A 115,343-nucleotide genomic window follows, 5' to 3' on the forward strand; every position below is an offset into this window, starting at 1 on the left:
CGACAGCGCGGCGGCGGCGCTCGCGTCGAGGTCCGGCTTGTTCTCGATCGCGATGATTCGCGATACCCAGTCGGGGTAGGGTCGCTTCCGCCGGATTTCGATACGGTTGCCGTTCTTGCGCTTCTCGACCAGCCCGCGGGCGGCGGCGCGGTGGATCGCCTCCCGGACGTAGCGCCACGGGTAGCCCGGATCGGGGAGCGCGTCGCGGTAGTACGCCCACTCGGCGGGCGCGTGGCGGACCACCGGGAGGAGGTCGCCGTCGATGGTCCGGTCGCCGAACTCGCGACGCGCGGCGAGCCCCGCGGGGTCGCACTCGATCACGATCGTGTCCCAGCGGCGCTTCTTCGTCCCGAGTTGGCGCGAGACGATCACGGGCGCGGCGTCGTCACTCCCTGCGTCGGCGTCGCTCGCGTCGCCGCCGGGCGGCCAGCCCAGCTCCGCCCAGCGACAGACCAGGAGCTCGAAGGAGAACTCCGAGTCGGTAGCGGGGGTCGGCACCGCTTACGCCGGCGTGCCGACGTACCCCTCGCCGTCGGCCTCCTTGACCTCGTCGAGGTAGTCGTGGGCCTCCTCGAGGATCTCGCGGGGACCGTCCTGCGTGATCGTGTTCAGCGCCTGCTCGTAGTCGCGCCACTGCATGTCGCGGTGCTCGGCGGAGAGCTCCGCGCTGGCCTCGAACGACCGGGCGATGAACAGGTGGACCGTCTTGTGAATCGTGTTCCCGTCGGCCTCGAACACGTAGTCGTACTCCTTCCGGAAGCCGTCGATGAGCCTGAAGTCCTCGATACCGGCTTCCTCCGTCACTTCACGGATCGCGGTCTGCTGAAGCTCCTCTTCCCCCTCGACCCCGCCCTTGGGGAACTCCCAGTCCCCCGGTCGGCTCTTCAGGAGCAGGTACTCCCGTTCGCCGCGGGTGTCGCGGAAGAGGATGGCTCCGGCAGACGTCGCTTCGACCGTCATTGCGTTCGGGTAAGCGTCGTGCTCTTAAATTGGCTTCGGTGGGTCAAAAGCGGCGTTCACGCTCCGACCCGCGGCCCCGGTAGATGCGCTTTTCACGCTCGAACCCAATCTCCGAGTATGACCTTCGTGACGACGCTCACGTTCCGGAGCGGGGACCGGGACGTGCTGGACGACACAGTCGACGGGCTCAAACAGCGCGTCGAGCGCAAGGGCGCCGAGTGCAAGGGTCCCCACCAGGAACAGCCCGAACACCACTCGGTCCCGCTGTACAGCCGGTGCCAGCCGGGCGAGCAGATCGACCCATGGAACTACACCGTCTACACCCGCTGGCTGGAGATCCACGGCTCCGATCACATCGCCCGCGAAGTCGTCGCGACCGACCTCCCCGACTCCATCCGCGTCGAGGTCGACGTGGAGCGCCGCGCGAGCCAGGCGTACCGCTAATCTCCTTGTGTTCTTCCCCCGGACGAAAAAGTCGGTAGCGACCGCTCAGCGCAGCTCCGCTTCGCCGGTCGCGCTCCCCTCGTCGAACGAGGTGACGCGGACGCGAGCCTCCTCGTCGACGGTCACGTCGTCGGCGGCGCCGGGCAGCCGGAGCACCGTATCGCCGATCCGGATTACCGCGTCGTCGCCGTCCCGACCCGTGACGATGGCGGTCAGTTCGTCGCCGGGGCTGTACGTCGGCGTCGCCGTCCGGAACTCGAACCCCGCGAGGAACGCGTCGAGCCGGCTCATACGCGACTCACCTCCTCGCTCTCGCGGTCGCTGACGTACTCAAGCCCGAAGCCGGTCAGGGCCGCGAGCAGGAACACCGTCACGAGGAACCAGCCGTGGAACACGTACGGGAACACCGCGGCGGGGTTGACCACCATCTCGGCGGTGAACCACTCGTACTCGCCGGGCAGCGTCTGCATCGCGGAGTAGCCCGCGAGCACGCCGCCGCCCCACGGGAAGATGTACCCCAGCGCCGAGGTGTTGGCGTCGAGGATGTTCGCCCGCCGGTAGCCGTTGATGTTGAACCGCCGGCCGAGCGTCCGGATGTACGGCGCGACCGCGATCTCGGCGGCGGTGTTGATCGTCACCATCGCGTTGACGGCCGCGGTGCCGAGCACCATCGTCACCTCGGCGCGGCGCACGGAGGTCGCGACGGTGTCGAGCAGCCACGTCTGGAGCGCCTCGAACCCGCCGCCGACGCGCATGATCTGTGCGCCGGCGACGATCAGCAGCGTCAGAACGATCAGCGGGAAGAAGCCCACCGCGCCGGTGTAGAGGCTGCCGCCGACGCCCGCCTCCGCGGCGGGCACCGTCTCGACGATCGCGCCGATCAGCGGCGCCGTGTCGAGCGACTGTGCGATCCCGGAGCTCTCGGGCGCCGAGAAGACGAGCACGTCGCTGACGCCCACATCGACGAGTCCGAAGAACCCCAGCAGGACGTTCAGCACGAACGCCGTCGCAAGCCCCCACGACACCGCCTCGACGATGTGGCGGCCGGTGACGGCCGTGCCGATGACGATCGCGACGGGAATTAGGTGGAGCAGCCCCCACGCTGCGCCCGCCTCGACGCCCGCGTTCGCGGCGGGCTGGCTGGTTGGCAGCGTCGCCCCCGCGATCAGGTAGGCCGCCAGCGCCGGCACCGCGGCGATGACGGCGTACTTCACGCGGGAGGCGACGACGCCGCCGATGTCGGCGTCCTGCGTCACCGCGCTCACGATCGTCGTGTCCGAGACGGGCGCGAGGTTGTCGCCGAACACCGCCCCCGAGAGGATCGCGCCGAACAGGAGGATCGGGTTCGTCCCGAGCAGTAGCCCGGCCGGGAACACCAGCGTCACGAACGCGATCGTCGTCCCGTAGCCGGTGCCGATCCCGGTCGCCAGCACCGCCGCGAGCAGGAACGTCACGGCCGGGAACAGCGCGGCGCCGACCTCGGCGGCGCCCGCCAGCCAGACGAGGCCGTCCACGAAGCCGCCGGCCTGGATCGTGTTCGCGAACATCCCCGCCCAGAGCCACGCGACGGCCGCGGTCGCCGCCACCTCCTGAGTCATCCCCTCGAAGATGGCGTCGGCGTACGCCTTCCAGTCCCCCCGGACGAACGGGAGTCCGGCGATCAGGCCGACGAGCATCCCGACGACGAGGCCGGACGTGTCGCCGATCCCCAGCACGCCGGACTGGAACACGGCCCAGACGACGAACACCGTGATCGGAACGGCGCTGACGGCCGGCCCGCCCCGGAACTGGAGCGTCGATTCCCCGCCCGTTTCTGTCGGTTGGTCAGTGTTCACGGATCATGCTGCCGCGAGGCGTGGTAATAAAAATCACTGGTCGCCCCCGAGAGGGGGTTTAAGCACTCGCGGGCCGACCGGTCGGCCGTGCACGTAGACGCCGACGACCTGACCGCGTTCCGCAGGGAGCTTCACCGCCACCCCGAGCCCGCGTGGTGTGAGTTCTACACCACCGCCCGCATCGTCGAGGCGCTCCGCGCCCGCGACGTGGACGAACTCCACGTCGGCCCGGACGCGCTGGAAGAGAGCGACGAGCCGCGGATGTCCCTCCCCGATCAGGCCACGCGCGCCGAGTGGAAAGACCGCGCCGTCGAGGCCGGCGCCGACCCCGACCTCCTCGGCCGCCTCGACGGGGGGAACACGGGCGCAGTCGCCGTGATCGAGCAAGGCGAGGGGCCGACGGTCGGCCTCCGGGTCGACATCGACGCGCTCCCCATCACCGAGTCCGACGACGAGGACCACGTCCCCGCGGCCGAGGGGTTCCGCTCGGAGAACGAGGGGTACATGCACGCCTGCGGCCACGACGCCCACGCGACCCTCGGGCTTGGCGTGCTCGACGCAGTGCGCCACAGCGACTTCTCGGGTACGCTGAAGGTGTTCTTCCAGCCCGCCGAGGAGCGCGTCGCCGGCGGCGGCCCGATGTCCCGCTCGGGCCACCTCGACGACGTGGACGCGCTGTACGCGGTCCACATCGGACTCGACCACCCGACGGGCGAGATCGTCGCCGGCGTCGGCGGCTTCCTCGCCGTCTCCGGCTTCGAAGCCGAGTTCACGGGCAGTTCCGCCCACGCGGGCGCCCACCCAGAACAGGGCGACAACGCGATCCAGGCCATGGCCGACGCGATCTCCAACATGTACGCCGTCCCGCGCCACGCCGACGGACCGACCCGGGTCAACGCCGGCGTCGTCGAGGGGGGCACCGCCTCGAACATCGTCGCCGAGCGCGCGCGGATGGAGTGTGAGGTCCGGGGCCAGACGACGGACCTGATGGAGTACATGTGGGAGAAGACCGGCCGCGTGCTCGACGGCGCTGCGACGACCCACGACGTGGAAGTCGAGCGCACGCTGAACTCCCGAGCGCCCTCGGCGGAGAGCGACGAGGAACTCGCGTCGATCGTCGCCGACGTGGCCGAGGGTGTCGAGGGCGTCGACTCCATCATGGACCACGACGACCTCGGCGGCAGCGAGGACGCGACGTACCTGATGAACCGCGTCGAACAGCAGGGCGGGCGGGCCTGCTACGTCGGCCTCGGCACCGACCACCCCGGCGGCCACCACACGTCGACGTTCGACGTGGACGAGGCGTCGCTGCGTATCGGCGTCGAGACGCTCGCGGGCGCGATCGAGGCACTCTCGGAGACCGACGCGTAGAGCCGCACACCCTCACCCGTCAGTCGTCTTTCCAGATGATCCCGTCGTCGGTGCCTTCGAGGACCGTCTCTCCGTCGTCGTTCTCACAGACCACGTCCCACGTGAACGCGTAGCGGTCGTCCCGCTCGACGACCTCGTCGTAGGTCGCGTAGCAGGTGATCTGCTCGCCCCTGTAGACGGGTTCGCGGAACCGCAAATCCATACGGGGAGCGAGCACCTCGCGGTCGCTGCCCAGCTTCGTCGGCATCGTCGCCGTCAACAGCCCCTGCACCATCACCCGCCCGTCCTCGTCCGGTTCGGTGTGCCGTGGCTGGTCGTCGCCGGACAGCTCCGCGTACCGCTGCACGTCGTCGACGGTGAACGTCCGCTCGAACGTGATCGTCTTCCCCTCCAGTGGCGCGTCCATGGCGTCACCCTCGGCGCCACAGCATTTGAACGGGGGGGTCGCGCTGGTCGTTTCCGGCAGTGAGAAAACCGCGTCCGCTCAGTACTTCGGATCGGCGCCCGTCCGCTCGTAGACGCGCTCCATGATGGAGTCGCGCTGCTCCTGCCAGCGCGGCAGCGCCGAGGGGCGGTCGGGGTAGGCCTCGTAGTGTTCGAGTAGCTCCTCCGCGAGGTTGCGGACCTGGTAGATCTCCCAGAGCTGGTCGAGGTGGCCGACCGCGCCGCGCAGCGTCTTGAGCGCGGTCTTCGGGCCGATCGAGGTCTTCCCGGAGTACAGCGCCTCCGCGATCGGCTCGCCGGGCAGCGAGGCGAGCATCGACGTGAGTTCGTCGACCTCGACGGCCGTCGAGAGCACGTTGTACACGTCGAGCGCGGCGTAGCGCGCGCCGAAGTGGTCCATCACGCGCTCGTTGTACCGCCAGAGCTCCTCGTCGGTCCGGCCGGCCGAGATGGCCGAGATCGCCTCCTCGGCGGCGTACTGCCCGGAGTAGGCGGCGCCCGCGATCCCGCCGCCGGTGGTGGGGTTGACGAGGCCGGCGGCGTCGCCGACCGCGACCAGCCCCGGCGCCGTCGCGGAGTCGTACGGCCGGCGGGTCGGCAGCGCGGCACCGAGCTTGTCGACCACTTTCGCGCCCTCGAACTCCGGGCGGCTCCGGAGATCCTTCTTGAGGTCCTCGACGAGCTTCATCGGCTCCTCGGTCATCTGGAAGCCGAGGCCGACGTTGATCTCCGTCGGCGTGCGGGGGAAGTACCAGAGGTAGCCCGAGGCGCGGTCGGTCGGCTTGAACACGAGCGCGTCGTCCCAGTCGACGGGCTCGGGCACCTCGACGATCTCGCGGTACGCCGAGCAGAACTGGGTGTAGGAGACGTTGGTGTCGAACGTGGCGTCGGAGAAGTCGGCGTTGTCCTGCAGCACCGACAGCGCGCCCGCGGCGTCGACGGTGATCTCGGCCTCGAACGTCTCGACCTCGCCGTTGCGCTTGCCGCGGACGCCCTCCACGCGGCCGTTCTCCTGCAGCACGTCGTTGACGACCACGTCGTAGTGGAACTCCACGCCGGCCGCCTCGGCGCCCTCGATGAGCTTGCGGCCGTACTCCCAGCGGTCGATCACCGCGAGTTCGCCGGGGACGGGGATGTTCAGGACGGTGTCCTCCGAGGGGATCTCGAAGCGCCCGTGATCGACGCCGGTGTTGGTGAACGAGGACTCGATCTTCGACTTGGGGATCGCGTCCGGGAACGAGTCCGCGCCCTTCAGCGCGTCGCCGCAGGCGATGTGGCCGGCCTCCGACTCGCTCTTGCGCTCGACGATCGCCACGTCGAGCCCCTCGCGAGCGGCCGTCGCCGCCGCGTAGCAGCCCGAGGTGCCGGAACCGACGACGACGATGTCGTACTCGTGGGTACTCATTTGCCAACCCTCGGGTGGGCGGGTGCAAAACTCTTTATCACGAGCGTGGCCCCCCGGCGGGGGACGGGCCGTCGCCGATCAGTCCTCGTCGGCGTCGTAGTGCTCGCCGGCCGCGTCGGGCGTTCTGGTTCGTCCGACCAGCGCGAGCACGACGATCACCGTGATGTAGGGCACCGTCTGGATCAGCGAGTCGGGGATCGCGTAGTTCAGCTGCTGGAGGCGGAACTGGAGCGCGTCCAGCGCCGCGAACAACAGCGAGGCGCCGAACGCGCCGAAGGGGTTGTAGTTCCCGAACAGCATCGCGGTGATGCCGATCCAGCCGCGCCCGTCGACCATCGTCGTCCCGCTGCCGACGAAGTTGCCCACGCGACCGAGCGAGAGGCCGGCGCCGCCGATCCCCGAGAACACCCCCGAGATCAACACGGCGGCGTAGCGCACGCGCCGGACGTCGACCCCCGCGGTGTCGAGCGCCTTGGGGTTCTCGCCGCTCGCGCGGACCCAGTAGCCGAAGGAGGTCTGGGTCAGGACGTACCACGACAGCGGCGTCGCGATCAGCAGGAAGTAGACGACCGGCTCGGCGTCGAACAGCACCGAGCCGACCGCCGGAAGCTCCGAGAGCAGCGGCACCGTCCACGTCCCGAGCGTGTCCACGCCGGGGGAGTTCACGCTGCCCCAGATGACGTTGCTGGCGAAGGGGGCCGCCCCGAGCGCGATCAGCCAGACCGCCAGCCCCGCGATCACCTGATCCGCGCGGTACTCGATGGTGACGACCGCGAACAGCAGCGAGAACGCCCCGCTGACGAGCACCGCGACGTAGAACGCGATCCACGTCGCCGCGAGCGTCGGCCCCACGAGCGCGACCGTGAGTCCGGCGAGCACCGCGACCGCGAGCACACCGCCACCGCCGCGGACTGCGATCTCCCGGAGCGAGTCGCCGAGCAGGCCGAGCATCGCGCCCGCGACTGCGAGCAGGACGGCGATCACGAGCAGGAGCACGACCCCCGGCCCGAGGCTCACGCCGCCCTCGCCGATCGTCCAGTGGGCGACGGCGACGCCGGTGAACGCGCCGACGATCAGCAGCCCCTCGAGGCCGATGTTGATCACGCCGCTGCGCTCGGCGAAAATCCCGCCAAGCGCGGCGAACGCGATCGGGACCGCGAGCCGGAGCGCGGAGGCGGCGTAGCCCGCGTCGAGCACGTTCGCGAGCTCGCCCGCCGGCGTGTTCGGGAACAGCTGGCCGACCAGCACCACCGCGCCCACGGCGAGCGTGCTGACCGCGAGCAGCGCGAGGCGCTTGATCGCGTTCATCGGCCACCCCCCATCCCCCAGCGCACGCCGAGCGTCCGGAAGAACTCGGGCATGGCGACCAGCAGGATCACCAGCCCCCGAATGACGCCGACGAGCTGTCTGGGCACGCCCAGTTGGAAGTCGATCGAGAGGCTCCCCGCCTGCATCGTGCCGAACAGCGGCCCGGCGAACAGCACCCCGAGGGGGTTGTTGCTCGCGAGCACCGACACCGTGATCCCGTCGAACCCCAGCGAGGGGACGCCGTTGACCCAGCGCCCGACGGACATCAGCACCCAGACCGCGCCGCCGAGGCCGCCGATCATTCCGGAGAGCGTCATGCTCGTGACGACCATGCGCTCGGCGTCGACGCCCGCGTAGTCCGCGGCGTCGGGCTGGATGCCGGCGGTCCGGAGGTCGTAGCCGAACGCGGTCCCCCAGAGCAGGTAGGTAATCAGCAGCGTCAGGGCGATCGCCATCACCAACGCGATCTCCGGCCCGAACCGCGCGGCGGCGGGCACGTCACGCGTCTCGACGCTCCCGCTGCCGGGCTTCTGGAAGTACGCCGAGACGAGGAAAAAGGCCACGTCGCTCGCGACGAAGTTCAGCATGATGGTGGTGATCACCTCGTTCGCGTCGGCGTACGCCTTCAGCGCTCCCGGGATCGCGGCGTAGAGGCCGCCGACGACCGCGCCGGCGACCATCGCCACGACCGCGATCAGCGCGCCGCCGACCGGCCCCGAAGGCGCGGCCGGCCCCACCCAGACGGCGACGAGTGCGGCCGCGAGCGCGCCGAGCACGAGTTGGCCCTGCGTCCCGATGTTGAACAGCCCCGCGCGGAACGAGACGGCGACGGCCAGCCCCGTGAACAAAAGCAGCGCGGAGTTCTTCAGCGTCTCCTGCAGGACGAACGAGTCGAAAAGCGGCGCGAGGAACAGGTAGCGGTACACCGCGAGGGGGTTGTAACAGAACGGGCCGACGATCGGCGTCGCACACTCCGCGAACACGCCCGCGACCAGCGTGACGACCCCGCCGAGCAGGATCGCGGTCACCAGCGCGGCGACGCTGACGAGCAGCCGCTCGCCCGCGGAGGCGTCGACGAGCCGCCCCAGTAGACCCGCGATGGGGTCCGGCAGGCGGTCGGGGTTCATCGCTCACCCCCGGCCCGCACGGTCGCCCGCGGCACGTCGTCCGGCCGTTCCCCCGCCATCAGCAGCCCCAACTGCTCCTCGGTGACCGCGGCGGGATCGACCACGTCGACCAGTTCGCCGTCGTGCATCACGCCCAGCCGGTCCGAGAGGCTCCGGACCTCGTCGAGTTTCGAGGAGACCAGCAGCACCGCCGCCCCGTCCTCGCGGAGGTCAAGCAGCCGGTCGTGGATGAACTCCACGCTCCCCACGTCGACGCCGCGGGTGGGGTGGGAGGCGACGACCGCCTCCGGGTCGCGGGCGAACTCCCGGCCGACGATGAACTTCTGTTGGTTCCCGCCCGAGAGCGAGCGGGCCTCCGCGTTCGCGTCCGCGGGCCGCACGTCGTACTCCTCGACGATCGAGTCGGCGTGGGCCTCGGCGTCGTCCCAGCGGATGCGGCCACCGTCGGCGAACTGCGGCGCCCGCTGGCTGCCGAGCAGCCCGTTCTCGGTCAGGTCGTACGACATCACCAGCCCCCGGGCCTGTCGGTCCTCGGGGACGTACGCCATCCCCGACTCGATCCGGTGACGGCGGGAGGCGTCGGTCACGTCCTCGCCGTCGAGGGAGATCTGCCCGCTGGCGGGCGTCCGCAGGCCGGTGATCGCCTCGACAAGCTCCGACTGGCCGTTGCCGTCGACACCGGCGATCCCGAACACTTCGCCCTCGGCGACCTCGATATCGACGCCGTCGACGGCGCGGACCCCGCGGTCGTCCTCGACCACGAGGTCGCGCGCGGCGAGGCCGATCGAACCCGCCTCGACGGGCGATTTCTCCGTGTCGAACAGCACCTCGCGGCCGACCATCATCTCCGCGAGTTCGGTGTCGTCGACCGCGTCGGTCTCGACGGTGCCGACGTTTCTTCCGTCCCGGAGGACGGTCACCTCGTCGGCGGCGGCGGTCACCTCGCGCAGCTTGTGGCTGATGAAGATGATCGTCTTCCCGGCCGCGGTGAGTTCGTCGAACACGTCGAACAGCTCCTCGACTTCCTGCGGGGTGAGCACCGCCGTCGGCTCGTCGAGGATCAGGATGTCGGCGCCCCGGTACAGCGCCTTCAGGATCTCGATGCGCTGTCGTTCGCCCACCGAGAGGTCGCCGACGGTCGCTTCGGGGTCCACGTCGAACCCGTAGCGGTCGGCGAGTTCGGCGACCGCCTCGCGGGCGGCCTCGCGATCGACCGCGAGCCCGGCCCACTTCCGTGGCTCGTCGCCGAGCACGACGTTCTGGGTCACGGTCATCGGCTCCACGAGCATGAAGTGCTGGTGGATCATGCCGATGCCGGCGTCGATCGCGTCCCGGGGGGAGTCGAACGTCCGCTCCTCACCGTCGACGACGACGGTGCCCGAGGTGGGCTTGTAGAGGCCGTAGAGGACGTTCATCAGCGTCGTCTTGCCCGCCCCGTTCTCGCCGAGGAGGGCGTGGACGCTCCCGCGTTCGACGGTGAGGTCGACCTCGTCGTTCGCGAGGACGCCCGGGAACTGTTTGGTGATCCGTCTGAGGTCGACCGCTGGCGCGCTCATCTGTGTTGGTTCGGGGGGGTGGAGGGTGGTTCGGCCCCGGGGCCGGGGCGAGCGACCCGTCGTCGCGAGCTCAGTTCTCGGGCTCGGTCGGCACGTCGATCTCGCCGTCCTGAATCGCCTGCCGCGAGCTGTCGAGCGCGTCGAGGACGTCCTGCGGGATCTCGCCCTCGTACTCGGTGCCGATGACGGCTTCGACGCCCTCGTCGTCCAGCCCGAGCGCGATGGTGGAGCCGCCCTGGAACTCGTCGTTGACGACGTTCTGGACCGCGTTGAACACTGCGGTGTCGACGTGCTTGACCATGCTCGCGACGATCGTGTGGCTGGCGTCGCTGCTCAGCGACTGGTCGCTGTCGACGCCGATCGCGAGCCGGCCGCGCTCGCCGGCCGCGTTGAACACGCCGCCGCCGGTGGCGCCCGCGGCGTGGTAGACGATGTCGGCGCCCTCGTCGTACATCGAGCCGGCGATCTCCTGCCCGCGGCCCGGATCGTTCCACGAGCCGGCGTACGCCGTGCGTACCTCGATCTCGGAGTCAGCGTGTTCGACGCCGGCGATGAACCCGGCCTCGAACTTCTTGATCAGGGGGTTCTCCTTCCCGCCGACGAAGCCGACCACCTTCTCGTCGGGGTTGCTGGAGAACGTCTTCTCGGTGCCGCTGTAGGTGCCCTCGTGGCTGAACTCGCGGGTCGACAGCAGCCCGGCGAGGTGGCCGACCTGGAACGAACCCTCGTGTTCGCGGAACGTGTAGGAAGCCACGTTGTCGGCGTCGAGCTCGGCGTCGACCAGCATGAAGTTCTGGTCGGGGTACTCCGAGGCGTTCTCCTGCAGCGCGCTCCGCTGGGCGAACCCGATACAGCCGATCAGGTCGTAGTTGGGGTCCGTCGACGACGCGAACTGGCTCTGGAACGTTCCGAACTCGCTCTGTCCGGTCGGCTCCGTGTTGTCGTACGCGATACCCAGCTCCTCCTCGGCGCGCTGGATGCCCGCGTGGGCCATGTCGTTGAACGCCTCGTCGCCCAGCCCGCCGAGGGCGTACACCATCCCGACGTTCGTCTCGGCGCCGCTGCCCCCGCCGCCGAGACAGCCAGCCAGTCCGGTCAGTGCCATGCCAGCCGCGCCGCCGACGAACGTCCGCCGATCGATCTGGTCGCGCATCGTTGTGCGCTTCTCTCTGTGAACCGGGGTTAAGCCCGTCGTTTCGCGGCGCACTCGAGACCGATCGTTGACACGTCTCTGGGGGTCTGTCGCACGGATCTGTACGATTTTCCCCCGATTCGGACACTGTCCACCAAACGAGTACACACGTTTGTGGGTACTCGCTGGATCGCCGCTACGAACTCGACAGCCGTCCCGACACGGAGCGACGCGGCCGCCGCACCGTGGTTACGGCACTCACACCCCGCTATGGGGTCGCGCGCGCCGCCTCCGGCCGCGTCCCGGCCCGATCAGCCCTCCCACTCCTCGAACTCGCCGTAGATACCCTTCGAGAGGTAGCGCTCGCTGGAGTCGGGGAACACCGTCACCACCGCGTCGTAGGGGGCGTCGACCTCGCCGTCGGCGATGCGTCGGGCCACTTTCTTCGCCGCCACGGCGTTCGCGCCCGCGCTGGAGGCGACGAGGTGGCCCTCCTCGGCGGCGAGCCGCTGGACCTCGGCGTGGGAGTCCCGGTCCGGCACCGCGTGGACCGTGTCGACGAGTTCGGGGTCGAACAGCTCGTTGGTCGAGACGTCGTGGGTGCCGATCCCCTCGGTCTTGTACTCGCCCTCCTCGCGGTCCTCGCCGAGCAGCGTGCCGTACAGCGACCCCTCTGGCTCGACCGCGACGACGTGGGTGTCCGGATGCTGCTCGCGGCCGTAGCGGGCCATCCCCATCAGCGTGCCCGCGGTGCCACAGCCGGCGACCAGTGCCCCCACTTCGCCGTCGAGCGCGTCGTATATCTCGGGACCGGTCGTCTCGTAGTGGGCCTCGGCGTTGAGGGGGTTCGAGAACTGCTGGGGGACCGCGGCGTTGTCGAGTTCGTCGGCGAGTTCGTGGGCGCGCTCGATCGCGCGACCCATCCCGTCCTCGCTGGGCGTGTTGATCACGTCGGCGCCCAGCGCGCGCATGAGCTGCTGTTTCTCCACGGAGAACCGTTCGGGGACGACGAACACGGCGTTCAGGTCCAACTGCCCGGCGGCGACGGCGATCCCGATCCCCGTGTTGCCCGCGGTCGGCTCGATGATCGTCCCGCCGGGGTCGACGTCGCCCTGCTCCAGCATCCCTTCGAGCATGTACTTCCCGATGCGGTCTTTGATGCTGGCGCCGGGGTTGAACGACTCCAGCTTGGCGTAGACGGGGACGGCGTCGGGGCTATCGTGGACCCGCACCAGCGGCGTCTCGCCGATGGTGTCGAGGACCGAGTCCAGCGGTTCCCGATGAGTGGTCATACTCGAACGTGGGGAGTGGCGTTTGTGTAGCTTACCATCTGCGAGAAACCCCCCGTCCGGGGCGGTCAGTCGTCGGTGGTCGCCGCGTCCCCGTCGTCGGCTTCGGCCTCGGTGATGTGGGCCTCGGCGGCGACGGCGTCGACGTCGACGTCGTGCTCCTCGGCGATCGCGTCGAGGACGGCGCGCTGTTCGGCCATCTCCTCCTCGATGCGCCCCACGCGCTCCTGAGTTTCGTCGACGGTCTGCTGTGTCTCCTCGACCTCCTCGCGGAGCTTGTTCATTCGCTCGTACAGCTTCTCGGCTTTCTCCGCGACCGTCTGGAGCTTCTGTGCGGTGCTTCCGAGTCCAACCATATCCGGGGAATGGGGACGGGGGTTTGTGTCGGTTCCGGTGGTTCGGGCTCAGACGACCTGCTTCGCCAGCCGCCCGCCCCGGTCGATCCGACGGACGTTCGCCCGGACCAGCGCGGCCATCCGGTCGGGGGACTCCCGATGGGCGGCCGCGGTGTGGGGGAAGTGACCGGCCGGCTGAACGCCGGTCGCCGAGTCGCTACGCCGTCCGTGCCGCGCCGCGGTGGTCGTAGTGTGTCGCCTCGTCCTCCCAGCGGGCGAGCAGTTCCCGCGCCTCCTCGGGGACGTGCGCCCGCTCGTAGTTCTCGCCGGCGAACTCGGCGACGGCGTCGTAGTCGGCGAAGCGGATCTGGGTCACGAACTCCACCTCCCCGCCGGCCTCGCGCCGGAGCAGGTCGTAGCCGAGGTAGCCGTCGCCGTCGAGCGTCTCCAGCAGCCCCTCCTCGGGATCGGTGAGGAACCGCTCGTAGGCGTCGGCGTCTGCGGGGTCGGTCCAGCCGTGCCAGACGCGGACGATCGCCCCGTCGTCGCCCGCGGCCGGCTCGTCGCTCCCGCTCACCGCTGCACCTCGTGTTCGAGCGTCCCGACGCCCTGGACTTCGATCTCGACGTGATCGCCGTCATCGAACGGGCCGACGCCCTCGGGGGTGCCGGTCGCGATCACGTCGCCCGGTTCGAGCGTCATGTACTGGGTTGCCTCCTCGATCAGCGTCGGCACGTCGAACACCATCTGGTCGATCGTGGCGTCCTGCTGCACCTCGCCGTTGACGCGGGTCTGGACCGTCGCGTCCTCGGGGACGTGCTCGGGGTCGGCCACGCAGGGGCCGATCGGCGCCGCGCCGTCGAACGCCTTGCCGCGCACCCACTGGGACTCGCTGCGCTGGTCGTCGCGGTTGGAGACGTCGTCGACGCAGGTGTAGCCCGCGACGTACTCCATCGCGTCCTCTTTGTCGACGTTCTTCGCCTGCTTCTCGATCACGACGCCGAGTTCGGCCTCCCACTCGACGCGCTCCTTCCCCGCGGGCAGCGTAACGGTGTCGCCGTGGCCCGCGACGGTGTTCGGCCCCTTCAGGAAGAGGAGGGGGCGATCCGGCACGTCGGCGTCGTGCTCCTCGGCGTGGGCGACGTAGTTGCGCCCGACACAGAGCACCTTGCTCGGCTCGCTCGGTGCGAGCAGTTCGACCTCGTCGAGATCGTACGTCTCGCCCGCGAAGCTGACCGAATCGCCGTGCCACTCGCCGTTTCGAACCGCGCCGCTCGGATCTCGGAAGCGTGCGTGTCGCATCACCGTGTCGGTCGGTCCCGCCCCGCTAAGTCGTTCCGGCTCCGGTGATCCGACTCCGACGATCCGGCTCACCCCGACCAGCGGACGTGGAACCCGTCGGCGTCCTGCGGCTCCTCGTAGACCACCTCGACGTTCTCGACGTCCGCACGGGGGCTACCGGTGTGACACCAGCCGATCATCGACTCCACCGACCGTGAGTCGCCCTCGAACACGGCCTCGACCCGGCCGTCATCCCTGTTCCGGACCCAGCCGTTGACGCCGCGTTTCTTCGCGGTCTCCTCGGTGTTGGCTCGGTACGCGACGCCCTGAACGGTCCCGCTGACGTGGACGCGCGCCCGGACGTAGTCGGAATCGCTCATGCCGGAACGATCCGCGGAGCGATACTTAACTGCGACGCCCGCGAGCGTCCGGAACCGGGCAGGCAAAGTAGCCCCGCGCCGACCGACCGACCATGGAACTGTTCGGAACCGCCGGTATTCGTGGCGACGCGCGGGAGACGGTGACGCCGTCGCTGGCGCTGCGCGTGGGGCAGGCGGCCGCCGCCGACGCACGGGCGCAGGCTGACGAGGAAAGCGTCGAGTTCGTCGTCGCCCGCGACGGCCGCGAGACGGGACGGGCGCTGGTCGACGCGATGGCCTCGGGGCTGACCTCGGCGGGCGCCGACGTGGTCGAGATCGGGCAGGCGCCCACGCCAGCGCTCGCGTACGCGAGCCGGAGTCGCTACGGCGTCGCGATCACGGCCTCCCACAACCCCCCGGAAGACAACGGGATCAAACTGTTCAGGGACGGCGTCGAGTACAGCGGCGCCGCGGAGGCCCGGATCGAGGGCCGGATCGCGGAGGGCACCGAGCCGACCGAATGGGACAGTTGGGGTAGCCACGAGAGTGCCGAGGTGCTCGACGACTACCGCGACGCGGTCGTCGACTACGCCGAGGGGTTCGGCGCGGCCCTCGACGGCCTCCGGGTCGTCGTCGACTGCGGCAACGGGATGGCGTCGCTCGCGACGCCGCAGGTGCTCCGCGAACTGGGCGCCGAAGTCGTCACGCTCAACGGCAACGTCGACGGCCACTTCCCCGGCCGCGGGAGCAAGCCCACCGAGGAGACGCTCGGTGACTGTATCCGGTTCTTGGAGGACGGTGCGTTCGACCTCGGGATCGCCCACGACGGCGACGCCGACCGGATCGTCGTCCTGACTGGCGACGGCGAGGTCGTTCACGAGGACACCGTACTCGCGATGCTGGCCGAGGAGTACGTCGCGGACGCCGACAGCGAGGACCCGACGGTCGTGACCACGCCCAACGCCTCCGCGCGCATCGACGAGCGCGTCCGCGCCGCGGGCGGCCGCGTCGAGCGCGTCGCGCTGGGCTACCTCCACGACGGCATCGCCGACGCGCGGGATGGGGGCGCCGATGTGGCGTTCGCCGCGGAGCCGTGGAAACACGTCCACACGCGCTTCGGTGGCTGGATCGACGGCGTCGCCTCCGCGGCGGTGCTCGCCCGCCTCGCCGCGGAGATCCCGCTCGCGGAGCGCCGCGAGCCGATCCCCGAGCGCCCGTACAGGAAGGTGAGCGTCCCGTGTGCCGACGACGCCAAGGTCGACGCGATGGCTCGCCTCGCGGAGACGCTGCCGGAGCGGTTCCCGGAGGCGACTGTCGACGACGAGTACGGCGTCCGACTGGAGCTCCCGGACGCGTCGTGGGTACTCGTGCGACCGAGCGGGACCGAGCCGTACCTCCGGATCTACGCGGAGAGCGAGGACGTGGAGACGCTGTCGGAGGCGGCGCGGACGGTCGTCGAGGACGCGATCGCCGAAGCAGAGTAGCCCGGCTCTACGCTGACGCGATCAGTCGGTCGTGCTCGATCTTGATGCAGCGGTCCTGCACGAAGTCGAGGCCCGCCTCCTCGGCCAGTTCGGCGGCTTCGTCGTTCTCGATTCCCAGTTGGAGCCACACCGCGTCGGCGTCGCCCCGGCTCTCGTGGCGGTCGATCACGTCCTCGACGACGCCCGGCGTCTCCTCGCTGGGCCGGAACACGTCGACGAGGTCGATCTCCTCGTCCACGTCGGCGAGGGAGTCGTACGCCCGCTCGCCGAGGATCTCGTCGGCGTAGGGGTTGATCGGGACGATCCGGTAGCCGTGCTGCTGGAGGTAGTTCGGGACGTCGTGGGCGGCCTTCCCCTCGGTCGTGGAGCAGCCGACGACCGCGATGGTGTCGGCGTCGAGCAGTTCGCGCAGGCCGTCGTCGTCGGTGATGGGCATGGCTGTCGGTTGTGGCTCCACGGTGATAGGTGGTCGGCTCAGGCGTCCGCGAGGTGGATCACCGGCTCCTCGTCCTCGCGTATTTCGACGACGCCGTCGAACAGCTGTTTGAGCGTGTTGAGCGTCTGCTGGTCGTGGGCCGTCTCGTCGATGCAGTAGAGTCCGAGGCCGTCGACGCTCTGGACGCGGCCGGTGAACACGTGGAGGAAGCGGAACACGGTCTGGAGGTCCGAGTACATCAGCAGCGTCGTCAGCGAGTGGAGCATCACGCGGTTGTTGGTGATGTTCCGGTCCTGGTAGAACGCCTGCAGGAACTCCGAGAGCTGGATCCCGATGCCGGTCATGTCAACGGGCGATGAGGCGTACTTGACCCGGTTTCGCTCGGGCACGTCGTCACCCTGCTGTTTCGTCACGCAGTCGACGACGGCGACCGGCCGGCTCTCGTAGCTCGTCCGCTCGGCGAAGCGTTCGAGCATCACGTCGCCGCTGTCTTTGGTGGTGACGATGATCGACCCCTCGCCGTTCTCGGTGCCCGCAGCCAACAGATCGAGACAGAGCGCCCGCTTGCCCGAGAGCGGCGGTCCCGTGAACAGGATGTTGGTCCCGGGCTCAACGGTCGCGTCGAGATGTGGCTGGAGATCGTACATTAGGCGGCGGAGAGCGGACAGCGGGTAGATCCTACGGTGACGCGGTACCCAATCTGCCCAGGAGTCATCGGATGGTTAGACGATGCCCTGAGGCGTTATTATTCTTTGTGATTGGTGGATGATCGGGGGCGCCGACGACGCCGACGCCGGCGGGCGAACTGCCGTTCCGAACCGAGTGACTTAACTGTGGGTCTGCAGTACGAAGGCGTGTCGGGCGCTTAGCTCAGCCTGGACAGAGTACTTGGCTTCGGACCAAGCTGTCGCGGGTTCAAATCCTGCAGCGCCCATCCTTCTGCGTGACGATCAACATTTGGCAGACGGCGGTACGACCCTTATAAAGTAACCCCTCCGCGGCCGTGTTGATTTCATCACGCTCCGGAACGGGGGTCGCCGGTGTCATGCGATTCGCCTACATTTGAATATCACTCAGGACACATAATACTTGGGTGGCAGTCGATCTGCGCCTACTCGCGGTCGTCAAACGAGGTCGAAGATCGGTTCCGCCGCGAAGCTTATCGAATCCCGCCCGGCTGTGTTGATGAGGCGCTAGAGTACGGCGAGTCCCGCGGGAACAACTGATAATCGACCACCGGCGGGTTCTCGATGAGGTCATCAGGGATACTCGCCGGATCGCGCAGCAGATCGAGCACCCCAGTCAGATGTTGGACGCCGACTGCGGCGACGATCGTTTCACCCTCGTCTTGCTCCGCGAGCGCGTGCAGGTGACCCGCCATCACGGCGTCGCGGTCAGCAATCACGGTCTGGAACTGATCCGGGACGCGTTGTTCCGTTATCTCGCGCCACCGGCGAATCGCCGGAAGATTCAGTTCGCGGTACGTAGAGCGCGTCAACTCCTCCGGCGAGTCAAGGTACCCGAGTTCGGTAAACGCCTCGGCGTCGATTTCCGCGAAGTCCGCCGTGCTCTCGTACTCTCATGTGTCGATCCCGGCGAGTAGCAGGTCGTACCAACGGTCCGTGATGTACGCCGCAGCCTCGACTTCGTCACGAGGTGGCCGCCGCGCGTCCTGCACATCCGGGTGGTACTGCTGGATCGCGTCGGCACACGCTTCGACGGCGACGACATCAGGCCCGTACCGCGTGATCGCCCCGGTTACCCGAGCGATCGCAAGTGGAGTACTGTGCAGGACTCCCAGCACGTGGATGCCGCCGACGCGTCCAGCCGTGTCGCTGTTCGTGATCCCGGTCGCGTCGATAGGTCGCCGGTCCTCAGGCATCGCCGTCCACCCCCTGGGAGGCAGTTGAACAGCCTGCTTGGTGGAAAACACCCCCGGTGAGCCGTACTTTCACGAGTCGTGCATTCACATGTCGGAACTGCTTCATACGGGCGACAGTCGAGAATCCACTTAAAAAATTGCAAAGTTGCCGCGCCAAATCTCAACAACTCTCGACCGAGTCAACAGGTGTTGCCCACTGTTCGACGAAGAGAGACCGACCGTCAATCTTCGAAGAGCTGTCGTGCGTACCGATAGATCGGCGCACCGAGCCAGTCATGTCCCTCTGGGATCTTCTCAAAGGCGGTTTGCGCTCGTTGTTCGGACCACGTCCCTCGATTGACAAGCGCTCGGAGCACGATAGGGGACAACATGACATCGGCGTCCACCAATTCTTGAAGCTCGGGGAGCGCTCGATAGTCGTCGGTGACAAGAAACGATGTGTCCCGGGTTCGCGTCGCCGCGACGCAACTTGCCTCACCAGCATCAATGCGGCTAGTCTCAAACGCTTCGGCCTGTGTTTCGATGATACTGAACGCGTCCTCGCTGCCGAGCAGTTTGACGGCCGGTCAGTACCTGAGCCCCTACGTTTTTCGTATCACGCTTCCATCACTCGCCCGTGAACAGAACCCTGCTCACCTTCGCACACGACCAGCAACCCCGGTACTTTGCTCCTGGTCACGATCTCGAGGTGTACGACGAAGACGACGACACGTGGGAACCACTCGGAGCCTCTCCGTACTCACTGTCAGATTTTGTCGATACAGAAACAACCACTGCCAAGGCTGGCCCAGTCCCGATCCGCATCGCCAGCGACGAAGCAGCGCAGTACCTCGAATACTGCCAAGCCGGGAAGATCGGCGACACACTCCACGCTGAGACCGAACTCAACCGGACTTGCCTCGTCGCACTCGCAGACGCTGGGTACACGAGCGTCGACGACCTCCTCGGTACAGCCGACGCCGTCGACATTGAACGAGACACGGGTGTCGACCGTGACATCATCCAATCGGTCGCAGCGAACCACGTCGGTGGATTCTCCACCGGCGACGCATTCACGAGCGGCGGTCGATTAGCCGGCCTTGACCCGCAAGACGAATTCCACGGGTGGGAGTTGACGGCCAACAGTTCGAGCCGCATCCGCTGGGAATCCACTGGCGGCTTCCGATTGACGGCCACACCGACACCTGACGGGACAACAACGATCACGACGAACGCACCTGATGACCACCGGCATTCGTGGTACCGGAAAGGCTGGTCCCCATCGGTGAGCGATGCGGATGAACTCGATCCAGAGGCAGCACTCGAAAACGCACACGAATGGTTGGTGGACAACCAGCTCGAATTCACCGACGACTTACAAGCAATACAGCACATCGGGCCCGCGACCGCGGACTACCTCGCATTCGAATACGAAATCACGTCCTTCGACGCGCTCGCGACGTTCATTGACGACGAGCCGGGAGAGTTCGACGCGATCTTCGGGGAGCAAACTGAGGAAGTCGAAGCAAGTCTGGAAGCGGAACGAGAACAATAGCGACGCTGAGAATTTGCGGATAAGCAACTGAGTAGCCTGCACTCCTGTGGCTTCACTACTACTTAAATAAACAGTCAATATGATTACCATTATCGCTATACGGCGGCGGATTTCGTGAAATGAGGAACCCTATGGTATATGCGAGTCTATGATGTGACATGGCTGGGAGCACGGGCCACAAACCAGCGCCCTCGCAGATCGCCCAAGACCAGTTATCCCTGTTCGACTCGCTGTCGGACGCCGATCCAGAGCGGATCCTCCCGCTCAGCATGCTCGAGACACAGCACTACTGTGAGCAGAAAGCACAGTTCCAACGTGACCAGGGCTGGGATGAAGAGTCACTCCCGGAGCGGCTCGTTCGAGGCCGCGAACAACACAGCGAACTCGCCGAAACAACGGCCGCAACCGATGACGAGTATACGCTTGAGGACGTATGGGATGAGATCCAGTCAGGGGATGTGTCGCTGATCTACCCCCCATTCGCACACGAACTCGTGAACATGGTACTGGTGGGCCGCCCGATGTTTCTCCGGTTCACCGAGAGTCAACCATCCCAACTGACGCTCGTTCGCGGCGTCACCAAAGACCCGTACACGGAACGACTCTTCCCAAACGAGGAGTTCCTGCTGTGGTGTCACGGTAACTTGCTGGACCGGATCGGGTTCGACGTCTCAGACCTTTCGGTTCGGTACCTCAAGTACCCGCAGTCGAAGTTCGACGCCGTCGAAGTGAGCAGAGCACAGCTTCTGCTCGCCGCCGAAGACGGTGACGACATCACCGTCCAACTCGACGAAGACTCCTCACTGCATCCGAACATTCGCCGCCATCCGATCACGTACGAACGGGACAGTGAACGCGGGAAGCAACTCCGGGCGTACGCAGCGTTCTGGCGAGACGGTGGCGATGACCCTGACGGTGCGAATCACTGGAAGCAATGTGCAAGCTGTCGCTTCCGCGCACAGTGTGACTTAGCCCTCGTAGACGGGGACCACCGCGGGTGACCACTCATGAATGCACACACGCCGATCGGCCGAATACTGCACAGTCGAAGGCAAGCACCGGAGCCAACACTCCGACCAGCAGTAACTGGAGGTAGTCCATGATCGGTCTCACGGTCCTCCCCGGGACGACGATCGAACGGTGTGGAAGAACCCAACTCAAAGACATCGTCCACTACTTCGACTCTGAGATCGTCTTCACCCCGGACCAGGTCCACGAACCGTTTCTCCAAGACACGCTCCCGGATTCCGTGGAGGTGATGACCCAACCGCTTGCCCGTGGCCGGGCCACTCAGATCGCGTGCGATGACGATACGCGGATAGTCTGGGCCTCGACACCGGCCGAACTGGAGGAAACCATCCAGTTAACACAAACTGGTGCGCCCGAGGATCGCCCGGAGTGCTATATCCTCTCCGATCAGTTGAGCGTCTCCGTCGATCTAATCGACTTGGAAGCCCATCTCGACGGCCTCGCAGAGTACCGAGCCCCGTTCGACGAGCACGATGCCGTTGACGCGTTCACGCACCTCACTATCGAAGCGAACCCGAAGTACCGCGCAGAGTGGGACGGCATCGATGTTCAAGGCGTAATGCCCGGGGCAAACAAACAGCAAGGAGCCAGCGGCGCAGGCGTCGCACACTTCGAACTACAGGACGATGGTGTCGTCGGGGAAAGGACGAGAGAACTGGGGAACTTCGGGCTTCAAGCCGTCGACCAGGTCGGCCGGGCACGCGCCGCGACGCTCAGGGACGCCGGCATTCAATCCCGACAGGACCTCGCATCAGCCTCAGTACACGAAATCTCCCAGCTCTCGAAGTTCGGGCAGAAAACAGCCAGAACAGCAATCGAATCCGCACAAGTCATCGAACACGGCGAGATCCGGAAAGCACCGGGAGCAAGCCTTCCCGCGAACGACCCGATCTTCATCGACATCGAGACGGATGGCCTCAACCCAACGGTCATCTGGCTCATCGGCGTCTACCTCCCGTCACAAGACGACCGGTATATGCCGTTCATTGAGACCGACCCGGCGAAGCCAGCAGCGGCGCTCGAAGCATTCCTCTCCTGGCTGTCCGAACACGGTGCCAACCGGCCGATCGTCGCCTACAACGGGTGGGACTTCGATTTCCCGGTCATCGAGGAACACATCGTCGAGCACTGCCCCCAATACTTCGACTTCTGGGACAGCACACACCGATTCGACCTGTACGACTGGGCAGTTAGACAGAACAACGCACTCCTCCCCGGGTTAACGAACAAACTCGACGACGTCGCGCCAGCACTCGGCTGGGACCCACTCGACACCGGGCTCACGGGCGCTGAAGTCGGCCGGCTATTCCAACGATACGCTGCGAATCCGTGCCCCGCCACCGAGCTGGATTGGGAGCGACACAAACGGTACTGCGAGGACGACGTTCGTGCACTCGCCCACATCTATGACCAGGTCGAAACAGCAACGCAGCGACTGACGACCAGCAGCCGCGGATCCACCTCAACAACCGAAGACAGCACGTCCCAAGGAACACTCGACGACTTCTAACAATGAGCAACACCACCCCTTCACTCGACACGGTCCTGAACACCGACACGCTCGAAGAAACGTTCCCCGAGTACGAAGGCCAACTCGTCGACACGATCACAGACCCACCGAGAGAGGCAGACCGAGTCCCCGCCACCGACGTGCTCCCCGAGACGCTCGCAGCCTCACTCGAACACGACCTCTACAGTCATCAGGCCGCGGCGATCCAGGAGTTACAGGCCGGCAACAACGTCACCGTCTCCACGTCCACATCCTCCGGGAAAACGTGGATTTACACGCTGTACTTCTGCCTTCGGAAACTGCAGGACCCGGACGCCCGCGCCTTATTCCTGTACCCAACGAAAGCACTGAGTTCAGATCAGGAACGAGCGATTAACGACCTGTTCGATCAACTCGGCATCGACGCCCTCGCCGAGACGTACGACGGTGATACGAAAGACGACCGGAAGAAACTCATCAGGGACCGCGTCGACGTCGTCATCTCCAATTTCGCCGGGATGAACCAGTACTTGGAGTCCCACATGAAGTGGCGGGACGTCTTCCAGAACTGCGAACTCGTCGCCGTCGACGAGTGCCACACGTACACCGGCGTTCACGGAATGCACGTCGCATGGGTCATCCGGCGACTCCGACGACTCCTCGACCACTACGGCTCCGACCCACAGCTCGTCTGCTCAACAGCCACCATCGGGAACCCCCGCGAACACTCCGAGCTCCTGACTGGGACCGATTTTCAGGTCATCGACGACGACGGCAGCCCGCACGGCCGCCGGGAAATCGCGTTCTGGGAGCCACCGCTTCAAGAAACAGACGGGCCCGTCGATGCGTTAGAAGAGGACGAAATCCTCCCGTCGATGCGTCGGAACGCCGACGACGAAGCCGCAGGCGCCCTCGTCCACCTCGCTAAAAACGACGTGCAGACACTGATGTTCACCGACTCACGCCAAGGCACAGAAATCGGTGTGAAACGCGCGATCGAGGCTGCCCGGGACCATCCAGACAGTAACTATGTCGACATCGACCCGTACCACGCCGGCCTCAGCAAACAGAAACGCCGCGCCATCGAGAACAAACTGAGCAGCGGCGATCTCGACGGTGTCATCTCAACGAGCGCCTTAGAACTCGGAATCGACATCGGATCGATGGACGCCACCGTACTCGCCGGGTACCCTGGCACCCGTCAATCCTTCTGGCAACGAATCGGCCGCGCCGGCCGCGGCACCACCGACTCCCTCTCCGTATTCGTCCCGCAATCCGACGCGATCGACCAGTACATCCTGAACAACCCGGCGTACGTCCTCGAAGAAAACGTCGAGGATGCCGTCGTCGACCTCTCAAACAACCCCGTCTACGCCAAGCACGTGCTCTGTGCTGCCTCCGAACACCCACTCACAGAAGCCGATGCGGAGTGGTTCGGGTCCGAAGACCGGCTCGCCCAGGCCATCGACATGTGGCAGGCGGCTGGGCAGATGGTCGGTGATTTGGACCGCGGAGCGCAGTACAACGGGTCCGCCCGGCCCCAAAGCGACATTTCGATGTACGCCACCACGGACGAACAGTACGAAGTCCGGCAGGAAGACGGCGACATCGACATGGAACCCCTCGACAAAGAACGGGTCTACCGCGAGTTCTACCCCGGCGCGCTAATCCTCCACGATGGTGTTCAGTACGAGGTGCAAGACGTCGTTGAAGACCGCATCCGCCCGCACGTGACCGTCAAAAAGTCCCACTCCCCGAACTACACGCAAGCAATCCACGATAAGCAAATCACCGACCTAGAAGTCGACCGCTCGTACGACCTCGGAAACGGGTACCAGCTCTGTGCCGGCATGGGGACCGTGCACATCAACTACAGCGCCTACAACGTCATCAACATTCACACCGGCGAAGTCGTCGAACCGCTCGTCCCCATCGACCTGGACCCGATCTCAATCCGAACGCAACTCATGTGGATTGCGTTCCCCGACCAAGCGATCACCCAAGTCCTTCGAGAAATCCCAGCCGATTCCTACATTCAGCCGACTGAGAAATCTGAGTTCGCATCGCTGGGCGAAGAAGAGTACACGATGACCGGCGGCCTTCACGGCGGCGAACACGGCATGATCAAAATGGCCCCCCTCGAACTCCGATTAGACAACAGCGACATGGGCGGACTATCTACCCTTCACCACCCAGAGGTCGAATCCCCCGTATGGTTCATCCACGACGCCGTCGAAGGCGGCATCGGATTCGCCCACAGCATCTACGAAAACTTCCAAGCAGTCGCACAGCGAACCCTTGACCGGATCGACGATTGTGACTGCGGGCGTGATGTCGGCTGCCCCGCCTGCCTGATGAGCAACCAATGCGGGAACCAAAACGAACCACTCCACCGACCAGCCGCCGTGAGTCTCCTCCGAAAAGCGATCAACCAAGTCGAAACAACCACATCCAACTGAGTTTACAACCCCGGATTCGCCTTCTCGGTCAAATAGGCAGCCCCTCAAGAGCCATCGGGAGTAGTGACACTCTCTTCGAGGAGACTGTTTATTTGTGCAGCAGTTCTCGTTCGAACCATGCCCCCCAAGGAAACACAGGAACTCACAGAACGGTTCACTCAATTCTACCAGCACTTCTACGAAGACGAGATTGAGGAACTCGCTGACGCATACCCGAACGACCGACGCTCACTCTACATTTCCTACACCGACCTCTTCACCTTTGACCGTGATCTCGCTGAAGACTACCAAGCGAAACCAGCGCGAATGCGAGAGTACGCTGAGGAAGCACTCCGCCAGTACACCCTCTCAGCAGACGTGAGCCTCCACGACGTCCACGTCCGACTACATAGCCTCCCGACAGAACACGAGCGGAGACTCACCGACATTCGCAGCGATGATCTTAACGACCTCATCCGCATCTCTGGAACCGTCGAATCAACCTCCCGAATCAAGAGCCGCGTCGTCGAAGCCGCGTTCGAGTGCCAGCGCTGTGGGACGATGACCTACATACCGCAACCGGCTTTCGGAGAGAAAGAACCACACGAGTGCCAAGGCTGTGAACGACAAGGCCCATTCGAGATCCACGACGACCAATCCGAGATCAAAGATTTCCAGCGAGCACGGATCCTCGAACGAACACCAGGAGACGGCGACGAACTCAACCGCGAATCAATCGTCATCCACCTCGCCGATGACCTCGTCGACGAACTCACACCCGGTGAGACAGCCTCGATAACCGGCATTCTCACACGAATCAGCGACAGCAACAACTACTACGACGCCACGATCCACGACAAATTCATCGACGTCGTCTCGACAGCAGACGCAGCCGAGTACCCGCATCTCACTATCACCGACGAGGACATCGCCGCGATCGTCGAACTCTCAAACGATCCCGACGTCATCGAGAAGATCAGTCAATCCATCGCCCCAACCGTCTACGGCTACGACCAAGGAAAGCAAGCGCTTGCGATGCAGCTCTTCGGCGGCGTCACAAAACGACTCCCCGACGACTCACTAATCCGCGGCGACATTCACCTCCTGTTCATCGGCGACCCCGCCACGGCAAAGACGACACTCCTGAAAGCAGCGTCAAACCTCGCACCGCGCTCCGTCAACGTCAACGGAGCCCAGTCAACAAAGGTCGGGATCACTGCCGCCGCGACACCCTCAAGCGGCGAATCCGACCCGTGGGAACTCCAAGCCGGAGCCATCGTCCTCGCCGACCACGGACTCGCGTGTATCGACCACCTCGACGGGCTGCCTGAAGACGCACAGATCGCATTGGAGGGACCGATGGCACAGCAGGTCCTGAACATGAGCAAAGCCAGTGTCACGGAAACACTACCGGCTGAAGCGTCCGTACTGGCAACAGCGAACCCGAAGTACGGGCGGTTCGACCAGTACGAACCAATCGGCAAGCAGATCGACCTCATGCCAGGACTCATCTCCCGGTTCGACCTGATCTTCACGTTCACCGACCAGCCCGACCCGGAACACGACAGCGAGTTAGCCGAGCATGTGCTTACGACCAACCAAGCCGGCGAGATAACCGCCCAACAAGAGAACTGGCAGAACGGTGAAGTCCCTGACTCAGCCGCCGAGAGCATCGAAGCAGTGACCCCAGCCATCGACGCCGAGTTACTGCGGAAGTACATCGCCTACGCCAAACGTAACGTCTACCCAACGATGTCTGAAGCAGCGAAGGAGGCAATCGAAGAGTTCTACGTCGACATGCGAGCAAAAGGAGCCGACGAAGATGCCCCCGTGCCGGTAAGCGCGCGGAAGCTAGAAGGATTAGTTCGGCTTGCCGAGGCCTCGGCACGGATGCGGTTATCCGATACCGTTGAAGAGCGGGACGCCGAGCGCGTCATCGAAATCGTTCGCTCAACGTTGGAAGATATCGGCGTCGATCCTGACGCGGGAGAGTTCGATGCAGAAGTGGTTGAGACGGGAGCGAGTAAGTCTCAACGAGACCGGATCAAGAGTGTAAAAGCGCTAATCGGTGACATTGAGGAGGAATACGACGCAGGAGCGCCTATCGAGGAAGTGTTTGATCGTGCTGGGGAAGTCGGTATGAGCGTCGATAAAGTTCAGAGAGAGATCGAAAGCCTCCGAAATAAAGGAGAGTTGTACGAACCTGTCGAAGATCACCTTCGGACAACATAGGCACAATCGTACCTTCGCGAGTGGTCACGGTTACCTATCGAGGGCTACTGGACCCAGCTACACGCATTTATACCTGAAACGCATCCTCGTGAGTTATTACTTTCACCGCGGTGTAGCTACTTTTAACAGTTCTGTTTCCTATACTATGGTTATCGAAAGCATGCGTGGCGAGACTACATCAGCGACGAGTTATCGTCTGATCGGCAAAGCATCATCAGCTGGGGGGTTCTGAACTATGCGCTTGGCACACGCGGCCGATATCCATCTTGGCCATCATCAGTATGGACTCAAGCAACGGGCAACGGACGCTCGCTTATCGTTCCAGCATTTCTTGTCACAAGCACGTGAACGCGAGACGGACGCGATTCTGATTCCGGGTGATCTCTTCGATTCTCGGGATATCCGTCCGCAGACGCTACAGCAGACCGAAAAGGTACTCGAAACGGTCTCACAGCCTGTTATCGTCTCGCCCGGCAATCACGACGAGAACATGAGTCGGCGACGAGACCTGACGTGGCTGGAATACCTGAACAATAAGGGTCTGATAACACTCCTGTCGGCGGAACTGGCCGACGACCGAGCGACGTTCGCACCGACTGATGTGACTGATCCGCGGCAGGGCGGTGGCGGCTACGTAGATCTCGAACGCGACGACGAGCTCGTTCGTTGCTTCGGCCTTCAATACCGAGGCGCGTACATCGAGCGAGACCTTCCGAACGTCGTGGACGGCATCCGAGCAGTAAACCAGAGCGAAGACGAACCGGACACAACGGTTCTCCTCGCTCACTTCGGCATCGATGACGCTGTCCCCGACTTGGGGGCGAACGTCGCGCGAGCAGCCCTCACCGACCTCGAAGATCTCGTCGATTACATCGCCCTCGGCCACATCCACAAACAGTTTGAAAGCGGGACGGGAGCTCGAAATCCCGGTAGCCTCGAAGCCTTTGACATCCAAGAAGGCCGCTGGGAGGACAGCCACGGCTACTACATCTACGACACCGTGTCGGATGCCGCCGATCATCACCTCTCCAAGCGTCGTCCGTATTATACGCTGAATTTCGACGTTTCAGGGTACCGGACGTTCGAAGACCTCCGCACCGACTTCGAAACGGAACTGGAAAACGCACAGCCAGACGTCGAGGACGTTTGTCAGCGCGACATTCATGTTGATGCTCGAGGGAACCGGCGGGAGCCGATCATCAACGTCCGCTTCGACGGCACGCTGCTACTCGACCACACCACATTCGACGTCGAGACACTCACCGACCTCGCCGAAGAAGAGTTGGATGCACTGTACGTCCAACCGACGAACCACACTGAGCGGAAAGCAGTCCAAGAGCTACTCGGTGATCTCGAACGCGATGAGGCATTCAATCCGGACGGAACCGTCAACACGGATGCCCTGCAGGAGAAAGTGTTCACGACGATCGCCGGCGAGTCCAGATACAGCGGGGAAGCAGAAGAGGTCGCCGCAACGTTAGACCAGGTAGAGGATTTGGTCAACGAAGACGAGCAGAACGTCTCTGAAGTCGCGGATTACCTCAGAGAGCGGCGCCGAGAGCTCTTCCCTGATGGGCCAGGTGAAACAGCCGACACAGGGGATGCAAACGAAGCGACGAACGAGGTGAGTTCCGAATGAGCATCGTCATTGATCAAGTCACACTGGAGAACTTCAAGAGCTACGGCGACGAGACGACGATCGACCTGGGGAACGGCGTGACGGCCATCCTCGGCGACAACGGATCTGGAAAGAGCACCATTCAGGAGGGTGTCGGCTACGCCCTCTTCGATACCCATCCCTTCCGAAATCAGGATCGGTTGGTCCGCGACGGCGAGAGTTCCGGACACGTCGAGGTCACGTTCACGAACCGAGCGACGGGGGAGACGTATACCGTTCGCCGCTGGGCGGGGCGGTCGAAGTACGACGTCTTGGACGAGAACGGCGACAACCTGGGGTTGGACACGAACAGCGAGGTCAAAGACTGGATCTGCAACCAATTGGGTATCGATGATCCGGACGACCTGTCCGAGGCGTGGGAGCGGAGCGTCGGCGTCCCCCAGACGGACTTCCTCTCGGACTTCACGAAGACCGAGAAGGACCGCATCGACACGTTCGACCCGCTTTTCGACATCGAGCGGTATCGGGAAGCCTACAAGTCGCTGAGCGGGCTGGAGGACGAGTTCGAGGACGACATCAACGAACTCGAAGAGGAGATTACGCGACTCGAAGCCAAGCTCGAGGATCTTCCCGAGGTAAAGGACGAAGTAGAGGAGCACGAGGAAGCCGTCGAAGAACTGGAGCAGGAACTCCAGTCGCTCACCGAAGAGATCGAGGAATTCGAGGAAGAGAAAGAGGAGTTAGAAGAACTCGAGAACAGTCTCCAGGAGGCCAGACAGGAACTGGAGTCTCTCGAAGAGACGAAGATCCCCGCACAGCGGAATGCTCTCGAAAACGCGGAGGAACAGCGTGAGGAGGCGAAAGAAGCGAAGGAGATCATCGAGGACGTCCAGGACGACTACCAGCGCCACGAGGACGCGCAGGATCGGCTCGACGATCTCGAGGAGAAACGCGACGAGCGTGACCAACTGGAAGACTATCTTTCCGACGTCGGGGGTCAGATCGACCGTCTGAAAGACCAGATCAGTCGCCACAAGCAGGACTTACGAGAGGCGAGGGAGGCACAGGGGACGGTCGAGGAACTGGAACCCAAGAAAGAGCGGTACGAATCACTCGAGGAGCAGATCAGCGACCTCGAAGACGACAAGGTCCGAATCGAGGAGATAGACGAGAGGCTAGAAGAAATAGACGACGAGATAGAGGAACTAGAAGAGGAAGCTGACGGAATCGAAGCGGAGATAGAAGACGCCGAGGCGAAGCGCGAGGAAGCCGACCGGCTTTCTGACCTCCAAGACGAGCGGCAAGACCTCATCGCTCGAAAGCAGACGCTGGAGAACGAGAGAGAGGATCTCCACGACCAGAATCAGGAACTCCGCGGGCTCGACCTGGACGAGGAGTCGGAAGTGTCCTGTCCGACGTGTGACCGGCCGGTCACTCCCGACCACCGCGAGAAGGTCATCGAGCGAAACGAGGCCCGTATCGAGGAAATCACCGAGGAAGAATTCCCCGAGGTAGCGGACGAACGCGAACAGATTGAGGAGGAAATCGAGTCGGCAGAAGACGCTAAGGAAGAGGTCGATGAAATCCCGCGGTTGGAAGACAAACTCGAACGTGTCGAAGGAGAGATCGACGACCTCCGCGAGGAGAAACAGGACCTCCGAGACGAGCAAGACGAACTCGAGGACGAAGTCGCAGCACTGCCGGAAAAGCGAGACGAACTGGACAACCTCGAAGGCGTCGTCGATGACTACCACACGGCGAAGGCCACGGTCGAAAGCGCGGACGACGTCCCGGGGAAACTCCGCGACACTCGGGACGAGCTGGGTGAGAAACGCGTCGAGTACCGCGAACTCCGGGACGACTTAGCGGAGTACGAAGGGCTCGACGACGAGATCGACCGCGTTAAAGAGGTCATCGATGAGACCGAGGACGCCCACACGAAGTACGTCAAGAACGTGGACAAGGCGGAGGAGCTCCCCGACCGCCGGCAGGAAGTTGAAGACGAACAGGAGGAACTCGAGGAACTGAAATCGGAACGCGACGACGTTGAGGATCGCGTCGAGTCACTTCAGGATGAGTTCGACGCCGAACGGCCCAACGAGGTCCAGGAAGAGCTCGGGGAATTGAACACGCAACACGCCAAAACGGAACAGAAACTCGACGATGCGCAGGAGGACCTCGAAGAGGCTCGAGATGAACTCGCGGAACTCGAAGAGAAGCAGGAGCGCAAGCAAGGTCTCGAAGACGAAGTCACCGAGTTAGAGCGCGACCAGGAGTTTGCTCGGTGGGCGCGCAACAGCCTCCAGCAGGGTGCTGAAGACCTGCGCGACCTCATCACCAGCGAGATCGGCGACCGCGCGAACGGCATCTTCCAGCAGCTCCGCGGCAACCCGACGGAGACGCTCGTCTGGGACAAGACGTACAACCTGCGGGTTCGCGTCCGCGGGCAGAACAAGCCCTTCGACACGCTCTCTGGCGGCGAAAAGATGGCCGCCGCGCTGTCCGTCCGGCTCGCAATCCTCGAACAACTGGCGTCCGTCGGCGTGGCGTTCCTTGACGAGCCCACCGCGAACCTCGACCGGCAGAAGAAACAGAACCTCGTGAGCCAGTTGGATGACCTCGACCAACTCAACCAACTCCTCGTTGTCAGCCACGACCGGACGTTCGAATCGATGACCGAACGAACCATCGAACTCGAAAAAGACGAAGATCGGGAAGTGACGCGGGTGGTGTCGGAGTAATGCCGTTCTACCCGGAGGCAGTCCTCAACGACCTTCGCGACCACGCAGCGGAGATCCGAGAGTTCGCTGAAGACGAGGAAGAAACAGTCGAACAGTATCGGGAAGCCCTCCGCGACGCGCTTGACGAACACAGCGCGTCCCCGCTTCGAGCTGTACTCGGCCCTGATCGGTATCCGGGCGCGTTGCCAACCACCGAGTGGGACGACGCCGACTCACCCATCATCACGTTCGACGAATCCGCCGCGTGGGACAATCACGAAGCGGTGAACGAGTACGGAAAAAACGTGCTGGAGGGCGTAACGACAATCGCCGCTGACGGGTCAGAACTCGGACCGACAGACGAATTCACGGTTCCACTCGGACTTGTACAAGTCGCGTGGAACGCGAATCATCATCACGAGGACGGCGACTACGAGGAAGGCCTCAACACACGCATCCTGGGACCGAATGCCGTCACCGAGAAATCCGATGACGAGGACGGTATCAGGTACCCGGACGGGCGAGCACCAGGGCACGAACGCTACCGCGACGAAGGACAAACAGTCATCGACTGCATCGAACAGTTCTCCACCTGCGATCCTCCGCCAGTCGTCATTTACGACGGCCCGCTTGTCCCGACGTTCGCCAACACGTACTCGCCAGACGTACGCGACGACTACTACCGGCGGACAATGGCCCGAGTTCTCGCCGCAAGCGAACACCACGGCGTTCCCGTCGTCGGGTACTCAGCTGGGAGCAGCCGGACGAACATCGCGAAACTCCTTCGGCGAACGTACCGCGACCGACTCGGGGATGAACCGTTCGTCGCAGACTCCCGCATCCTCGAAGGATTCACAGACAACTGGGGCGACCGCTCCCAAGCCTTCATCCACCGACAAGACGGAACCGTCGACGCCATGCAGTGCCGGTACCGCGGCGACGAGTACGAGTTTGGGACTGACGTCCTGTTCGGCTACCTCGACATCCCCGACGGGGACGCAATGGACTACCTCGAGTTCCCCGGGTGGGTACTTCGCGACGATCTTCTCGAATACGTGTTCGACGTCGTCCGCGCAGAGGCCGGCGTCGGCCGTGGTTACCCGGAGATCGTCCAGCAAGCGGACGCGAACGCCGTGCTCGACACCGGCGCGAAGCGACGGTTCCTCGCCCTTGTCCAGAACTTCGCCGAGGAAGAAGACCTGCCGATCGAGTGGAACGCCAAGAACCTGAGCAAAGAACGCCGCCGCCGCTGAACAGCCAATCCAACCGCCTCACCCAACACCAACCATGACCCAAAACACCCCGCCTCCCGAAGACCCAGCACTCACAGAGCACGACCTTACACTCGGCACCGTCGCACAGTCCCGGTCGCAAATGGACTACGTCGTCGAAGTGTACCGGGAACGCGAACGCGAACGGCCGCCGGAGAAACAAGACTACGAGTTCGGCCAGCCAGTGTACAGTACGACCACAGTCCGCGGTGACGAGTATGCCGTCGTCGGCGTCGTGTACGACTCACAACTCGTCGATCCTGACCAAGGACGCGAAGGCCCACGCCTCTCAAACCCCGACCAAGAAATGTTCGTGCCGGGGTACGTCGACGAGAAGCGAACGCTGCTGGGCGTCGCATTCCTCGGCTTCGCCCAACTCTCACCGTCCCCCAATGGGGACGGGCACGACTTCACAGCCGTCGAACAAGCGATGCCGCGATGGACCCTCGACATCGACGACCCGATCTCCAAACTCTCGCCCGAAGGGTTCAGGCAGTTCCACTTCCCCAACGACGCGCTTCACGTGCAGTACTACGACCGACTCATCTCGACTGCTGACCGCTTCGGGGCCGAAGTGACACTTTCCCTAATCGATCGACTCAGGACCGACACGCCAGCAGACGAAAACATGCTTGACGTCATTGAACAGAAAGTCCGCTGGGAAGCGAACGCCGACAGAGGGGTCCTCCGATGACCGACAACGTCCCCACGCCACCCGAAGGACGGGACGTCACCGCTGCGTCCGAAACTGTCATCGGGACCGTCGAGAAGCCCGGCGACTCCGCCGACGAGTTCCAGTTCATCGCCCCGAACGACATCGACGTCCGGACAGGCGAATTCATCGTGTCCGACACCGTCGTGGAGGGCGACCAACGCGACATCCTCGCTCGCGTCACGAACACGGAACAGGAACGTGGCCTTCCCGGTGACTTCCTCGCTGACCCGGCCGTCGAACCAGAGGCGATCGCCGGCGCACTCGGCATTCCCAGTGGCGACATCGAAATCGATCGAGTGACCGCCCGGATCATCGGGTACTTCGACGCCGACTTGGAGACGTTTGCAAACCCTCGCTCACTCCCCGCCCCCGGGTCAAGAGTCTACCTCGCAGCCGACGAGTTCCTTGAAGCCGTCCTACCGAACGTCGACTGGGAGAGCAACAGCGGTATCGCCCACGCCGGGTGGCTACTCAACCGCCCCGCCGGCGACGCGAACGTTTACCTCCCAGTCGACGCATTCTCCTCAACCCACCTCGCCATCCTCGCCTCGACGGGGAGCGGGAAATCGTACACGGCGAGCGTCATCATCGAAGAAATGATGCGCCCACAGTCACGGGCAGCGATGCTCATCTTCGACCCGCACGGCGAGTACGACACCCTCCCGGACATGCGGCAAGACGAGCACGCGTCAGTATTCCGCGACGACGACTACACACCCGAAGTCAACATCATTCAACCAGACGAGATCAACATCGCCATCCCCGACCTCAACTACGGCGACTTACTCGCGTTGCTCGACAGCCCGAGTGACAAGATGAAGTACGTCCTGCACGACGCCTGGCGGAACCTCCAAGAGGAGAGCAACGACATCAGCGTCCACGACATCGTCACTGAATGCTACGAAGTCGACGGTGAGAACAGCGATACAGCAAATGCGCTTGAATGGCGACTTCATCGGGCGCTCGACCGTGACTTGTTCGTCCGGGCTGCCCGCGACGAACTGACCGACTTCGTTGCCCCAGGGCAAGTCACCGTCCTCAAACTGAACCGATTGTCAAAAGAAGACCAGCAGATGCTCGCCGCCGCACTCCTCCGGAAACTCTACGAAGCCCGCGAAGACGCGATGCGCGGCGACGACGACCGACTCGACTTCCCCCTGTTCACACTCCTCGAAGAAGGCCATCGATTCGCACCCGACGGCAATGCGCGATCACTCAGCATCCTCCGAACAATCCTCTCCGAAGGCCGGAAATTTGGGTTCGGCGTCGGCATAATCTCCCAACGCCCATCCAAACTCGACGCCGACGTCCTCTCCCAGTGCGGCACGCAAATCATCATGCAAATCCAGAACCCGAACGACCAGCAAGCAATCCGGCAATCCGTCGAAAGCGCCGGCGAAGACGTCCTCGACGAACTCCCCGGACTAACACCCGGCCAAGCCGTCATCGCCGGCGACGCAATGAACACGCCCGTACTGACTCGGATACGAGAACGCCACACCCAACATGGAGCAGAAAGCCTCCCCGTGACGCAGGAGTGGCGGGACAGTTGGAGCGAACACAAAGAAGAACAGCGGCGGGGTGTTACGAATGCTTACGACGACGACGAAGAGGTTGACGACACACTCCTCTAAGCGAGATAGACAAGATTCTACAGTCTATCTGGATCGACCAACGAATCCACTAGGATTCGGGAATTAGAGAAGTTACCAGAGGCTGTCGAAACCACTAGCCCGAATTCAATCGAACACCAAGTATATGATGAGACATCGAGACTACACAGGTATCGATGGGTACCGGGACGGGCGACGATCTCAAATCGAGGGCCCAAGCATTACTTGAACGGAGCATCAGTCCTGACGCCGAGTTCCGGCCGCAACAATGGGAGGCGATCAACCGGCTTGTCGATCGCAACCAACGACTTCTGTTAGTCCAGCGGACTGGGTGGGGGAAAAGCACCGTCTACTTTATCGCCACGAAGCTGCTCCGAGAGCAGGGCGCGGGACCGACGCTCATCGTGAGCCCCCTCTTGTCCCTTATGCGGAACCAAATCCAGGACGCAGAGAACCAACTCGGACTCAACGCGTGGACGATCAACTCCAACAACACGGAGGACTGGGACGAGGCGAGAGAAGCAGTCGTCAACGGGGAATGCGACATCCTCCTGATCTCGCCTGAACGCCTGGCGAACACGGAGTTCCGAGAGAATATTCTCCTCGAAATGGACGACGAGTTCGGGCTCCTCGTCGTCGACGAAGCCCACTGCATCTCCGATTGGGGGCACGACTTCCGCCCTGATTACCGGCGGATTCGACGGATCCTACAGAACTTCCCGGACCACATCCCCGTCGCAGCCACGACCGCAACAGCGAACGACCGCGTCGTCGACGACATCACCGACCAAGTCCCAAACCTCCACACGATCCGCGGTGAACTCGTCCGCGACTCACTCCACATTCAAACGATCGAACTCGACTCGCGGGCCGAACGCATGGCGTGGGTAGCAGAGAATATCGGCGGCTTCGAGCATGCCGGAATCATCTACTGCTTGACGACCGGTGAGGTCGAAACCGTCGCCGCGTGGCTGCAGAACACCGGGTACGACGTCGAACCGTATCACGGCGGGATGGACGGTGACCGACGCCAAGCGCTGGAAGCCCGACTGATGGACAACGACGTCGATGCGCTCGTTGCGACGAACGCACTCGGCATGGGGTTCAACAAACCCGATCTCGGGTGGGTGATTCACTACCAGCGCCCCCCGAACCTGATCCGGTATTACCAAGAAATCGGCCGGGCCGGACGTGACCTCGATGAATCCTACGCCGTCCTGTTGAGCGGCGACGAGGACGACCGTATTGCGAAGTACTTCATCGAGAACGCCTTCCCGGACCCGGAAGACTTCCACGCCGTTCTCACTACGCTCGAAAATAGTGACGAGCAACTCTACAAGTACGAACTCTTGAAGCGAGTGGATGTCGCGTGGAAGGCAGCGACAACCTGCCTGAACATTCTCCGGGTCGAGAACGCGATCATCAAGGGTGAAAACGGGTTTGAACGGACGAGCAAAGACTGGTCGTACGACCACGACCGAATCGAATCCGTCACCCAGCACCGCTGGGACGAACTCGAACGAATTCAAGAGTTCGTCGCCACCGACGAGTGCCTGACCCGATTCATCGACGACGAGTTAGACGGGTCACTCGACACTAACTGCGGACAGTGCGCTAACTGTGCAGGGGATTTCGTCCCCCGATCAGTGCAGAACCACGATCTCGTAGACGACGCAGTCGAGCATTACCGCGAGGAAGCAGCCAGCGAAATATCCGCACGCTACTACATGCCCGAGGAAAACGGCCGGTCGAAAATCTCCGAGAGCCGGAAACCCGAAGACGGGCGTGTACTGTGTACGTACGGCGACCCCGGCTGGGGGGCACGCGTCAAAGCACAGCGCGGCAGTGATCAGTACGACGATAACCTCGTCGACGCAGCCGTCGAACAGATCAAAACGTGGGATCCATCTCCCGCACCTGAGTGGGTGACAGCCATCCCAACACGAGAGAACAGCGACCAAGTATCGTCACTCGCCGACCGAATCGCAGACGAACTGGGACTCCCGTACCTGAACATTCTCGAACAGACCGAAGAAATACAGCCGCAACACGAACTCGCCAATTCGTATCAGAAACGGTGGAACATCGATGGAAGTATGGATACGAATGGGCCCGTGATGTCCGAACCCGTACTGTTGATCGACGACATCGTCGACTCCCGCTGGACACTCACTGAAGCAAGCATGGTACTCAGAGACGACGGGAGCGGAACAGTCCACCCGTTCGCCTTAGCAGAAGTCGAAATGTCCCTCTAGCCGAGGTTTTGACTATTGTTTCCGAAGTACCAGCGTGTCGGCGCAGGTTTTTCTTCTGAGGTATAGCCCGGCCGCTCAGCGTACTCGATCGGGTCCTCGGCGCCGATGTTTTGGAACGCTTGCAGCCGGAACGCACAGGCGTCGTACGTCCCGCACGTCGGTTCTTTGCTGCGTTCGTCCGACGTGAACAACGTGCCGGAACGCATCATGGTTTCTCCTGATTACCTGATACCCCCGGTTTAATCAGCTTGGCACGGAAATGACGTACCTAATGGCCGCGTCACTCCCGGAACCTGCGGTTCTTGCTGCGGCGAAAGACACGCTCTACCCGGATCTCGACAACCGTTCGAACAAGTACGCCGTCACGGAAACGCAGTTCACGCAACCGACGTGGGGTGACTGGCCGATCCCGGACGCCGTTCGGCGTCGCCTCGCCCCGTACAACACGATCCGGCTCGCAGACGGCGAACCTGACTTGCTCGGCGTCGGCATGCCTACCGTCGACGTCTTGAACGCCAACGCCGCTACAACCCCGGTCACCGTCATCGAAGCCAAAGGCGACAACACCGACCCGACGGCCGCCGACGTGCAAACCGGGATCACGCAAGCCCACAGTCACCTCGGCGAAGCCAACCTCGGGTACGTCGCCGCCCCGACCCAAGCGATTACCGACACGGCCCGCGCCCTCGCACGCGACCTCAACATCGGCGTTATCGCCGTCGACACCGCGACCGACGCGACACTCATCGAACCTGCCCGCGTCACCGGTGCCGGTGACTTCTCAACGACGATCGACGCCGTCCGCTTCCAAGCCACAACTCACCGCCTCACTGAAGGCAGCTTCCCCGTCAACCACCCGAAAAACTACCTCGGGTACGTCCTCGCACTCGCCGCCGACCAAGACACGCGAGTCGTGTACACTGACAACGTCATCAACAGTGTATCGAGCGGTCGCCGCGGTGCACTCCTCCTCGGCCTCGTCGCCGACCACCCCGACGGGGACACGCTCACCCACCTCGGTGCAGACGCCGTCCGGTTCGCCCGCGACCAGCACGGCAGCATCACCGCCGCCCTTGACGAATTCGCATCGTGGAAAGGCCGACCCACCCGATTCACCGAACTCGCCCCGCGCTGGGCGCAACTCGCCCGGTCAGTCGCCATCCAATACGACCCCACACAACTCATCATCGAATCCCTCGAACGACTCCACAACCGCGGCATTACTCACCCGTCAATCGACGCCGTCGCCCGCGAAGCCTGCCGCATCAACCAACCCCTCGCCGTCGAAGTCTTCTTCACCCAACCCAGACGCGCAGACGTCCTCGGCCCCGACGGCGACATCGACGAATCAGCATTGGCTGATCCGACCGTGTACAAATCTGGGATCCACTTCCAATTCAAATACCACCTGTACCACGTCGGCCTGCTTACAGACGCCGGGACAGACGACAAGGACGAAGTCCTCTCGAACCCGTGGGCGTTAGCCCACTCAGTCAAACCTGGCACCGCGACGAACTAACACTGCACCCGTTCTATTGGCGACCGCTACCTGACTTATTTCTGGTCGGCGTTACGCGTCTCAGTATGGAAATCGGGCTCGTCTAGTTGCACGAAGAGCGAGCGGAGCCACGCCGCACCGCCACGGGACCTGTACGACGAGTCAGTGTTCTTCCGGAAAGCACACCAATTCGCTATTGAGAACCACGATGACTGGTACATCCTCTCCACAAAACACGGAGTCATCAATCCTAACGGTCCACCGATCGAACCGTACGACGACACGCTAAGCCGCGCATCAGTCGAACGAAAATTCGAGTGGGCGAAAATTATTCTCACGCAACTCCAAACACTCCCATCTCTTTCACGGTACTCGGTTAGAACCGTCATTCATCGATTGGTGTACGGAGATCCCGCCCGCGGAAATCGACCTCTTCGCCAGTTTCCAGTGCAACTCGATACAACTTTGAATCCTGCGATTGCCCGGTCACACTCGCCGCATCATCCTTGAACACAGTGACGATCTGGCCATGCACTCCGTGATACTCGTCATGTTCGGGATCACTCTCATCAGGAATATCGATCCTGACACGATCACCTTTCGAAAACCGTCGCATTACGACTAGCGATGAAATCAGTACTTATCAGCACTATGGTACGGTAATCCCCGTTATACTGGGTAGCGCGTTAACGACACGGTGCCCTTCGGGATCGAGAGTATCGTTACGAAGGTGTGATGACCACGGCACGGTTCACTTTTCCGAATTGCTAGCTCGAGGTAGAGCATCGGTATTGCATCACGGTCTTAAACGTATATCTCTCATCGAGACTGTTATTCAATGGTCTGTTGTCCCCGGCTAGCATGCAACCAAACGATTCAGGCAAGCAAGTAACCGATCTACATCGACATAGCATTAACTCAATTGTACGGGGTACTCTCTAGTGAAAACACACCACATTCGATTCCAGTGTTGCCGTACTGAACGAAATATAGGACGGAGACTATTCGCCGTTGATTCTGATATTCGACCCATCAACGGTAGCCCGTGACGGCTTCGCCGCCGGTGGTTCACTGTCCAATCACGCTCTCAATATTCAACATTCGCTATGTCCAACGTCTCTTTCGGCAATTCATGGCCGATTCTTCACATCAAAACCAACAAACTCTCTCGGTTTCCCTTTTGCTACCATATTTCTTCAGCCCATTCCTGTCGACTGCTACTGGTAACGAAATGTAATTGTATCCAAAAGCCAATGAGGGGGATGTGGTAATCCCGACTGGTGAGGAAATCAGAGATGTTCGGAAAGAACGGGGGATGACCCAAAGTGAACTCGCAGATGAGGCGGGAGTGTCACAGCCACTGATAGCACGTATCGAAAACGGAGATGTTGACCCTACCCTTGAATCGGTCCATTGTATTGTAACCGCCTTGAATGAGGCCCAGCTACCCATTGACGCCAAGGACATCTCCGTGATGTTGCCTGGAGCCCTCCGTGATGCCCGAAAGGGTACAGGATACACACAAGGGGGACTCGCCGATGCCGCGGACGTTTCTCAACCACTGATCTCACGGATCGAAAACGACGACGTGAACCCTCGGGCGTCGACACTCAGAGCAATTTTCGAGGAATTGGATATCGACGAGAGAGAGGATGATGCAGGATCTGACTCGGAAGAAGAGCAGGACATCCTTGCTCAACTAAACGCAGAGTTCAAAGAGTTCTGAAATCGCACTTCCTAATTTACTGTGAATGGTTTGGTTCCTTCAGGAGTATCTTTTTCAGCGTTCAACCCCCGACAAGATATATAATGCCCGCAATAAGTGTGGAGAAATCACTTGTAGATGGTCGAATCTCCATTGCTAGCTCAGTTTCGGTGCCCGATATCCTCGAATCACTTGAATCAATCTCGGTGGAGGGGGCAGATATTCTAATTCCCCAGTCAACTATTGATGAGGTAAAAAACACATTCCCGCTTAATTCGTTTTTCCGGCAGTTGATAGACGAATCCGAACTCTCCGTCTATGGTATCGAAGAGAGTGAGCTACCGACCTTACTAATCTCTGAGGATACAATCCATTTTAGAATTCTTCTCGGTTCGGTCGGACAGCTCGTAGATGTACCGCGGGATAGGGAGTTCGAGGATCTCGTCGAGCAATTCGATTCACTGGCTACAGAGGCTACAGTAGCTCAGTTCGATACTCCTGGCTGGGAAACCATTCTCTCTCGACTTGAAGAGGAAGTTGGAGAAAACACACGGCTCGAATTTGAACGACTCATACTGGCAGCACATCTTGAGGAGCTGGGGGCATTAGATGAAGTATCGGTTGCCGTAATTGCGGCCGCACAGAGTGGAGCACTCCAATATAACCTTGGGAAGTGGGCGGAAGATATTGGTCTAGCAAGCAAAGCCACTATCTCACGGCGAAAGTCTAATCTGGTGGATGACGGCGTTATCGTGACCGAATCGGTTCCCGTTGAGGTGGGGCGACCACGGGAACGACTTCATCTGTCAGACGATGTCCAGAGGGTAGAGATCGCCGAGGCTCCCGATGGCAGGGAACTGGATGTATCGATGCAGTCTCGCTCCGATAGAGAGGACCTCAAATCTTCTGAACCAACAAAAGCCGATGACACTGCAAGTTCGAACCCTGGAGAAACCGACTCAGAGCCCGGTAAGGAGTCAGATATCCTCGCTACGATGGAAAAGGAGATTCGGGACGTATTAAAATCGAGCTGACGAAACCCAGAGATTGCAGCCTTGCTGTATCCGTATGGCCAGGTAACCATCTAGACCGATATCCAGACAATGACCAATGTTGATTGCACACTAGTTTCGGTAACCGCTAATAGGGTGATAATCCCGGCTATTAGGTAGACCTACATCTGTCTCGAGGGACAAGTGTGCGTTCTCCTTGGCGATGAAGTCACCGTCGATCGAATTGAAGAACCTAAGAAGCTGGCCTTCGATCGCCTAGTTCGGTGTCAGGTACTTCCTCCGCAATTGTTTTTGCGAGGTCATGGTTCCGTTGTCCAAACTCCATCCCACCGGATGCATGACTCCTTGGCGTCGCAGTATGCGACCAAGTTGAAGCTCATCAACTCGCGTGTCTAGAATGAGCGTTAGCGGTCCCTCTGTAGAGATCGCAATATCGAAATCTGGCACGAAATTGTAAAGCTCATCAATCGCGCGGGCCTGTTGGATCGAAACACATCATAGGAATGGTGGGATGAATGTATCGACGGTCGATTTGGGTGGCAGTATGAGAGATCTATCAATGTCCCGTCAGAGAAATTAGACAACAGGTAGTGAGATAATCGGAGTCCTGGTGTACTACATATTCATGTCCTTCCGCAGCTTCTCGAGTGCGGAAACTCCTCCTTCCTCCTCATCGGAATCAGGTTCGTACTGCTTCACGTCGTTCAGGAGACTGTTCAATGGCGACCCCTTGACCTCACCGTAATCATCCTGCAGAATGTCTGCCCCAGCGGAGGCATATTGTGCTAAAATATCTAGTTGCTCTTCGTGGTCCATCAATGAGTTCGGATCGTTCGTCGTCTGGTAGGCGATACAGGCGGCAGCGGCACGATGGAAATCTTTGTTTCCGAAGTGCATCCAGAGCATCTCGGCATCGCCTTTGTAATCCGACTGATCGCGTTCACCCTCGGCGTATCCACGACATGCTGCGAAGACGAACAAGTCGACATAGCTGTCGAATATCCCCTCTTCGTCCACGAGTCGTTCGTAAATGTCGGTCTTCCGGTAATGTATTCGAACGTCTGCCATATTACTGCACCTCCTTTGCAGCCACCGTTTCCTCCCTGACCGTTGTCATTGGCGTTCCGTGTGCTCCACCGTGTTGCTCGTATTCAAGGTAGAACTGGCGACCGATTCTGTCCAGCATGCTCTCTTTCACGGGACCCTCCCATTGCGAGTCAGTCGCCAGAACAATAACCTGGTTTGCGAGCTGGGGGATCGTTTCGCTAACATCCCGCCGGTGTTGGTTGTCAAGGCTACCGAAGGGAGAGTCCATCACGATTGGGTAGATACCGCCACTGAAGAACTTGTAGTCCTCTTCAGCCTCGTACCGTTCCCTGGCAATATCGACGAGACTTCCAATGAACGACAGGCTCGCAACCTGGCGCTCCCCCCGAGATTTGTTGACTGGAAGCGCCTGATCATAGTTGGGGTCGTAAATTTTCAACCCAAAGTCATCGGTGATTCGGGCCTCATAGTCGGATGTGATCACGTCCTCAAAGGTCTCAGAGACACGTTTGTTGGCCCGTTCGCGAACAGTATGCTGGAAGCCTTCGTACGTCTCTTCCATGTCTTGGCGAACGGCCTTCGCCGTCTGCATCCGCTTTCTGGCTAAGTTTGCCTCCCGCTTTTCGGATTCTGCGGCGTCAATCTCCTCTTGGAGGTCCTCGATTTCTTCATCAAGAATCTCGATCTTGTCTTCCAACTTGCCGATTTCTTTGACAACAGAGCTCTTTTCCTCTTGTTTTTCCTGTCTAGCTGCTTGAAGGTCACTCGGGGACTGGATATCCTGCTCATCCCAGTCAATCCCCGTTTCATCTGCATAGTCGTCGAAATCGTCGGTTAGCTCTTCGATCTTGACTTCGATGTCATCAACATCTCCACGAAGATCATTTATTTTCGCATCGACCCGCTCACGCTCTTCGATAAGCTCGTCAGTATCCTTTTTAAACTCCTCTGTTGCCGATTCGATTTGAGTAAAGTGACTGATTAGCTTGATAGCCGTCTGGTCGAGTCCGTCAGCATTGACGGTCGATTTGTAGCCTTTGACCTCCTCGTAGTGGGGTGTTCCCTCGACGAGCTCACGACCACAGATACATTCTCCAGACTCCAACAAATCATCGACAAATTCGTTGCTTAGTTCGCTCGGGATTTCGCCGGCTTCACGGAGTTCATCCAGATCTTCGGCCGTCTCTTTGAACGCCGGCATCGCGTAGGTGAGGAAGCCGTTCTTCGATAACTGCGCCTCCAGTTTCGAATTAATAGACTGCTTGTGGTCTTCGAGGTCAGAAATTCGATCCTGGAGGTTCTGCCGTTTCTCCTCAAGCTCAGCGGTTTCGTCGAGTTGTTCGAGAACGGCAGAAATATCGTTGATTTCCTCCTGAATCCTCGCCTTCTTCCGTTTCTTGTCTTCGAGCTTCTGCTCGATTTGTTGCTGTTCCTCCTCCTTGCTTTCTTGTTTGTTAATGAGCTCCTGAAGTTCCGCTCCTCCAGCGTTCTGGAGCTCCTCCCGGAACTGTTTCTCGACCCATTCTAGGTGGTCAGTCGAGCGATCTAAAATCGTGAGGCCCATCATTTTCCGAATTGCCTCACGGATTTCGCCTTGATTGTCGATGCCGCTGAGATCGTTGATATACTCGCCGTCGAAGAAGAACAAGTCTGAGAGATCACGGGGGATGATCTGCCGGATATACCGCAACTCTGTGTTCGGTTCGACGACTTCCCCCTGTTCATTCAGATATTCGACCGTCAGTTCTTCATCGATAACCTGTCCAATTTGGTCGTCCTCGGACCGCTTTTGAACTGTATGTCGGCGAGTCACCGTGTGGTGACGGCCATCATGTTCAAACTCGAGAACAACCTCTATCTGAACCGACTCACCAGGGTCGGTTTCTAGAAACGCTCCCTGATTAACGAGCTGGTCCTGATTCTCAAGTGAGCGGAGATCCTCGTACAGGCCCCACAGGAACGCGTTCATGAGAGTAGTTTTCCCCGAGCCATTCTGCCCGTGGATGACAGTGACGTTCCGATCAGAGTCCGTGGAGAATTCTAATTCGATATCACGAAACTGTCTGAAATTCCGTGCTTCGAGCGATTTCAGGATCATTCTTGTAGGTTCTCCTCAGTGATCTCCTGCTCGATAATCTCCTTCAGATCAGGACGAATCTTTGGTGGTCGCTTGTAATCCAGTAATTCCTCTTCCTTCTCCAAAACACGAGCTTTGATGAATTCAAGCGTTTCTTCAGAGACCCCCTCAACGCTGGATGCACCCGATGCCATAGCCTAGATTCTAGTCCTCAACTTACTAAACCATTGTGTGAGCTCAACACCCCTCAGAGATCGAGTAAATTGAAACGTCGTTTGAGGTCTTGGAGGCTTGCCTCACTGGTGGGAATCCCATCAACATCAGCATCTGGGTGGTTGCGGGCACTTTCAGCGAACATCATCACTCGCTCTAGCTCTTTCCGCACGAGGGACCGCTCAGCCGAAAATACTGGGCCATCACCATCCGCTAGGCGCTGCGGTGGTGAAACGATGAAGTCATGGACCACTGCGAACTCCTTGTTCTTGTGTGGTCGGAGAATCCGTCCCCGGCGCTGGACAAACTGTCGAGGGTTGGATGAACTAGCGAGGATATAGGCGGTTTCTGTCGCTGGAACATCGACGCCCTCATCGAGACAGCGAATCGCAACGAGGGCCTCTAAATCACCGCGTTCGAACTCGGCCAGCAACTCTTCCCGTTCGTTCTGGTCTTCCTCAGCCGTGAACCGCTTAGCTCTGACACCCAAGTCTTTCCGGAGCAATTCAACTGTTGCATCCACATGCCGCTTCGTCCGGCCACTAGATTCCCTCTCAACAGAACCGTCACCACAGTAGACCAGCATATGGTGAACGTCTCCCTGTTCGGGGACAAGTCTCGATAGCCGTTCGAGTTTCCCTTCAGCGGTTCCCAGCAGTCGAGCGCGTTTGAATAGCGCTTGTTTGAGTTTGTAATTCGACTGTAGATCAGCATCCCCTAGATCATCATCAATACGCGAGGCGAGCCGACCAATTTTGCTTGACAATTCTTCGTATTCCAACGCCTCCTCATCGGTCAATTCGACAATATGCGGAATGTAGTAGTATTCACATAGTGCGCCATTTTCGATTGCTTCCGCGAGAGAGTATTCATATACCACACCACCACTGAAGTACTGATTCAGCGCCTCGGTTCCCTCTTCATCATACCACCGTTCAGGCGTCGCCGAGAGACCCATCCGCATTGGGATTTGATCTGGGAGAGCTGATTTGAGATGTGGAGCGCCCATGTGGTGCACCTCGTCAGCGATCAGCATTTGATTCGCCTGGCTGATTCGGCTAAGTTCGCTTTGGAACGCCTCGGTAGCGAACGTATTATGAGTTGTAATGACGGTAAAGGTCTCCCGGGCGCCAGTATTGAACGCTAGAGCCTGCTGTTGGAACGGCTCTTGCCAGTAGTTTCGTGACTTATAGGCCAGGATAGGGTCGGCCCCAAATTCACGCACATCTTCTGCCCACTGCTCTACGAGATGCTGATATGGAACTGCGACAATTAGCGCGATATTTCCATCGAATACATTCGACACATGCTCGGCAGCGAGAAGAGAGGTGATAGTCTTCCCCGTGCCCGTAGCCATTTTGAGAATCCCCTGAGCATTGCCGTCAACCCACTGTTCGACAGCACGGGATTGATACGGTCGTTCTTCCACCCAATCTGGGCGAGTAAACTCAGAGGTCACGATATGGTCCAATTGGTGGGGGCTAAACTAGTATTATCGGACAGCGAACCGGGGAAGTGGTACTACCAGCAAGCTCATTGTCTAGTCTGAACATATGTCTGGGGATGGCAGATAGCTCGGAGCTAAATGAGGAATTTGACCAGGAGCTCGATCAGCTCCTTCCAGATAGTATCTCACTGGAAGATCCTCCTGAGGAGCCACGTAGCGATTCCGCTGATAGTCCTACCACCTGGCAACAGCGGGTGTCGAATTGGCATCCGAGCCATGGGGTAACCGCGGAGCGGCAACTTGAGCTCGCCAACCGTGAGATCGACCGGTATTGTGAAGCTCTCGATCTTCCAAAGAGTGTGAAACAGATGGCTGAACAAACCTTCAAACAGTATACGGCAACCACAGATGAGTTCCTCATTGAGCTTGTTGTCGCCGGGATAGTCTATTCATCCGCAAAGCTCAACGAGTACCCCATTACGCCGGAAGATATCGTTCGGACGAGTAATGAGATGGTTACCAGAAAGATCCTGTTGCGAACATCGAAAGAAATCGTCTCAGAGCTAGGGCTCGACCCAACTGCGTTTTTCGACGCCTCGATGTACGTAGGCCGGTTTTGTGAAGAACTGAATCTTGTTCCAGCAGTCGGTCCTCGGGCAAAGCAAATCCTGGACTACTGTAATGAAGCAGAAATCACAAGTGGAAAAAGTCCAACTGGGCTGGCGGCAGCTGCAATCTACAACGCTTGCAGGGAGCAGGATTACGATATAACGCAGTCAGAAATCAGCGATGTCGCAGAAGTGTCGGAGTTAACAATTCGTAATCGCTACCAAGAGCAGCGTGAAGTAGTAAATGAGATTGAACGGCCAGAAGATGACGTCACAAAGGTCGTAGAATGGGCAATCGACCGTATCAAGCTCCAGCCCGAGGTCAGGTCTGAAATCCGTTTTGTACTCGATTTTGTTGATGAGTCCAAAGAGTTGGTTCACGAGTCGGAAGAAATTGACGATGAACCGGACGAGAAACCGCTACGGTGGGGAATGGCGATAGTGATGGTCGGTGCACGGCGAGCCGATTACGATCTCAATTATTCAACGCTGAAAGCACTATCCGGGGTGAAAACCGACGATATTCGTTCGAATGTATCCCTGCTACAGGCAGTGACTCCTCCGTCCTAATGCTACCATAACTCTACTCGAAGATATCGTCATAATCATCGGGTTCTTCAGTTAGACTGCTGGAAGAATCTTCTTGAGAATCAGTCTCTGGATCGTCCGTTATTCGTGTAGGGGTGTCCTCTTCTTGGAATTCGTAATCGTCGTCGACGGTGCCGAGGAAGATCGGCTCACCATCGATAAATGAGAGGACGAATCCATGTTCTGTGATCTTGATACGGCCGCCTCCTTTCTCCCGAAGAACGAACTCGACGGCGTCTTCCAGGGGGCCCGGCTCAAGATATTCGCGTCCGGCCCGGCCCTTCCTGAATAGTTTCCCCCGACTGTCGACGCTCAATTCGCGGGCCTGTTCCCACGGACCGTCGTAGACTTCACCGAAGTCTAGGTCTTCAGCAGGTGGAACCTTTTCCGGTCGTGGTGGGAGTTCATCGGGTTCTGCTGGCCGAATAGTCCCTGACGTAAAGGAGTCATCGTCACGCTCCCAGACCCGGTGCTCAACTTTCGCACTCGCCAATTCTTCTTTCCAGTCGTATTCACGGAAGATCCGTTCATCGACGGTGTCCCGGGCATACAGAACATATAACGTCGACTCCTGACTCGCGTCTTCTCCCGTCCGAAGAATTCGGCCGAGGGTTTGGATACGCTGTCGAATGCTACTACTGGAGACACGGACGATCCCGACGTCTGCGCTCGGGACGTCGACGCCCTCCACCAATGCCTTCACACTCAACATCACGTTAGCCATGTCGTCTTCACGGAACCAGTCCATCGAGATATCGTTCCAGACGTCACGTCGATGGCCGGAGTGGTACATCACGGGCCAGAAATCCGACTGTGCGAATAGGTTCTCGATCTCCTGATCGACTTCCTCTAACCCGTCGAACGTCTGGTAGAGGCGTTGTCGAGAGGCCGATTCGGTATCGGCGACCTCCTTTGTCCCGGCGTCGATACCTCGGTGCTCCCACGGGGCGACCAACTGTTCAAGCTGTTCGATACGCTCCTGAAACACGATGGTCTTGTCTCCTCTCTCCACCGCATTGTCCAGTAATTGAAGCGTAATCGCCTGCCGAGAGACGGCATTAGCTACTAACTCGCGACGCTCCTGTGTGAATCGGAAGTAGTCTGCAATCGCACCAGTTGGTCCCTCGACCTCGTTGCGGATGGTCTGAAGTTTCTGTGAAAACCCGCCCGGGAGTTCATGTAGCCGCCCCTGGTATCGCTCTTGGATCTCCTTGACCGCATCAGAAACCTGCCGGGACAACTCTTCATATTCATTCCGTTCAGGGCCTGCAAGGTCGAACCCGACATACTGGATAGTGAATTCGGGAATAAGCCCTCGATTGATACCTTCATCATAGCGGAGCCGATAGTAGATGTCTCCCAACTCCCTGAGAAGGAGCTTATCGGAGTCCGTTAGGTCATCTTCACGAGAGAGGGGTGTCGCAGACAGACCGAGGGAAGCCGCTCGTGGATAGGTGAAGATATTGGAGAATTTATCACCAGTATAGCGGTGGCACTCATCGGCGATCAGCAGATGTTCTGGTGTTCCAACCGCTTCCAATGCATTGCCGAGGTAATCGTCTTTAACGGCGCTATTGACAATACTGACAAGGATTTTGCAGTCCTCGAAGTTGTGTTTCGTTCCGCCGCCGGCCCATCCGATATCGTCGATCGGGACGTTAAGTGTCGAAACCAGCTCTGTAAGCCACTGGTGCATGAGGACCTTCGTAGGGACAACGACGGTCACCACACGATCCTCATCGGATTGTTGAAGCCACCTTCGAACAACCTCCAGTGCCATGACTGTCTTGCCTGCGCCTGTCACTACCTGTGCAATACCAGATTGTGCTTCGCTGCCCTGCCCAGCTTGGAACCATTCGGAAGCTGCTTCTTTCTGCCAATCGTACAGGCTGAATTCCGAATCAAACGTGTAAGCAGGGCGATCGTCTGTAGCAAGGAGTTCAAGATCCGCTTTCGACATGCCGCTCCCTGCGGACAACTGGATCCGATGAGCTTCTTGTTGCGAGTTTGCGGATTCAATTCGCTCTAGAACGCTGGTCGATAGGCCACTCAGATCTTGGCTCTCGAAGGAATCATACCGGGAAACGATCTGGTCACGGAGGGATTTTCGCTTTGAATCGACATTTCGGTATTTGTCTTTCCGGCGGAGTTCAGATCCAGTGTTTCCGTTCCGAGTCTCTGGTTTGAGGTAATCCTTCCAAAACGTCCGGTACCACTGGCCCCGCTTAGACCAGCCCCCCGATTCACGGTACATGTAGTACTTCATCAAATCCCGCTTTGCCGTGTCACTAGGGGGCGTGACGAGTGATCCCTCTCGCTTCAGATGTGCCTCAAGGGTATCAAAGACGTCTGTCGATCGGAACCGACGTTTATACCGTTTAACAGTCTCTGAGTCTGCTATCGAGTACGTGTGGCCCTCCTTCTCGAATATTCTCAGGAGAATTAGCAAGTCTGGATATCCACGGATGCCCTGATCGTTGAACTCGTAGTCGTCTTCGGCCGCTAGTCGGGATTCAATCTCGCCCAATTTGAGGCCGCCTGAGGTATCCTCAACCGTTTCCATTACCGCCGAGAGACCCTCAATACCTTCCGGCTTCTTGGCTTTCGCAACCCAACTGCGTTTGAGGCATCTCCAGAGAAATTCCGCAAATGGGATCTCACCGGACCGGTACTCATCCGCGAATGGCGCCGCTCGGACAACATCATCTTCGCGTTCAATAACCCCGATTTCAGCATACGTCGACAGTATCCGACGAATATAGGAAACCGAATATCGATCGCCATCCGATTTCCGGATCTGCTCGTGACATCGCTCCTTGAAGCGCTCCCAGTCCATTCCTGTGGACTCGTCAGCAAGGACATCCAGAACGGTTCGATATCGGGATACGTCCGTTGGAACGCCGATAATCGGAGTCGGAAACCGTCGAGTCATCGATTATTGGTCGGAGAGTTCCTCAGCTCGGGCACAGGCAACATAATACGTCTCGTCTTCAACAACTGGGCGGGGGATAGCGCCATCATCAAAGGTCGAGAGGTGGCCAAGGTAAAGTGGCAGGTGTCCCGCTTCTGGATCCCCATCACCAGTAACCTTCAATCGGCGCTGGACTAGTCGCCGGGCTGCCTGGTCGCCATTTCGTTCCGCCCTCGACTGCCAATCAGTGTATATCTGATCGATTTTTGTCTTCATCGACGACGGGACTTCCTGTCTTGGAACGTTTACAAACACGTGGCCGTTCTCGTTGATGTAGAGTCGACCGGCAGTCGTTCGGAACTGCTCATAAGCCTCGATGAGTTCCGGGTGATCGAAGGCAGACTCAAAGCGGTAATCCTGCCATTTCCAAATGAGGTTGCCATCGTAGCTAACGGCCCATCTTTCACCGTGGTTGAAGGGGAATCCGCCCCAGACCGTCGTCTCAGAAACATCAGGGTCGTTGTCAATGTCGAATCCGAGATCCCCATTGAGCCTCCCAAGATAAACAGGGATCCAACCGGAATCCGCCGGGGCTTTTGATGCGTTGACGTAGCTGCCATGGCGGATTTTGGTAAGCACTTCACGGTCGGCAGTGATACGAATGGACCCTTTGCCACTGCCTCTGGACTTGCCTAACTCGGTCATCTGTCGAAGTAGACCTTCCGGCGGTTCGACGATGACGTTGAGGTCATGGTACTTCCACTGGAGGACAGTCCTGTTGTGTCTTCGAGAATCGATGACACTGTATTTTGATCCGCGATAGGCAGACGGCCACGGATCACCGGCCTGGATTTCGACGCTTTGGCCATTTGCGATCGGGACGGTCGTCGAATCTGGTTCCAGCGTTGCACCCATTACTCAGGTCCTCCTTCGATATCGCGTCGAATCCAGTCCATGGGATCGTCTTCGAATTCGGGGCGGGGTTCATTGTCATCCTCAGATTCTTCTGCCCCGCTTGAATCCGAAGACGACTCGCCACTATCAGAACCGTTGGTAGCCTTGTGACTGCTTGCTGTTGTCGTTGAAGTTGAACCGAGACTACTTGCCCACGACGCAAGATCTTCTTGCTCCTCCTCTGAGAGAGCGTCCGAAAGCGACCGGGGGTCGGAAAGTTCCGGGGACCAATCCCCGATGTTGCCTATGTAGATTGGGAGCATTTCGACGCCCCGCTCTTTCCGGAGCTTGATGATGTTCTGGACGACTCGTGGAAGATCGCTGAATTGCTCTTGAACGAGGTTCGGAGCCGGATGGCTCGGGATGAGTGTAATTACGTCACCCCACGGTGTGATCCGGAATGACCCACCCTGCCGTTTGTATTGTTGCAGCCGCCCGAGGACGGATGCTGGCAGTCCGTTGTCGACGGTATGACGTCGGTTCGTGGAGCCGTTGTTCCACCAGACACGTTCGTCGACGAAGGAATATCTCGCTCCATCATAGACACTCGGCCAGAGGTCCCCAGGTTCGAGATCTTGCGGTCGAACAGGTACACGATACTCTGACTGTCCTTCCGGGAGGAGATGTCCATCTAGGTCGACATTACCAAGATAGACACCTGAGTATTCATCGTCGTCCTCCACACGCGTGAGGACATCACCTTGCTCAGTGACGTGAATGCGCCCTCCTTGGCGTTTTTCGTCGAGGAGGTTCTCTGCGATTTCCGCGTACCCTGGCTCTAACTCGAGTCGGTCAGTCCCATTGTAGAGCTGCCACCAGATCGTCTTGTCAGGACTAACTGTTAGCCGATATCCTCGGTAGTGATGAGGCCAAGAGTCCCCAGGGGAGAGATCGTCATGCGTGCCCATCTGTCGAACTAAATAATGGTTAGTCGGAAAGCGCTTTCGTATTTCGAACCATTGTCAATATAACCCGCTACACCGGGCAGTATCAACTTGTCAATCATCAATACCTGTTGAATTTGGACACCTGCTCAGCGCCTGTCTTCCACAGAAGAACTATTCCAGATCCAGCGAAAGTGTCTGCTCGATATATCGCGCGATGCGTTGTGACTTATCCGTCCTAGTTGATACATAGGTCACTGTATTCCCATCCTGTTTCTTCACGATACGTATCCGACTCCATCCAATCATTATAGGCAGTAAATAGCCTAGAAGAACCATCCGATAATACCTCAGATGCTGAAACCTCCCCGATCCCGAAAAGATGGCTCGAATCTCCGAGTTTTCCAACAGCTAGAGAACGATTTTGAAAGTTGTATGGGGACTCTGAACAGAAGGTCAGGAGTAGTATAGCGGACGCTATCGGGTTTACCCGGTGGGAGGTCCATTGTTCTGCGAAACAGAGTATGTACCGTAGATCCTACAGCCTTGCCTTACCGATATTCGTCGAACGTCCGTTGTTGAATAAATGGATCGAAGTTGGAGACGATAATATCAGTCGCACCAATCCCACTTCGTTGGGTTTCATCGCTGTTGATCCGCCGTTCACCCTCGATATGACTAATATGGAACCGACTATAGAACTCCTCGTGTTCTGTGTATAATTCCTCAGCAGATGGTCCGTTCGTAATAAGTACGTCCGTGCCTTGTCGGTCTAATTCTAAAGCTAAGTCACGGAGCTTGATCTGCTCAGCTTCATTGAACCCACTGGGGTCATACTGGTTGAATTGCGCCGTCTTCGACTCTTCTGGATATGGTGGATCGAAGAAAACGAGGTCATTTTCGGTAGCCTCGTCGAGGACGTACATAAAGTCCTGAGAATGGATCTTCGTATCATGAAGAACGCGGTAGCTCTTGCGAATTTGGTCCTCGATGTTAGATATCCGCGTCCACCGTGACCCCATTGGCACATTGAATTCCCCATCCTGATTTGTTCGATAGAGACTATTCCAACAAGTCCGGTTCAGGAACAGCATGAGGACTGCCTCCCGGAATTTGTCCTTACACTCACCAGACTCCGTTCGGAGTGAGTTGAACTCGTCGCGATATTTGTAGTAGATCTCCTTTTGTTCGCCCTCAGAAAGCCCTTCTAGCTCCTCGTCCAATTCGCGGTTTGCTTCAATAATTTGCTCTGGCCCGTCCCTGATTTGCTCATAAAAATTCATCAGACGAGAGTTGATGTCATTTATATTTCCGTTAGAGGGTTCTAATGCAAAGAAGACAGCACCCCCACCAAAAAACGGCTCGAAATAGGTATCGAATCTATCTTTTGGCGGAAGACGCCGCAATATATCATCTAGAATATGGCGCTTTCCACCCGCCCACGCAAGAATAGGGTCGGCCATATAGTAAAGAGACGTACATTCGGAGATGGTTAAAACCGCTCGGTATCGATCACCTCAGGTCATTTAGATTGGGTGTCCTGAACCAATTCTTTGAATTGCATCTCAAGATTACCCCAGATGATTTCATCGACAGCATCGGTCTCGATGCCAAGCAAGCGACAAAGTTCGGGGCGATTTAACTCGAGTACTTTTGCTCCACGCTCATCGTCTGATTCACCCCCAAGAACTAGGAAAATCTCAGCTGTTTCGTCTTTTACTTTTTTATCCGCGGTCCGATCTGTATGAACATAGCCGGTAGGACCAACATCGTTGGGATCTGAATTCAGTTCATTCTGATCTGTTCCGATCTCACTTGGTGTGGCTGGCAATTCCTGTTTAATATCCTGTCGCTGTGGGACATTTTCTTCCTGTCGTTCAATGTATTCCCGATAGCGAGGTTCCTGCCATTCCGTTAGTTCGTCCGGATAATAGACACCGTTCTCAAGATGAATCCGCGCAAGTTCATTAATCCGGCCAGCCACTTCATGGGGGTCATCTACCACATGATCTGGTGGGAGTTCAGATATTGAGACGAGATTATCCAGATTCCGGTCAGTCTCTCGATCTAGCTGGCTCTTGTATGCCGGAAGCTGCCATGAGTCGAGGACATCTGAGCAGGATATTCGTAGTGTAGCGTGAGCAGCCGCTTGCTTCTTGATATCTTCAATTTCGGTCAGATCTGTGTCGGGTCGATGATCGGTGACGATGCGAGTCCTATTAGAGTAGTCTAGTCGGACCGGCCATCCATCATTTACTGCAAATTGGCTCTCAGAGTCGTACGGTTCAACGAAGGCCGTCGCCACCTTGTCGGCGTCTAAATTGAAGTAGTCCTTAACCGTTCGCCGAACCCAATTGTAAACACCCCGCGTATCGGTTGACCCGCGCATAACCGGATTATGTGGGTCGATAGAGGATTTCTGCGTGTCCCATGGCAACTTCTGGCCATCACCCTCTGTCTCCAATTCAAGAATAATCTTCAGTCGTTCATGCCGGGCACTAAATTGGCCAAGCGACTCTTTCCCTGTTCCGAATCCACCTTCTGTGCCACGGAGATTAGAGGCGATTTTTCGCTTTTGGATGTAGATATCCGTCCCAGAGTTTTGAGCGTCCTTTTTTGTTAGCAATCCCACCGTAATATGTAAGGTCACAGGTTCGTCCATCCCTGGAACATTTATTTCGATGTTTTCGAATCGGCGTGGGTGGATTCCATCGAAGGGACTGAATGACCAGTTCGGGATACCTTCGGGGTCAACAGATTCACCATCTACCCTAATTGTGAGATTATAGCTGTTCCCGTGGTAACATTGTAGTTCATCACTTAGGAATAGATTATAGGCCTCACCAAGCTCTTCCCGAAGAAGTTCTCCCGTCTCGTCAGTCCATTCGTAATTCAAATCCTCGATCTTGATTTCCGTAACCCCTGGTTCGATGTCCTTCCTTTCACGGATCGGGACTGTCCAATCCTGATCATCTTCAAACCATTCATCAGTGATTCTATATGACCATCCTTCGTTGGCATCTGACGCACGAGAAGAAATCTCAAAAGGGACCCCTAAATTAACAAGACTTTTCTTAGCCCCTACACCGTAGGTTCCAATTGAACCAGAGATGTGTTCCTTTGCGGTTTGGCCGAGGCCAAACAACATCGCAGCATCTTCACGCGGAACTCCACCGGCATTATCTCGAATCGTTAGAGTCGTTGCCTTTCCAGATTGGTTGACGTCAATATCAATCGTCATATCACCCTGACGATTGTTTGTCCGCTTCCACGCGTCAAGCGCATTATCGCAGAGTTCTAGACAGGCAGATTCTAGATTAACGTCTGATTTCAGTGCGGTGAGAGTATTCTTTGTCGGTAGAAGTCGAGCCCTTTGGGGAGCAGAATCTTCGTGCCGCTGAGCCATTATTAATCTGTTTTGTGATCGTCCAGTAGAAAAGCGTTCGGTCCTCTCATGTTCTATCTCAACATCTCGTAAGCTGCTGGTTAATTAGGTGTTTGGCTTCAAAGTACTGTCTAGTAAAGTAAATCTTCAAAAGACGTTCGTCCATTTTCAATCGAAGTCCCTTGTGAAGTGATGTGAACTCACGATGCTTGATTAGTGAACGAACCTCGTATTGACGGGCAAGTCGCCTGATTTTCTGATCGTCGTAGTCGTCACCGAGAAGAATGTCAATACTCTCGGGTTTGCGCTTGATCAGCGATGGGGCGATCTGACTATCGTGTTGTAGTCACGTGGAGATCGAGAATTGCGTTCACCTTCGTATCGACCAATAGCCTCACTTTGAACTGTTGAATCGTGAGTTCAGTATGTTTTGTGCAGTTTTCGAGGCGTGACTGCGGTCAAACCCTGACGCATCATCCCAACAACGTCTGCTGTCAGAAGTAGCGCCGCTGAGAGAGTGAATAAGATACACCAACAGCCATCTCAAATCGATTGAACGCCTTTCAGATCGTTGATCCGATAGGAAGCTCAGATAATTCAAGATCCTGGCTGATACGTGACATCTCGATTAGTTCGTCGAGCAGGCCATGGTAGGTCGTATTCTTCCGAATTTGAGACACAGCAGAACAACGTGCTAACGAATCGCTGCAGCCAGCGTGTACGGGGCCTCCCAATATAACGACCGGTCGCAGCTTCTCGAAGACATTCGAGGCAACCTTGTAACGGGCACTGTTGTTCGTTCTGTATACGACTCGGAGAGGACCGAATAGGGCTAGACGATCAGTATTGGAGTGTTCACGACCGTGCGCTGGTCCGATGGCGAGCCGGTCGGGAAGCTACCTACAGGGAAAATCTACGGCTCTCAAAGATGTCGTCGGCGTCATGTGCGTCAAGGTCGCGTTCATACCGTCACCGCCCGATCAACTTGCCAGTCCACTCAGATTACTTCTCCTTCCACACTGGACAAATGCTCTTGTATGGACAGCTTCCGCATCGTGTATGTGGATTCTCGGGAGCTTCCGTCTCTGACGGCGCCGGGTCCGGATCGGTTGGCAATCCTGCCTCGGGTTCGATCTTCAGGTCGTCGGATAACTGGTGGAGATACGTCTCAAAGTCGCTCCAGTCGGTGGTGATGTCGTGGACCGACCCGTCTTGGACGTAGAAGAGTCGTGTCCGAGTGACTTCGATATCGTACTCTTCGTTGAGCATCCAAGCATACGTAGCGAGTTGCCACCGGTACTGGTTCGCCAAATACGACCCCGAGCGTGGCTGCTCACCAGTTTTGAAATCGATGATTTCCCAGCCATCTTCGGTCTGTACGAGTAGGTCAACGAGCCCCGAAATGTGAACCTGCGGCTCAGTTGGGTGGATAGCAGAGAGTTCGTACTCGGGAAGAACCGTCGTCGCGTTTTGGACCGTGTTCCAGACTTCTGACTCCCGATACTGTCCGATGAGCTCGGTGAGCTGCTCGCGAACACCATCGTGCCGGTCCAGGACCGAATCCAAGTTCGATGACACCCCTTCGTCCGAGTCGGCAGAATGGCTGTCGTTGTGAAGAGCCTCGAAAGCTTCGTGGACGACAGTTCCCCAGTAGCTCGGGGAGTGGTCCTCCGGAGCGTTACTTCCGGGTGGCGAATCGCCACGAGCTTCACTCACCTCCTGCAGAGCTCGATACTGATAACGGCGAGGACAAGCAACGAGGTCATGAAGCGTCGATGGACTGAGTTCGCGTGGGGCGAACGGCACTCCCTCCCATGTCGAGAGGTCCGTGGCTGGCTCATCTGCTGACGTCTCGATCTCTGGGAGGCCAATCGGAGCTGTCTCTTTTGGGTCGGGGCGATCGAGCTGTCCGATATCGAGTGGGATCGTTGCAGGTGGTTCGTCCTCGGCGTACATCGCACTCGCGTCGAGGTCGAAGGACGTCCCACCGGTACCTGATTCCGTCCACCCGTCGCCAGTCTGGAACACGTCGATCAGTGGATGCGCCCAGGAGGTCCATTTGTGGTGATGGGTGATCTCGTGACCGAGTGGCAATAGGAGGTGGTCTTCTGCTCGCGTGAATGCAACGTAGAGCAGTCGCCAGAACTCCGCGAACTCGTCTTGAATCGCCGGATTGTACGGATGGTCATATTGGAAACGGCCCTGGTCGTCGCGGTCAGGTGCCAGCCAGATCGTTGAACGGTAGTCATCCTGGACCCAGACCGATCCTGGCCCATCGTCAAACGGCACTGGATCACTGGCTGGCCGCGGTCGAAGGGCAAACCGCCGCTCGCCAGTCATCGAATCGCGGAAACTGACGGTGTCGCGTGCTTGTACACGGCCACCAGGCCCTGCGAGAAGGTCTGCAAGCACGACCACACCGAACTCGAGGCCTTTGGCGCTATGAACTGTCCGGAGCTTGACCGTGTCTTCGGCACTGCTGTCGGCAATCTGCGCGACTTCGAACGATTCATCGTTCGACCGGGCCATACGACGGTAGCGCTTGAGCCGGTCGACAAATTCTCGGTAGGCGAGTAGCTCTTCGTCCTCCCAGTCGCGAGCCAGCTCAACCAACATCCAGAGGTTGCCGTACCGTTGCATCGCATCGTCACCGGCTAGCAGGATCGCCTCGAGGCCGGTGTGTTGGATGATCTTCTGAATGAGCTCCGCCTTCGATCCCTCGCGGTCCCAGCGGAGATCGCCCCGAAGGTCAACCAATCCCTCGAGTCGGTCGTAGTCACTGGCTGGTAGGGATCCATCGGGCCACTCTTCGAGCGCACGGGGGAGGTTCCAGTCGTGGCTCGCGAGGAACCGAAGGGTCGAGTCTGCCAGTGCCGTTACTGGCGAACGGAGAATCCGGAGTAATGAATCCTTGGAGTGGGGGTTTGCAAACCAGTCGAGAACGTCCACAAGGAACCCGATTTCTTCGGTCTTGAAGAGCCCTCGTTCGGCTACGATCGCGTTGTCAAGCCCGTGATCGTCGAGTGCCGCGCGGAACGACTGCATGTGGGTTCCACGCCGAAACAGGATCGTGACGTCGCCGGCTTGCACCGGGCGTTCGTCTTCTCCATCACCGACCATAACCTCGTCCCCATCAACCATGCCACGGATGGCAGCTGCCGTGACCTCCGGATCCCGATCTCGCCATTCATCCGCAGTATCTTGGTCGAGCGGCAGTACATGGAGGTGTGCGGCTTCATCATCTTGCCCCGGACGATGCGGTTGAAGCGGTTGGTACTCTATCGGGAAGGTCCCGATCGCGCCCATTCCCGGATCCCGGAACACGCGGTCAAATAGGTGATTGCCGGCGTACACGAGATGCGGGTGGCTGCGGAAATTGGTCACCAACTCCGTCCGCGTCCACCCGGCTGCCTCGAGATATGGATCGGGCTCGTCCGATTCCGTATCTGCATGCGCCAGAATACGGGCGAAGATTTCTGGATCAGCCGATCGCCAGGTGTAGATCGATTGCTTCACGTCCCCGATCACCAGGATATCACTCCCAGTTTCGCTTGGCTCGACGAGTCGGTTCAGGATCTGACACTGCGCATAGCTCGTGTCCTGGAACTCGTCGACGAATATCTTCGAGAAGCGGTTGGCGAGACTCTCAGTGAGCGCCGGACTCGCATCATCCTCGAGGTACAACCACACGATATAGGTGATATCCTGATACGAGAGTTGACCGGTTTCTCGGGTTATCGCGTCGTATTCGGCGTCGAAAGCGTCAATGAGGTCGTCGACGGCCGCGGCAAAGCCCATGCTGTGTCGGTAGTCCGCTTCGATTCCTCGTTGTACCCCGTCGTCGTCTGGTACCGACACGCTGGATTCTGCTTCTCCGGTGACGTGCGAGACGACATTCCGAATATCGGCTTCCGAAAACGGAGGGTCACGTTCGTTATATATGTCATCGCGGATCCCATCCTGGAAGATAGTTGTCCCTTCATCAGCATCCGGATCAGGGAACCGATAGCAAACCTCTCGGAGTTTCTGGTGGATGTCGTACAGATACTGCCGCGGGGTCGTCCCGTCGAGCTCGTTTTCGAGCGTTTCGAGCGCATCGGTATAGTCGTCGTCTTCGCGGAGTGTCCGAACGACATCCCGAAGGAGATCTTCCGTTTCCAACTCGTCCCGAACGTCGAAATCGGGTGCGACATGCGCCTCGGGTGCGATTTCACGCAGAAGATCGCCGACGAAGGAGTCGATTGTAGAAATATTGCTGTCGGTTTCGATCCACCGCCACAGTGCCGGATCGAACTCATCCTCCCCGTACGTTTCGTGATCTCGAAGCAGCTGTTTGATCTTCGTTTTGAGCTGGCCGGCGGCGTCTCTAGTGAACGTCGTAACCAGGATTTCGTCGAACGGGTTGGTGTCGATCTGACCTGGATTGGGACTCGTCATCCGGACAACCGTCTCAGCGACCACACGGGTTAGCGTCGTCGTCTTGCCCGTACCTGCCCCGGATCCGACGGCTACGCGACCGGATCCTTCATGGAACGCATGCATGACGTTCGCCTGGTCGGATGTGAACTCGAATTCGGGGTCCAGCGCGAGCGACAACTGGTCGCTCACCTCGTCGTGATTCATTGGATGTTCACCCCCGAATCTGGAATCGCACACAGATCACGGTACACACAATCGAGACAGTCGTCCTGGTTGACGAGTGTTGAATTCGCCTCGAGCGTAATCGGCCCATCCGCTTCAAGCGTGTCGGCCATCGTGGTGAAATTCTGCTCCCAGTCGCTGACGTTGTCTGTCCAGCCGTTGGGGTACCCACGGGCGACGAGTTGTTCGAATTCGGTGTCGTCATCACCGTGGATGCGATCCGTGTGATTGGTCTGAAGTGCAACGACACGGTCCCCGTCGGTTGGTCCAGCGTACTGCTCCTGCATGGCGATCCCGATAACCGTCTGGTCATGAACATCCGTCTCGTATCGGTGCCCGGCGAGCATGCGATGGTCGATGACGTATTTCGAGTGGTATTGACAGCTATCCCCTGACCCGCAGTTTAAGCACAGTTCGCCGGTCCGTTCGTCGGCCTCCCAGATCGCTCCATCAAAGCAGGCTTTGAGCGCACTCATGCCACGCTTTGAGAACCTCGTGAAGAACGTCGGGATCGCATAGGTACTCTCCCCATCATCGATCGTGTCCACTCGATAGGCCGGAACGCCGAGCACATGTCCATCGACAGTGACGGTGCCGCCATCGCGCCAGTCCCACGTACGGGTGATGCCGGCCGATAGTTCCGCCTCGACAAGCTGGCGTTCACCCTGGAGGTTCTGATAAATCGTGTTCAGGTCATACGAGTCGAAAGTCGGCTCTTGTTCGACCCATTCCCGAAGCTCTTCATCGGAATCGAACTGTGCAAGCCCGTCCGTGCGACTCTGTCTGTCCGGAAGAAGGTTCGTCACGATCTGTTTCCACTTCTCGACGTAACGCGGGTCGGCGTAGTTTTCCCGGACGATATAGGGGAGTTCCCCGAGCCGGTAGTGGGGATTCCCACTGTAGTATTTCGGGATCTTCGCCCGCTCAGGCTCGCCCCCCGTGTAGTTATAGAGGAACTGGTAGTAATAGTATTTCAAGCCACACTGTGAGGCCAGGTCCAATTCGTGTGGGAATAAAGGATCGCCAGTGACGGCTTCTAGGGACGTATCGGCAAAGGCAGGTTCGTCCGGCTCGATGGTGACTGCTGTTGGCGGCGTATGGTACCGGTCGACCCGAGGCAGGATTAGATCGGAGAGCGGCTGTGTCGCAAGTGTATCAACTATTGTGTCGAGATGGGCAGCCGTCACCTCCGGATCATCCTCAGGCGTGTCCCGATGGGCTTGATACAGCAGCATCCGCAATCGTTCACGTGGTGCGATCCTGTTCGCGAGTTCTTGCCAACTCTCCCCGCCGGACTCACGTTGGGGGATCCAATCGCCAACTGAAATCCGGTCAACTGGGCCCTCATCAGTTGGTTCTTCGTCCACATCGAAGAGATCGACGAACGGCGACCACGAGATGTCATTTCCTCGTCCGTCATGGTAGGTATGGACGAGCGTGATTTCAGTTTCGGGTGAAGCCGTCGAGAGTGCTGCCTGGTAGAAATCCAGTGCTTCACTATACACTGTCTCCCGGCTATCGAGATGATGATACGGCGTTTCTCCCCCTGCAGCACGGTCATGGACTGTGCGTCGGACCTCATTGTGAAGGAAGGTCGAAGTCGGAGCCTCTCCCGGGAAGACGTCCGCGTCCATGCCAAGCAGGTAAAGGTGGTCAGCCTCCCTGAAGTAGGCGTTCCCAGCATCCACAACGGGAACGGCGTACTGGTCCAGGTGGCGCTTACCGTACGTCTGCCCACCGATCGTCGTGGCAAACGCACGGGCAATCTCTTGCCAGCTTGCAGGTGCATCGAACAGTGTCTGCACTCGATCGTAATGAGCGCCGACGTCGTCCAGCGCGTTCCGGACTCGTTCAGCCTCACTCGTCGGATGGATCTCGGAGAGTGTGGTTCGAGTGGTGTCGATCGCCGGCCCAGTATAGAGTGACCGTTCGTGGTCCACCGTCTGGAAAACATACGTCCCGAGATACCGGCCAAATAGGTCGGTAAGGGCTTCCCCTGTCTCGGGTGGGCTATCTGCGAGAGCTGCGATATCCTCGAGGTACTCGTTGACGGCCTCCCATGGACCGGTCCAGTGTGGGATCTCGTCTATCAGGTCCCGCCACGTCTCAAAAGTGATCCCTTGATCCTCGTATCTGTCGGGATCCCGGTTGTAGAACTGCTGTTTCCGATGGATCTCCTGTTCTACTTTTGTAAATGACCGGCCATCGATCGGCCAGCGATAGCCCTGGCTGCCTCGAGGACAGTACCCCAATCGGAGCGGGTCGACCAATTCATCGAATGTGATTGGTTCATCGTTAGCGACGGCGTCGACGACCTCAACAAACGTCTGGAAGCACCTGTACGCCGGGATGTTCACGTATGGGCGTCTGGTTTCGACGTGGACTGGGACTTCGACCGTTTCGAATGCCTGTTCGATCAGCGATTGATACGAGCCGGCATCAGGAGCTACGATCAGGATATCTCGCGGATGTACCCCCTCCTGAACGAGTTCTCTGACCTCGGTCGCAACACGCTCAACCGCTCGTTGGTCCGTCGGAGCTTCGGTAAAGGAGACGGCCTCCGGAACATCCTCTGGAGCGGCACTCGTCGCACGGAACAGTGTGGCTGCGGCTGATGACTCCAAGTCAGGAAGAACCTGCTCAGGCGTCTCGTGAGAAGTCTCTACCGGAAGTGCATCGAAGCGGGCGGCATTGTACTGGTTGCTCCCGGAGCCGTTAAAAACGACAACGTCCGGTGCGGACGGCTCGGAAGCAATCGTTGCAAGGAACCGGAGGGTTGGGTTGTCAAATACACTGATGCCACTGACAGCGATCCAATCGACGTGGGAAAATTGCGCAGTCCATTGCTCACTGACATGGTCACGGGCGGCGTGAACGAGATGGCTTCGTGACTGCTGTCGGTCTATCGAATGGGTCTCAAGCCGCGCTTTGATGAACCGCTCGATACCCCGAAACGCAGACATGGACCGGTTTGTTTGCTGCTGGGCAAATCTGTTGTCAGCGGCTACAAGCGCTTCCATCGCGGGTGACACATCTGTAGCCGCGTCCGTCCATCGGAAGTAGTCATCAAGCTCCGTGAGCAGCGTTTCTCGCGTATCCTCTTCTGTATATGGGAGGCGGGACGCGAGCTCCGCGAGAGCATTGCGCTCTCTTGAGCCAAGGACGTCATCATCCTCGGGCGGGACGACCTCGTCGGGAGGCTGCGGATCGACGGCCGCCAGGATCCCCTCGACGAGTCGATCACGAACGCCCCCAGCCAGCATGCGGTGGGGATCATCCGTAGGTTCCAAAAGATCGGTCGCGAGTTCCTCGATCGTTGTGAAGTGAGCGAGTGGGGCCGTTGGGATCCCTTCCCGGTCGAGGTGGTCCTTCAGATTTTGTCTGAGTAACTGTCCGGAGAGGATACACATCCCTTGCGGGTGACGGGCAGGTGTACGGTTCGTGGCCTCCGAGCGCGCTTGGAGATATTCGATGAATGAATCGGTCCGTGCGCGAAGCGCCATAAACGGTTGAGATAGTCAGATCATATAATTCTTCTCACCCAACATTTTTCACTAATCATAGATTGAAAGATTGCGACGGCCCCGTGCACTACGGACCCCAAGGTTATTCAGTCCGTAAAGTGTTCACACTATGATAATGGAGACTCGTAAGGCGTCGCTGGATCGGGAATGGGAGGCACTAACGAGTAACCACGAACGAGAACTGGCTCGCGCTATCGACAGCTTCGAGCAGTTCCAGTCAGGCCACACAGTTGACCCCCTTGCGCTTGTTGGAGCCTATCGCTCAGGCAAAACGCAGCTCATCTACCACCTTTTCAACGAGGCATGGAACCGAGGGATTCCGGCGTTCTACGTCGGCGATCCGGGCGCGATGCTCTCTGAATTCGAAGCGAGCGACGAATCTGATCTCAACGAGTGGATCGACAGCCGGATCCAGGCACAACTCGAGGCATTCGAGAACGGGGCTGCCCCCGAGATAGATTGGTTCCCGAACGTTGATTCAGCGTCCAAACGCGATTTCGTGGAGGCACATGCCGATACCGTTGCGTCGGGAGATACGTCCCGGACGGCATTGTTTTTCGACGAGGTCGAGCAGTCCTACCGTGCATTCATCCAGGCAACCGACAAGGACGACGACAACCCACTCCGGAAAATCAACGATGGGCTCCAGGACACGATCAAGGTCTGGAGCTTCGGCATGATCTCGGCGTTCGAGTTCATTGGCGAGGCAGACTGGGGTCGGATGAAGGAGATTCGTATTCCACCGTTGTCAGTGGCTGACGTCCGAACTCTCCTTGCGGAACGCCGGCCCGATGCTACGGACCTCGCAAACATCATTTGGTGGCTTTCTCGCGGTCGTACCGGCATTATCATCAAGCTAATCGAAGAACTTCCGGATAACCCCGAAGAGGAGGCGGGCGAGTGGGTCCGAGATCTCGCCGATGCCAATTTCAAGGATACACGATTGATCAACAATCTTTGGACGGAACTCCCTCACGAGAGCTGGGACGATGCGATCACGTCGCTACTCTTCCAACCCGAGGGGCTTGAGAGCTGGCGGGTTCAGGGGGAAAAGGCCCTAAATTCGGAAACCTGTCTGACGATAGCGATCAACATCATCAAAGACGAATACGAGTTCGAGGACACGGACACCGGTCGGGACGCGCTTTCAATACTCGAACGGAACGTTGAACGGGTTGTTCAGGGGCTCGCCGTCGGTGAGGACCAACAGTTCCCTCAGTTCGGACTCCAGGACAATGCCCAAGCGGACGCGTTCTTGGACCTCATTAGTAACATGACCGTTTCCTTCGAGCCGGCAGGCGAAGAGCGACGGATGGCTATCGACGCTCTCGACGAACTGAAGGGCCGATTTGATACTCACTGGGTCCAGCGGGCATCCGACGCAGATGTCGTCGAAACGTCCGTAGCAACAGCAGCACCAGTACAAATCCGGGACGCCTTCCCACCGATAGCCGTCAATCCGGAGCGGGTGAGTGCGACCCCAAGTGACGACCTACGCCCAGAGATGGAGCGCGGGCTCACGCTTCAAACGGCACCCACCACGAACAAGACGGTCAGCATCCAGTTCTGCCCCACGGAGACGACGTTCCGGTCGGAACTGACCGAGCTCACAAACGGATTTGATATCACTGACCCAGCAATCCTCGTCGTTCCAGCTGACGAGGAATTCGATGCATCCCTTTCCGAAGCCGCAGAGGTGTATCAGCGACACTCTCTGCTCCAAGTCAGGGAATATCAGTCCAATCGGTTCTGGTCCTTCGTACTCAATCTCTTTGGCCGGCTCCGAAGCGAAGGATTCGACGATCCCTACACAGTCAACAACAGTATCAAATCGGACCTCCTCGGTCGCATCTCAGAACGTGAAGTCAGGAACACGATTGAAACCCTCTACGATCAGCTCGAACAAGTTGCCACAGAAGAGGCAGACTCGTTCGCAAGCGACTATCAGAACACGTATTCACTATCAACGAAGACGACGCTCCTCTGGGAGGAAGAGCGGCTTCAAGACGACACTCCTTACTGGTCGAACGGGCGGTTCGTCGAATCGACGATCGCGATTTCGTACCTGCCAGTCTTCGGCCCGGAATACGAATCTGGTCGAAATTACAGTCGGTTGCACAACCAGTTGAGTAACGCTATTTCGAATGATCTCGTGAGTGGGGGCGCGAATGGATTCAAATTCAAGGAATACTTCAGTGATATGTTCACCCAGAGCGGATATAGTGGCAACGTCACGACGGAACGAGCACACTATCGCGAAGGTGGACAGATTGCGCCGGCCGTGCAACAGACTCAATCCGCTCTTACCGCACTTGCAGAGCTGAATGACACCTCGAGCATAGTCTCAAAAATAGACAACCCTGATGTCGACGTCGCCGATGGGAATGTCCCTGTTGTCGGTGTCGCTGGGCTCTCGGATCTTGCATACGGTCTCTTCCGAGCGCTCCTGATACGGGGGCTGACAACTGGGTCCGATCCTGCCATCGACGTCCCGCAGCGGCTCGAGAATATCACGGACAATCTCAGAGATCAAAAAGAAACTGTCGAGGGATACATCGAGCAGGTCGAATCGCTTGACGAGAGGGTGACGCCTCCTGAATCGGTATCTGTTGGCACATGGATTGAGATCACTGCAGCTCGGCTTGAGCAGTACAAGACGAACCTCAAGGAGGTTATCAATGGAGTCACGGATCTTATAGACAAGTGTCAGGTGGATTCAACTGCGGCGCCGATCGGCTATCACTACTGGTTCCTTTTGCAAATCTACCTGGACGATATCTCGGATCAGATCGAAGACCTTCAGTCGGAAATTAGCCGTGCAAGTGTGAGCGATATCGATGAAGCAGTACAGCTGTTCGACCAAGTCTATTCGAGGGCAGAACATTCGGGGACCGTGTCAATGCATTTCTCCTCTCGTGAATCACTCCTCAAACGACTCGAAGACTACGGGAACGATGTGTTCGATCTCGAATCGCATCTTGGAGCAACATCGCTGAGTATCCCCGAAGATAGAGAGGACCTATCAGAGCTCAATGGAAGTGTTGAGACCCACAAACAGTATCTCACACAGCTCAATAACGACCTCAAAATGATCGAAGACGAGTCCGATGTTGTCGCCGAAGAATTGGAGCAAACCAAACGAGCATTAGTTGACCTCCTAGAGCCAGAGGAGGTGACGATCAATGACTGACGATCCTCCCGCTATTGTCACGGACGTGAGTGAGGTGGCCACGTCACTCGAAGAGCAGAAAAACGAGCTCCAGGACTTCCGGATGACGATCACGGAGTACGAGGATCGGGTGGAAAATATGAGCGAGTCAGAGCAGTCGGCTTTCTATGATAGTGCTGAGAACCTTTTGGAGACAGTTGACGATGCTACGACTGTCGATGATGTCCTGGAGCTTGAAGGGGAAGTGGAAGCGGCGATCCGGACCCCGCTCGAGCGAGTCGCAACCGAATCACTCGAACAGTTCTTGGATGAAGTCGAGCCTGAGCTGACGGACTCGACCAAAGAGGAGCTTTTCGAGGGACTATCCGATCGTATCCCGGAAGATCTCGAAACCATCGCCGAGACGTACCAAACACTAACGCCACGCGTCGGTGACCTGCCACCACACCTGCGCGATTCGCTTGCAACATATGTTGAACAAACACCGTCAGGCCTCTTGACGCCAACCCGGGATATCGAACCGCAAGTTACGAAGCTCGAACAGCGGTATGAGCAGCTTCAACGACTCGACACGGTTTTCGATGAGACCAGTGATTGGACACCGTCGATCACCTTCTCAACGACGGACCGTTTCTATAACGATCTAGACGAGACAATCCCTGTAGATCGGATCAACTCATCACTCGACACTATTCAGACCAAAGGGGAGACCTTGAGTGATGCGGGGCTTCCTGTCGAATCCCTCGTCACGTCAGAACTTGAAGAGGCGCTCAGCAATGCATCTGGGGACGATATCGATTCGGCCATCACTGACATCGCAACCCAGGTGACATCGCTCACAGAGAGGTACGAGAGCGTTGACCAACACATCGAAACGCTCGATACATTTGGGACTGAAGAGGGTCTGTTCGAAGAAGAAATAGACAGTCTACTTGCCCACCACAGAGAGCTGGGGATCGGCCCCTACGACTCCCTTGCCGATCTCGAAACGAGTATTAATGAATTAGACGCCGATATCAACCAGTTCATCGGGACGGTTCAGACCCGCCTGAAGGCACAGCGGAATATGGTCAACACACTCGAAAGTGAGGAACACGATGACCTCCCAGAGCTCAATATCGGGGCTGGAGGGCCAATCCTCCCTGTCCATGTTGAGGAGAATCTTTTTCAGGCACTCACTGATTGTAAGGCTCACGACGAATGGATCGCCGACCAGCTAGACACGTCTGGCCAGGATGTTGAGCGAGATGAGCTACTCGACATCTGGGTAGACCTCAGTGAAGGTGAGGAAGTCGAATTGACGGAGGAAGATAAAGAGGCTATCTTAGCGTTGGCTGACCGGCTTCCACTTAGCGTGGTGCTACGTGGCAACTGACGCACCTATAGACGACGTGGTCGCTGCATGCGAGGCTGGTGTAGAGTATCGTGGCGAACGTCGCGGATTCGATAAACAACGCGGTGTCCCCGATTCCGTGTTTTGGCTCCGACCGGCGGACGACCGACTTAACTGTCAACCATTACCCGTACTAATTGAGCTGGAAGGGACCTTTGCCGGCGCCGCATCCGATTTTGAGAAGTTCGCCGCACGACACGACGATACTGAGTATCAATACCACCTCGAATGGCCAGTTGTTGGAGCGACAAGTCGCGATCGGGTTGTCGAATCAATGCGATATGAGATCATCGGCATCCGGGCGAATCAACTCGCTAATTCCCATTCGATATCCGAGGGGGTCATGCACGAGGAGTTCAAGAGTTGGTTCGACCGATTTGCGCCGAAATTCGAGACAAGTGCAACGGTCCGTGATCATCTCTCTCCGCCTATCGTAGACTGGTCCATTGCGTTCAGGATGTTTGGCCATCGGTATGAGGTTCAGGTGCCGTTTTTTATCGGGGACGGCTCAGAGGTGGACTCCGACGTCCTTCGGCATGTCTCGACCCCCACCATACCCACCGTTGTTGTCGTGAACGGTAAGCACGATCAGCGGGATATCACGACTGCGTATCACGACACCGTCGTCGAATTCCCCTCGATCCACCCGATTCGGTTCAAAAGCTAGCTAATAGGCGCTCTAAGAAAATATCGTTAGTTACCCTGCTCTAGGTAGTGTTCAGATAAGCTGATTCCATGTGAAGGCGAACGTTTGAAGCCAATCTTCGACGGTATTTGTGTCGGGTGGCTGAAACAGTTTGAGAACTGGTTGGTGCGGCGTTTTATTCTCGAAAGATACGTTTGAGGTTCTGTATTCATCCTTATCTGAACACCGGCTATCGTGGATCCTCGACTAGTCGCCAAAGAGCGGTTGGTTCATGCAGATACTCCACACAATCAGCAGCATAGAGCCTATCCAAACGCTTCGTGACTGTAGGTCTGGATAAGCCTGTAAAGTCAACCAGAGCGCCGGTTGTGAGGTTCCCTCGACTTCGTCGCACCAGCGGACGAAGTGTCCGAGCCGGTACTTGTGGCCCGTGAGCGAGGCCTCCGAGAGTTCGTTTTCCTTATCTGCGAGGTACAGTTCAAGCGCGGTTTCGGCATCGATTGATTCGAGACTCATGGTCAGTTTTCTCCGGTCAGGCGAACCCCACGAGTCCCGGTTACTCCCCGTTCCGTTCCAACGGACGGAACGCCCGAAATAACCAAAAGGAAGCGCTGTCACGCCGAGTGACCAAGTCCTGCAGCGCCCACTTGAAACTTACCCGAACCAGTAACAACTGATTTCGGGGAGAAAAGTCCTTCTTCGCGGTGATTTCGCCGGAATTCGCTTTTCTCAGAGACGGCCATATTCTGATACCATCACGGTTCGTTGCGCGGCCCCCGCGCGTCCTGCGATTCCGTTCGCAAACGCGGGGGCTTGAACCTCCCAAACGCCGCGAGATACCCATTCCGACCGGAACACCAGAACCCCGTCGCACTCTGCCAATTCTCGACCGATCGGAACAGTCCGGAACCCTCCACACGAGGTTCATGCTTCCGACGTTCGCAGGACCGAGCATGGCGTCGAAAGGGAGTACCACAGGAGGAACTGTTGTCTACCGAACCGTCCAGAAGTCGCCGGCGATGATGGGTCGAACGGTCGGCCCGCTGTTCTCGACGATGGCGGAAGCGAAGGCGGTCGCCGAGGCGTTCGCGGAGCACGGACTGAACGCGGAGCCGACGACGTGGGAGCCCGTCGACGACCGCGGGACCGTGGAGATGGTGCCGGCGTCGACGCGGCACACGCTGGCGGTGGAGCCGGTGACGATCCACGAGTCGGCCGAGGAAGTGACGCCGGCGGAACAACGTTCGGGTGGTAGATCGTGAGTCGATGTGAGGGTCCGGACGACTCGACCAGCGACCCACACCCAACGAGGACTGACCCACCCCACCGCAGTCTGCGACGAGCACAGGGCACCCTGCGACTCTCGAACTGTGAGTCCCCGTCCCCGGTTTTAAGCACCGTCCGCGCGAGATAGACGACGTGAACTCGGACGCCGATATCGGTGGGCTGTTCGCGCCCGAACGCGTCGCCGTCGTCGGTGCGACGGAGCGTACGGGGTCGATCGGGGCCGCCATCCTCCGGAACCTCGACGACTTCGCGGGCGAGGTCGTCCCGGTGAACCCGAGCCGCGACACCGTGTTCGGGGAGCCGTGCTACCCGGACGTCGGGTCCGTTCCGGACCCCGTCGATCTGGCGGTGGTCGTCGTCCCCCCGCCGGTAGCCGTCGACGCCGTCCGCGGGGCCGGCGAGGCGGGGGTGCAGAACGTCGTGGTCATCACGGCCGGGTTCAGCGAGACCGGGACGGAGGGGGCACAGCGCGAGCAGGCGCTCCGCACCGTTGCCGCGGAGTACGACCTCAACCTCGTCGGGCCGAACTCGCTGGGCGTGCTCTCGACGCCGCCGGGACTCAATGCCACGTTCGGGCCGTCGAACGCGCTCCCCGGCTCGCTGTCCTTCATGAGCCAGTCCGGCGCGTTCATCACGGCGGTGCTGGACTGGGCCAACGACCAGGGTATCGGGTTCAAAGACGTCGTCTCGCTCGGGAACAAGGCCGTGCTAGACGAGTCGGATTTCCTCGCCCACTGGCGGGACGACCCCGAGACGAACGTGGTCCTCGGCTACCTCGAGGGCGTCGAGGACGGTCGGTCGTTCATCGACACGGCCCGCGAGGTGACACAGGAGACGCCCGTCGTGGTCGTCAAGTCCGGGCGGACCGAGGCCGGCGCCGACGCCGCCTCTTCCCACACGGGGACGATCGCCGGCAGCGAAGCGGCCTACGAGGCGGCGTTCGAGCAGGCGGGCGTCGTGCGCGCCGAGAACGTCCAGGAGCTGTTCGACTACGCTCGTGCGCTCGACGGGCTGCCGATCCCGGACTCCGAACGGGTCGGCGTCGTCACGAACGCGGGCGGCCCCGGCGTGATGGCGACCGACGCCGTCGGCGACTCGCGGCTCTCGATGGCGTCGTTCACCGACGGGACGCTCTCCGAACTCGAGGCGACGATGCCCGAGGAGGCGAACATCTACAACCCCGTCGACGTGATCGGCGACGCCGACATCGAGCGGTTCGAGACGGCGCTGGACACCGTCCTCGCCGACGACAACGTCGGCTGTGCCATCGTCATCTCCGCGCCCACGGCGGTCGTCGACTTCGGGGAGCTCGCCGCGGCGATCGCCGACCGGCAGGCCGAACACGAGACGCCCGTCGTCGCGTGTCTGATGGGCGGGGAGCGAACCGACCGCGCGGCAGAGCTTCTCAGCGAGGCGGGCATCCCGAACTACTTCGACCCGGCGCGGGCCGTCAGCAGCTTGGACGCACTCGCCGTCCAGCGGGAGGTAGAAGCCCGGAGCTACGAGGCGCCCGCTTCCTTCGACGTGGACCGGGAGCGAGCCCGGGAGATACTCGTCGACGGCGCCGAGCGCGGTGCGACACGGCTCGGCGTGGAAGCGATGGATATCCTCGACGCGTACGGTCTCCCGACCCCCGACTCGGAGCTGGTCGACGATCAGGCCGCCGCCGTGTCGGCTGCGGCGAGCATCGACGGTGACGTGGTGATGAAGATCGTCAGCCCGGACATCCTCCACAAGTCCGATATCGGCGGCGTGGCCGTCGGCGTCCCCCAGTCAGAAGTCGCCGACACGTACGAGACGCTCGTGACGCGGGCCCGGAACTACCAGCCCGACGCCACGATCCTCGGCGTCCAAGTACAGGAGATGGTGGACACCGACGCGGGGACGGAGACGATCCTCGGGATGAACCGCGACCCGCAGTTCGGCCCGATGGTGCTGTTCGGGCTCGGCGGGATTTTCGTCGAAGTGCTCGAAGACACGAGCGTTCGGATCGCCCCCGTCTCCGGGCGCGAGGCGGGCGAGATGATCGACGAACTCGACTCGGCACCCCTGCTCCGGGGGGCACGGGGCCGGGCGTCGGCGGACGAGGCGGCGATCGAGGAAGCCATCCAGCGGCTGAGCCAGCTGGTGACCGACTTCGACGCCATCCTCGAACTGGACGTGAACCCCCTGCTCGCCACCGCCGACGGCGTGCAGGCGCTCGACGTACGACTGACCATCGACCCAGACGAACTATGAACTCGCTACTCGTTACCTCGACGGACGAAGGCACCGGGAAGACCGCCGTCGCGCTCGCGCTCGCGCGACTCGCCGCCGACCGCGGCGCGGCGGTCGGCTACATGAAACCGAAGGGGACCCGCCTCCAGAGCAACGTCGGGAAGACGCTCGACGCCGACCCGATGCTCGCCCGGGAGCTGCTGGGTCTGGACGCCGAGATGCACGAGATGGAGCCGGTGGTCTACTCCCCGACGTTCATCTCCGGCGCCATCCGCGGCGAGGAGGACGTGTCGGCGCTGCGTGACCGCGTGCGTGACGCCTTCGACGGGCTCGCCGAGGGGAAGGAGCTGATGGTCCTCGAGGGCGCCGGCGACCGCGACACGGGTGCGGCCGTCGACCTCACTGACGCCGACCTCGCGGAGCTACTGGAGGCCCGCGCGGTGGTGGTCGCCCGGTACGAGGAACCCGGCGACGTCGACCGCATCCTCACGGCCGCCGAGCAGTTCGGCGACCGCTGTCTCGGCGTCGTGTTCAACGCCGTCTCCAGCGCCGCGTACGACGAGGTCGAAACCGACGTGGTCCCGTTCCTCGAGTCACGCGACATCCCGGTTCTGGGCGTCCTCCCGTGGGAACGCTCCATGGCCGGCGTCTCGGTCGAAGACCTCACGAACGAACTCGGAGCCGAATCGCTCACTGACGCCGACACCGGCGCCCTCATCGAGCGCGTGCTCGTCGGGGCGATGAGCGGGGAGAGCGCGCTCACGCACTTCCGGCGCACGAAGGACGCCGCCGTCATCACGGGCGGGGACCGGGCGGACGTCCAAGCCGCGGCGCTGGACGCCCCCGGCGTCAACTGTCTCGTGCTCACCGGCGGGCACCGCCCCTCGGGCGCGATACTCGGCGAGGCCGAGGAGCAAGGGATGCCGGTGTTGACCGTCCAGACGGACACGATCACGACGATCGAGCGGATCGAGTCCCTGATCCACGGCGGCCGCGTGCGGGACGAAGCGACCGTCGAGCGGATGCAGGAACTGCTCCACGCCCACGCCGACGTGGACGCCATCCTCGACTGAGAAACGGACGGCGATCTCGGTTCGGTACCCCGCCGCCGGTCAGTTCACGTACTCGCCGACGCTCTCGACGATCGCGTCGGCGTCGTACTCGTCCTCGTCGATGTCGAAGACCCCGTCGCCGTCGACGCGAACTTGGAAAACGCCGCCGTCGCCGGTGACCAGCGACACGCGATCGACTTGCAGCCCGTACTCCTCGAGGATCGCCCCTTGCAGGTCCTGTGCTCGGTCGCGGTGGCCACACGGGACGCAGTACTCGATTTCGACGCTCGTCATGCCGTCTATTGCTACGGACCGTTCCGTGGTAAACCTACTCACCCCGGAAACCGATCACCGCGTGTGCCGGAGGCAGGCGGCCGACTGCCGCTCGTTCGTGGACCGGAGCACCGGGTCGTCGCGCTCACACGGCGTCGCGAACGCTTCGAGTCGGTCGAGCGCGCGCTCGCGGTCGCCGCCGAGCACGTCGTCGATCGCGCCGTCGAGAACCGCCTCGGCGTCGTCGTCCGTGAGCGTCTCGGGAACGTCGTACGCCTCTCGGAGCGCCGTCGCCGTGTCGTGGCGCTCCGTGTCGATGTCGTCGTCCCGGAGCGCGAGTCGGAAGTCGAGCACCGCCCGGTACTCGCCGTCGTCGAACGCGTAGTCGTCGGGCGGGATGACCCGCGGGCAGCGCGGATGGAACGAACAGCCCGACGGCGGCTCGATCGGGTCGGGCACGTCCCCGCGGAGTTCGACCGTCCCGCCCCGGTTCCGCGGGTCCGGGTCCGGGATCGCGGCGAGCAGTCCCTCGGTGTAGGGGTGCTGTGGGTCCTCGAACAGCGCCTCCGTCGGCCCGATTTCGACGATCTCGCCGAGGTACATCACCGCGACGCGGTCACAGATCTGCCGCACCACGTCCAGATCGTGGCTGATCAGGAGGATGCCCAGATCGAGTTCGTCCCGGAGGTCCGCCAGCAGCGAGAGGATGTCCGCCTGGATGCTCACGTCGAGCGCGGAGACTGGCTCGTCGGCGACCAGCAGGTCCGGGTCGAGCACGAGCGCGCGGGCCAGCGCGATGCGCTGTTTCTGCCCGCCGGAGAACTCGTGGGGGTAGCGGTCGGCGTCGTCGGCCGAGAGCCCGATGCGTTCGAGCACGTCGGCGACGATCTCCCGCTGGCGCTCCTCGTCGCGCAGCCCGTGGGTCGCGAGCGGGTCGGCGATCGACTCGCCGACGGTCGCCTGCGGATCGAACGCGGAGTCGGGGTCCTGGAACACGACCTGTGCGTTCCGGCGGAACGCCTTCCGCTCGCTCCGGGACTGGTCGGCCACCGCCTCCCCCTGGAACCGGACCTCCCCGCCCGTCGGCTCCTCGAGGTGAAGCAGCGTCGTCGCCGCGGTGGACTTCCCGCAGCCTGACTCGCCGACGAGGCCGACGACCTCGCCGGCCTCGACGTCGAAGGAGATCCCGTCGACGGCCTTCACGTGGTCGGTCACCCGCCGCAGCAGGCCGCTCCGGACCGGGTAGTGTTTCTCCAGATCGCGGACCGAGAGGAGGGGTTCGTCAGTCATCGTGTTTGTCGGGGAACGACAGCGGTGGCTGGTGATCGTCGCCGTACAGGACGCAGGCGGCGTCGTGGTCGTCGCCGACGGGGTGGAACGCCGGCTGCTCGCCGGATCGACAGTCCTCGACTGCGTGGTCACAGCGCGGGTGGAACCGACAGCCGTCGGGCGGATCGGTCGGGTCGGGCGTGCTGCCGTCGATCGTGTCGAACGCCTCCCCGTGGCCCGGCAGGCAGTCGAGCAGCGCCCGGGTGTAGGGGTGGGCGGGGTTCTCGAACAGCTCGTACACCTCGCCGGTCTCCATCACCTTCCCGGCGTACATCACGACCACGCGGTCGGCGATCTCAGCGACGACGCCGAGGTCGTGGGTCACGAACAGCAGGCCCATCCCGCGTTCGTCCTGAATCTCGGCGAGCAGGCGGAGGATCTGGGCCTGTATCGTCACGTCGAGGGCGGTCGTCGGCTCGTCGGCGATCAGCAGGTCGGGGTCGCCCGCGAGCGCGATCGCGAGGACGACGCGCTGTTTCATCCCGCCGCTGAAGGAGTGGGGGTAGTCGTCGATCCGGTCGGCGGCGTCGGGGATGCCGACTCGATCGAGCAGGTCGATCGCCTCCTCCCGCGCCGCCTCCCTGTCGAGGTCACGGTGTGCGCGGACGGTCTCGACGACCTGCTCGCCGACGGTGTATACGTCGTCGAGCGCGCCCTGTGGGTTCTGGAACACGTGGGCGATCCGGTTGCCGCGGTACTCGGTCAGCTCCGACGCCGTGCAGTCGGTCAGGTCGGTGCCGTCGAAGCGGACCTCGCCGCCGGTGATCTCGCCGGCGTCAGTCGGGATCAGTCGCGTGATCGACTCGCAGGCGACGGTCTTCCCGGAGCCGGACTCGCCGACGAGACAGACGGTTTCGCCGGCCTCGACGTCGAAGGAGGCGCCGTCGACGGCCCGCACCACGCCGGCGTCGGTGTCGAACTCGGTGCGGAGGTCCCGCACCGAGAGCAGCGGGTCGCTCACGAGCTTCCCCCCTGCCGCGTGTCGAGCGCGTCGCGGAGGCTGTCCCCGGAGACGTTGAACGCGGCGACGGCGAACGCGAGCAGCGCGACCGCGAACGTCGTCACCCACCACTTCTGGTGCCACGGCATCACCTCGGACTCCAGCCCGACGCGGATCACCCGACCGAGCGACTGCGAGGCGATCCGGCTGAGGCTGAGATAGGCGAGCGCGACCTGTGCGAGGACGAGCAGCGGTACCCGGCGGCTGAGTTCGGTGACGATCGTCCCTCGGGCGTTCGGGACGATCCGGTCCCGCAGGATCCGCAGGTCGCTCGCGCCCGTCGCCCGCGCCGCCCGGACGTAGCCCGCCGACCGCTGCTGGAGGGCGTCGCTCCTGACGACGCGTGCGACGCCGCCCCAGTTGAGGAGGCCGAACACGCCGACGAACGCGAACAGGCCGCCGTCGGTGACGCCGGAGTACTCCCCGAGGAAGAACGTCGCGAGCAGGATGTAGACGACGATCGCCGGCACCGTCTGCTGAATGTCGACGTAGCGCATCAGCGCGTCGTCGACCCAGCCGCCGTAGTAGCCCGCGAGCGCGCCGACGACCGTGCCGACGACGCCGATGAGCACCACCGTCGGGAGGCTGACCTGCAGCGCGACGCGGATCCCGTAGACGAGCAGTTCGAGGACGTTCTCGCCGTAGCGGTTCGTCCCCAGCGGGTAGCGCCACGTCCCGTGGCAGTAGCCGTCGACGACCTTCCCGACGCAGTTGTAGTAGTGGACGTCGCCGACGAAGACACTGGTGTACACCGGCGGCTGGAGCCGGTACTTGAGCTTGGGGTAGCCCGTGTCGAAGAACAGCCCCGGCCCGAGCAGTCCGATCGCCGTGAGCACGGCCAGCGAGAGCAGCGCGGCCAGCCCGATCGGGTGCGAGCGGAGGCGTCCGAGCAGCCGCCGGGTCCGATCGAGGTCGGCCGCCAGCGGGAACAGCCCGTAGCGTGCGAAGAACACGGTGGCGACGAGGAGCAGCCAGTCCGCACGCGTCACGTCCCAGTTCAGGGCCGCGACCAGCTCCTCGGGGGCGACGATCGCGTCGTACGCGTACAGCGCGCCGAGCGCGAGGAAGGCGCCGACGAGTCCGATCGTCCGCTTTCGAACCGTGACTCCACGGTCGCGGGCCGCCCAGTCTACCTCGGTGAACGCCGCTGACTCGAAGTCCTTGGAGGGCATCGCTGTTCGCGGTTCTGCAAACCCTCAGGAAACTTTATAATACTTTATGTTGCAGATGATGCCGATGGACTCGGACGAGCGATCCGTCGACGGGTGGTCCCCGTGAGCTACGTCAGCTACCTCCTCCGTCGGTTCGCGTTCGCCGTGTTCTCGGTGTACGCGGCTGCGACGGTGATGTTCGGGTTCACCGTCCTCCAGATACGGCTGATCTTCCGCCACCAGCTCGCGTTCATGAACTGGGCGGGGTCGGACACGACCGAACAGGAGATCGAGCGGTTCCGGGAGTCGTACATCGCACAGCGAAGGCTGGATCACCCGCTGCACGAGCGCTACCTCGACTGGCTCGTCGATCTCACGACGCTTGAGTGGGGCCAGTCGATCGCGTACCGACAGCCGGTCGCGGCCGTCCTCGACGGGCGAGTGGTGACCACCCTGGAGTACGTCGTCCCGGGGGTCGTGATCGCCGTCGCCCTCGGGGTCCCGCTGGGCGTGCTGGCGGCGTTCGCGAAGAATGGACCCGTGGACTGGAGCGCCCGGCTGAGCACGTACGCGCTGCTCGGCGTCCCCGTGTTCATGCTGATCACGTACCTCCTCGCCGCCGTCCCGTACGTACCGGGCGGCGATGGGGGGCTGTCCGTCCACCCGCAGGTGGTCGCCGCCGTCGCGGTCGCGGCGAGCCTGCTGGCCGGCCAACTCCGGTTCAGCCGCTCGGCCGTGCTCGACCAGACGGGCCGGGAGTTCGTGAAGATGCTGCGAGCCAAAGGCGTCTCCCGGACCACGCTCGTGCGGCACGTGCTCCGGAACGCGGCGCTGCCGATCGTCTCGCTGTCGCTGAGCGAACTGCTGGCGGTGCTGGTGTTGAACATCTACGTGATCGAGGAGGTCCTCCCGATCGACGGACTGGCCCGGGTGAGCCTCGTCGCGGTCGAACAGGGCGACATGTCGCTGATCACGTGGACGACGCTGGTGATCGTCTTCCTCGGAATCGCCGGGAGCTTCCTGCAGGACGTACTGTACGGCTACCTCGACCCGCAGGTCTCCGTCGAGTGAACACGAACGGGGTTCCGCGGCACGTCCGTCCCGGCTCACCGGACCGGCGACGACCGAACTCGCCGGGGTGTGTCGCCCCCTGCGGTTCCGGAGGTCACAGGAAACTTTATACGACTTTCTGCTGCAGATGATGGCGATGACCTCGGACGAGCGACCCGTGGTCGGGTGGTCCCCGTGAGCTACGTCAGCTACCTCCTCCGGCGGTTCGCGTTCGCCGTGTTCTCGGTGTACGCCGCCGCGTCCGTGATGTTCGGGTTCACGGTGCTTCAGGCGCGGCTGATCCTCCAGAAGCAGTTGGCGCTCTTGCGGTACAACGGCGCACAGGAGTGGCAGATCGAACAGTTTCGGGAGGCGTATCTCGCCCGGCGCGGGCTGGATCGCCCGCTGTACGAACACTACGCCGACTGGTTCGTCGACCTCACGACGCTGAACTGGGGGCAGTCGATCGCGTACGACCAGCCGGTCGCGGCCGTGCTCGACGGACGCGTGGTGACGACGCTCGAGTACGTCGTCCCCGGCGTCGTCGTCGCCGTCGCCCTCGGGGTCCCGCTGGGCGTGCTGGCGGCGTTCGAGAAGGAGGGCGCCGTCGACTGGACCGCCCGGCTGAGCACGTACGCGCTGCTGGGGATTCCGGTGTTCATGGTGATCACGTACCTCCTCGCGGTCGTCTCTCCCGTTCGGGGTGGCCCGCTGGCCGGCGACGGGCCGTACGTCCACCCGCAGGTGATCGCCGCCGGCGCGGTCGCGGCGAGCCTGCTGGCCGGGCAACTCCGGTTCAGCCGCTCGGCCGTGCTCGATCAGACCGGTCGGGAGTTCGTGAAGATGCTCCGGGCGAAGGGAGTTTCCCGGCTCACGCTCGTGCGACACGTGCTCCGGAACGCGGCGCTGCCGATCGTCTCGCTGTCGCTGAGCGAACTGCTGGCGGTGCTGGTGTTGAACATCTACGTGATCGAGGAGATTCTCCCGATCGACGGGCTGGCGCGGGCCAGCCTCGTCGCGGTCGATCAGGGCGACATGTCGCTGATCACGTGGACGACGCTGGTGATCGTCTTCCTCGGAATCGGTGGGAGCTTCCTGCAGGACGTGCTGTACGGCTACCTCGACCCGCAAGTCTCCGTCGAGTGACGGCGATCGAGTGAAACGAAAGTGGTGACGCGTGCGCCGCTTCCCCCTCTCAGTCCTGCTGGTACTCCTTCTCGAAGCCGCGGAACTCGGTGCGGTGGGCCTCCTCCTCGGCGAGGATCGTGACCGCGAGGTCCTCGGTCACCGGGTCGTCCGCGGCCTCGGCGGCGTCGATGAGCGCACGGTAGGTGTCGATGGCGTCCTCCTCGGCGTCGAGCACCCCCCGGATCACCGAGAGCACGTCGGTCGAGTCCTCCGGCGGCTGGAGGGAGTCCTGCCGCGAGACGAACTCCGCCGAGCTCGGCGGCCGAGCGTCGAGCTGTTTGAGGCGGTTGCCCAGCTGCTCGGCGTGGGCCAACTCCTCCTGGATGTCCGTCTTGAGGCTCTCCTTGATCTCCTCGGCGCGGACGCCGTCGAGGACGATGGCGTTGGTCTGGTAGTTCATCACCGTCTCCATCTCGTCGCCGTACGCCTTCCGCAGCAGGTCGATGACTTTCTCGGAGCTCATGCAGCCTGATTTGTACCTAACGGGCGATATATCCGTCGGCGGCTCCCCCGAACCGGGAGGCGGCGACGCCCGCTACTGGTACGTGTGGACCTCGCCCGTCGTGTTCTCCTCGATGTACCCCCAGTCGTAGTCGACGCCCAGCCCCGGCCCCTCGGGGACGGAGACGGTCCCCCCCTCGACGGCCTCCATCATGTCCGAGTAGCCGCCCTCGTACACGGGCGGCTGGGTGTTCTGACAGTGCGGGTGGACCAGCGCCATCTCGTAGTAGTTGGAGTTGCGGCAGGCGGCGATGCAGTGGCGCTGTGCCGGCCCGGGCGCGTGGAACTCGATGTCGAGCCCGAACGCCTCGGCGACGCGGGCGACCTTGATCGCGCCCGTGATCCCGGCGTCGTACTCCGGATCCGCACGGAGGAAGTCCGTCGCGTCGTTCGCGGCGAAGTCGGACTTGAGTTCGAGCCCGCGGACGTGCTCGGTCTGCAGGATCGGCGTGTCGAGCTTCTGGGAGAGCTTCCGGTGGGCGTGCTGGGAGATGCCGCCGTCGCGGAACGGATCCTCGTACCAGAAAAAGTCCTGTTCGTCACACGCTTTCCCGAGTTCGAGCGCGTCGGCGAACGTCTCCAGTTCGCAGGCGGGGTCGTGCATCAGGTCCATCTCGTCGCCGACGGCCTCGCCGACCGCGTGGACCGCCTCGACCTCCCGGCCGAGGTCGCGGGAGGCGTCCCCGCCGCCCCAGCCGTGGATCTTGAAGCCGCCGAACCCCGCGTCGCGGCACTCCTCCGCGAAGTCGGCGAACGCCTCCGGCGAGTCGAGCCCGCCGGCGTCGTCGCCGTGGTACGTCGACGCGTAGGCGGGGATCTCGGTGCGGTAGGTGCCCAGCAGTTCGTGGATCGGCGCGTCGTAGTACTTGCCCGCGAAGTCCCACAGCGCGATGTCGATCGGTCCCATCCCCATCCGGTCGTACTTCCGGAGCGCCCGCTTGATCTCCGACCAGTGTTTCTCGCGTTCGAGCGGGTCCTTCCCGATCAGGTACTCCGCGATGATGTTGTACTGCGCCGCCGCCGGGGAGTTCCCGCCGACGTACTCGCCGGTGATCCCCTCGTCGGTGTGGATCTTCACGCCGAACAGCTTGCGGTAGGTCGTCTCGCCCGGCTCGTAGACGAGGTTGAAGCCGTGCTCGTCGGTCCCCACGTCCTCGAGTGGGTACTCGAACTCCCGGCTCTCGATCTTCGTGATGGTGGGAGCCATGCCCGCCCACTGTGGGGGCGGCGCGTAAAAATCCCCCCGAGGCCGACCCGACGGGGGGCTACCCCTCCAGCGCGCCCATCCGCCAGATCCCCGGCTCGTCGAGCCGGAACGAGCAGCCGACGTGGGGCACCTCCAGCACCCGCGGGTAGCGGAACGAGGCGGCGTGTTCGTGGAGCACCTTCGGGTCGGCGCCGACGCCCTGCCACATGTCGTGGTGGGTGGGGAGCAGCCGGTCGAGTTCCAGTTGGTTCGCCGCCTCGACGATCTGGTTCTCGTCCATGTACCAGCGCGTCCGCTCCCCGCGGCCGAGGTCGTACTTGTAGATCTCCCCGACGGATCCGAACGCCAGCGCCCCAACGTCGACGTCGAACTCCGCGGCAATTTCCGGGAACGCCTCGGCCGCCGGACGGCTGTCGCCGGCGTGAACGAACGTTCCTGACTCGTGTTCGACGACGTAGCTCACCGGCTCGATCGCGTCTGGGTCGTTCGCCCCGCGGACGTGGACGGTGAAGTCGCCGACCTCGAACGTCTCGCCGGCTTCGATCACGTTCCGTCGGTCCTCGGGGGCGTCGAGGTCGCCGTCGTAGTCCGGCGACTCGTAGGACGCCTCGGGCGCGTAGAGCGACGCGTCGAGGTCGTTCACCAGCGGCCCGTACGACGGCGGATGCATGTGGTCGATGTGCTCGTGGGTGACGAGCACGGCGTCGCAGTCGGTGGCGTCGGCGGGGTCGATCGGCACCGGGATCATGCGGACGATGTTCGGCGGGTCGCCGTCGCCGAAGTACGGGTCGACGTACAGCGTCGTCGACGCCGAGCGCAGCACGAACCCGTTACAGCCGAGATACCAGCCGACGACGCCGTCGCCGGGGTCGGTCGCCTCGATCTCCTCGCGAACGAACCAGTCGTCCCACGTCGAGTGAACCATGGCAGGGGGGTTCGGTGGGCGAGGGCAAATCGTTGGCGCCGGACGGGGCAGACGGGCGGCGCTCAGTTCCCCTGGATCGCGTCGATCACCATCGCGGCGGCGACGACGGGTTCGGTCGGCACGTCGCTCGCGTCGTCGATCGTCACGTCGTAGCGGTCCCGAAGCGAGAACTGCCCCTCGATGGTCCCGACGTGGTCGCCGTCGGCGTCGGTGATCTCGTACTTGTGGGGGATGAGTTCGCCGAACGGGAGCGAGTTTCGCGCCATCGTCGTGAGCGCGCCGCGGGAGTTGATCTCCGCGAGCTTGGCCTCCGTGTCGGCGTCACGGATCTTCCAAGTGTCCTGTAGCAGCGAGTAGTCGTTGTCCAGAATCACTACCTCCTCGTCGGTCGCGGCGTCGGTCAGCGTGTAGTCGCCCGCCACGTCGAGCATGCTTCCGGCGTTGACCTCGAACACCTCCTCGTCGTCGGCGTCGACGAACGGGAACTGCTCTTTCAGCTTCAGCATCTTCTGCTTCCCGCGCAGTACCACGTCCCCGTCGGCGTCGAGCGCCCGGAACTTGTTCCGGATCAGGCCCTGTTCGACGGTGTAGCTGTCATCGGCGAGTTCGATCCGCTCGAGATCGTAGTCGTCGGTCACACTCGTCGGCTGCCGCCCGACCATTGAAAAAAGCTCGTCCCTCGTTATCAGTCGAAATACTGTACGGCTGGACGGGAGCTACCCGCGGCCGACTCAGTAGCTGTCGTACACCGTCTTCGAGATGGTGTAGAAGTCGAGGCCGGCCTCGCCCTGCTCGCGGAACGTCTCGCTGGAGGAGGCCTTCATCCCGCCGAAGGGGACGTGGAGTTCGACGCCGGTGGTCTGCTGATTCACTTTCACCACGCCTGCGTCGATGTCGTCGACGAAGCTGTTGGCCTCGGTGTGGTCGTCCGTGACGATGCCCGCCGAGAGCCCGTACTCCACGTCGTTGGCGACCTCGAGCGCCTCGTCGTAGCCGCTCACGGGGATCACCGACAGCACCGGCCCGAAGATCTCCTCCTGTGCGAGCCGGCTGTCGTTGTCCACGTCGGCGAACACCGTCGGCTCGACGAAGTACCCCTTCCGGTCGATCGCGTCGCCGCCGGTCGCGAGGGTCGCGCCCTCCTCCTGCCCGACTTCGACGTACTCCAGCGTGCTCTCGAGTTCGTCTTTGCTGACCTGCGGGCCCATGTCGCCGCCCTCGAGACCGTTACCGGGCTCGATCGCCTCGGCCTGCTCGACGATCGCGTCGACGAACTCGTCGTACACGTCCTCGTAGACGATCGCCCGAGAGCAGGCGGTACAGGCCTGTCCCGTCACGCCGAAGGCGCCCCAGGAGACGATCTTGGCCGCCTTCTCGACGTCCGCGGAGTCCGAGACGACCGTGGGGTTCTTCCCGCCCATCTCGAGTTGGACGCGCTTGCCGTCCTCGGTCGCGGTGTCGTAGACGATGTCGCCGACCGCGGCGCTGCCGGTGAACGAGACGGCGTCGACGGCCTCGTGACCGGCGACGACGCTGCCGACCTCGCCGCCGGGACCGGTGACGACGTTGAGCGCGCCGTCGGGGAGACCGGCCTCGTCCAGCGCCGCGGCGATCTCGTGGGTCGGGCCGGGCGCGAGCGTCGCGGGCTTGATCACCGCGGTCGTGCCGGCCGCCAGCGCGGGCGCGATCTTCCACGCCGGGATCGCGATCGGGTAGTTCCACGGCGTGATCAGGCCCGCGACGCCGACCGGCTCCTGCTTCGTTCGGAGCACCGTGTCGCCGCCGCTGGCGCTCTTGACCTCGCCGCCGATGTCGCGGGCCTTCGACCCGTAGTAGTCGAAGATGTCGATGGCGCGCTGGACCTCGCCGCCGGCTTCGGCCTCGGTCTTCCCCTCCTCGCGGACCAGCAGTTCGGTCAGTTCCTCCTTCTTGTCTGCGAGGATCTGACTCGCCCGCGAGAGGATCCGACCCCGCTTCGGAGCGGGCGTGTTGCCCCACTCCTCGGTCGCCGCGGCGGCGGCCTCGACCGCACGCTCGGCGTCCGACGCACTGGACTTGGGGTAGGTGCCGACGACCTCGTCGGGGTTGGCGGGGTCGTGCGTGTCGAACGTGTCGCCGCTCTCGGCGTCGATCCACTCGCCGTCGATGAGGTTCGATCTGCTCGCCATGTCCGACCGTTGTAGCGGTCGGCGGATAACCCTTTACGCTGCGGCTTCCCCCCGGAGATTTATGCCCCCCACGCGCCGCAGTCCCCGCATGCGCTACTACCGCCACGAGCGCGACGGCGACGCCCGCCTGCTCGCCGTCGCCGACGGGGAGGCCCGCGACCTGACGGCGATCAAACCCCGGCTGGCGTCGTTCCGCGACCTCGCCGCGGCCGCCGACGTCGCGAACAGCGGCGTCGACGCGATGGCCGCCGACCTGTTCGCGGAGGCGCCGGTCGTCGAGTTCTCCGTCGTCGAACTCGAACGCCCCGTTGCGCCCGAGGAGGTGTGGGCCGCCGGCGTCACCTACGAGATCAGCGAGCAGGCTCGCGAGGAGGAGAGCGGGATGGCCGACGTCTACCTCGACGTGTACGACGCCGAACGCCCGGAGATTTTCTTCAAAGCGACCCCGAGCCGGACGGTCGGCCCCGGCGGCGCGATCGGCGTCCGGGGCGACTCGGACTGGAACGTCCCCGAGCCCGAACTGGGGCTGGTGCTGTACGACGGCGAGATCGTCGGCTACACCGTCGGCAACGACGTGAGCAGCCGCGAGATCGAAGGGGCGAACCCGCTCTACCTCCCACAGGCGAAGGTGTACGACCGCTGCTGCTCGATCGGTCCCTGCGTCGTCGGCGCCGGCAGCGTCCCCGACCCCCACGACCTCGGGATGTCGATGCGCATCGAGCGCGACGGCGAGACCGTGTACGACGACGCCACCTCGACCGCTGAGATGGCCCGGACCTGTGAGGAACTCGCCGACTGCTGGCGCGCCCACAACGCGGTGCCGGAACTGGGCGTACTGCTCACCGGCACCTCGCTCGTCCCCGAGGGCGAGTTCACGCTCCAGCCCGGCGACACGGTCCGCATCGACATCGAGGGGATCGGGGAGCTGGTGAACCCCGTCGTCGAGGTCTGATCGACGGTCGGAGGGCACCGTCACTCGCCGGACGAGGGGGGAGTAGCCGACGCCCCCGCCAGTACCCGCCCGGGGGAGAAGTTCGCTGCCAGACGGAGATATCGCGTTCTGAGAAGGGTCAGCCGCGGCCGCGGTCCGGTCCGGGGCGGTCGCGCTGCGTCGCTGGTCCGTCGGGCCCGCCGCTGGAGCGCCCCGGCCGCGGCTTCGATCGAACGGCGGCGCTCCCGGACCGATAGTTCACGGGGTGGGGGAGTTCGTCACGGCGTGGCCGGGCGGCGATGCCTTCGCGCCTACCACTGCGCGGCGCCGGGCGACGACTGCGGCTATCCGCGCAGGAATCGTTGGGCTTGCCGCGCGACCGCCGTTCGGAACGCCGACTCGTCGATCGCTCGTCCGCCCCCGAACAGCCGGCCGTGCTCCTCGCGGTACACGTCTTCCAGCACGCGCTCCCGGAGTTCGTCGACGGTCGGCGCCTGCCCGCACTCCTCGAGTCGTGTCGCGACGCGCTCGAACCGGCGATCCGTCGCCACCGCGGCCGCCAGCGAGTCCCCGCCCTCGGCGTCGATCGGATTCTCGGACTCTCCAGAAATTTCGGGATTTCTGAGCAGTGCGCGCCCGCCACGCTTGTCGCGAATTACGACGCCCGCGGCGGCGCCGTCGTACCACGCCGATTCGGGGAACCGGTAGCGTTCGGGGTCGAAGTCCCGGCTGTGGAGTTCGCGTTCAACAGCGTTAGCCGGGTCGAGGCCGAGGCGGTCGAAGATGGCTTCGGCAGCGGCCGGTGGCCGGAAGGTGTCGGCATCGCCGGCGGATACATCGGCGCCGAGAAACGGCGGCAGTCTGTCCCAGTCGTAGTCGATCCGCTCGCGGTGGGTCGCCCAGCCGACGAACGTGACGCTGCTCACGTCGTCGACGGCATCTCGGAGCGCCGCACGGTCCAGTCGCTCCCGGACGTGCCGGACCGCGCGGCGACACTGTCGCGGGATCGCGTCGTCGTCGCGGTAGACGCGCTGCTCGCCGCCGAAGCGGATCGCGCCCGACTCCCCGATCCGGAACCGGAGGAGCGACCCCTCGACCGCCTCCAGCAGCCAGAGGTGGCCCGCGAACTCGGGGACGGCCTCGTCGTCGATGGCGGGGATGGGCGGATACTGCTGCACACGTGCGATCGGACGGCTGGCCGGGTATGGGTTCCGGCGGCGACCGGCGGCCCACCACCCTTAATCCGGCCCACACCGAAGCCGTCGGCATGATCACGAGCAGGCGCATGGCCGCGGTCGACCGCAACGCCGCGGCGCTGGGCGTGCCGCTCCGGGTGCTGATGGAGTCCTCGGGCAACGCCGTCGCCCGACGAGTCCGGGAACTGACGGCCCCCGGCGACTCGGTGACGCTGGTCTGCGGCCGGGGGAACAACGGCGGCGACGCGCTCGTCGCTGCACGCTTCCTCGACGACCGCGAGGCCACGGTAAAACTGCTGGGTCGGCCCGAGAGCATCACGACCGAGATCGCGCGGGCGAACTGGGACGCGCTCAAGGCAGCCGACATCGACGTCGAGACCGTGACGGACTCCCGCGCGTTCGACCTCGACGATCCGGACCTGGTCGTCGACGCGATGCTCGGGACGGGAATTACGGGCGAACTCCGGGAGCCGGAAGCCAGCGCGGCCCGCGCGATCAACGACAGCGCGGCGCCAGTCCTTGCGGTGGACGTGCCCTCCGGCGTCGATGCGGATACGGGCGCGACTCCGGGCGGGGTGGTCGAGGCCGAGCACGTCGTCACGTTCCACGACCTGAAGCCGGGGCTCGCCGAGCACGCGGACGTGACCGTCGCGGATATCGGCATCCCCGAAGCTGCCGAGGAGGTAGTCGGTCCCGGAGACGTGGCAGTGCTGGGCGACGGGGGAAGCAGGAAGGGCGAGGGCGGCCGGACGTTCGTGATCGGCGGCGGCCCCTACACCGGCGCGCCCGCACTCGCCGCCGGCGCGTCGCTGTCGGCCGGCGCGGGTCTCGCGTTCGTCGCCTGCCCCGCGTCGGTGTTCGATCCGATCGCGGGCTACTCCGAGGACCTGATCGTCCAGCCCTACGGCGACGGTGAGGAGTCGGCCACGGACCACCTCGAACCAGAACACGTCCCGGAGCTCGTCGAGACGGCCGAGCGCCACGACGACACGGTGATCCTCGGCCCGGGCCTCGGCCGACATCCCGAGACCGAAGACGCCGCCCGGCAGTTCCTCGCCGAGTTCTCCGGCACCGCAGTCGTCGACGCCGACGCGCTCCCCTTGGTGCCCGAGGTCGACACCGACGCGACGCTGGTACTCACGCCGAACCGCTCCGAACTGGCGGAGTTGGGCGGCCCCGAGGCGGACGACCTCGTGGCGCACGCCGACGAGATCCGCGAGCTCGCGGCCGATCTCGGCCACACGATCCTCGCGAAGGGTGAAGTGGACGTGATCACCGACGGCGAGACGGTCCGGCGCTGTCGGGCCGGCACGCCGGGGATGACCGTCGGCGGCACCGGCGACACGCTCGCGGGCGTGGTCGCGGCGCTGCTCGCCCGCGCGGAGCCGTTCGAGGCGGCCTGCGTCGGCAGCTACGTCAACGGCCGCGCCGCCGAGATGCTGGATCGGGGCGACGGCCTGCGCGCGACCGAACTCCAAGAGACCATCCCGGCGGCGCTCGAAGGGGGCGACGATGAGTGAGAACGCCGACTCCGACGACGAACTGACCCACACCACCGACGACGGCGATGTGCAGATGGTTGACGTGGGCGAGAAGCCCGATACCGGCCGGCGCGCGGTCGCACGCGGGGAGATCCGCCTCACCGAGTCGACGATCGCGGCCGTCCGGGCCGACGAAATCGGGAAGGGTGACGTGCTCGCGACCGCCCGGATCGGCGCGATTCAGGCGGTCAAGCACACCTGGGAGACGATCCCGATGTGCCACCAGATCCCGATCACGAACGTGGAGACGGAGTTCTCGGTGGGCGAGGACCGGATCGAACTCGAGGTCGCCGTCGAGACGACCGGGAAGACCGGCTGCGAGATGGAGGCGCTGCAGGGCGTGACGACCGGGCTGAACGTCGTCTGGGACATGGTGAAGGCCGCCGAGAAGGAGGTCGTCGAGGCGTCCGACGAGGTGGAAGCGAGCGGCTACCCCGGGACGGAGATTTCGGGCGTGGAGGTCGTGAGCAAGGAGAAGCGGGAGCTCTGAGGGCGGTTCGTTGGTCGGGTGGTAGGCATGGTTCGATTGTTGGCTGATAGATCGGTAACAGCATCTCGATCGTTGGCACCTTGCGACCGCACCGCCCCCCACAGGCCTCCCCAGCCGACTCACTCGCTCACTGCGTTCGCTCGTTCGTCCCTCGCGCGCTCGTTCGCCCACGCAGGGGCTCACGTCACGCGCCACCGCTGCCGCGGTGCGGTAGCGGTGGACGCCGCGCGCCGGCAATCGTCGCCGGCGCGCGGGGGAGGGGTGGGGACTCGATGCTGTGCCGGACCTCGTGTCCGGCACCCTGCGGTCGCAAGGTGCCAAGCATCGAGATGCCGTCGCTGTCACCGATATCGGCCACGAAGTCACGGAACTGACCGACGAATCCGCAAGAGACCCCGAAAACTCAGACCTCGCCGGCCTCGGCTGCTACCGGATCCAGATCCGCGGCCTTCGAGCGTGCCTTCGACACCACCGCCGGCGGCGCCTCGAACTCGATCACGACCTGCTGATCGCCGTAGGACTCCTCGTGGACGTTCCCGTTGTCGTGGATCCAGGAGACGACGCTCATCGCCTCGTCGGTCACGGGCAGGAGCAGTCGCTCCTGCTCCCAGTCGGGCAGTTCGCGCTCGACGCGCTCGCGCAGGCGGTCGACGTTCTCGCCGGTCTTCCCCGAGACGACGATGGGGTTGGGCGCCAGCCCCGAGAGCGCGCGCTCACGGCGCTCGATCTCCGGCTCCGAGAGCTTGTCGGCCTTGTTGAACACCGTGACGATCGGCGCCTCGTTGCGGTCCGACAGCGTGTCGTGGGAGGTCACGAGCTTCTGGCGCATCTCCTCGACCGGCTCGGAGGCGTCGACGACCAGCAGCACGAGGTCGGCGTAGTACACCGAATCCAGCGTCGACTTGAACGACTCCACCAGCCAGTGGGGGAGGTCCGAGACGAACCCCACGGTGTCGGTCAGCAGCACCTCCCGCGTACCCGTGTCGGCTTTCCGGGTGGTGGTGCCGAGCGTTGTGAACAGACGGTCCTCCGACTCGGCGGTGGAGTCGAGGTCCGGGTGCTGCTCCTCGTTCTCGTCCACGTCGAGTTCGCTCGCGAGCCGGCGCAGCAGCGTCGACTTCCCGGCGTTGGTGTAGCCCGCCAGCGCGACGAGATCGAACCCCTGATCGCGGCGCTGTGCCCGCCGCTTCTCCTCCTTCTCGGCGATCCGGTCGAGCTCCTCGGAGATCCGGGCGATCTGGTTTTTGATGTCCTGCTCGCGGGACTCGTCGTACTCCCCGAGTCCCATGAAGCCGGGGCGCTCGTCACGCTTCGCGAGGCTGGCTTTCGCCTCGGCTCTGGGAAGCTCGTAGCGTAGCTCCGCGAGCTCGACCTGCAGTTGGGCTTTGCGCGTCTGGGCGCGCTGGCCGAACAGCTCGAGGATCAGGGTGAACCGATCCAGCACGTCGACGCCCTCGGGCAGCTTCCCCCCGACGTTGTACGTCTGGAACGGCCCCATCTCGTTGTCGACGACGACGGTGTCGGCGCCGGTCTCCCGCACGAGCGCGGCGAGCTCGTCGACCTTCCCCTCGCCGAAGTGGTAGGCGGCGTCCTGCGTCCGCCGCTGGGTCAGTTCGCCGACGACCTCGTACCCGGCCGAGCGGGTGAGCTCGCTGATCTCCTCGAGGTCGGCCTCGCCCTCGTCGACGCGCTTGGCGACGACTGCTCGATCAGTCGGAATGGCTGTCGGTCACCCCGGTTCCGTTCGCGATCGACGGTTCGTCCATGGTCGACGTTCGTGATCCGCGGGCATGAATCCCGCGGTGAATTCGGTGGTTCACCGGCGCTCGGCGGTGCTGTTCTCGGTCACGAACTCGACGACCGACTCGGTCCCCTCGAAACCGCTGGCCATTCGACCCACGACCTCGCCGTCCTCGAACAGAAGCAGCGTCGGGACGCTCTTGATCTCGTACTCGTCGACGAGGTCCAGATCGGTCTGGGGGTTCAGCATCGCGACGGTCGCGTCGGTCGCGCGGGCGACGTTGCCAACGACCGGCTCGATCGACTGACAGAGCGTGCAGCCCTTGGTGTAGAAGTCGACGAGCACCACGTCGTGCTCGGCGGTCAGCTCGTTGAGCTCCTCGCCGGTGTCGAGTCGGTGCGGTTTCTGGAACGCTTCGCTCATACCGGAGAGAGGCGCTGGAGGGGGATATGTCTCCTGCCCGCGGCGACCCGCCGTCGACGCCCCGAGTGCCGGCGCCCGGGGCTATTTACCCCGTGCGACCCCAGATTCCTCTATGAGCGAGGCACACGCCGACACGCTGCTTCCGACCGAACGGATGCGCGAACAGGCACTCGAGGGCGAGGTCACACAGATCCACCGCGGGCAGGCGTACGCCGAGGAAGGTGACCGCTTCGAGATCGACGGCACCACCTTCGAGATCACGGACGTGACCGAGCGAACGCTGGGCGATCTCACCGACGAGGACGCCCGTGCCGAAGGTGCCCGGGATCTCGACCACTACAAGCAGATCCTCGAGATGTCCCACGACGAGTTCGAGTGGGACGACGACAGCGAGATCGTTCGACACCGGTTCGAGCGAGTCTGAGACCCCGGTCTTCCCGACTTTTCGACGTGTAGGCTCTCACGACGAGCGATGGGTAGGTCGAACTGCGGTTCGGGACCCGTACTGCGGCGTGTGGGTGTTGGCTAATCTACCCCAACAGCTAAGAAGTTGGGGTGTAGATGCCAACACACGATGAGCGACGATCCCCCACCCGTCCAACCGGACGGTGGCCCGGCAAAGGAGCTGTTGGCCGCCCTCGCCGAGCACGGCGAGTTCGCCGTCGAGGTGGGCGACGACGCCCACGCCGAGTCGAACGGCCTGGACGTGGACACGCCCGAGGGGCGCCTGCAGTTCGAGGTGTACCCCGTCGAGGACTACGGCGCCGACCACGAGCGCCACGACCCCGACGGCGGCGTCTACGTGAACCGGTGGTTCTTCGACGGCTACACCGTGCTGCACGTCCACGACACCGACAGCGACGACCACAGCGTGCTCGTCCGCGAGCAGCATCCCGAGGAGCGCGCGATGGAGCTTCGCGACCACGGCGTGCCCGACCGCCGCGCCCAGATCGTCGCGCTCCGCGAGAAGGGGCTGAGCTACGGCGACATCGTCGACGCCACCGGCGCCGAGGGGCCGAACCACCGCGGCGACGTGTCCAAACACCTGCAGGCGTTCAACAGGCAGGTCGGCAACGCGAAGTGGCTGGCCGAGAACGCCGACGCGTTCGACCTGGGGAACTGACGATGGCCGAGGACACACCCTCCGAGACGACCGACCGCGATCCCCCGGCCGAGGCGATCCATCGGCTCCCCACGCTGAAACACGCGGCGGTCGCCCCCGACGGGAGCCGGGTCGCGTGCTACTACACCGGATCGGGCAGCAACGAGATCCACGTGCTCGACCACGCGAGCGGCGAGACGGACCGCTGGACCGACGGTGAGGCCGGCGACACGAACATCTGGCCGCTCGCGTGGGGACCCGACGGCGAGCGCGTGCTGTTCCACCGGGACGACGCCGACGGCGGGGAGGCGTACGACGTGTTCGCCGTCGATCGCGACGGGGAGGTAGAGCGCCTGACCGACACGGACGGCTCGACCCAACTCCGCGGGGTCGGCCCGGACGCTCGGCTGCTGGTCCGGTCGAGCCACGAAGGCGGCATGGACGCCTACGTTGTCGACGATGGCGACTGGACCCGACTCACCGACCGCGAGAAGCCGGTCTACTACCCGATCCTCTCGACCGACGGCGACCGCGTCGCGCTCCCAACGGGCGAGGGGATCGAGGTGCTGGACGCCGCGGGATCGGTCGTCGCCGAGTTCCGCGTCGGCGGCGACGAGGGAACGGCCACTCCCGTCGGCTGGGCGCCCGACGGCAACCGACTGCTCGTCGAGAGCGACGCGTCCGGCGTCAACCGTCCCGGCGTACTGGACCTCGAAACGGGCGAGACCGAGTGGTTCGGCGACGGCGAGCACGTCGAGGAGGCAGAGACGTTCCTCCCCGACGGCCGGCGGTTCGTCGCCTCTCGCAGTCGGGACGCGCTCTCGGTTCCCGTCGTGTACGACACCGAGACGGGCGAGTCCCGGGAGTTCGACCTGCCGGCGGGTGTCGCCCGCCTCGGAAAGTGGCCGAGCCGCGTCCTCGACGGGGACCGCGTGCTCGTCGCCCACGCGACGCCGACCCGGCCCGCGGAACTGCTCAGCTACGACCTCGCGAGCGACGAGACCACCCCGATCTTCGAGCGCGACCTCGGGCCGTTCGAGCCCGGGATGCTCGCCGACGTGACCTACGAGCGGGTGCCGTCCGACGGCGTGCCCGAGACGCCGCAGGCGGCCGTCGAGCACGAACCCGGCGAGGAGTTCGCGGTCGGGACGCTGTTCTGGGACGGCGGCGAGCGACCGTCGCCGCTGGTGGTGTTCCCCCACGGCGGCCCGGACCTCGCCAGCGAGCGGACGTTCCAGCCCTACGTCCAGTTCCTCTGTCGCCGGGGGTACTCGGTGTTACAGGTGAACTACCGGGGATCCACCGGCCGTGGTCGGGCGTTCCGCCGCGCGCTCCACGGGGACTGGGGCGGCGCCGAACAGGGCGACATCGCCGTCGCCGTCGAACACACGCTGGATCGGTACTCGTTTCTCGACGAGGACCGCGTCGCGGTGTACGGCGGCTCCTACGGCGGCTACAGTGCGGCGTGGCAGATGGTCCAGTTCCCGGATCTCTACGACGCGGGCGCGGTCGTCGTCGGGATGACCGACCTCGAGGCGATGTACCGCGAGACGATGCCGCAGTTCCGGTCGGGCTTCCTCTCGACATATCTCGGGACGCCCGAGGAGAACGCCGAACTCTACGAGCAGCGCAGTCCCGTCACCCACGCCGAGAACGTCGACGCGCCGCTGCTGCTGGTCCACGGCGAGAACGACCCGCGCGTGCCGGTCTCACAGGCCCGGATCATGCGCGACCGGCTGACGGCACTGGGCAACGAGACCGGACCGGACGGGACGGTCGAGTACCACGAACTCGCCGACAGCGGTCACTGGGGCGCCACGGACGGCGTGCCTGAGCCGCTGGCGATCGTCGACGAGTTCCTCGACCGCCGGCTCCGCCGCTGACGCTTCTCCGACCCTCCATTCGCCCGCGCTGACGCCGACCGCACCGACGCTCCCGGCCCCCCTTTCGGTCGCTATCGCTTGCCACCTTCCGAACTATCTGAACAGTCGTTCATACCGAAACAGCTATCTGAACACTTGCTCAAGCAGTTCTCGATGAGCGACACCCAACCGCGCCTGCGACGGCGGATCGAGGACGAGGTGGGCGAGTGCTGTGACGCCGACGTCCGGGAGCGTCTCGCCGAACTCGACGACCTCGCGGCGTCGGCGAGCGACGGCGGCCGCGACGCGTTCGCCGCGCTGGGGAACGAGACGCGCCACCGGCTGACTCGCATCCTCTCCGCGGCCGACGGCGAACTCTGTGTCTGTGAGCTGGAGCCTGTCGTCGACGTGAGCGAGAGCGCGGTCAGTCACGCACTGGCCGATCTCGTCGAGGCCGGACTCGCGACCCGGCGGAAGGCGGGGAACTGGCGCTACTACGACAGCACCGCGCTCGCCGACGATCTGCTCGCGGTCGCCGACGGGGAGGCGGCGTGAGCGACTCGCTTGGCGTTCTGGACCGCTACCTCACGGTCTGGATCGGGCTGGCGATGGTGCTGGGCGTCGGCGTCGGTCGGTTCGCCCCGGGCGTCGTGGACGTGCTGAACGCGGTGACGTGGCACGGCACCAGCCTCCCCATCGCGCTCGGGCTGTTCGTGATGATCTTCCCGATCATGGCCGAGATCGACTACGGACGGGTGCCCAAGGTGACCCGCACGGCGCGGAAGGAGATCGGGCTGACGCTCGCGTTCAACTGGCTGATCGCGCCGTTCGTGATGTACGGGCTCGCGACGTTCTTCCTCGGCGGCCACCCCGAGTTCGTCACGGGGCTGATCCTCGTCGGGATCGCGCCCTGCATCGCGATGGTGCTGGTGTGGAACGAACTCGCGGCGGGCAATCAGGAGCTCTGTGCGGTCTGTGTCGGCGTGAACAGCCTGCTCCAGATCGCGCTGTTCGTCCCCTACGCGTTCCTGTTCCTGACGGTTATGCGCGGCACCGCGGTCGACGTGTCGATGTCGCTGATCGCCCAGATGGTCGGCGTGTTCCTCGGCCTCCCGCTCCTGCTCGGCTACCTGACGCAGAAGGCCGCGTTCCGCACGATCGGCCGCGAGGCGTACTACGACCGACTCATCCCGCGAATCAGCCCGTTCGGGCTGCTCGGCCTGCTCTTTACGGTGGTGGTGATGTTCGCGCTGAAGGGCGACTACATCGTCGCCAACCCCGGGGAGATCGTGCTGATCGCGATCCCGCTGCTCGTCTTCTTCACCGGTCTGTGGGCGATGGCCTACGGCGCCAGCGCGCTGCTGGGGTTCTCCTATACCGAGAGCGTCAGCGTCGCGTTCACCGCCTCCTCGAACAACTTCGAGCTCGCGATCGCGGTCGCCGTCGCGGTGTTCGGCGTCGGCAGCAACGTCGCGCTCGCGACCGTCGTCGGGCCGCTGATCGAGGTGCCGGTGATGCTCGCGCTGGTCCGGGTGGCGCTGGCGACGAAGGACCGGCTGTTCCCCGAGAGCGTCGGCGTGAGCAGCCCGATTACGGGGGACTAATCGTGTCTGACTCTACCGACGGACGGGACGCCGACGCTACCGAGCCGACGACGGTCGCGTTCGTCTGCGTCCAGAACGCCGGCCGCTCGCAGATGGCGTACGCGTTCGCCCGCCGTGAGCGGGAGCAACGCGGTCTCGACGACCGGATCGACCTGTTAACCGGCGGGACACGACCTGCCGACCACGTTCACCCCGAAGTGGTCGACACGATGTCCGCAGTCGGGATCGACATCTCGGACCGGACCCCCCGCGAGATCACCGTCGACGAACTGCGGGCGAGCGACTACGCGATCACGATGGGCTGTTCGGCGGCGGAGGTCTGCCCCGCGGGCTGGGGCGGCGAGAGCCGCGACTGGGCGCTCGACGACCCGGACGGACGGCCGCCGGCCGAGGTGGCGGCGATCCGCGACGAGATCGCAGAGCGCGTCGCCGCGCTGTTCGACGAGATCGCCGAGTAGGCGGCGACGCTCCAGACCAGCGAAGCCGACCTCAGCGCCCGGAAACGACGGCGACGGTCAGCCGACACGCGAGCGTCACGGCGACTGCGACCAGCGCCCGCCCGCCGAGGCCGAGCGTGGCGCCGACCAGCGGCGCGACGCTGCTCGTCAGCGAGAAGAGGACGACCGTGGGCAGCACCCAGCCGACGATCGCGATCCACGACCCCGCCAGCGGCGCGAAACGGCCCGCCCCGGTTCGGAACTCCGCGACCGAATCGGTCGGGAGCAGCCAGCCGGCGACCGCGAGGAATGCCAGCAGTCCGATCGACAGCAGCAGGTCCGCGAGAGTGCCCGAAACGAACTGGAAGGCCCCGTTCGACAGCGCCAGCGCGCCCCCCGTCACTGCGAGCAGGAGCGAGACGAGCAGCGTCGCCCGTCGCCGCGGCACGCCGTACGTGTCGACGAGCGTCGCGACCGGCACTTCGAGGAGGCTGATGCCGCTGGTCACCGCCGCCAGCAGCACCGTCCCGAAAAAGGCCGTCGCGACGACGGGGCCGCCCGGCAGCGACCCGAATGCGCCAGCCAGCGCGACGAACAGCGCGCCCGGCCCGCCGCCGCCGGGGTCGACGCCCTGCGAGAACAGCAGCGGGATCACGACCAGCCCCGCGAGCACGCCGACGAACGTGTTCGATATCGCGATCGCGAGTGTGTCCCGTGGCAGCGACGTGTCGTCGTCGATGTAGGAGGCGTAGGTGAGCATCGTCCCGGCGCCCAGCGAGAGCGTGAACAGCGCCTGCCCGGCCGCGGGACCGAGCACCGACGGGAGGTTCGCCGCGAGGTAGCCTGCGTCGAACCGCAGGTAGTACTCGTACCCCGCCGCGGTACCCGGCTGGGTCGCCGTCCACGCCGCCAGCCCGACCAGCAGCACCGCGATCGCGGGCAGCATCACCTTCGAGACGCGCTCGATGCCGCGGTCCACGCCGAAGAAGACGATCCCGGCCACGATCCCGAGGAAGGCGAGGTGGAACCCCACCGCCGCCGGCCCGAACCCCATCGCGCCGAAGTACTGCTGTGGCTGTGCGAAGTACGCGCCCGTCGGCGACGCCAGCGTGTACCGGAGGATCCACCCGCCGACGACCGAGTAGAAGGAGAGGATCGCCAGCGTCGTGACGACGTTGAACGCGCCCAGCGCGCTCCCCCACTTCGAGCCGATCAGCGAGCGGAACGCGCCGATCGGCGTCTGTCGGCCCCGCCGACCGAGGACGAACTCCGCCAGCAGCCCCGGAACGCCGACGCCGACGACGACGAGCAGGTACACCACGAGGAAGGCACTCCCCCCGTTCTCGGCGGTCAGCCACGGGAACCGCCAGACGTTGCCCAGCCCCGCGGCGCTCCCCACGGAGGCGAGGACGAACCCGAGGCTCGATACCCACGTGTCTCGATCGGCCATTGGTGAACAGAGGTGTACGACGGACACCGAAAGCGGTGTTGTTACCGGCGTACGCGGTCGTCAGCGGTCGAACACGACGGTGTACTGACGTGCGTGACGAATCGACCGATGCTTGGAGAGTCGGTCCGGGGTAGCTCCGCCCGCTCGGTTGCCCCCGCTGAGGCTCGGTCGGTATCTCGTTGAAATTTTAAATAATCCTTATAGTAGATTGGTAAACACTCACACACTACGCGCCGAGTTATGACGACTTGAGGACTATGACGCTCGCCGAGACCACACGCTACGACCCCGACCGAGTGCACCGACAGGGCGATCGCGCAGTCGTGCTGGGCGGCAGTATGGCCGGGTTACTGGCCGCACGCGTCCTCACGGACGCGTACGACGAGGTCCTCGTGGTCGAACGGGACTCGATCCCGTCGACGCCGGCGCCGCGGCGGGGCGTCCCGCAGGGCCACCACGTGCACGTCCTGCTGGAGGCCGGCCGGGCGACGATCTGTGACCTCTTCCCGGGCTACGGCGAGGAGTTGATCGACGCCGGCGCGCTGATCATCAACGTCGGCGAGGACCTCGAGCAGTACGAGGCGGGCGGGCTTCTGGCCTCGCCGGCGACGCGGATGGAGATGTACTGTGCGAGCCGGCCGCTGCTCGAGGGGGTCGTACGGGACCGGCTGACGGCGCTCGACGGCGTCGAACTCCGGGAGGAGTGCCAGTTCGTCGACTACCGAACGGACGACAGTGCCGCCCGCGTCGAAGGCGTTCGTATCCGTGAGCGCGGCGACACCGAGACGGTACCGGCAGATCTGGTCGTCGACGCGACCGGCCGGACCAGCCGGACGCCGCAGTGGTTGGCCGACAACGGGTACGAGTCGCCGCCCACCGTCGAGGTCGACATCGACTTCACGTACAGCACGATCCGGATCGACCGGCCGCCCGGCGATCGCCGGATGCTGTTCGCGCCGCAGTCGGCGCCTCGGACCCACGGCGGGGCGGCGTTCCCCGTCGAAGGGGGCGAGTGGCTCGTCACGCTCGGCGGGATGCACGACACCGACCCGCCGTCGACGGTCGCGGGGTTCGAGTCGTTCGCCGACGAGCTCCCGATCGACGGGATCCGGGAGCTGGTCGCCGAGCGCGAGGTCGTCTCCGACGGCGTCGATCGCTACCCGTTCCCGTCGAACCGACGCCGTCGGTACGCGGCGCTCGACGGCTTCCCCGAGAACCTCGTCGTGACCGGCGACGCGATCGCGAGCTTCAACCCGATCTACGGGCAGGGGATGTCGGTCGCCGCACTGGAGGCGGTGCAGCTCCACCACCTGCTCGCGTCCGGCGCCACCGACGCGATCGGCCCTCGGTTCTTCGCGGCCGCCGAGGACGTCGTCGACATCGCGTGGTCGATGGCGGTCGGCGCCGACAGCGAGTTCGAAGCGACGACCGGTCCGGCGCCGACCGGCGCCGGCCTGTTCAACAGATACCTGTCCCGACTGGTCAGCCGCGCACGGACCGACAGCGCCCTCGCCGAGGAGTACTACCGCGTCGTCGGGATGGAGAAGCCGCCGACAGCGTTGCTCCGCCCGCGGAATGTGTGGCGGACGGTTCGGCCCTGACCTCCGGACGCGACACACAATTCACGATGAGCCGAAATACCGACGCGAACGCACCGCTACCGGACGTAGAGGGGATCGAGCGAACCACCCGCGAGGTGAACGGCGTCTCGCTGCACGTCGTCGCCGCCGGCTCGACGGACGCGCCGCTCGTGGTGTTGCTGCACGGCTTCCCGGAGTTCTGGTACGAGTGGCGGGAGTACGTCGGGCCGCTCGTCGAGGCGGGGTACCGCGTGCTCGTGCCCGACCAGCGGGGGTACAACTGGAGCGAGAAACCCGACGGGGTCCGCGCCTACCGGATCACCGAACTCTCCGGCGATATCGTCGACCTGATCGCCAGCGAGGGCCGGGAGCGCGCCCACGTCGTCGGTCACGACTGGGGTGCGGCGGTCGCGTGGGACCTCGCGCTGCGACACCCCGACTCGGTCGACCGGCTCGGAATCGTCAACGTCCCGCACCCGACGGTGTTCGAGAGCACCCTCCGGTCGAACCTCACCCAGATGCGGAAGAGCTGGTACATGTTCTTCTTCCAGCTCTCCGGGCTGGCGGACTGGTACGCGGGGCGCAACGAGTACGAGTTCATGGTCACCGCGATGGCGGAGGGGTCGAACCCCGGGACGTTCGAGGAGACGGACTTCGAGCGCTACCGTCGTGCGTGGTCGGAGCCGGACGCGCTGCCCGCGATGCTGAACTGGTACCGGGCGCTGTTCCGGCACAACGACGAGCCGCCCCGGGAGACGGTGACCGCCCCGACGCTCGTGCTCTGGGGCGAGAACGATCAGGCCCTGATCCCGGAGATGGCGCCCCGTAGCGTCGACTACTGTGAGGACGGCCGGCTCGAGCGGTTCCCCGACGCGACACACTGGCTCCCGCACGAGCGGCCCGACCGCGTGATCGACTCCCTCCTCACTCACTTCGAGTCCTGAAACCCGCCGAACGGCGTCGACGGCGACGCCTCGGCGCGCGGAACGCCGCCAGATTCCCAGCTACGTCTCCGGCTCCGGAGCCAGCCCGAGCGCCCACAGCAGCCGGTCGTTCGCGGCCCGGTCCTTCACCGCGACGCGGACGTGGCTGTCCAGGCCCCGGAAGCTCCGGGCGTCGCGGAGCACGACCCCGCGTTCGCGAGCCCGTTCGAGCAGCGCGTCGACGCCCACGTCGCCCGCGTCGAACAGCAGGAACGGCGCGTCTGACTGCCGGACGTCGAACCGTTCGGCGATCGCCGCCCGCAGGCGTTCGCGCTCGTCGGCGACGCGCTCGCGCGTGGCCGCGACGAACGCCTCGTCGGCGAGACAGTGCGCCCCGACCACGGCCGCCGGCGTCGACAGTGCCCACGGCCGTCGGGCGGTCCGGAGGTCGGTTAGCCGGTCGCCCGTCGCGACGGCGAACCCCGCCCGGATCCCCGGGAGGCCGTACATCTTCGTCAGCGAGCGCGCGACGACGACCCCCGGCTCGCCGGCCAGCGAGTCGAGCGCGGTGTAGTCGAGGAACGCCTCGTCGACGAGCAGTTCGGTCCCGGCCTCGCGGCAGCGGTCAGCAAAGGCCCGCAGCCGCGCCGGTGGGAGCGCCTCCCCCGTCGGATTGTTGGGCTGGCAGACCACGGCCGTCTCGTACGGCGAGGGGTCCTCGTCGACGATCGCCGACGGCGAGACGAAATCCGGGTTCCCGCCCTGCAGCGTCACCTCCCGGGCGTACTCCGCGAACGACGGCGCCGGGAGCAACACGTCGTCGCCGGGTTCGATCCGGGTCGCGATCGCGAGCCGGATCGCCGCCAGCCCGCCGGGCGTCGGGACGACCTGCTCGGGCTGACAGCCGACCGCCGACGCCGCCGCCTCGCGGAACGCCGGGTAGCCGTCGTCCGGGTAGCGCCGCGACTCCTCGAAAGCGCCCTCGTACACTGAACGGGTCCCCTCGGGACTCCGGGGGTTGATGTTGGCGCTGAAGTCGAGCAGGTTGGGGTCGTCGCTGCCGCCGTGGACCGCGCGCTCGGCCTCGCGCACGTCGTCGGGGTTCATCGATCCCCTCCCTCCAGCAGCGCCTCGGCGGCCGCGAGGTCGCGCTCGTAGTTGACGTTCACCGCGAGCCGGGCGTCCCAACTGCGCCGCTCGACCGACCGGTCGCCGTCGCCGACGACGTTCAGTCCGGTCGGGAGCCAGCCGTCGTCGGCGGACTCATCGGCGCTGACGCCGAGTCGGCGCTTGAGCCGTGCAGGAGTGAGCACGCGCATGGACGCCGTTCCGTCGCCGGCAGTATCGGTCTGCCGGCTCGCCGCGACGGCCCGGTCGACGTGCTCGCCCGCGAGCAGCGGGAGGTCCGCGGCGACGGTGACGGCGGGCGTCCCGACGGCGTCCAGCGCGACCCCGAGATCCGCGACGTACCCCTCGCCCGGCGTCTCGATCACGTCGACGCCCTCGGCCGACCTGGCCCACTCGTCCGTCGCCGGCGCGTTCGGGGAGACGGCCGCGGAGACGGTCTCGACGGAGTCGGCCGCCCGGAGGCCTTCGCGAACGCGTTCGACCATCGGCACCCCGCCGACCCGCCGGAGCGGCTTCTCTCGCTCCCCGTCGAGGCGGCTGCCGTGGCCGCCACAGAGCACGATCGCGTTCACGGCAGCCCACCTCCGGCGAGGACGGCACCGGCGAACAGCCCCGCGAGCCGGGCGGCCACGTCGACGGCGCCGAACACGTCGCCGTTGACGCCGTCGAGCAGGCCGTTCGCCCAGCGAGCGAGCAGCCAGCCACCGCCGAGGGCGGCCGCGCAGGCGAGCGTCGCGGCCGGGAGCGCTGCGGGGACGAGGTACCACACGCCTCCGGCGGTCGCCCCGAGCACCAGCGCGACCGGGAGGAGATCCTGCGGCCCGTTCGACTCGGTGAACTGTGCGCCCAGCCCCTCGTGGCGCGCCGTCGCGAGGCAGGCCAGCGCCGCCATCGCGGCTTTCGCACCCACCTCAGCGCCGACGATCGTGCCGACGACGAGCAGGCGGAAACTATCGGCGACTGATGCGACCGCCAGTGCAGTTCCGAGCGTCGCGAGCAGCAGCGCGACGACGGCGCCGACGCCGACCTCGCTGTCCTTCAGGACGGCGACGCGCTCGTCGGCGTCGCCGTGGACGACTGCCGCGTCGCCGAGGTCGGCGACGCCGTCGAGGTGGGTGATCCCCGACAGTCCAATCCAGAGACCGAGGTAGCCGACAGCCGCGAGCAGCGGGAGCGATCGCCCGCCCAGCGCGACCACGGGAACCGCGAGGAGTAGCCCTGTTCCGACGCCGACCGCCGGGAACGTCCACGGCGCTTCCGTGACTGCCCGCCAGTCACCAGCGTCGCCGCCAACTGGGAGCCGGGTCAGGAAGCGGACCGCCCCTCGGAGCGCGCTCAGAGCCACGCGCCACCCCCCAGCCGGCCGGCGAGGACGCCACACCAGCCCGCCGCCAACAGGAACGCGAGTCCGCCGGCGCGGTCGACGAGGGCGACGCCGTCGGCCGCCGTTTCCGTATCCGGGAGCGGCCGTTCCGGGAAGAGGTCGTACCCCCCGGGCTTGTGGAGCCGACAGCCGAGCGCGGCCGCCGCGGCCGCCATCGGCCAGCCGGAGTTCGGCGACGGCGGCGCGCGGGCGTACCGTCTCGCGGCGACGAGGCCCCCGGGCCGGCCCGCGGCGATCGCGAGCAGCGCCGCCGAGAGCCGCGCGGGGACGAACATGACGGCATCGTCGAGCCGCGCGGGCGCCCAGCCGGTCGGCTCGTCGCGGTAGCCGAGCATCGAGTCCATCGTGTTAACGGCCTTGACCCACGCCGCCAGCGCGGCCGCCGCCGGCAGCGACACCGCGGCGCCGACGGCGAACGCCAGCAGCGGCGCGACCAGCCCGTCGGCGAGGTTCTCGGCCGCGCTCTCGACGGCCGCGCTGCGGGCCTCGCCGGCGTCGAGCGCGCTCGGGTCCCGGCCCACCAGCGCGGGCAGGCGCTCGCGGGCCGCCGCGAGGTCGTCGTCGCTCGCGTCGACGACGGCGACGGCCTCCTCGCGGAGCATCCGGCGGCTGAGGCTGACGAACAGCGTCGCCGCGGCGGCCAGCGCGGCCGCTGCCGGGTGGAGCAGCCCGCCAACCTTGACCACTGTGGCGACGACGCCGGCGACAGCCAGCGGTAAGCCGATCGCCGCGAGCAGTCCGACGAACCGTGGGTGCCGCCACTCGCGATCGATCGCGCCGACCGCGCGACCGAACCACGCGACTGGGTGGACATTGGTCGGCGGCTCGCCGACGAGCGCGTCCGCGACGCCCGCGGCCACGACTGCGACGGCGGTCGAGAGGCCGGCCGGTCCGAGCAGGCTCATCTCTGAACCACCTCTCCCCCCGTTTCGGGCAGTTCGAGCGGCGAGAGATCGAGGTTGTCAGCGACGAGCGCCGCCGCGGCCTCGTAGGGATCGTGTTCATCCGCCGCCTCGGTCGGCCGGTCGACTCCGGCCGCCGCGAACGTCCGGGCGACGAACGCCTCGCGGGCGGTTCGGTTCTCGAACAGGCCGTGAAGGTACGTGCCGAGCACGCCGTCGAAAGCGACGCTTTCCGGCCCGAGCGGGCGCTTCACGGATTCGGAGTCGACGCCGTCAGCGAGCCGGCTGTCGCCCATGTGGATCTCGTAGCCGGCGACCGTGCCCGTAGCGCCCGCGAGTGGGTGCCCGGCGTCTTCCGTTGCCGAGAGCTCGCGTTCGACGGCTTCGACGCGTTTCTCCGGCGAGAACGTGGTCCGGACGGGCAGTAGGCCCACTCCGTCGACGGCCTCGACGTCGCCGGTGCCCTCCACGTCGGCGCCGAGGAGGCGCTGCCCGAGCAGCTGGTAGCCGCCACAGAGGCCGACGACGGGACCGTCGAACGCCGCGAGCGCGTCGGGCAGCCCCGCCTCGCGGCAGGCCAGCAGGTCGTCGACGGTGTTCTTCGTCCCGGGGAGCACGACCGCGTCGGCGTCTGTGAGGCTGGCTCCGAGCGGAACCCACGCGACCCTGACGCCCGGAACGCGGGCCAGCGGCTCCACGTCCGTCGCGTTCGACACCCGGGGAAGGCGCGGGACCGCGACGGTGACCGACTGCTCTGGGGAGACGCCGTCGTCCGCACCGAGGACGTGGCGCTCGCCCGTGTCGGGGAGGGCGACGCTGTCCTCCTCGGGCAGCCCCGGATCGTCGTAGGGGAGCACGCCGAGGACGGGGACGCCGGTTCGCTCCTCCAGCCAGTCGATCCCGTCCGCGAGCAGTTCGGGGTCGCCGCGGAACTTCGTGACGACGATCCCGGCGACGCGCTCGCGGAGGTCGTCGGGGAGGAGTTCGAGCGTGCCGACGACGCTCGCGAACACCCCGCCGCGCTCGATGTCGGCGACGAGGACGATCTGGGCGTCGGCGAAGCGGGCAGTCTCGACGTTCGCGAGGTCGCGGTGGGCGAGGTTCGGTTCGGCCGCCGCGCCGGCGCCCTCCGCGACGATCAGGTCGTGCTCGGCCGCGAGCCGTCGGTGGGCCTCGACGGCGGCCGTCCGAGCATCTCCCCAGTGCTCGTCGTAGTACTCGCCGGCGGCGTAGTGGTCGACCGCCTCGCCGTCGAGGACGAGCTGGCTCTCGCCGTCGCCGCGGGGTTTGAGCAGCACGGGGTTGCAGTCGGTCGTCGCCGGCGTCCGGGCCGCACGGGCCTGCACGTACTGCGAGACGCCGATCTCGCCCCAGCCCTCGCCGGTCGTCGACGGCACCGCGCGGGCGTTGTTGCTCATGTTCTGGGCCTTGTACGGGGCGACGGAGAGCCCGCGGTCGGCGAGATGCCGGCACAGCCCCGCCGCGACCGTCGACTTCCCGACGTGGCTCGCGGTCCCGGCGACCAGCAGCGTCGGTGCCGCGGCGTCGTCGCTTCTCCCGGTGCGCCCGTCGCGCTCACCCATCAGTACTCGGTCCCCCGTCGGGCGCGCTGGCCGGCGTCGATCGGATGTTTCTCCTTCGACACGCGGCTCACGAGGTCGGCTGCGTCCTCGAGATACGTCGGCTCGTCGTGGCCGCCGGTCAGCACCAGTTCGAGGTCGTCGGGGGTGCGCTCGACGAGATCGACCACGCCTTCGGGGTCGATCAGCCCGCGGTTGGCGGCGTACAGCACCTCGTCGAGAATCAGCATGTGGACGCCGTTCTCGGGGTTACCGTCGAGCGGGAGTGGCTCGTCGAGGGCGGCGTCGGCGGCAGCGTCGATCAGCTCCTCCGACCGAGCGAGCGCGGCGCGGGCACGGGCGGCGTGCTCCTCGTCCTCGGTCCCGTCGCGGAAGCCGTGCCAGCCGAACTGGCCGGTGGTCTCGTAGCTGAACCCAGGCATCGCCGCGATCGCGTTGTACTCGCCGCGGACAGGGTCGACGCTCGCGGCGCCGCCCTTCATGAACTGCAGTAGGTGGACCCGGTAGCCGTGGCCAGCGGCCCGGAACCCCATCCCCAGCGCCGCGGTCGTCTTCCCCTTCCCGTCGCCCCACCACACCTGCGTGAGCCCGAACTCCTCGGGCGCGGCGGGCTCGATCGGCTCGGCGGCGGGTGTCGATCCGGAACGCTCGTCGTCGCGCATGCTCGTGCGTTGGACGGGTGGGCGCTAAGCGTTGCGGCTCAGGGGTCGAACGTCGTCGCGCGCCGAGTAGTGGCCGTGCCGTGCTCGGCATCGTTGGCTGAGTCGGGGAGCGACCGCTCGGCGTAGCGCGATCGCAGGCTCCCGCGCAGCGCCTCCCGGACACAGGCGCGAGCGGCGTCCCCCACGTCGGTTCCGCTGCCCGCGAACGCCGCCGGCTCGCCCGCCGGGAGCGTCCCGACGACCGCGGCGTCGGTCGTCGTCCCGGGGAACCCCGTCTCGGCGAGCAGCGTCGCCGCCTTCGCCTCGACGACGACGCCGTAGAGGCTCGCGAGCGTGCCGTCGTCGAGTGCTCTGGTCGTCCCGACGAGCAGGTTCACCGTCCCGACGGGTCTGTCATCGTCCGATTCGGTGGCGTCCTCGTCTCCCTCGGCTGTACTCTCCTCCCGATCGGTCGGCGCCATCGGGAGCGCCGCGGGGTTGGAGATCCCCGCGGTGGCGTAGGCGACGACCGAGCCGGCCCGGGCGCCGCACAGGTGCTCCATGTCGACGCCGGTGAACAGCGTCGGGCCGGGGGTGTCGAACCCCGCGCGGTCCCGGCGTTCGGCGGCGTAGGCGTCGAGGTCGGTTCGGTCCGACCCGGTCGGCACGGAGACGTTGTACGCGGCGTCGGCGTCGCGGAACCCACCGTCCGGCTCGCTCGACAGCCAGCGCGCGCCGGACGCGTCGACTCGGAGGACGGCCTCGCGGACGGTCGACTCAAACGCCATCGTCCCCCACGAGCGCGCCGTAGCGCTCGAACAACTGCTCCTTGACCGCGCTCGTCGGGACGCCCGCCGAGTCGGCGAGCCTGAGCGCGCCGCCCATCCCGACACCCTCCTTCGCGACGCCGTCGAGGTAGTGGTCCGTCGCGACGTGCTCGCCCGGCTCGAACCCGGGGTCGGTCACCCGCAGCGAGACGTCGAGCGCGTCGGCGGCCGCGCGGATCGCCACGCCGTCGTCCTCGGCGACGAACGAGGTGGTCGCGATCTCGAACGGCTCGGCCACGCCGGCGTGGCGGGCGAGGGCGGCGACGGCGAGCATCTGGCTCCCACCCGCGAGCGTGACCGACGCGCCACGTTCGAGGCCGCCTTCCAGCAGGCCGAGGGTGGCCGCGAGCGTCGGATCGCCGGCACGCCGGATCGCCTCGGTCGGCTGCCCGCCGAGATCGCCCGCGTCGAGGTCGCTGGCGGCGAGCGCGTCCGAAACGACCTCGCGCTTGAGGTCGAGGGGGTTCGCGGGCAGCGACGAGGAGACGCCGTAGGACTCGCCCAGCGCCCGGAGGACGCCCATCGCGGTCGTCGTCCCGCCGGGGATCGTCTCCCCGATCACGAACTCGTCGTCGGGGTGGGCGGCGGCGAACGCTCGGGCCGACTCCCGGATCGTGCCGGCGTCGGCGACAGGCTCGGCGGTCCGGATATCCCCGCCGGGTTCGTCGCCGAACGCGACGGTCGGTGCGGCCGTCTCCCCGGCCATCCCGGCGTCGGCGACGACGAGGTCGAAATCGACGAGGTCGCGGACTGCCCGGGTGACGAGCCCGGGGGTCGGGCAGCCCGCGGGACTCACGGGGACGATCGGCGCGAACACCGGCCGGCCGTACGCGAGAATCTCGGCGTCGGCCGCGGGAGTGTGCGCCATCGACGCTGGCGTCTCCCCGGCCGCACTGATGCCGTCGATCGCCGCGGTCTGGGTCGTGCCGGCGACGAGGACGAACGTCACGCTCCCTCCATCGGGGTCGCGCTGTGGCTCATGGTGTGGCTCTCGCGGGGCACGAACCTGAAAAGCACGGTCCGGCGTCGACGGTTCATTCGCGCTCGTCGGCCGGATACTCCGTCGTCACCGACCGCTCGCTCGACGCCGAACGTTCTGCCGATGCCGAACGCTCCGCCGAACGCTCGTCCGCTTCCGACCGGCGCCGGCGCCGAAGCGACTCGTACAGCGCGTCCGCGACGTGTTCGCGGAGTCGCTCGATCGTCTCGCTGCTCACATCGACGGCCGCGGCGTCGTCGCCGATGAGGCTGCGCGCGCCCGCCGTGTCGATCGTCACCGTCCCGAGGCGCCGGCGCCGCTGGAACACCGTCTCGGAGCTCAACACCGTCTGCACCCGGTAGTACGGGACGACTTTCAGCCGGCGGACCCAGAACCCGTTCCGGGTGACGACGTGATTCTCGCCGACGTAGTAGCCGCGGGATCGCCACTTCAGGTGGGCGGCGACCGGGACGAGCAGCAGCAGGCCGAGCGGCGCCCACCAGGCGAACGACGCTTCGAGGACGCTCTGGATCGCGTAGAGCAGCCCGGTCGCGAGCGCGACGACGCCCGCGTAGCGCGCCGCGTAGCGCTCGCGGGCCCGCTTGGGGGGGCGCTCGAACGCCATCTCGCCGGCCGGTTCGATCGAGTTCGCGAGCTCGAACACCCGCGAGCGCCGGGCGATCGGGACCGCCGACTGGGAGGTGTCCTGCCCGCCCTCGCCGCCGCTGCCGCCGGCGGTTTCGATCTCCAGCGAGGCGTAGCCCAGCGCCCGCGCGAGCACGTTCTCTTCGATGGTGAGCGACTGGACCTTCCCGAGCGGGATCGTCCCGCTGTAGCGCTGGAGCAGGCCCCGCTCGTAGCGGAGTTCCTCGTCGCCGCGGCGGAGCGTGAAGCCGTAGTACAGCGTCGCGTTGATGGCGCCGTAGATAAGTCCCAGCGCGAGGATCCCCGCGAGCGTGGCCAGTGGCCCGATCAGTCCGGTCAGCCCCGCCTCGGCACCGAAGAACCACTCGGCGCCGACGATCGAGCCGATCGTGGGCATGAACACCGAGCCGACGACGAACATAATCGAGAGCAGTTGGGCGTCGGCGGACACCAGCGCGAGCACGCCCAGTTCGCGGTCGGCGATCTCGAACACCGTCTCGAACCGGTCGGTCTCCTCCGCGGTCTCCTCACCGCCGCGGCTCAGTCGGCTGATCTCCGCCTGCAGCCGCCCCGCGCGATCCTCGCCGACGAACTGTAGGTGGGCCTCGCTCCCGCTCGCGCCGGCGGTCTCGAGGCGGAGTTCGGCGATCCCCAGCGCGCGCTGGACCACGTTTTGGCTGATGTCGACGTTCTGAATCCGGCCCAGCGGGATCTCCCGTTCGCGTCTCGCGAACACGCCCGAGCGGATGTCGAACGTGTCGGCGGTGAGTTCGTACTCGAAGCGGCGGTAGTAGGCGATCCCGTAGACGACGGCGGCGACCGCGAGGAGGCCGGCGAGCGCGAGCGCGAGCGTGACGCCGACCGCGCCCGCGACCGCGCCGAACGCCGGGGGACCGATGAACAGCGCGGCGACGACGAGCCCCAGCCCGTTCTCGACGAGCCGGTAGGGGACCGACAGCGGGTGGAGCCGGAACACGCGCCCGGTGAGCGGTGCCTCGCCCGTCGTCTCCCCGTCGGTCATACCGCGTCTTCCTCCTCGGACTCGGTGGTGAGCCGTTCGAGGCGCTCCTGCAGCGTCGACGCGCGGTCCGGCGTCAGTCCGGGGATCGTCACGTCCGCGCCGCGGGAGCCGGCGGTGTAGACCACCAGCGTCGACAGGCCGAGCAGGCGCTCCAGCGGGCTCCGCGTCGTGTCGATGTGCTGGACGCGAACGTATGGGACGACCGTCCGGACACGGGTGAACACGCCGCGGCTCAGGAACAGCGAGTCCGCGCGGACGACGTACTCCCACGAGCGGTAGAGCAGGACGGCCCGGACGACGCCGAACAGCGCGAACAGCGCGAAGACGGCGATCCCGATCCGGGCGGCGGACTCGATACCCGGGGCGAGCAGATCGGTTCGGGTGCCGACGAAGTAGGCGATCACCCCGAGCACGACGCCGGCGACGAGCGCGCCGATCGTCGACCCGACGATCCACTGCAGGCGGACCGTCGACGCCAGTTCGCGGGGGACGCCGACGACCGACTCGTCGATCCCCGCCTCGGCCGCGACGGAGGGTTGGTCGTCCGCGTCCGGTCCGGATTCGGATGGCGACGACGGTTCCGCCATGCTCGCCGATGGGGGGTCCTCAGCGGTGCCGTCGTCGGGAGGGTCGCTCATGCCGGAACAGTGGCCCAACGGCGGCTTAATCGTACCGCCGTCGCGGACCGTTCCGCGTCGTCGTACTCGACGAAAACACTTCTCGCCGAGTCTTCTCAGTCGGTCACTGCATCGCCGACTCGCTCGGCGACAGTCGGCGCGGCAGTTGCGAGGAGGTTCGCGGCGGCGTACTCCGCGTACAGGGAGCGCCCCGGTTCGGGGACGGCGCCCGACCGAACGAGTTCGTCGGCGTTCTGTATCCGGCTATGGACGATCTGTGCCAGCCGTCGCGCCAGCAGCGCGGGCGAGCTATCGAGGAGCGTCCGGAGGCCGTCGACGGCGGCGGTGCGTTCGGCGGCGATCGGGTCGATCGACTCGGGGACGCCGTACTCGCCGTCGGCGACCGCCGCCTCCGCGTCCGCGAGCGCGCCGTCGGCCGCGAGGGCACGCATCACGGCGGTGATCGCGCCGGCGGGGCGCCCGCCGTCGCGGCGATCGACGGCGTTCCGTGCGCCGGTCCACCGGCTCCGAGTCAGCTCCTCGAGGAGCGTCTCGCCCGCCGTGTCAGCGATGTCGCGGTCGATCTCGCTCCCCACCGCGTCCCAGTCGGGCGGCGTCGCGTGCGGTTCGACCTCCTCGACGAGCGTCGCCGCGACGGTTTCGAAACGCGCCCCGTAATCGCGAGGGTCGTCGAACGTCGAGACGTAGTGCTCGTGCAGGTGGCGAGCGTCCGCCGCGTAGGCCCGCCCCCACTCGACGCCCTGTGCGAGTTCGGCGACGCGGAGGACGGTGTTCTCGTACTCGTGGCGTTCGTTCGCTCGAGTGAGGCGGACGCCAGTGTGGCCCCAGTCAGTGATCTCGGCGTGCTCGGCGAGTGCGGCGACGGGGTCGTCAGCCGGCCCAGCGTGGCGGTAGTCGTCGAGGAACGCCGTCGCATCTTGGTGGTGGCGTTCGCGGCGTTCGGTCACGTCGGCCGCGGTGAGTTCGCCGTCGAACGCGGCGAGGCCGGCGTGGACGAACATCGCCTCCGAGCGGGGGTGCGTGAGCCCGGCGAGTGCGTCGGCGCGGGTCTCTCCGTCGCGATCCTGTGAGAGCGCGCCCCGTGCGGCGTCGCGTTCGGCGGCGAGTTCGTGCCGGACGGCGGCGTTGGGAACCGCCGAGACGTCTGCCCCGTCGAGCAGCGACCGGACGCGTTCGCGGGCGGCCGCGAGGTGTTCCTCGGTCGGCTGGACGGGGATCGTGGCGGTGACCCGCGGGAGATCGCCCGGGAGCGCCCGGATCGCGGACCTGTCGTACTCGACGGTCGACTCCGACGAACCCGTGCCGCTACAGCCAGCGAGTCCGGAAGCGAGCGCGGTCCCGACGACCGCGAGCGCCGAGCGGCGGGTGAGCCGGCTCACGACGAATCACTCCCGTTGTACCGGTCCGGGATCGGGTCACAGCTCCCGCCGCTGCCCGCTGAGAGCCCGTCGTACCCGTCAGCGGGGAACGGGAGTCGGACGAGTGCGGCCGTGTGGTCGGACGCCTCGCGCTCGCAGGCGGTGTGGGCGTCGCGGATCACCCGACAGAACTGGATGTTCGGGTCGCCGTCGTCGCCGCGGGTGACGTAGTTGAGTTTCAGCCGGTAGCACTCGCCGATGCGGGTCTGGAAGACGAACACCGACTCGCTGTCGTAGTCCGTCTCCGCGAGGAGCCGGCGGGCTGCGGCGACGTTCGTCGCGTCCTCGGCGAACTCGAACGCCTCGGCGCCGTCCTCGCTCTCGACGGTGTGGAGGGTGATCGGCTCGGCCGTCGATCCGTCGTCGGTGTTCCCCCCGGCGTCCTCCCGGGGGGCGACGATCGGCGGGCGATCGCCCGTCGATCGCGTCGTCGCAGTCACGTGATCGGTGACGATCGTGCCGTCCTCGGGCGGGGAGCTGTGGCTCTCGGAGCCGCTACAGCCGGCCAGCGCCGCGGCGACGCCGACGGCGCCCGTGAGGAAACTCCGTCTCGCGGTCTTGGAGGCTGTCGTTTCGCTGGGGACCATCCCGCGTCGACGATGTGGGCAGACCGCCAAGAAGGCGGTGGTCGGCGTGGAACCCTACGACTCGTCGGCCACCGTCACGCCGAAGTCGGCCGGCTCCGCGCTCGCGACGGTCGGGAGCGTACGCAGTCGCGGGCGGACGAGCACGTACGCGGCGGTGAAGCCGAACCCGGCGGCGGCGAGCGCCATCGCCGTCCCGTGGCCGATCGCGTCGCCGAGTGCGCCGCCGAGCAGCGAGCCGAGCGGCAGCGTCGCGCCGGAGGCGGTCCCCTTGATCGCGGACACCCGGCCCAGCCGGTCGGCCGGAAACAGCCGTTGGTTCAGCGTCGCCGTGAGGACGCCGCTCGCGCCGGCCGGGATCCACGCGAGTGCGAACAGGCCGACGGTGAGCAGCGTCGAGGGGACGAGCACCGACGCGAGCCACGCGCAGGCGCCCAGCCCGTTGCCGAGGATCAGGAATCGGCCGTAGCGGACGCCCTCGAACCGCGGGCCGACGACCGATCCGAGCAGCCGGCCTGTCCCGAGCGCGCCGAGCAGGAGGCCGTACACCGCGGGGCCGCCGACGGCATCGCCGAACGCCGGCAGCACCGCGAGGGTGACGCCCGTCGCGAAGTTCGCGACCGCCGTGGTGAGCACGAGTTCGACGAACGCCGTGCCGCGGAGAATCTCGACGCCCTCGCGCATGTCGTCGACGTAGGACCGGACCGCCGCGGCGACCGAGCCGTCGGCGTCGTCGGGCGAGACCCGCGGGATCCCGATCCGGGCGAACAGGAGTGCCGCGAGCGCGAACGTGACCGCGTCGGCGAGGAACAGCGCGGTCGGGCCGACGAGCGCGATCAGCCCACCGCCGACGGCGTCGAACAGCATGTCCAGCCCGAGCGTCACCGTCGCGAGCGCGGAGTTGGCCTGCGGCAGCCGGTCGTCGGCGACGATCCGCGGGACCAGCGTCGCCTCGATCGGTCCCATCACCAGCGTCGCGAGCATCAGGATCGGCACGACGGCGAGCAGGAGGTCGACGTCGAGCCGGCCTGCGGCGGCCGCCAGCGGGAAGACGAGGACGACGACCCCCTGCACGATCTGGGAGCCGACGAGCAGCGGCTTCACCGGGAAGCGATCGACGATCGGGCCGGCGACCGCCTGCAGCAGCCACGGCAGCAGCAGGACGGCGTTCGCGACGCCGACCAGCGTCGTCGAGCCGGAGAGCTCGAAGACGAGCCATAGCACCGCGACGGTGTAGAGGCTGTCCCCGGCGTTCGTGACGAACTGCCCGGCGACGAACCGCCGGAAGTCGCGGTTGGCCCGCAGCGGGTGGTCCCGCCCGATGTCGGGCAGGATCATCGGCGATCACCCCCGTGGGGACCGCGCAGACTGCGTGGAGCGTTCGGTTCGCGTCCCGGCGGACGGGAGCGATGCGACTGACGGTCGGCGAGCGGTTCGGCGTCGTGTGAGCCCGGGCGGTGTGCCGCGGGCTCGGTGGCGTTCGGCATCTGGCGTGTTCGATCGAAGGAGTGCGGCTACCGGCGTGGTAGCGAAGCGAACCCGAGTGCTGCAGCTATCGGGCCCGCCGCGCGGCCGGCGGCGAGGTCGGATCGAACACCGGACGAACCGAGAGCCGGCGGTACATCGACGCCTCTGTCGGGGGCGTCGACGACGTGGGTAAAAGAGGTAGCGGTTCACGATCGTTCTCGGAGATTCAGTCCGAGCGACAGAAACGGTGACTGCTCGCGGCGCGTGCTCCCATCAGTTCTCGCCGGTCTCGAGCTCGTACTCCCAGTCCTGATAGCCGCCGGCCATGCTCCGGACCTCGTCGTCGGCCTCGATGCCCTCGAAGGAGTCGATCAGCCGGGCGGCCTGCACCGACGACTGGCCGATCGGACAGGCGACGATCACGTCGTCGCCCCACTCCACGTCGTCGACGCGGGCGGGAAGCTCCGACATCGGGATGTTGATCGCGCCCGGGATGTGCCCCTGCTCGAACGCCGCGGGCGGGCGGATGTCGATCACCTGCACGCCGTCCTCGCCGAGCTTCTCGTTGACCTCCTCGGGGGTGATTTCGTCGACCATTACGCTTTCCTGAGGAAGATGCGGTTGAGCCCGTCGCCACTGCGCCAGACCTGCGCCTCCGTCTGGTCATCGACGGACTTGGGCACGTTCTCGGTGCTCGGGACGTGATCGGTCTCTTGGACGAGCAGCTCACCCCCCTCGAGGCTCTGGATCGCCTTCTTGGCCTCGATCTGCGGGTACGGACACACCTCGCCTGTCATGTCCTGCACCGTCGCCGCCTCCGACAGGAGCGATTCCGCGGTCTCGTCGTCGAGCTCTTCGGGGGAGTCGACGACGGCCTCCCAGTCTGCGTGACTCATGATCGAAACCACGACACAGCGGGATATACCGGTTTCGCCGCCCGCAGTCCTCTCCCTTACCTCGGAGCGGCACCATCGGGCGTCGATCCCGGGACCGGGTGGCGGAACGGACGGCGGGCCACGCGCCGTGAGGTAACGTAACTGACATCGCTTGCGTCAGAGCCTTCACCGCTCCGTCGCCTACTCCACGTATGGCCGAGACCACCGTCGACGAGTCCACTATCGGCGAGACGCCGCTGGTGGAGCTCGCTGTCGACGTGCCGGCGACCGTCTACGGCAAAGCCGAGTGGTTCAATCTTTACACCGCCGACTACGGCGGGGGATCGGTGAAGTCCCGCATCGCCCGCGAGATGCTCGACGGCGCCGAGGCACGCGGCGACCTCGACGGCGACCGCACCGTCATCGAGCCCTCCAGCGGCAACACCGGCAGCGAGCTCGCCCGCGTCGCGACCGCGCGGGGGTACGACGTGGAGATCGTCGTCCCCGACGACGCCAGCAGCGGGAAGGTCGACGCCATCCGGGACGCCGACGCGGAGATCCACTTCGTCGACGCCGATCTGGGCTACGACGCGGTGATCGAACGCTGCGAAGAACTGATCGACGAGCACCCGGAGCGGTACTACCGCCCGAACCAGTACGAGAACCCCGACAACCCCGGCGCCCACGAGCGGACGACCGCGCCCGAGATCGACGAGGCGACCGACGGCGAGGTGACCCACTTCGTCGCCGGCGTCGGCACCGGCGGCACCGTCACCGGCACCGGCCGCGGGCTCCACGACTGCGGCGACGTGGAAGTGGTCGGCTTCGAGCCCGCGAACCCGCTGCACGCGATTGACGGGCTGAAGTACCTCCGTTCGGGCGACCAGTACCACCCCGAGACGTACGACGAGTCGGTGCTCGACGACAAGCTGTACGTCGACACCGAGGCAGCCTACGAGCGCGCCCGCGAGCTCCGTGATCGGTTCCAAGACCGCGAAATTCCGATCCGAGACACGGGCCAGCACGACGAGGAAACCGTCCGCGAGCACCTGCGCGTCGACGGCCAGTTCGTCGTCGGCACCTCAAGCGGTGCGGGCGTGCAGGCGGTCCACCAACTCCACGAGGAGGAAGGACTCGACGCCGAGGACGTGGTGGTGATCCCGCTCTGCGATCGCGGTGACAAGTACGCCGACATCCCGCTCTGGGAAGAGTACCTCGACGGCGACGACTGACGCGGAAAACGGGTCCGTTCTACCGGCCGCCGCTGGCGGGGGGATCACGCGCACGCGGTTCGACGGAGAGTGCGTCGCCAGTGGCGCCGGGGTTTTCTTCCCGCCCGCGGAAACGCGACCGTGATCGAG

The 115,343-nt window shown here is 63.5% G+C and carries 100 protein-coding genes, 1 tRNA gene and 2 pseudogenes (2 of these 103 cut by a window edge); 41 read left to right on the top strand and 62 right to left on the bottom strand.

Annotated elements, in window-relative coordinates:
• Both ACYQZ5_RS06120 and ACYQZ5_RS06125 read right to left on the bottom strand, forming a co-directional pair.
• Nucleotides 1–498: the beginning of a DUF5787 family protein gene (locus ACYQZ5_RS06120; protein WP_379817679.1), read on the bottom strand. Its footprint begins 528 nt before the window's first position; 498 of the gene's 1,026 nt are visible here — the first part of the coding sequence; it begins with the start codon at nt 496–498; the stop codon falls past the left edge of the window.
• A 3-nt stretch (nt 499–501) separates the two neighbouring features.
• Nucleotides 502–960 carry a bis(5'-nucleosyl)-tetraphosphatase gene (locus ACYQZ5_RS06125; RefSeq protein WP_379731716.1) on the bottom strand — a complete coding sequence of 153 codons (459 nt, stop codon included), beginning with the start codon at nt 958–960 and terminating at the stop codon, nt 502–504.
• A 117-nt stretch (nt 961–1,077) separates the two neighbouring features.
• On the opposite strand from ACYQZ5_RS06125, the gene ACYQZ5_RS06130 reads away from it, so the two are divergent.
• Nucleotides 1,078–1,404 carry a 30S ribosomal protein S10 gene (locus ACYQZ5_RS06130; protein ID WP_379731715.1) on the top strand — a complete coding sequence of 109 codons (327 nt, stop codon included), beginning with the start codon at nt 1,078–1,080 and terminating at the stop codon, nt 1,402–1,404.
• Nucleotides 1,405–1,449: 45 nt separating this feature from the next.
• Here the strand turns inward: ACYQZ5_RS06130 and ACYQZ5_RS06135 are convergent, their stop codons facing one another.
• Both ACYQZ5_RS06135 and ACYQZ5_RS06140 read right to left on the bottom strand, forming a co-directional pair.
• Entirely contained in the window at nt 1,450–1,695 is a 246-nt protein-coding gene (locus tag ACYQZ5_RS06135; protein WP_379731714.1) for a DUF7513 family protein, read from the bottom strand.
• Entirely contained in the window at nt 1,692–3,239 is a 1,548-nt protein-coding gene (locus ACYQZ5_RS06140) for a Na+/H+ antiporter NhaC family protein (protein WP_459845507.1), read from the bottom strand. The genes ACYQZ5_RS06135 and ACYQZ5_RS06140 overlap by 4 nt, the downstream gene beginning before the upstream one ends.
• An 87-nt stretch (nt 3,240–3,326) precedes the next feature.
• Between ACYQZ5_RS06140 and ACYQZ5_RS06145 the strand changes: the two genes are divergently transcribed.
• Nucleotides 3,327–4,610 carry an amidohydrolase gene (locus tag ACYQZ5_RS06145; protein ID WP_379731712.1) on the top strand — a complete coding sequence of 428 codons (1,284 nt, stop codon included), beginning with the start codon at nt 3,327–3,329 and terminating at the stop codon, nt 4,608–4,610.
• Between the two features lie 19 nt (nt 4,611–4,629).
• Here ACYQZ5_RS06145 and ACYQZ5_RS06150 read toward each other — a convergent pair whose 3' ends face one another.
• The 11 genes from ACYQZ5_RS06150 to ACYQZ5_RS06200 all read right to left on the bottom strand — a co-directional run bounded on the left by ACYQZ5_RS06150 (nt 4,630) and on the right by ACYQZ5_RS06200 (nt 14,867).
• Complete coding sequence (locus ACYQZ5_RS06150; RefSeq protein ID WP_379731711.1) at nt 4,630–5,016, bottom strand: hotdog family protein; 387 nt, start codon at nt 5,014–5,016, stop codon at nt 4,630–4,632.
• 78 nt (nt 5,017–5,094) lie between these two features.
• Nucleotides 5,095–6,459 (bottom strand): geranylgeranyl reductase family protein, encoded by a 1,365-nt coding sequence (locus ACYQZ5_RS06155; RefSeq protein WP_379817683.1) that lies wholly within the window; start codon nt 6,457–6,459, stop codon nt 5,095–5,097.
• Between the two features lie 78 nt (nt 6,460–6,537).
• Nucleotides 6,538–7,767: an ABC transporter permease gene (locus ACYQZ5_RS06160; RefSeq protein WP_379817685.1), complete on the bottom strand. Its 1,230-nt coding sequence runs from the start codon at nt 7,765–7,767 to the stop codon at nt 6,538–6,540.
• Nucleotides 7,764–8,894: an ABC transporter permease gene (locus ACYQZ5_RS06165; RefSeq protein ID WP_379817687.1), complete on the bottom strand. Its 1,131-nt coding sequence runs from the start codon at nt 8,892–8,894 to the stop codon at nt 7,764–7,766. The genes ACYQZ5_RS06160 and ACYQZ5_RS06165 overlap by 4 nt, the downstream gene beginning before the upstream one ends.
• Nucleotides 8,891–10,450: an ABC transporter ATP-binding protein gene (locus tag ACYQZ5_RS06170; RefSeq protein ID WP_379731527.1), complete on the bottom strand. Its 1,560-nt coding sequence runs from the start codon at nt 10,448–10,450 to the stop codon at nt 8,891–8,893. Before ACYQZ5_RS06170 ends, ACYQZ5_RS06165 begins: the two co-directional genes overlap by 4 nt.
• A 70-nt stretch (nt 10,451–10,520) precedes the next feature.
• Nucleotides 10,521–11,591: a BMP family lipoprotein gene (locus ACYQZ5_RS06175; protein WP_379731529.1), complete on the bottom strand. Its 1,071-nt coding sequence runs from the start codon at nt 11,589–11,591 to the stop codon at nt 10,521–10,523.
• Nucleotides 11,592–11,893: 302 nt separating this feature from the next.
• Nucleotides 11,894–12,874, bottom strand: a complete 981-nt coding sequence (locus ACYQZ5_RS06180) for a PLP-dependent cysteine synthase family protein (protein ID WP_379731526.1) — start codon at nt 12,872–12,874, stop codon at nt 11,894–11,896.
• Between the two features lie 65 nt (nt 12,875–12,939).
• Nucleotides 12,940–13,227 (bottom strand): DUF5798 family protein, encoded by a 288-nt coding sequence (locus ACYQZ5_RS06185; RefSeq protein ID WP_379731525.1) that lies wholly within the window; start codon nt 13,225–13,227, stop codon nt 12,940–12,942.
• Nucleotides 13,228–13,423: 196 nt separating this feature from the next.
• Nucleotides 13,424–13,783 (bottom strand): antibiotic biosynthesis monooxygenase, encoded by a 360-nt coding sequence (locus tag ACYQZ5_RS06190; RefSeq protein ID WP_379731524.1) that lies wholly within the window; start codon nt 13,781–13,783, stop codon nt 13,424–13,426.
• Nucleotides 13,780–14,508 (bottom strand): fumarylacetoacetate hydrolase family protein, encoded by a 729-nt coding sequence (locus ACYQZ5_RS06195; RefSeq protein ID WP_379731523.1) that lies wholly within the window; start codon nt 14,506–14,508, stop codon nt 13,780–13,782. The genes ACYQZ5_RS06190 and ACYQZ5_RS06195 overlap by 4 nt, the downstream gene beginning before the upstream one ends.
• A gap of 68 nt (nt 14,509–14,576) precedes the next feature.
• A complete protein-coding gene (locus ACYQZ5_RS06200) occupies nt 14,577–14,867 on the bottom strand; it encodes an acylphosphatase (protein WP_379731521.1) in 291 nt (96 codons plus the stop codon).
• 92 nt (nt 14,868–14,959) lie between these two features.
• Between ACYQZ5_RS06200 and ACYQZ5_RS06205 the strand changes: the two genes are divergently transcribed.
• Entirely contained in the window at nt 14,960–16,330 is a 1,371-nt protein-coding gene (locus tag ACYQZ5_RS06205; RefSeq protein WP_459845512.1) for a phosphohexomutase domain-containing protein, read from the top strand.
• A 7-nt stretch (nt 16,331–16,337) separates the two neighbouring features.
• On the opposite strand, the gene ACYQZ5_RS06210 is transcribed toward ACYQZ5_RS06205, so the two are convergent.
• Nucleotides 16,338–16,766 carry a CoA-binding protein gene (locus tag ACYQZ5_RS06210; protein ID WP_379730352.1) on the bottom strand — a complete coding sequence of 143 codons (429 nt, stop codon included), beginning with the start codon at nt 16,764–16,766 and terminating at the stop codon, nt 16,338–16,340.
• Nucleotides 16,767–16,804: 38 nt separating this feature from the next.
• Nucleotides 16,805–17,413: an RAD55 family ATPase gene (locus ACYQZ5_RS06215; protein WP_379730353.1), complete on the bottom strand. Its 609-nt coding sequence runs from the start codon at nt 17,411–17,413 to the stop codon at nt 16,805–16,807.
• Between the two features lie 212 nt (nt 17,414–17,625).
• Here ACYQZ5_RS06215 and ACYQZ5_RS06220 point away from each other — a divergent pair.
• Nucleotides 17,626–17,700 (top strand) — tRNA-Arg (locus ACYQZ5_RS06220).
• Nucleotides 17,701–17,925: 225 nt separating this feature from the next.
• Here the strand turns inward: ACYQZ5_RS06220 and ACYQZ5_RS06225 are convergent.
• Nucleotides 17,926–18,264 carry a TraB/GumN family protein gene (locus ACYQZ5_RS06225; RefSeq protein WP_379730354.1) on the bottom strand — a complete coding sequence of 113 codons (339 nt, stop codon included), beginning with the start codon at nt 18,262–18,264 and terminating at the stop codon, nt 17,926–17,928.
• A gap of 81 nt (nt 18,265–18,345) precedes the next feature.
• Nucleotides 18,346–18,648, bottom strand: coding sequence for a hypothetical protein (locus ACYQZ5_RS06230; RefSeq protein WP_379730355.1), 303 nt, complete (start codon nt 18,646–18,648; stop codon nt 18,346–18,348).
• A gap of 616 nt (nt 18,649–19,264) precedes the next feature.
• Here ACYQZ5_RS06230 and ACYQZ5_RS06235 point away from each other — a divergent pair.
• The 11 genes from ACYQZ5_RS06235 (at nt 19,265) to ACYQZ5_RS06285 (ending at nt 37,562) form a co-directional block, all read left to right on the top strand.
• The gene (locus ACYQZ5_RS06235; RefSeq protein WP_379730356.1) at nt 19,265–20,182 is read left to right on the top strand and encodes a hypothetical protein; all 918 of its coding nucleotides are present in this window, start codon (nt 19,265–19,267) and stop codon (nt 20,180–20,182) included.
• A 158-nt stretch (nt 20,183–20,340) separates the two neighbouring features.
• Nucleotides 20,341–21,183 (top strand): hypothetical protein, encoded by an 843-nt coding sequence (locus ACYQZ5_RS06240; RefSeq protein WP_379730357.1) that lies wholly within the window; start codon nt 20,341–20,343, stop codon nt 21,181–21,183.
• 98 nt (nt 21,184–21,281) lie between these two features.
• Nucleotides 21,282–22,721 (top strand): ribonuclease H-like domain-containing protein, encoded by a 1,440-nt coding sequence (locus ACYQZ5_RS06245; RefSeq protein ID WP_379730358.1) that lies wholly within the window; start codon nt 21,282–21,284, stop codon nt 22,719–22,721.
• Between the two features lie 2 nt (nt 22,722–22,723).
• Nucleotides 22,724–25,159, top strand: coding sequence for a DEAD/DEAH box helicase (locus ACYQZ5_RS06250; protein WP_379730359.1), 2,436 nt, complete (start codon nt 22,724–22,726; stop codon nt 25,157–25,159).
• 117 nt (nt 25,160–25,276) lie between these two features.
• On the top strand, nt 25,277–27,370 hold the full coding sequence (locus ACYQZ5_RS06255; RefSeq protein ID WP_379730360.1) for a minichromosome maintenance protein MCM: 2,094 nt from the start codon (nt 25,277–25,279) through the stop codon (nt 27,368–27,370).
• 235 nt (nt 27,371–27,605) lie between these two features.
• Nucleotides 27,606–29,009: a metallophosphoesterase family protein gene (locus ACYQZ5_RS06260; protein WP_379730361.1), complete on the top strand. Its 1,404-nt coding sequence runs from the start codon at nt 27,606–27,608 to the stop codon at nt 29,007–29,009.
• On the top strand, nt 29,006–31,729 hold the full coding sequence (locus tag ACYQZ5_RS06265; RefSeq protein ID WP_379730362.1) for an AAA family ATPase: 2,724 nt from the start codon (nt 29,006–29,008) through the stop codon (nt 31,727–31,729). The genes ACYQZ5_RS06260 and ACYQZ5_RS06265 overlap by 4 nt, the downstream gene beginning before the upstream one ends.
• A complete protein-coding gene (locus ACYQZ5_RS06270) occupies nt 31,729–32,961 on the top strand; it encodes a DNA double-strand break repair nuclease NurA (RefSeq protein WP_379730363.1) in 1,233 nt (410 codons plus the stop codon). The genes ACYQZ5_RS06265 and ACYQZ5_RS06270 overlap by 1 nt, the downstream gene beginning before the upstream one ends.
• 34 nt (nt 32,962–32,995) lie before the next feature.
• Nucleotides 32,996–33,673, top strand: coding sequence for a DUF8166 family protein (locus tag ACYQZ5_RS06275; protein ID WP_379730364.1), 678 nt, complete (start codon nt 32,996–32,998; stop codon nt 33,671–33,673).
• Nucleotides 33,670–35,328 (top strand): ATP-binding protein, encoded by a 1,659-nt coding sequence (locus ACYQZ5_RS06280; protein WP_379730365.1) that lies wholly within the window; start codon nt 33,670–33,672, stop codon nt 35,326–35,328. Before ACYQZ5_RS06275 ends, ACYQZ5_RS06280 begins: the two co-directional genes overlap by 4 nt.
• A gap of 155 nt (nt 35,329–35,483) precedes the next feature.
• Nucleotides 35,484–37,562, top strand: a complete 2,079-nt coding sequence (locus ACYQZ5_RS06285) for a RecQ family ATP-dependent DNA helicase (protein ID WP_379730366.1) — start codon at nt 35,484–35,486, stop codon at nt 37,560–37,562.
• On the opposite strand, the gene ACYQZ5_RS06290 is transcribed toward ACYQZ5_RS06285, so the two are convergent.
• Nucleotides 37,559–37,768: a hypothetical protein gene (locus tag ACYQZ5_RS06290; protein WP_379730398.1), complete on the bottom strand. Its 210-nt coding sequence runs from the start codon at nt 37,766–37,768 to the stop codon at nt 37,559–37,561. The genes ACYQZ5_RS06285 and ACYQZ5_RS06290 overlap by 4 nt on opposite strands.
• A gap of 65 nt (nt 37,769–37,833) precedes the next feature.
• Here ACYQZ5_RS06290 and ACYQZ5_RS06295 point away from each other — a divergent pair, with 65 nt between their 5' ends.
• Entirely contained in the window at nt 37,834–39,081 is a 1,248-nt protein-coding gene (locus tag ACYQZ5_RS06295) for a hypothetical protein (protein ID WP_379730367.1), read from the top strand.
• A gap of 144 nt (nt 39,082–39,225) precedes the next feature.
• Nucleotides 39,226–39,354, top strand: a pseudogene (locus ACYQZ5_RS06300) (DUF6884 domain-containing protein); the annotation flags it as partial.
• Nucleotides 39,355–39,445: 91 nt separating this feature from the next.
• Here ACYQZ5_RS06300 and ACYQZ5_RS06305 read toward each other — a convergent pair.
• Complete coding sequence (locus tag ACYQZ5_RS06305) at nt 39,446–39,676, bottom strand: DUF8139 family protein (protein WP_379730368.1); 231 nt, start codon at nt 39,674–39,676, stop codon at nt 39,446–39,448.
• 648 nt (nt 39,677–40,324) lie between these two features.
• Between ACYQZ5_RS06305 and ACYQZ5_RS06310 the strand changes: the two genes are divergently transcribed.
• Together ACYQZ5_RS06310 and ACYQZ5_RS06315 are read left to right on the top strand one after the other, a co-directional pair.
• On the top strand, nt 40,325–40,786 hold the full coding sequence (locus ACYQZ5_RS06310; protein ID WP_379730369.1) for a helix-turn-helix domain-containing protein: 462 nt from the start codon (nt 40,325–40,327) through the stop codon (nt 40,784–40,786).
• An 83-nt stretch (nt 40,787–40,869) separates the two neighbouring features.
• Nucleotides 40,870–41,799, top strand: a complete 930-nt coding sequence (locus tag ACYQZ5_RS06315; RefSeq protein ID WP_379730370.1) for a transcriptional regulator TbsP domain-containing protein — start codon at nt 40,870–40,872, stop codon at nt 41,797–41,799.
• A 594-nt stretch (nt 41,800–42,393) separates the two neighbouring features.
• Here the strand turns inward: ACYQZ5_RS06315 and ACYQZ5_RS06320 are convergent.
• Genes ACYQZ5_RS06320 through ACYQZ5_RS06335 form a run of 4 tightly spaced genes read right to left on the bottom strand, consistent with a single transcriptional unit; the run spans nt 42,394 to nt 46,574 of the window.
• A complete protein-coding gene (locus ACYQZ5_RS06320; RefSeq protein ID WP_379730371.1) occupies nt 42,394–42,846 on the bottom strand; it encodes a hypothetical protein in 453 nt (150 codons plus the stop codon).
• A 1-nt stretch (nt 42,847) separates the two neighbouring features.
• Nucleotides 42,848–44,923, bottom strand: coding sequence for an AAA family ATPase (locus tag ACYQZ5_RS06325; RefSeq protein ID WP_379730372.1), 2,076 nt, complete (start codon nt 44,921–44,923; stop codon nt 42,848–42,850).
• A complete protein-coding gene (locus tag ACYQZ5_RS06330; protein ID WP_379730374.1) occupies nt 44,920–45,096 on the bottom strand; it encodes a hypothetical protein in 177 nt (58 codons plus the stop codon). Before ACYQZ5_RS06330 ends, ACYQZ5_RS06325 begins: the two co-directional genes overlap by 4 nt.
• A 53-nt stretch (nt 45,097–45,149) precedes the next feature.
• Nucleotides 45,150–46,574, bottom strand: coding sequence for a DEAD/DEAH box helicase family protein (locus ACYQZ5_RS06335; RefSeq protein WP_379730375.1), 1,425 nt, complete (start codon nt 46,572–46,574; stop codon nt 45,150–45,152).
• Between the two features lie 104 nt (nt 46,575–46,678).
• Here ACYQZ5_RS06335 and ACYQZ5_RS06340 point away from each other — a divergent pair, with 104 nt between their 5' ends.
• Nucleotides 46,679–47,740 (top strand): transcription initiation factor IIB family protein, encoded by a 1,062-nt coding sequence (locus ACYQZ5_RS06340; RefSeq protein WP_379730377.1) that lies wholly within the window; start codon nt 46,679–46,681, stop codon nt 47,738–47,740.
• A 13-nt stretch (nt 47,741–47,753) separates the two neighbouring features.
• On the opposite strand, the gene ACYQZ5_RS06345 is transcribed toward ACYQZ5_RS06340, so the two are convergent.
• From ACYQZ5_RS06345 to ACYQZ5_RS06380, 8 genes and pseudogenes are all read right to left on the bottom strand, one after another.
• The gene (locus tag ACYQZ5_RS06345; RefSeq protein WP_379730378.1) at nt 47,754–50,594 is read right to left on the bottom strand and encodes a DEAD/DEAH box helicase; all 2,841 of its coding nucleotides are present in this window, start codon (nt 50,592–50,594) and stop codon (nt 47,754–47,756) included.
• 99 nt (nt 50,595–50,693) lie between these two features.
• On the bottom strand, nt 50,694–51,584 hold the full coding sequence (locus ACYQZ5_RS06350) for a hypothetical protein (protein ID WP_379730379.1): 891 nt from the start codon (nt 51,582–51,584) through the stop codon (nt 50,694–50,696).
• Nucleotides 51,584–52,306, bottom strand: a complete 723-nt coding sequence (locus tag ACYQZ5_RS06355) for a hypothetical protein (RefSeq protein WP_379730380.1) — start codon at nt 52,304–52,306, stop codon at nt 51,584–51,586. Before ACYQZ5_RS06355 ends, ACYQZ5_RS06350 begins: the two co-directional genes overlap by 1 nt.
• Nucleotides 52,307–53,058: 752 nt before the next feature.
• The gene (locus ACYQZ5_RS06360; RefSeq protein WP_379730381.1) at nt 53,059–53,970 is read right to left on the bottom strand and encodes a DNA adenine methylase; all 912 of its coding nucleotides are present in this window, start codon (nt 53,968–53,970) and stop codon (nt 53,059–53,061) included.
• Between the two features lie 59 nt (nt 53,971–54,029).
• A complete protein-coding gene (locus ACYQZ5_RS06365; RefSeq protein WP_379730383.1) occupies nt 54,030–55,913 on the bottom strand; it encodes an ATP-binding protein in 1,884 nt (627 codons plus the stop codon).
• Nucleotides 55,914–55,971: 58 nt separating this feature from the next.
• A pseudogene (locus tag ACYQZ5_RS06370) lies at nt 55,972–56,586 on the bottom strand (transposase); the annotation flags it as partial.
• 308 nt (nt 56,587–56,894) lie between these two features.
• Nucleotides 56,895–60,515 (bottom strand): UvrD-helicase domain-containing protein, encoded by a 3,621-nt coding sequence (locus ACYQZ5_RS06375; RefSeq protein ID WP_379730384.1) that lies wholly within the window; start codon nt 60,513–60,515, stop codon nt 56,895–56,897.
• The gene (locus ACYQZ5_RS06380) at nt 60,512–64,036 is read right to left on the bottom strand and encodes a PD-(D/E)XK nuclease family protein (RefSeq protein ID WP_379730385.1); all 3,525 of its coding nucleotides are present in this window, start codon (nt 64,034–64,036) and stop codon (nt 60,512–60,514) included. Before ACYQZ5_RS06380 ends, ACYQZ5_RS06375 begins: the two co-directional genes overlap by 4 nt.
• Before the next feature lie 136 nt (nt 64,037–64,172).
• On the opposite strand from ACYQZ5_RS06380, the gene ACYQZ5_RS06385 reads away from it, so the two are divergent.
• Genes ACYQZ5_RS06385 through ACYQZ5_RS06395 form a run of 3 tightly spaced genes read left to right on the top strand, consistent with a single transcriptional unit; the run spans nt 64,173 to nt 69,286 of the window.
• Nucleotides 64,173–67,247 (top strand): hypothetical protein, encoded by a 3,075-nt coding sequence (locus tag ACYQZ5_RS06385; RefSeq protein WP_379730386.1) that lies wholly within the window; start codon nt 64,173–64,175, stop codon nt 67,245–67,247.
• Nucleotides 67,240–68,601 carry a hypothetical protein gene (locus tag ACYQZ5_RS06390; protein WP_379730387.1) on the top strand — a complete coding sequence of 454 codons (1,362 nt, stop codon included), beginning with the start codon at nt 67,240–67,242 and terminating at the stop codon, nt 68,599–68,601. Before ACYQZ5_RS06385 ends, ACYQZ5_RS06390 begins: the two co-directional genes overlap by 8 nt.
• A complete protein-coding gene (locus ACYQZ5_RS06395) occupies nt 68,591–69,286 on the top strand; it encodes a hypothetical protein (protein WP_379730388.1) in 696 nt (231 codons plus the stop codon). The genes ACYQZ5_RS06390 and ACYQZ5_RS06395 overlap by 11 nt, the downstream gene beginning before the upstream one ends.
• A 225-nt stretch (nt 69,287–69,511) precedes the next feature.
• On the opposite strand, the gene ACYQZ5_RS14870 is transcribed toward ACYQZ5_RS06395, so the two are convergent.
• The gene (locus ACYQZ5_RS14870; RefSeq protein WP_487247224.1) at nt 69,512–69,781 is read right to left on the bottom strand and encodes a hypothetical protein; all 270 of its coding nucleotides are present in this window, start codon (nt 69,779–69,781) and stop codon (nt 69,512–69,514) included.
• A 503-nt stretch (nt 69,782–70,284) separates the two neighbouring features.
• On the opposite strand from ACYQZ5_RS14870, the gene ACYQZ5_RS06405 reads away from it, so the two are divergent.
• The 3 genes from ACYQZ5_RS06405 (at nt 70,285) to ACYQZ5_RS06415 (ending at nt 73,842) form a co-directional block, all read left to right on the top strand.
• Complete coding sequence (locus tag ACYQZ5_RS06405; RefSeq protein ID WP_459845529.1) at nt 70,285–70,527, top strand: hypothetical protein; 243 nt, start codon at nt 70,285–70,287, stop codon at nt 70,525–70,527.
• Nucleotides 70,528–70,684: 157 nt separating this feature from the next.
• A complete protein-coding gene (locus ACYQZ5_RS06410; protein ID WP_379730392.1) occupies nt 70,685–72,790 on the top strand; it encodes an acetate--CoA ligase family protein in 2,106 nt (701 codons plus the stop codon).
• Nucleotides 72,787–73,842, top strand: a complete 1,056-nt coding sequence (locus tag ACYQZ5_RS06415; protein WP_379730393.1) for a phosphotransacetylase family protein — start codon at nt 72,787–72,789, stop codon at nt 73,840–73,842. The genes ACYQZ5_RS06410 and ACYQZ5_RS06415 overlap by 4 nt, the downstream gene beginning before the upstream one ends.
• A 39-nt stretch (nt 73,843–73,881) precedes the next feature.
• On the opposite strand, the gene ACYQZ5_RS06420 is transcribed toward ACYQZ5_RS06415, so the two are convergent.
• From ACYQZ5_RS06420 to ACYQZ5_RS06435, 4 genes are read right to left on the bottom strand one after another with little or no spacing between them, the layout of a single operon-like run.
• Nucleotides 73,882–74,115, bottom strand: a complete 234-nt coding sequence (locus ACYQZ5_RS06420) for a SelT/SelW/SelH family protein (RefSeq protein ID WP_379730394.1) — start codon at nt 74,113–74,115, stop codon at nt 73,882–73,884.
• Between the two features lie 54 nt (nt 74,116–74,169).
• The gene (locus tag ACYQZ5_RS06425; protein WP_459845532.1) at nt 74,170–75,384 is read right to left on the bottom strand and encodes an ABC transporter ATP-binding protein; all 1,215 of its coding nucleotides are present in this window, start codon (nt 75,382–75,384) and stop codon (nt 74,170–74,172) included.
• On the bottom strand, nt 75,377–76,384 hold the full coding sequence (locus tag ACYQZ5_RS06430; protein ID WP_379730396.1) for an ABC transporter ATP-binding protein: 1,008 nt from the start codon (nt 76,382–76,384) through the stop codon (nt 75,377–75,379). Before ACYQZ5_RS06430 ends, ACYQZ5_RS06425 begins: the two co-directional genes overlap by 8 nt.
• A complete protein-coding gene (locus tag ACYQZ5_RS06435; RefSeq protein ID WP_379730397.1) occupies nt 76,381–77,595 on the bottom strand; it encodes an ABC transporter permease in 1,215 nt (404 codons plus the stop codon). Before ACYQZ5_RS06435 ends, ACYQZ5_RS06430 begins: the two co-directional genes overlap by 4 nt.
• A 102-nt stretch (nt 77,596–77,697) precedes the next feature.
• Between ACYQZ5_RS06435 and ACYQZ5_RS06440 the strand changes: the two genes are divergently transcribed.
• Together ACYQZ5_RS06440 and ACYQZ5_RS06445 are read left to right on the top strand one after the other, a co-directional pair.
• Nucleotides 77,698–78,645, top strand: a complete 948-nt coding sequence (locus tag ACYQZ5_RS06440) for an ABC transporter permease (RefSeq protein ID WP_379818237.1) — start codon at nt 77,698–77,700, stop codon at nt 78,643–78,645.
• A gap of 174 nt (nt 78,646–78,819) precedes the next feature.
• On the top strand, nt 78,820–79,770 hold the full coding sequence (locus ACYQZ5_RS06445; protein WP_379818238.1) for an ABC transporter permease: 951 nt from the start codon (nt 78,820–78,822) through the stop codon (nt 79,768–79,770).
• A 49-nt stretch (nt 79,771–79,819) separates the two neighbouring features.
• Here the strand turns inward: ACYQZ5_RS06445 and ACYQZ5_RS06450 are convergent, their stop codons facing one another.
• The 5 genes from ACYQZ5_RS06450 to xacF all read right to left on the bottom strand — a co-directional run bounded on the left by ACYQZ5_RS06450 (nt 79,820) and on the right by xacF (nt 84,613).
• Nucleotides 79,820–80,275 (bottom strand): ferritin-like domain-containing protein, encoded by a 456-nt coding sequence (locus ACYQZ5_RS06450; protein WP_379731891.1) that lies wholly within the window; start codon nt 80,273–80,275, stop codon nt 79,820–79,822.
• Nucleotides 80,276–80,347: 72 nt separating this feature from the next.
• The gene (locus ACYQZ5_RS06455; protein ID WP_379731889.1) at nt 80,348–81,520 is read right to left on the bottom strand and encodes a mandelate racemase family protein; all 1,173 of its coding nucleotides are present in this window, start codon (nt 81,518–81,520) and stop codon (nt 80,348–80,350) included.
• Between the two features lie 58 nt (nt 81,521–81,578).
• Nucleotides 81,579–82,445 (bottom strand): MBL fold metallo-hydrolase, encoded by an 867-nt coding sequence (locus ACYQZ5_RS06460; protein ID WP_379731888.1) that lies wholly within the window; start codon nt 82,443–82,445, stop codon nt 81,579–81,581.
• 62 nt (nt 82,446–82,507) lie between these two features.
• On the bottom strand, nt 82,508–83,107 hold the full coding sequence (locus ACYQZ5_RS06465) for an LURP-one-related/scramblase family protein (protein WP_379731887.1): 600 nt from the start codon (nt 83,105–83,107) through the stop codon (nt 82,508–82,510).
• 69 nt (nt 83,108–83,176) lie between these two features.
• Nucleotides 83,177–84,613 (bottom strand): 2,5-dioxovalerate dehydrogenase, encoded by a 1,437-nt coding sequence (xacF, locus tag ACYQZ5_RS06470; protein WP_459845536.1) that lies wholly within the window; start codon nt 84,611–84,613, stop codon nt 83,177–83,179.
• Between the two features lie 88 nt (nt 84,614–84,701).
• Between xacF and ACYQZ5_RS06475 the strand changes: the two genes are divergently transcribed.
• On the top strand, nt 84,702–85,565 hold the full coding sequence (locus ACYQZ5_RS06475; protein ID WP_379732696.1) for a fumarylacetoacetate hydrolase family protein: 864 nt from the start codon (nt 84,702–84,704) through the stop codon (nt 85,563–85,565).
• 323 nt (nt 85,566–85,888) lie between these two features.
• On the opposite strand, the gene ACYQZ5_RS06480 is transcribed toward ACYQZ5_RS06475, so the two are convergent.
• Nucleotides 85,889–86,722, bottom strand: coding sequence for a hypothetical protein (locus tag ACYQZ5_RS06480; protein WP_379732680.1), 834 nt, complete (start codon nt 86,720–86,722; stop codon nt 85,889–85,891).
• An 89-nt stretch (nt 86,723–86,811) separates the two neighbouring features.
• Between ACYQZ5_RS06480 and ACYQZ5_RS06485 the strand changes: the two genes are divergently transcribed.
• Nucleotides 86,812–88,260 carry an NAD(P)H-hydrate dehydratase gene (locus ACYQZ5_RS06485; RefSeq protein ID WP_379818243.1) on the top strand — a complete coding sequence of 483 codons (1,449 nt, stop codon included), beginning with the start codon at nt 86,812–86,814 and terminating at the stop codon, nt 88,258–88,260.
• Entirely contained in the window at nt 88,253–88,771 is a 519-nt protein-coding gene (gene moaC / locus ACYQZ5_RS06490; RefSeq protein ID WP_379733146.1) for a cyclic pyranopterin monophosphate synthase MoaC, read from the top strand. The genes ACYQZ5_RS06485 and moaC overlap by 8 nt, the downstream gene beginning before the upstream one ends.
• A gap of 403 nt (nt 88,772–89,174) precedes the next feature.
• On the opposite strand, the gene hflX is transcribed toward moaC, so the two are convergent.
• Both hflX and ACYQZ5_RS06500 read right to left on the bottom strand, forming a co-directional pair.
• Nucleotides 89,175–90,491, bottom strand: a complete 1,317-nt coding sequence (gene hflX / locus ACYQZ5_RS06495) for a GTPase HflX (RefSeq protein ID WP_379731426.1) — start codon at nt 90,489–90,491, stop codon at nt 89,175–89,177.
• Between the two features lie 96 nt (nt 90,492–90,587).
• On the bottom strand, nt 90,588–90,935 hold the full coding sequence (locus tag ACYQZ5_RS06500) for a thioredoxin family protein (RefSeq protein WP_379731419.1): 348 nt from the start codon (nt 90,933–90,935) through the stop codon (nt 90,588–90,590).
• 112 nt (nt 90,936–91,047) lie between these two features.
• Between ACYQZ5_RS06500 and ACYQZ5_RS06505 the strand changes: the two genes are divergently transcribed.
• The 6 genes from ACYQZ5_RS06505 (at nt 91,048) to ACYQZ5_RS06530 (ending at nt 95,961) form a co-directional block, all read left to right on the top strand.
• Entirely contained in the window at nt 91,048–91,359 is a 312-nt protein-coding gene (locus ACYQZ5_RS06505) for an ASCH domain-containing protein (RefSeq protein WP_379731420.1), read from the top strand.
• A 150-nt stretch (nt 91,360–91,509) separates the two neighbouring features.
• Nucleotides 91,510–92,058: a hypothetical protein gene (locus ACYQZ5_RS06510; RefSeq protein WP_379731421.1), complete on the top strand. Its 549-nt coding sequence runs from the start codon at nt 91,510–91,512 to the stop codon at nt 92,056–92,058.
• A 2-nt stretch (nt 92,059–92,060) separates the two neighbouring features.
• Complete coding sequence (locus ACYQZ5_RS06515) at nt 92,061–93,920, top strand: S9 family peptidase (protein WP_459845540.1); 1,860 nt, start codon at nt 92,061–92,063, stop codon at nt 93,918–93,920.
• 153 nt (nt 93,921–94,073) lie between these two features.
• Complete coding sequence (locus ACYQZ5_RS06520; protein ID WP_379731423.1) at nt 94,074–94,454, top strand: ArsR/SmtB family transcription factor; 381 nt, start codon at nt 94,074–94,076, stop codon at nt 94,452–94,454.
• Complete coding sequence (gene arsB / locus ACYQZ5_RS06525; protein ID WP_379731424.1) at nt 94,451–95,503, top strand: ACR3 family arsenite efflux transporter; 1,053 nt, start codon at nt 94,451–94,453, stop codon at nt 95,501–95,503. Before ACYQZ5_RS06520 ends, arsB begins: the two co-directional genes overlap by 4 nt.
• A gap of 2 nt (nt 95,504–95,505) precedes the next feature.
• Nucleotides 95,506–95,961: an arsenate reductase/protein-tyrosine-phosphatase family protein gene (locus tag ACYQZ5_RS06530; RefSeq protein WP_379817757.1), complete on the top strand. Its 456-nt coding sequence runs from the start codon at nt 95,506–95,508 to the stop codon at nt 95,959–95,961.
• 31 nt (nt 95,962–95,992) lie between these two features.
• On the opposite strand, the gene ACYQZ5_RS06535 is transcribed toward ACYQZ5_RS06530, so the two are convergent.
• On the bottom strand, nt 95,993–97,390 hold the full coding sequence (locus ACYQZ5_RS06535) for a sodium-dependent transporter (RefSeq protein WP_459845543.1): 1,398 nt from the start codon (nt 97,388–97,390) through the stop codon (nt 95,993–95,995).
• A gap of 338 nt (nt 97,391–97,728) precedes the next feature.
• Here ACYQZ5_RS06535 and ACYQZ5_RS06540 point away from each other — a divergent pair, with 338 nt between their 5' ends.
• Nucleotides 97,729–98,991: an FAD-dependent oxidoreductase gene (locus tag ACYQZ5_RS06540; RefSeq protein ID WP_379732156.1), complete on the top strand. Its 1,263-nt coding sequence runs from the start codon at nt 97,729–97,731 to the stop codon at nt 98,989–98,991.
• 26 nt (nt 98,992–99,017) lie between these two features.
• Complete coding sequence (locus tag ACYQZ5_RS06545) at nt 99,018–99,914, top strand: alpha/beta fold hydrolase (RefSeq protein ID WP_379732155.1); 897 nt, start codon at nt 99,018–99,020, stop codon at nt 99,912–99,914.
• Between the two features lie 60 nt (nt 99,915–99,974).
• Here ACYQZ5_RS06545 and cobD read toward each other — a convergent pair whose 3' ends face one another.
• The 15 genes from cobD to ACYQZ5_RS06620 all read right to left on the bottom strand — a co-directional run bounded on the left by cobD (nt 99,975) and on the right by ACYQZ5_RS06620 (nt 114,003).
• A complete protein-coding gene (cobD, locus tag ACYQZ5_RS06550; protein ID WP_459845545.1) occupies nt 99,975–101,000 on the bottom strand; it encodes a threonine-phosphate decarboxylase CobD in 1,026 nt (341 codons plus the stop codon).
• The gene (locus ACYQZ5_RS06555) at nt 100,997–101,593 is read right to left on the bottom strand and encodes an NTP transferase domain-containing protein (RefSeq protein WP_459845547.1); all 597 of its coding nucleotides are present in this window, start codon (nt 101,591–101,593) and stop codon (nt 100,997–100,999) included. The genes cobD and ACYQZ5_RS06555 overlap by 4 nt, the downstream gene beginning before the upstream one ends.
• Entirely contained in the window at nt 101,590–102,366 is a 777-nt protein-coding gene (gene cobS, locus ACYQZ5_RS06560) for an adenosylcobinamide-GDP ribazoletransferase (protein ID WP_459845549.1), read from the bottom strand. Before cobS ends, ACYQZ5_RS06555 begins: the two co-directional genes overlap by 4 nt.
• Nucleotides 102,357–103,310, bottom strand: a complete 954-nt coding sequence (gene cbiB / locus ACYQZ5_RS06565) for an adenosylcobinamide-phosphate synthase CbiB (protein ID WP_459845551.1) — start codon at nt 103,308–103,310, stop codon at nt 102,357–102,359. Before cbiB ends, cobS begins: the two co-directional genes overlap by 10 nt.
• A complete protein-coding gene (locus ACYQZ5_RS06570) occupies nt 103,307–104,890 on the bottom strand; it encodes a cobyric acid synthase (RefSeq protein ID WP_379818950.1) in 1,584 nt (527 codons plus the stop codon). The genes cbiB and ACYQZ5_RS06570 overlap by 4 nt, the downstream gene beginning before the upstream one ends.
• Complete coding sequence (locus tag ACYQZ5_RS06575; RefSeq protein ID WP_379732916.1) at nt 104,890–105,549, bottom strand: cob(I)yrinic acid a,c-diamide adenosyltransferase; 660 nt, start codon at nt 105,547–105,549, stop codon at nt 104,890–104,892. Before ACYQZ5_RS06575 ends, ACYQZ5_RS06570 begins: the two co-directional genes overlap by 1 nt.
• A gap of 38 nt (nt 105,550–105,587) precedes the next feature.
• Complete coding sequence (locus ACYQZ5_RS06580) at nt 105,588–106,316, bottom strand: adenosylcobinamide amidohydrolase (protein ID WP_459845553.1); 729 nt, start codon at nt 106,314–106,316, stop codon at nt 105,588–105,590.
• Complete coding sequence (locus ACYQZ5_RS06585) at nt 106,306–107,304, bottom strand: nicotinate-nucleotide--dimethylbenzimidazole phosphoribosyltransferase (protein WP_459845555.1); 999 nt, start codon at nt 107,302–107,304, stop codon at nt 106,306–106,308. Before ACYQZ5_RS06585 ends, ACYQZ5_RS06580 begins: the two co-directional genes overlap by 11 nt.
• An 85-nt stretch (nt 107,305–107,389) precedes the next feature.
• On the bottom strand, nt 107,390–109,000 hold the full coding sequence (locus ACYQZ5_RS06590; protein ID WP_459845556.1) for a PH domain-containing protein: 1,611 nt from the start codon (nt 108,998–109,000) through the stop codon (nt 107,390–107,392).
• Nucleotides 108,997–109,638, bottom strand: a complete 642-nt coding sequence (locus tag ACYQZ5_RS06595) for a PH domain-containing protein (RefSeq protein WP_379732972.1) — start codon at nt 109,636–109,638, stop codon at nt 108,997–108,999. The genes ACYQZ5_RS06590 and ACYQZ5_RS06595 overlap by 4 nt, the downstream gene beginning before the upstream one ends.
• A gap of 95 nt (nt 109,639–109,733) precedes the next feature.
• Nucleotides 109,734–111,017: a hypothetical protein gene (locus ACYQZ5_RS06600; RefSeq protein ID WP_379818409.1), complete on the bottom strand. Its 1,284-nt coding sequence runs from the start codon at nt 111,015–111,017 to the stop codon at nt 109,734–109,736.
• Nucleotides 111,014–111,643 (bottom strand): hypothetical protein, encoded by a 630-nt coding sequence (locus ACYQZ5_RS06605; RefSeq protein WP_379733055.1) that lies wholly within the window; start codon nt 111,641–111,643, stop codon nt 111,014–111,016. The genes ACYQZ5_RS06600 and ACYQZ5_RS06605 overlap by 4 nt, the downstream gene beginning before the upstream one ends.
• A gap of 54 nt (nt 111,644–111,697) precedes the next feature.
• Entirely contained in the window at nt 111,698–112,978 is a 1,281-nt protein-coding gene (locus ACYQZ5_RS06610; RefSeq protein ID WP_459845558.1) for an MFS transporter, read from the bottom strand.
• Between the two features lie 402 nt (nt 112,979–113,380).
• The gene (locus tag ACYQZ5_RS06615) at nt 113,381–113,704 is read right to left on the bottom strand and encodes a rhodanese-like domain-containing protein (RefSeq protein ID WP_379731449.1); all 324 of its coding nucleotides are present in this window, start codon (nt 113,702–113,704) and stop codon (nt 113,381–113,383) included.
• Nucleotides 113,704–114,003 carry a sulfurtransferase TusA family protein gene (locus tag ACYQZ5_RS06620; protein WP_379731448.1) on the bottom strand — a complete coding sequence of 100 codons (300 nt, stop codon included), beginning with the start codon at nt 114,001–114,003 and terminating at the stop codon, nt 113,704–113,706. Before ACYQZ5_RS06620 ends, ACYQZ5_RS06615 begins: the two co-directional genes overlap by 1 nt.
• A 191-nt stretch (nt 114,004–114,194) precedes the next feature.
• Here ACYQZ5_RS06620 and ACYQZ5_RS06625 point away from each other — a divergent pair, with 191 nt between their 5' ends.
• Both ACYQZ5_RS06625 and ACYQZ5_RS06630 read left to right on the top strand, forming a co-directional pair.
• Nucleotides 114,195–115,214 carry a PLP-dependent cysteine synthase family protein gene (locus tag ACYQZ5_RS06625; protein ID WP_379731447.1) on the top strand — a complete coding sequence of 340 codons (1,020 nt, stop codon included), beginning with the start codon at nt 114,195–114,197 and terminating at the stop codon, nt 115,212–115,214.
• Between the two features lie 120 nt (nt 115,215–115,334).
• Nucleotides 115,335–115,343, top strand: the 5' end (the start) of a protein-coding gene (locus ACYQZ5_RS06630) for a desampylase (protein ID WP_379731446.1). It continues 411 nt past the right edge of the window; 9 of the gene's 420 nt are visible here — the first part of the coding sequence; it begins with the start codon at nt 115,335–115,337; its stop codon lies off the right edge, out of view.

Source organism: Halolamina salina, from assembly GCF_054653455.1.

Coding starts and splice junctions, on each gene's coding strand:
- ACYQZ5_RS06270 (WP_379730363.1), top strand. CDS start 31,729: ATGCCGTTCTACCCGGAGGCAGTCCTCAACGACCTTCGCGACCACGCA.
- ACYQZ5_RS06285 (WP_379730366.1), top strand. CDS start 35,484: ATGGGTACCGGGACGGGCGACGATCTCAAATCGAGGGCCCAAGCATTA.
- ACYQZ5_RS06350 (WP_379730379.1), bottom strand. CDS start 51,584: ATGGGTGCAACGCTGGAACCAGATTCGACGACCGTCCCGATCGCAAAT.
- ACYQZ5_RS06540 (WP_379732156.1), top strand. CDS start 97,729: ATGGCCGGGTTACTGGCCGCACGCGTCCTCACGGACGCGTACGACGAG.
- cobD (WP_459845545.1), bottom strand. CDS start 101,000: ATGAACCCCGACGACGTGCGCGAGGCCGAGCGCGCGGTCCACGGCGGC.
- ACYQZ5_RS06465 (WP_379731887.1), bottom strand. CDS start 83,107: ATGGTCGGGCGGCAGCCGACGAGTGTGACCGACGACTACGATCTCGAG.
- ACYQZ5_RS06385 (WP_379730386.1), top strand. CDS start 64,173: ATGGAGACTCGTAAGGCGTCGCTGGATCGGGAATGGGAGGCACTAACG.
- ACYQZ5_RS06450 (WP_379731891.1), bottom strand. CDS start 80,275: ATGAGCTCCGAGAAAGTCATCGACCTGCTGCGGAAGGCGTACGGCGAC.
- ACYQZ5_RS06615 (WP_379731449.1), bottom strand. CDS start 113,704: ATGGTCGACGAAATCACCCCCGAGGAGGTCAACGAGAAGCTCGGCGAG.
- ACYQZ5_RS06535 (WP_459845543.1), bottom strand. CDS start 97,390: ATGGCCGATCGAGACACGTGGGTATCGAGCCTCGGGTTCGTCCTCGCC.
- ACYQZ5_RS06460 (WP_379731888.1), bottom strand. CDS start 82,445: ATGGTTCACTCGACGTGGGACGACTGGTTCGTTCGCGAGGAGATCGAG.
- ACYQZ5_RS06570 (WP_379818950.1), bottom strand. CDS start 104,890: ATGGGTGAGCGCGACGGGCGCACCGGGAGAAGCGACGACGCCGCGGCA.
- ACYQZ5_RS06295 (WP_379730367.1), top strand. CDS start 37,834: ATGGCCGCGTCACTCCCGGAACCTGCGGTTCTTGCTGCGGCGAAAGAC.
- moaC (WP_379733146.1), top strand. CDS start 88,253: ATGAGTGAGAACGCCGACTCCGACGACGAACTGACCCACACCACCGAC.
- ACYQZ5_RS06575 (WP_379732916.1), bottom strand. CDS start 105,549: ATGCGCGACGACGAGCGTTCCGGATCGACACCCGCCGCCGAGCCGATC.
- ACYQZ5_RS06205 (WP_459845512.1), top strand. CDS start 14,960: ATGGAACTGTTCGGAACCGCCGGTATTCGTGGCGACGCGCGGGAGACG.
- ACYQZ5_RS06325 (WP_379730372.1), bottom strand. CDS start 44,923: ATGATCCTGAAATCGCTCGAAGCACGGAATTTCAGACAGTTTCGTGAT.
- ACYQZ5_RS06290 (WP_379730398.1), bottom strand. CDS start 37,768: ATGCGTTCCGGCACGTTGTTCACGTCGGACGAACGCAGCAAAGAACCG.
- ACYQZ5_RS06305 (WP_379730368.1), bottom strand. CDS start 39,676: ATGCGACGGTTTTCGAAAGGTGATCGTGTCAGGATCGATATTCCTGAT.
- ACYQZ5_RS06155 (WP_379817683.1), bottom strand. CDS start 6,459: ATGAGTACCCACGAGTACGACATCGTCGTCGTCGGTTCCGGCACCTCG.
- ACYQZ5_RS06475 (WP_379732696.1), top strand. CDS start 84,702: ATGCGCTACTACCGCCACGAGCGCGACGGCGACGCCCGCCTGCTCGCC.
- ACYQZ5_RS06455 (WP_379731889.1), bottom strand. CDS start 81,520: ATGGCTCCCACCATCACGAAGATCGAGAGCCGGGAGTTCGAGTACCCA.
- ACYQZ5_RS06375 (WP_379730384.1), bottom strand. CDS start 60,515: ATGAATCACGACGAGGTGAGCGACCAGTTGTCGCTCGCGCTGGACCCC.
- ACYQZ5_RS06545 (WP_379732155.1), top strand. CDS start 99,018: ATGAGCCGAAATACCGACGCGAACGCACCGCTACCGGACGTAGAGGGG.
- ACYQZ5_RS06435 (WP_379730397.1), bottom strand. CDS start 77,595: ATGCCCTCCAAGGACTTCGAGTCAGCGGCGTTCACCGAGGTAGACTGG.
- ACYQZ5_RS06165 (WP_379817687.1), bottom strand. CDS start 8,894: ATGAACCCCGACCGCCTGCCGGACCCCATCGCGGGTCTACTGGGGCGG.
- ACYQZ5_RS06275 (WP_379730364.1), top strand. CDS start 32,996: ATGACCCAAAACACCCCGCCTCCCGAAGACCCAGCACTCACAGAGCAC.
- ACYQZ5_RS06230 (WP_379730355.1), bottom strand. CDS start 18,648: ATGCCTGAGGACCGGCGACCTATCGACGCGACCGGGATCACGAACAGC.
- ACYQZ5_RS06510 (WP_379731421.1), top strand. CDS start 91,510: ATGAGCGACGATCCCCCACCCGTCCAACCGGACGGTGGCCCGGCAAAG.
- ACYQZ5_RS06185 (WP_379731525.1), bottom strand. CDS start 13,227: ATGGTTGGACTCGGAAGCACCGCACAGAAGCTCCAGACGGTCGCGGAG.
- ACYQZ5_RS06150 (WP_379731711.1), bottom strand. CDS start 5,016: ATGGACGCGCCACTGGAGGGGAAGACGATCACGTTCGAGCGGACGTTC.
- ACYQZ5_RS06580 (WP_459845553.1), bottom strand. CDS start 106,316: ATGGCGTTTGAGTCGACCGTCCGCGAGGCCGTCCTCCGAGTCGACGCG.
- ACYQZ5_RS14870 (WP_487247224.1), bottom strand. CDS start 69,781: ATGAGTCTCGAATCAATCGATGCCGAAACCGCGCTTGAACTGTACCTC.
- ACYQZ5_RS06330 (WP_379730374.1), bottom strand. CDS start 45,096: ATGGCATCGGGTGCATCCAGCGTTGAGGGGGTCTCTGAAGAAACGCTT.
- ACYQZ5_RS06405 (WP_459845529.1), top strand. CDS start 70,285: ATGATGGGTCGAACGGTCGGCCCGCTGTTCTCGACGATGGCGGAAGCG.
- ACYQZ5_RS06595 (WP_379732972.1), bottom strand. CDS start 109,638: ATGAGCGACCCTCCCGACGACGGCACCGCTGAGGACCCCCCATCGGCG.
- ACYQZ5_RS06215 (WP_379730353.1), bottom strand. CDS start 17,413: ATGTACGATCTCCAGCCACATCTCGACGCGACCGTTGAGCCCGGGACC.
- ACYQZ5_RS06135 (WP_379731714.1), bottom strand. CDS start 1,695: ATGAGCCGGCTCGACGCGTTCCTCGCGGGGTTCGAGTTCCGGACGGCG.
- ACYQZ5_RS06520 (WP_379731423.1), top strand. CDS start 94,074: ATGAGCGACACCCAACCGCGCCTGCGACGGCGGATCGAGGACGAGGTG.
- ACYQZ5_RS06610 (WP_459845558.1), bottom strand. CDS start 112,978: ATGATCCTGCCCGACATCGGGCGGGACCACCCGCTGCGGGCCAACCGC.
- ACYQZ5_RS06240 (WP_379730357.1), top strand. CDS start 20,341: ATGGCTGGGAGCACGGGCCACAAACCAGCGCCCTCGCAGATCGCCCAA.
- ACYQZ5_RS06500 (WP_379731419.1), bottom strand. CDS start 90,935: ATGAGCGAAGCGTTCCAGAAACCGCACCGACTCGACACCGGCGAGGAG.
- ACYQZ5_RS06590 (WP_459845556.1), bottom strand. CDS start 109,000: ATGACCGACGGGGAGACGACGGGCGAGGCACCGCTCACCGGGCGCGTG.
- ACYQZ5_RS06605 (WP_379733055.1), bottom strand. CDS start 111,643: ATGGTCCCCAGCGAAACGACAGCCTCCAAGACCGCGAGACGGAGTTTC.
- ACYQZ5_RS06170 (WP_379731527.1), bottom strand. CDS start 10,450: ATGAGCGCGCCAGCGGTCGACCTCAGACGGATCACCAAACAGTTCCCG.
- ACYQZ5_RS06195 (WP_379731523.1), bottom strand. CDS start 14,508: ATGCGACACGCACGCTTCCGAGATCCGAGCGGCGCGGTTCGAAACGGC.
- ACYQZ5_RS06365 (WP_379730383.1), bottom strand. CDS start 55,913: ATGGCTCAGCGGCACGAAGATTCTGCTCCCCAAAGGGCTCGACTTCTA.
- ACYQZ5_RS06130 (WP_379731715.1), top strand. CDS start 1,078: ATGACCTTCGTGACGACGCTCACGTTCCGGAGCGGGGACCGGGACGTG.
- ACYQZ5_RS06620 (WP_379731448.1), bottom strand. CDS start 114,003: ATGAGTCACGCAGACTGGGAGGCCGTCGTCGACTCCCCCGAAGAGCTC.
- ACYQZ5_RS06390 (WP_379730387.1), top strand. CDS start 67,240: ATGACTGACGATCCTCCCGCTATTGTCACGGACGTGAGTGAGGTGGCC.
- ACYQZ5_RS06245 (WP_379730358.1), top strand. CDS start 21,282: ATGATCGGTCTCACGGTCCTCCCCGGGACGACGATCGAACGGTGTGGA.
- xacF (WP_459845536.1), bottom strand. CDS start 84,613: ATGGCGAGCAGATCGAACCTCATCGACGGCGAGTGGATCGACGCCGAG.
- ACYQZ5_RS06200 (WP_379731521.1), bottom strand. CDS start 14,867: ATGAGCGATTCCGACTACGTCCGGGCGCGCGTCCACGTCAGCGGGACC.
- ACYQZ5_RS06420 (WP_379730394.1), bottom strand. CDS start 74,115: ATGACGAGCGTCGAAATCGAGTACTGCGTCCCGTGTGGCCACCGCGAC.
- ACYQZ5_RS06280 (WP_379730365.1), top strand. CDS start 33,670: ATGACCGACAACGTCCCCACGCCACCCGAAGGACGGGACGTCACCGCT.
- ACYQZ5_RS06265 (WP_379730362.1), top strand. CDS start 29,006: ATGAGCATCGTCATTGATCAAGTCACACTGGAGAACTTCAAGAGCTAC.
- ACYQZ5_RS06380 (WP_379730385.1), bottom strand. CDS start 64,036: ATGGCGCTTCGCGCACGGACCGATTCATTCATCGAATATCTCCAAGCG.
- ACYQZ5_RS06340 (WP_379730377.1), top strand. CDS start 46,679: ATGGCAGATAGCTCGGAGCTAAATGAGGAATTTGACCAGGAGCTCGAT.
- ACYQZ5_RS06515 (WP_459845540.1), top strand. CDS start 92,061: ATGGCCGAGGACACACCCTCCGAGACGACCGACCGCGATCCCCCGGCC.
- ACYQZ5_RS06415 (WP_379730393.1), top strand. CDS start 72,787: ATGAACTCGCTACTCGTTACCTCGACGGACGAAGGCACCGGGAAGACC.
- cbiB (WP_459845551.1), bottom strand. CDS start 103,310: ATGAGCCTGCTCGGACCGGCCGGCCTCTCGACCGCCGTCGCAGTCGTG.
- ACYQZ5_RS06125 (WP_379731716.1), bottom strand. CDS start 960: ATGACGGTCGAAGCGACGTCTGCCGGAGCCATCCTCTTCCGCGACACC.
- ACYQZ5_RS06320 (WP_379730371.1), bottom strand. CDS start 42,846: ATGGCAGACGTTCGAATACATTACCGGAAGACCGACATTTACGAACGA.
- ACYQZ5_RS06360 (WP_379730381.1), bottom strand. CDS start 53,970: ATGGCCGACCCTATTCTTGCGTGGGCGGGTGGAAAGCGCCATATTCTA.
- ACYQZ5_RS06625 (WP_379731447.1), top strand. CDS start 114,195: ATGGCCGAGACCACCGTCGACGAGTCCACTATCGGCGAGACGCCGCTG.
- ACYQZ5_RS06160 (WP_379817685.1), bottom strand. CDS start 7,767: ATGAACGCGATCAAGCGCCTCGCGCTGCTCGCGGTCAGCACGCTCGCC.
- ACYQZ5_RS06485 (WP_379818243.1), top strand. CDS start 86,812: ATGATCACGAGCAGGCGCATGGCCGCGGTCGACCGCAACGCCGCGGCG.
- ACYQZ5_RS06345 (WP_379730378.1), bottom strand. CDS start 50,594: ATGGACTGGGAGCGCTTCAAGGAGCGATGTCACGAGCAGATCCGGAAA.
- ACYQZ5_RS06180 (WP_379731526.1), bottom strand. CDS start 12,874: ATGACCACTCATCGGGAACCGCTGGACTCGGTCCTCGACACCATCGGC.
- ACYQZ5_RS06250 (WP_379730359.1), top strand. CDS start 22,724: ATGAGCAACACCACCCCTTCACTCGACACGGTCCTGAACACCGACACG.
- ACYQZ5_RS06425 (WP_459845532.1), bottom strand. CDS start 75,384: ATGACTGACGAACCCCTCCTCTCGGTCCGCGATCTGGAGAAACACTAC.
- ACYQZ5_RS06255 (WP_379730360.1), top strand. CDS start 25,277: ATGCCCCCCAAGGAAACACAGGAACTCACAGAACGGTTCACTCAATTC.
- ACYQZ5_RS06210 (WP_379730352.1), bottom strand. CDS start 16,766: ATGCCCATCACCGACGACGACGGCCTGCGCGAACTGCTCGACGCCGAC.
- ACYQZ5_RS06260 (WP_379730361.1), top strand. CDS start 27,606: ATGCGCTTGGCACACGCGGCCGATATCCATCTTGGCCATCATCAGTAT.
- ACYQZ5_RS06315 (WP_379730370.1), top strand. CDS start 40,870: ATGCCCGCAATAAGTGTGGAGAAATCACTTGTAGATGGTCGAATCTCC.
- ACYQZ5_RS06505 (WP_379731420.1), top strand. CDS start 91,048: ATGAGCGAGGCACACGCCGACACGCTGCTTCCGACCGAACGGATGCGC.